Origin of the sequence: Bacillus thuringiensis (genome assembly GCF_001182785.1) — a bacterium.
Taxonomy (GTDB): domain Bacteria; phylum Bacillota; class Bacilli; order Bacillales; family Bacillaceae_G; genus Bacillus_A; species Bacillus_A thuringiensis_S.
In genome coordinates, this window is record NZ_CP012099.1 from 798,849 (window position 1) to 914,191 (window position 115,343).

Here is a 115,343-nt window from a genome sequence, read left to right on the forward strand (position 1 = left end):
GTTCTTATAGCTTCACCATATTCTTTTCCTCGGACATCGCTTTCATCAACACCCATTATTAAAACAGAGACGTTATTTGTAATAGGTTTTACAGCTTTATCTCGTAAATCTGATTTATCACCGCGTGCTAAATCGTGTGCTGCATTTCGAACAGCAGAAGATGCTTTATTTACTAAAAACCAAGTATAACCGCCGCCTATTAATAAAACGAATAGTATAGCGCTTATAATAATTTTTATTTTTTTCTTATTTTTTTTCGGTTTACTGCGTGTATTTTCTTGCAAAGATGGGTTTTGCTCCATTTCCTGTACTCCTTCATTTGGATTGAAATACGACACTCATATCCACTTATTATAATGAAATTTAGCGAAAAAAAACATTACAAATCATTTACATTTCGTAAAAATTCAATTTATTTATAAAAAGTCAGATTTTCTATATATTATTTTGTAGATGTAGAATAAGTATAAGGGCTATTAGTAGAAATGAAAATATATATTATGAGAAAGCGATAGGGAAGTAAGATTTGTTGAAATATAGCCAAGAAGAAATGAGTAAGCTTACTTATTTCTTCTATATAATAAAGAAGAATTTGACGGATAAAGGAGAGAGCATAATGAATCATACATCATTCCGAGCAATCGTTGTGAACGAAACGGAAAATCATCAGTTTGTAAGAAAAGTTGTTGAGAGAGAAGTAAGTAGTTTACCTGAGGGAGACGTATTCATACAAGTTCATTATTCTTCATTAAATTATAAAGATGCCCTTTCAGCTACTGGTAATAAAGGTGTTACGAGAACATATCCTCATACGCCAGGAATTGATGCCGCAGGAGAAGTTGTGAGTAGTGAAGATACCTCCTTTAAGGTAGGAGATCAAGTTATTGTAACGGGATATGACTTAGGTATGAATACCTCTGGTGGTTTCGGAGAATATATTCGCGTCCCATCATCTTGGGTCGTGCCTTTACCAGAAGGAATGTCATTAAAAGAAAGTATGATGTATGGGACAGCAGGTTTTACTGCTGCTTTGTCGGTATATAAGCTTATTGGAGCAGGAATCAAGCCTAGTATGGGAGATGTTTTAGTAACGGGTGCTACAGGCGGCGTAGGGAGTGTAGCTGTTAGTATATTAAGTAAGTTAGGGTTTAACGTAGTAGGAGCGACAGGAAAAATAGAAGAGGAAGATATGCTACTACGTCTAGGAGCGAAAAAAGTGATTCATCGCGCGGAATTGAATGATGAATCAGGAAGACCGATGTTAAAAGGGCTATACGCCGGAGTTATCGATACTGTAGGTGGACATATGTTAGAAACAGCTTTAAAAACAGTAAAGTATGGTGGGTGTGTAACGACATGCGGTAATGTGGCAGGCCAGGAATTACATACAACGGTATATCCGTTTATTTTACGAGGCATAAGCCTTTTAGGGGTAGATTCCGTGCAATGTCCAGTGGATGTGAGAAGAGATGTGTGGACGCTTTTAGCGAAAGAATGGGGAAATAAAGAATTACTATCTTATACAGAAGAATGTACATTAGAAGAATTAGAGAAGAAGTTTACACTTATATTGCAAGGAAAGTTAAAAGGAAGAACAGTTGTTAAAATATAATGAAAAAAGAGACGCTTAAGTTAGCGTCTCTTTTTTCATTATAATGATTGTTTTAAATTGATTTTTCCTTGTTCGCCTAAAACACCGTCAGCGATATTTACAGCGTGATCGCCAATGCGCTCTAAGTTACTTACCATATCGACGAAGATGATACTTGCATCACCTGAGCAGCTGCGTTCGTTTAGACGTAATACGTGACGTTTACGAAGAACACGTTCCATTTGGTCGATTTTGCGTTCTTTTGCAATAACAGTTTGAGCTAGTTCAGTATCGAAGTTTGTTAAAGCTTCAACTGAGTCTTGCAGTGTTGAAATCGTTAATTCTAGCATTTCGTTTAATTCAGTTAATGCTTCGTCTGATAGTGAAACACGGTTTGAAATTTGGAAATCTACAAGTTCTACAAGGTTTTCTACATGATCACCGACACGTTCAATATCTCCAACAACACCTGCTAAAACAGAATGTTTTTCAGAATCCGTAGGTGAAAGTGGCTTTTCTGATAGTAAAACTAAATACTCGGTAATTTTTTTATCTAAATTGTTAATAGCTCCTTCTAATTGAGTAGCCATGTTTGCGTGTTTTTTGTCTTGTGTATTTAAAAATTGATTTGCTTCTTTTAATCCATGTAATGAAAACTCAGCCATACGGATAATCTCTTTTTGAGCTTCAGTTAAAGCGATGGCTGGAGATTGTTCAATAAAGATTGGATTTAAATGTTGTGGTTTGAAGTCAATCGCTGCATCTTCACCACGAATAATTTTTGTTACGATCCATGCTAACACTGCAATGAACGGGAATTGAATAATTGTATTTGTTACGTTAAATGTTCCGTGTGCAAATGCAATAGTCATTTCTGGATTCAAGTTTAATGATGTTTGGAAATATTGAATTAAACTTGTAAATGGTACTAATAAAATTGTAAAGATAATTGTACCGATAATATTAAAGATAACGTGAACTAATGCTGCACGTCTTGCTGCAATTGAAGTACCGATTGCTGCTAATACAGCTGTAATTGTTGTACCGATGTTATCACCGAATAATACAGGAAGAGCTGCTTGTAAATCGATTGCACCTTGACCGAATAGTTCTTGTAAAATACCGATTGTTGCGCTTGAGCTTTGTACAATTAAAGTAAAGACTGTACCGACAACAATTCCTAAAATTGGATTGTCACTCATGCTAACTGTTAATTCTTGGAATGACTCTAAAGAACGAAGAGGTTTCATACCTGCGCTCATTAATTCTAAACCGAAGAATAACATACCAAAACCGAATACAACTTGACCTACAGAATGTACTTTTTTATTTTTAAAGAAGAATAGTAAAATAGCTCCAACTGCCATAACTGGGAGAGCATATTCTCCGATTTTAATTCCGATAATAAATGCAGTAACTGTCGTACCGATGTTTGCACCCATAATAACACCGATTGCTTGTCTTAATGTCATAAATCCTGCACTTACAAGTCCGACTGTTAAAGCGGTTGTTCCTGAACTTGATTGGATTAATACAGTAACTAACATACCTGCTAGTACACCCATAAGTGGGTTTGTTGTAAAACGATCTAGAATATCACGAAGACGATCTCCAGCTGCTTGTTGCAGTCCATCGCCCATGTATTTAATCCCGAATAAGAAAATACCTAATCCACCAATGAACTGGAAGATCATATCTTGAACATTATATTCCACGCATTCCACTCCTTAAATTTCATGTACGATGTAATTATTAACTGAACCTTGAGTCACTGTAAACGGTTTGCTAGTAAAATTTACACTAAATTTACAAAGGGAAGAAAAGTTTACAAACCCTTAAAGAAACAGCTGTATTTTATTGGTTTTCATCTGTATAAATCTTAATTTTGTAAAGAAATCACACTTTTTAGAATAATATTGTTCAGTTGAATATCAAGGATAGCATCTGCGAGTTCATCGTATATTTTTTGATGAAAGTTAAAAAAATATGTAGGAAAATGCATGTAGTTTTATAACAGCAAAACGAGGGAAAACAATTCTTTTAACACGATAAAAAAGCCACTGAATTATCCAGCAGCTTTTTCCGTATTTGTATCGCCATGCTTTTGTTTTCTTATGCTTGTAATGTAAATGAAGAGAAAAGCAATAAGTAATAGAGAGGAGTAACGATATACAGTTGCATAGTTTGTAAAATGAGCAATAAATCCAAATATAATTGCTCCAGCGCCGATTCCAAGGTCAAATGCGGAGAAGAATGTAGCCGTTGCTACGCCGCGTCGATGCGGTGCTACGCGGTCAATCATCCATGCTTGTAGTGCAGGTTGGATCGCGCCAAAACCACTTCCGTAACATGCTGCAGCAATAATTAAGCTCGGAATTGTCGTCGTATACGATAATAAAATAATACCTGTAAACGTTATAATAACTCCTGGAATGATGACGAATGTATGGCCTTTCGCATCATATAGCTTTCCAGAGAATGGACGAGTCACAGCGATTGCTAGTGCGTTACATAAAAAGAAGAGGCTAATATCAGCTATGCCGACTTCTGTAGCAAATAGTGTGATAAAACTTCCGATTCCTCCGTACATTAATGTAATACATAATATTAATAATGAAGGAAGTAAAGCTTTACGTTCAATAAATCCATCGAGAAAAGTACTAGATGATTGTTGTGGAGGCTGTTTCGTTTTTTGGATTTGAAGTAGTTTCGTTAATATTAATGAAACAATTGTGCACGATAATGCACATAAAAAAAGAATTGTGAAGTTATATGTTTGCATAAGCCATAGTCCGATAAGTGGACCGAGGGCCATTGCAATTGTTCCAGAAAGGCCAAAATATCCCATGCCTTCTCCGCGGCGAGCTGAGGGAATTAAATCAGAAACGACAGTCCCATATGTAGTCGTTGTAATACCGAAACCAGCTCCGTGTAAAATACGAACAGCAAGCAAGAGAAAGATTGTTGAGGCGAAAAGGTAACTGCCCATAGCGAGTAGACAAATAGCAGTACCGATCATTAAAATGATTTTTTTATTGAATTTTTGCAAGGCGTTCCCAGTTAGCGGTCTAACAAAAAGTGCCGCGACGGTAAACATGCCGACAACCAATCCGATATTGGAACTTGTGCCACCAATTTCTTTCACATAAACAGGTAAGGTTGGAATTAACATTTGAAACCCTAAAAACATACATAAGTTTGCAAAAATTAAAGCAACAAACTCTTTTGTCCATAACGGTTCTCGTTTTACGAGTATTGCTTCTCCCATATATTCATCCCCTATATAAAATTTTCTCTTTTCTTTCGAGTATATGTATTGGCCAATGCAACAGTCAAGGAAGGTGTCTTGAAAACGGAAAACAATTTTTAAGGTGAAAAACTGACAAATTTGTGTAAAAGCTACACAACTATGAAAAAAAGATGTAAAGTATAGATGTATAGACTTGTAGGTGTTAAGAATGATAGAAATTGTTTTTTCTTTAAAGAAAGCGGATTCAAAAGAGTAGTGAACAAGAAGGGGATATATACTTTTTCACTACATATATTTGAAAAGGTTTACAATATGATGAAGAAAGAGGCGTGTACATATGAGACGATTAGGTATTTCTATTTATCCAGAACATTCAACAGTAGAGAAAGATAAGGAGTATTTAACATTAGCAAGTAAATATGGATTTACACGTGTGTTCACATGTTTATTATCTGTGGATGGAGAAAAAGAGAAAATTATAGAAGAATTTAAAGAAACGATCTCTCATGCGAATGCATTAGGGTTCCAAGTATTAGTTGATATTAGTCCGTCTGTTTTTGAACAATTAGGTATTTCGTATAATGACTTATCATTCTTCCATGAATTAGGTGCGTACGGTATTCGTTTAGATGTTGGTTTCTCAGGATTAGAAGAATCAATTATGACTTATAATCCGTATGGTTTGAAAATTGAGATTAATATGAGTAATGGTACGAAGTATGTAGATAACATTATGAGTCATAGACCAAATCGTGAAAATTTAATTGGTTGTCATAATTTTTATCCGCATCGTTATTCAGGGTTATCATACAATCATTTCATTAAATGCTCGAAACAATTTAAAGATTACGGTATGAGAACGGCTGCTTTTATTTCATCATTTGATGCAACATACGGACCTTGGCCAGTAACAGAAGGGTTATGTACATTAGAGCAGCATCGTGAATTACCGATGACAACACAGGCGAAGCATTTATTTGCGACGGAATTAATTGATGATGTTATTATTGCAAACGCATATGCGTCAGAAGAAGAATTACAAGCACTAGGTGCATTAAATAAAGAGAAACAAACATTTGATATAGAACTATATGATACAACGACAGAATTAGAAAGAATTATCGTATTAGACGAACCACATTTTTATCGCGGAGATGTATCTGAATATATGATTCGTTCTACACAAAGTCGTGTGAAATATAAAAAAGAAGAGTTTAAACCTCATAATACGCGTGAAATTAAGCGTGGAGATCTATTAATTGATAATGAACAATATGGCCAGTATAAAGGCGAATTACAACTTGCATTAAAAGATATGGTGAATACAGGAAAAACAAATGTAGTTGGTCGAATTGTAGAAGAAGAGATTTTCTTACTAGATTATTTACAAGCATGGGATAAATTCGGATTCACATTAAAGAAATAGAGAGAATATAAAGGGGAAAAACTACTGATTTCAGCAGCTTTTCCCCCTTTATATATAAAGAGCGAGAGGAAGAGCTATGACAAAGGTGCATCAGCGATTAATTTCTATTTTAGAGGAGTTTTTAGAAGAGAAATCGATGTTAAATCGAGCTTTTTTAGCGGGCCGTTTACATGTATCGACGAAGACGATTCAAAAGGATATAAAATTATTAAATGATATATTGGAAGAAAACGGAGCGAAAATCGAATCGCAAAGAGGGACTGGGTACGAATTAGAAATTATACAAACGAAGAAATTTGAAGACTTTTGTGTGAGTCTATTTCAAAAACAGACGGAAAAGATTCCAACTTCTTATGAAGAAAGAATAGCGTACATTTTGCAGCGTGTTTTAACGACAGAGGGATATGTGAAGCTTTCAGAATTAGCGGAAGAGATTTATGTGAGCAAATCAACGGTCAATTTAATTATGAAAGATGTTACAGATATATGTAGTCGCTATAAATTACAAATTGAGAAGAGACCGTATTATGGTATACGTATTGTTGGAGAGGAATTTAATATTCGTTCTTGTTTATCACAATATGGTTTACCGCGTTATGACCATACTCCGTTTCATGAGCAATTTGAGCAGACGGAGACGTATTTATCGCTACCGCATATATCACTTATTCGTTCAATTATATTAAAGTATATTGAGGGTGGAACAATATATTTATCTGATATAGAAATTGATAATTTAGTCATTCATATTGCAATCGCATTAAAGCGTTGTCAAAGTCAACATTATATGAAAGGACTGCATGCGGAGCAATCAGAACTTATAATAAAGAAAGAATATACAATTGCGAAGCAGATTTTAGGAGATTTAGAGAAAGAGTTAAAATTTTTATTTCCAGAAGAAGAAGTATTATATGTGACGATGCATTTATTAAGTACTGCTGTTACAACGAGAGATCGCTATGAAAATGTAGAAGAGCTATTAGGAAAAGATATATATGCATTTATGCAACATATTCTTTTTAAAGTAGCGGAAGAACGGAATCTTATTTTTTATTATGATGAAGAATTATTATTTGGATTTGGTATTCATTTAAAAACGTTATTAAATCGTTTGAAGTATAAGTTAAATACGAGAAATCCTCTTTTGGCAGAAGTGAAAAAGAATTATCCGTATGCTTTTGAAATTGCGATTCTCGTTGGAGATATCATTGGTGAATATACGGGTGAATCGATCCCTGAAAGTGAAATTGGTTATATTGCAATTCACTTAGGCGGAGCGATGAGCCGTTTGCAGGAGCAGAATCAAAAGAAAAGATGTTTATTAGTTTGTGCGACTGGTCAAGGAAGTGCACAACTATTAAAATATAAAATTTTATCACAGTTTCGAGATAAATTAGAGATTGTAGGTATTACAGGCTATTATCAATTGAAAGTAGAAGATCTTTATAAAGAAAAAATAGATTGTATTATTAGTACGATTCATATACCGAGTGGCTTGCCTGTTCCAGTTATAAAAGTGAATTCAATATTTGATGATAAAGAGATTAAATCGATTGGTCAGCGGTTGTTTACGCATGTGAATAATAGTGTGCAGCAATATATTAAGGAAGATTTAATCTTTTTAAATCATAGTGCTTCTACGAAAGAGGATGTTATTCAGTTTTTATGTGAGAAAGCTGCTGAGAAACGCTATGTACCAGAAAACTTTTATGCTTCTGTTATGGAAAGAGAAAATACGTCTCCGACAGCGGTTGGGAATTCAGTTGCAATCCCGCATCCGATGCAGTTATTAAGTGAGGAAACTTTTTTGATGTTTTGCACACTTGAAAAGGCTGTTGATTGGGGAGACAAAAAAGTACAAGTAATTATTTTATTTAGTGTAAAGCGCAATAATAATGAAGATTTGCAAAGGCTTTATGATTTTTTATATGATATTATGTCTAGTCAAAGTGCGATAGAGAAACTTACTCAGACCGAGGTAATTGAAAATTTTCAAGAGATTTTATTATCATTTTGAAAAAGTATATAAAAACTTCCGTTACATAACGGAAGTTTTTTATGTTTAATTGTATGCGTTTTCATAATAAGATAAAAATATAGAAAACATATAGCTTGGGGGAATTTAAAATGGCTGATATGCAAACTCCATTTGCATTAATTTTACATGGTGGCAATGCGAGAAGTGCGGCGCTTGAAGCAATCGCTTTTGCAAGACAAGGAGATTTCGAGAATGCGGGTGAAAAGATGAAACTTGCTAGTGAGGAAATTTCAGCAGCTCATCGTATTCAAACGGATCTAATTCAAGAAGAGGCAAGAGGAAATCATGCAGAAATCAGTTTACTGTTAGTGCACGCACAAGACCATTTAATGAATGCAATTACAGTGAAAGAACTAGCTGAAGAATTTATTACTCTTCATAAACGAGTGGAAGAGAAAGTGACAGTATAAGATGTATATTTTATTATGTTGTGCAGCAGGTATGTCAACGAGTATGGTCGTAAGAAAAATGCAAGAAGAGGCAAAGAAACAGGGGAAGAATTATAAAATTAAGGCGGTTGATTCAGAACTTGTGAAACTTGAAATAAAAGAAGCCGATGTCGTTTTAATCGGTCCACAAGTGAAATATTTATTTCCAGCTGTAGAGTTTCTTGCAAATTCATACAACATACCAGTTGCAATTATAGACCAACGAGATTATGGCATGTGTGATGGTTTGAAAGTGCTTAGGCAAGCAGAACAATTAGTTTTAGCATAATTATATCTTTTTAAATATAAACATTATAATGTTATAAAGTTTATTTCATTCTTTTATAGTAGAGAGAAAGAGGAGGGCTATTGATGAATGGGTTTATGAGTTTTATGGAACAAAAGATTATGCCAACAACGCAAAAGATTGCAGGACAACGACATTTATTAGCAATTCGAAACGGGGTTATTTCTACATTACCGTTAACGATCGTCGGGTCATTTTTCGTAATCTTTTTAAATTTACCAATTGATGCATATATGGAATGGATTGCACCGTTTCGCCATATTTTAGATATTCCATTCCGATTTACAGTAGGACTAATGGCATTATACGCAGCGTTTGGTGTAGGGGCTTCGCTCGCGAACTTTTATCAGCTCAATCAATTAAGTGCAGGGCTACTATCTGTACTCGCCTTTTTACTAGCATCAGTTGAACCAATTCAAATTACGAAAGCTGTACCAGGTGTTATTGATGCAGGTCGATATATTTCAGTAGGAACATTAAGTGCAACGTCTTTATTTGGTGCAATTGTTACAGCATTAATTGCAGTAGAAATTTATCACTTTATGATTAAGCATAATATCTCAATTAAATTACCAGACAGTGTACCACCAGCAGTTTCAAATTCGTTTGCAGCATTAATTCCAACATTAGTAGTTATTCTTTTATTCTGGGGCATTCGCTACGGTTTGAAATTTGATGTAAATACAACAATTACATACTTAATCGCACCATTAAAATCAGTACTAGTAGGAAATAACTTATTCGGTGGTTTATTAACAGTATTCTTAATCGTGTTCTTCTGGTCATTTGGTATACATGGACCAGCGATTTTAGGACCAATCATTCGTCCGATGTGGGATTCAGCAATTCTTGAAAATATGGAAGTGTTCACGGCTACAGGAAATGCACATCAATTACCAAACTTATTTACAGAGCAATTCATTCAATGGTTCGTATGGATTGGCGGATCAGGCTCAACGTTAGCTTTAGTAATTATGTTTATGTTCTCTAAATCTAAGTTCCTAAAAGAGTTAGGTAGATTATCATTCGTACCAGGTTTATTCAATATTAACGAGCCAATTATTTTCGGGGCTCCGATTGTAATGAACCCAATCTTAATTATTCCGTTCGTTATTACACCGTTAGTGACAACGACAGTATCATATTTCGCAGTTGTTTCAGGTATGATTCCACTCATGATGGCGAAACTGCCATTTACGATGTTAGCACCAATTGCAGCGGTGATTAGTACGGACTGGACAATTATGGCTGGTGTACTTGTACTTGTTAACTTTGTTATCTCATTCGTTATTTACTATCCATTCTTCAAGATGTATGAGAAACAACAATTAGCAGGAGAGGAGAAAACAGAATGCTCGGAGCAATTATCATCTTAATTACATTCGTGGTCGGACAGTGTATTGCCCATTATTCGAAATGGGTACAAAGTAAATCTTTATTAGTGTTACTACTAGTATCAGTTTTATTTATCGGTTGTTCAATGGGTGCATATGTAATGTTAGGTCTACACTCACCGTACGTAATTATTGTACCGACAATTTTATGTGCAACATGTTTATCTGCAAAATATAGATTTACGAGCATGGCATTAATACAACGTGTGAAGGAGATGCAAAAGCATGGAGCGTAAATTAGGAATTTCACTTTATCCAGAACATTCAACGAAAGAAAAAGATATGGCTTATATTTCCGCAGCGGCACGACACGGTTTTTCAAGAATATTTACTTGTTTGTTATCTGTGAATCGTCCGAAAGAAGAAATTGTAGCTGAATTTAAAGAGATTATTAATCACGCAAAAGATAACAATATGGAAGTTATTCTAGATGTAGCTCCAGCTGTGTTTGATCAGCTTGATATTAGTTATAGCGATCTATCATTTTTCGCAGAGTTAGGCGCAGACGGTATTCGTTTAGATGTAGGTTTTGACGGATTAACGGAAGCGAAAATGACGAATAATCCGTACGGTTTAAAAATTGAGTTAAATGTAAGTAACGATATTGCGTACTTAGAAAATATTCTTTCGCATCAAGCGAATAAATCAGCTTTAATTGGTTGTCATAATTTTTATCCGCAAAAATTCACTGGTCTTCCGTACGATTATTTCATTCGCTGTAGTGAACGCTTTAAAAAGCATGGTATTCGCAGTGCAGCATTTATTACATCACATGCCGCAAACATCGGTCCATGGGATATTAACGACGGATTATGTACGTTAGAAGAGCATCGTAATTTACCAATTGAAGTGCAAGCGAAGCATTTATGGGCGACAGGGCTAATTGATGATGTCATTATCGGAAATGCTTATGCGAGTGAGGAAGAGTTAGAGAAACTAGGAAACTTAAATCGATACATGTTACAGCTGAAAGTACAATTTGTAGACGAAGCGACTGAAGTAGAGAAGAGAGCCTCGCTGCAAGAATTACATGTAAGACGCGGCGACATAACAGAGTATATGGTACGTTCTACAGAAGTACGTAAAAAATATAAAGACTATGATTTCCCGGTGCGCGAAAGCGTACTACAGGAAAGAGGGCAAGTTGTAATTGGTAACAATTCATTTGGTAAGTATAAAGGTGAACTGCAAATCATTCTAAAAGAAATGCCGATAGATGAACGGAAAAATATTGTCGGTACAATTGCGGAAGAGGAGTTATTCTTACTAGATTACGTAGGGGCTTGGACACAGTTTACTTGTGTGGAATAGAGAAGATAGGGGGCGTTCCAAATTTTGGACCGCCTTTTTAATATTAAAGTACTTTTAACGTCAAAATTTGTCGGTAAATCGATATCTCTTGTCGAATCGTTGATATATTATAAGTTACGATAGATATATTCGAAAAATCGTTGATATATTGTAGGTTACGATAGATATATTTGAAAAATCGTTGATATAATTTCATTTTTTTCAGTAGTTTAATAGAGTAAAAAAAGAGCCAGCCTCAACGATGAGACTGACTCTTTTTTATAACTAGTTTAATACTTTAACTGTAACTGTTTTACGTCCCCAGCTACTTGATGTGCCTTTATCTGGCATTAAAACGTCGATTTTATTTCCTTTAATAGCTCCACCAGTATCACCAGCGATTGCTACTCCGTAACCTTCAACCCATACTTTTGAACCTAATGGAATGACACTTGGATCAACTGCAATTAGTTTCATGTTTGGATTAGCTGTTAAGTTGTGACCCATAGCTGATTTTACTTGGTCGCCTGCTTTATAACCATTTTCAAGTGGATCTGCTGTGTAAGCTGTTGCTACAACACGTAACTCACGAGAAGATGATGGTGCACTTGTTTCAGTTTCTTTTGCAGCAGGTTGTTGTGTAGCTGGTTGTTGAGCTTTAGCTGCTTCTTTAGCTTTAGCCGCTTCACGAGCTTCAGCTGCTTCTTGAGCCTTAGCCGCTTGAGCTTCAGCATCTGCTTGAGCTTTAGCCGCTTCACGAGCTTTAGCTGCTTCTTGAGCCTTAGCCGCTGCTTGAGCTTCAGCATCTGCTTGAGCTTTAGCTGCTTCACGAGCTTTCGCCGCTTCTTGAGCTTTAGCTTCTGCTTGAGCTTCAGCATCTGCCTGAGCTTTAGCTGCTTCTTGAGCCTTAGCTGCTTCACGAGCTTTCGCCGCTTCTTGAGCTTTAACTTCTGCTTGAGCTTCAGCTGCTTCGCGAGCTTTAGTTGCTTCCACTGCTTTAGCTTTTGCTTGAGTTTCAGCTACTTCCTGAGCTTTAACTGCTTCACGAACTTTAGCTGTATCTTGAACTGTAGTTGTTTTTTCAGCTTTAACTACTGGTTGAACTTTAACTGGTGCTTTACCTGTTAAGTAAGGAACATGAACATAAGCTGTTTTTCCGTTATATTCAAATTGAATCCAATCATTTTGTACTTGGTGTGTTGTTTCGATTACATCATCTTTTTTCAACTTACCAAGAATCTCTGAATCTGTGTTTGCACTAGCACGTACGTTTAATACGTTTGCTGTTACGTAGTAAGTGTCTTTTGTATAGTCAGCGCTTATGAAAGCTTCTTTACCGCTATTCAATTGAACTTTTGACCAACCATTTTCTGTATGTAAAACATTTACTTTATATCCATCTAATAATTTTCCTACAACTTTTGATTCAGTAGTTGGGTTTTCTCGTACGTTTAGTACGTCAGTCGTTACGATAGTTTCTGCTTTAGCAGATGTTGTGAAAATCCCAAGACCAAAAACCGCTGCTGTTGCTATACCCATAAATTTTTTCATAATAGCCTCCATTGCATTTGTTTTCGTTGACCTCATTATAGCAACCATTATTTTCTTATTTGCGAAAAACATAAAATTACAAAGCTTTCGTAACGGGGCATTAATATTCTGTAACAATTCCATAAATATCCTGATAGCGCTTCCTTGTTGTTTTTTGGCGTATTAGGGCATATAAAACACAAAATGAGTAGTATTTCAATTACTATAACGTTAATAATATTACGGTAATTTTTCTTAAGTGTATCTATAGTGTTACAAAAGTAGTGTGTTTTACTGTTTAAATGAAAAAATAGTTATAGAATAATAATCTTTTTAGACGTAAAAAGATATAAATGAGGTGAAATTTAATGAAATATCGATATAATTGTTACAAAATCAGTCGAAGCATGGAAAAAATTACGCCTTGATTTTCGTCTGTTACATAGTATTTTTGCAATAATAGGATTAGATAATAGCCTTAGTAGCTATAAATAATGAAGAGTATTAGAATGATAGTTGTAACGTGAAACATATATAATAGAAGAAACTCAATTTAATAGGTAAATAAAAAACGCAGGAGTGTAAACTCCTACGTTTTTGTTTATTCATATCGTAAACATTCAATTGGATCAAGTTTTGCAGCTTTGTTAGCTGGTAGTAGTCCGAATGCAATACCGATTAGCATTGAAATACCTACTGCAAGAAGTCCAAGTTCTTTTGAGACAACGAGTGGCCATCCAGCAAAGATTGAGACGATCCAAGCGAAGAAAATACCGAGCATGAATCCGATGAAACCACCAAGTCCTGTTAAAATACAAGATTCGATTAAGAATTGTGTTAATACTTTACCACGTGTTGCACCAAGTGCTTTACGAATACCAATCTCACGTGTACGTTCTGTTACAGATACGAGCATGATGTTCATTACACCGATACCACCAACAAGTAAGGAAATAGCAGCAATACCACCGAATACCATTTTCATCATACCGATTGATTCGTCTAGTTGCTTCGTAAATTCACCCATATCTTGCGCTTCAAATTTATGCTCAAATTTAGGGGCCTTCATGTCGTTTAAAACGGAAACGGCTTCTTTTTCTACATTTTTACGTTCCGATGGAGAAACGAGTGTTAATTTTACTGTGTCATACTCAGTTACTCCTGAAATTACAGGGGCGTTTTCAAGTGATGTATAACCTTCTGACATAGCCATTCCAAACTCATTTTTCGTTTCGTACACACCGACTACTTTATATGGTTTTCCTTTTATATCTGTGTATAAATTTGATTCCCAACCATTAAATAATTTATTGAAAGCTTCTTCATTTAATATAACAGTAGGAATTGCTTGGTTTAATTCGCTGTCGTTTAATTCACGACCGTGAACTAATTTTATTTTTGAATCTGTCATAAAGGCGCCTGTTCCACCTTTTAAATCAAGAGAGACATCTTTTGAACCAGCAGATGCTTTTACTTTCATACTTACATCTGGATAAACATCTTTAACTCCAGGAACAGATTGAAGACGTTTCAGCATATCAGATGTAATTTTAGCGTTATCTGGTCCATAATCAGGGTTTTTGTAGTAAATCGTTACTTCATTATCTTTTCCTTGGCCTAACTCTTTTTTAAACTTTGCGTTTGTACCATCACCCATTGAAATGATAGTAATAATGGCGCTAATACCGATAATAATACCTAGCATCGTTAAGATAGAACGCATTTTATGAGCAAAGATAGAGGAAAGGGCCATGCGTATATTTTCACTCGTGTTCAAAATTAACCTCTCCAATCTTGGACGATATTTCCGTCACGAATTACAATTTGACGTGCTGCAGCTTCCCCAATTTCACGGTCATGGGTAATCATAATGATTGTTGAGCCTTGTTTGTTTAATTCGTAAAAGAGGTCCATAATTTGTGTACTTGTTTTCGTATCAAGTGCTCCCGTCGGTTCATCGGCTAAAATGAATTTCGGGTTATTTACGATTGCACGTGCAACAGCGACACGCTGCTTTTGTCCACCTGACAATTCGTTCGGCAGGTGAGTAGCGCGATCAGCTAAGCCTACTTTTGTTAAAGCGGCTAATGAACGCTCACGTCTTTCTTTTTTATCAACTCCAGCGTAAATAAGAGGTAGCTCTACATTTTGAAGTGCTGTAAGTCTCGGTAATAACATGAAGTTTTGGAATACGAATCCGATCTCTTTATTACGAACGCGTGCAAGTTCTGTTTCAGACATGTTTGAAATGTTTTGCCCAGCTAGTTCGTACGTACCTGTCGTCGGTTTATCTAAACAGCCGATAATGTTCATTAATGTTGATTTACCAGAACCAGATGGACCCATAATTGAAGTGAATTCTCCTTGGTTCAGTGTTACGTCAATTCCGTGTAATATTTGAACGGATTCTGCACCATTTTGGAAGGATTTCGTGATGCCTTTTAAGTTAATCATTCAACGACAACCTCCATACCATCTTTTAAGTCTTTTTCAGGTTTAGAGATAATTTGTTCTCCTTTTTTCACTCCAGAAACTTTTGCTTCGCTATCAGTCTCGAATTCAACAGTAACTGCTTGTTCTTTCGCTTTACCGTCTTTTACAACGAAGACAACATTTTTGTCGCCTTTTTTCACGATGCTGCTTTTTGGAACAATTGTACCAGTTGCTTCGCCAGATTTACTTGTTACGTAAACGTGGAATCCGTTTTGTAGTTCGTCACTATTATCTAATGTGACAGTGAATTGATAGTTAGAAACAGTTTTATTTTCGTCCATACTCTTTAATGGTGTAGAACCGATTTCTGTTACTTTTCCTGTCCAAGTCTTACCAGCGACAGTTTTTGATGAAACAGTTACTTCTTGCCCAACCTTCATACTAGCAAGCTCATATTCAGAAAGTTGACCTTTTACTTTAAATTGACCAGCGTGACGAAGAGTAATTCCGCTCATACCTGTTTTTTCGTCAGCAGTTTTTACGATATCATCAATTACGCCATCAGCAGGACTTGTTACAGAAAGAGTGTTTACTTTCTCTTTTGCTGCTTTAATCATTTCATCAGCTTTTTCAACTTCAAACTTTTTCATTTCAATTTGTGATTCTAATTGCCCAACTTCAGCTTCTGATGCTTTTAATGCTTCAGCAGGAAGGCCTGCATTTTTGTCTTTTTGTAATTTTTGTTTCGCTGCATCAATTTGTTTTTGGAACAACGTTACTTCTTTTTGTGCGATTTTCTTTTGCATTTCTGCTTCTGTTACACCTTGTTTAGCAGTAGGATCATTGTATTTAAACAGAAGTTGACCTTTTTTCACTTCATCGCCTTTTTTAACAGCTAATTCATATGTTCCTTTTGTTGGATCGAATGAAATAGTTTCAATTCCGTTTGGAATAATTTCGCCACCAAATTTTTGTGCGTTTTGGATTTGTTTTTCCGTAACTTTATAACCGCTATATGCCATTGCTACTTCTGAACTGCCTCCAGCAAATGCAAAGTATGATCCAGCTGCAATTCCGATTGCTACTACACTAGTAATTAACACTTTATTTTTCTTCTTCATCTATTTATCACCTTTTCGTTCGTTTTAGTATCTACATTAAGTATAAAAGAGGAGAAGAATCTGACAAATCGTTTTAGCTTACAATAACCTTACAGTTTTGTAAGGTAGAGGTTGTCCTAGTATAAGCAAATGAATTGACTCGTTGTTTCTTTCTTACAATAATATTGTATGGAGGAGAGGAGGAAGGAAGATGGAAGCTTATTTTAGTGCGCATCCATTAAAATCGTTTATTCCATACTCAAGGCAACATGTCCTTATATTATTTATTATGTTGGTGGGGATATTTTTTCTGTATCAATACCAAGATGTATTACGTCAAAGTGAGTGGAATATAACGGTTCGATATGCAATTGCATTTTTATTTATAGGTAGTGAAATTGGGCTTCATATGTGGGAATGGAAAGCAGGGATTTTTGAGCTAGCTACTTCATTACCGTTTGAATTATGTACAATTAGTTTATTATTAGCGTCGATTATGATCGTAACGAAAAGTTACCGTATATATGAGATTGTATTTTTTACCGGAATTATTGGTGCATCACAAGCCATTTTAACACCAAACTTGCAATATGCTTTTCCGCATTTTCGTTTCATTGAATATTTTAGCGCGCATATATTGCTCATTTGGGCACCACTCTTTATGACTTGGGTGGAAGGCTATAGACCGACTTTGCAATCTATTAAGCGTACGATGATATTTTTAAACATAGTAATTCCAATCGTTTCTTTTGTGAACTACAAAACAGGAGGCAATTATATGTTTTTAGCTCGTAAGCCAGAAACTGCTTCATTACTCGATATGTTAGGGCCGCATCCTTACTATATTATTTCATTAGAAATAGCTGCGCTTATTGGATGTTTTATTTTGTATATGCCGTTTGCGAAAAGAGAAGGGCATGCGCATAAAGAATCACTAGGATCATAACCTAGTGATTTTTTTGTATAAACATTTACAATTCAGAAAATTAAGAATAAAATTAGAGGGTAAATTATATAGAGAGAGAAGGGAAAACGTGGTCAAAAAAGTTTTTCTGAATGGGATGGAAGTGACGGTTCAATTTATTATTTCGATTTTGGGTATTATTTGTTTAGGGGCACTGCCGAAATTATTTTATGGATTTGAGCTGCATGCATCAAGGTACATACAGAGTTTAAAAGAAGTGTTTGTGAACTTAATGGATATTTCCAATTTGCAATATGTGAAAGGTAAATTTTTATTTCCGCAGCTGTTCGTCCATTATAAAGAAACGATTATTATTTTTTTAGCTGCTTTTTTTATTTCATTATTTGTAGCATTTTGTATTGTTTATGTAATTATGAGTAGTTCACCGCGTATACAACATCGAATTAAATCATTTCTTATCTTCCTAGAATCCATTCCAGATATCCTTCTTATTTTAGTATCACAAATTTTAGTTGTATGGTTTTTTAAACAAACAGGTTTTTTACCTTTTCAAATTGCTTCAATTGGAGGCGAGTCGATTAGGGGGTTGCCAATATTGTGTTTGAGCATCCCGACTACGATTATGTTTGTAAAAATGGTCGTGCTTCGTTTTGAAAATGAACTAGAAAAAGATTATGTACTATTTGCTAAGGCGAAAGGGCTGGGGCGCTTTCATATTTTAAATCGTCATATTTTACGAAATGTGTTGCTTAGTACATTATTCTTTGCGAAAACGAATATCTTTTTTATGTTATCTAATTTATATATTATAGAATGGATTTTTAATACGGGTGGTATTTTTATGTTTTTGAAATCGTATTTCGGTATTAGAGTTGAGGTTTTCATCGTTAGTGTGCTTCTTATATATATTCCGATTTTTATTTTATTTAAATTGTTTCATTATCTCATTCCGGCTGCGATGAAGGAGAGATTATAATATGTGGACGTATATAAAACGTGATAAAAGATTTTGGATAAGCATTGGGTTTCTTCTCCTATTAGTTCTTTTGAGCATCGGAAATACGTTATGGAATGATGGACATATTAGACAAGTTACATTGCAATATGATGCGGATGAAAATCCAGAAGTGCCACCGTTTCCACCTTCATTACAATTTTTACTCGGGACAGACCGGAAAGGGTATGACCTGTTACATTTAGTCATTGAGGGCGCGAAGTGGACGATTGGTATATCTATTTTAATTGCGGCACTTAGAATGGTAATAGGTGTGTTTTTCGGTGTCGTACTCGGAACGTATATAAAAAGAGGATTTTCAAAAATTGAGGCTTTCTTTGATAGTTTTACAGTTATTCCGACAGTTATGATTGCGTATTTTTTTCTTCAATCTGCAAATGCATTTGGAAGCGGAGAGGAGACAACAACCTTTTTTGAAAGGGCTTCGTTTCAAGTGGTATTACTTGTACTGCTTGTAATGCCAGTTATTGCACTGTATGTGGCGAAGGAAGTTCGTAAATTGCGAACGGAAGAATTTGTTGATGCCGCGCGCATATTAGGTGGATCGAGAAGACATATTGTTATAAAACATATTTTTCCGCATCTCTATATGCCGTTTATACTCGTATTTCTTCAGCAGTTTACGCAGACTCTTACTATTTTACTGCACTTAGGATTACTTGAAGTGTTCTTTGGTGGGACTGTAATGTTTGGTGGACAAATAAAAGAGGTGGAATCTTATACGCATGAATGGTCAGGTTTAATTGGAGTCTATTTTAGATCATTAACAGTGAATCCATGGATCCCTCTCGTCCCAATTACATTTTTCGGGCTTACTATTTTTTCAGGAAATATGATTGTGAAAAGTATAGAAGAGGCGATGATGAAAGTAAGGTTAGGGGGAGAGATGAAGAAGGACGTTGTAGAAGAGGAACAATCTGCTGTGCAGTCAAAAGAAGAGTTATTTACTTTTAAACATACGATGTGAAGAGCCTGGGAAACTAGGTTCTTTTATTTTGTTATATTACAATATCGTAAGAGAGATGTAATAAAAATCGATAGGGGAGAAATGCAATTTCGTATACACTTCATGTATAGAGAAATGCGAGAGCGGGTGAAGGTATACGATGGATTTTTTAGAAGTATCAAAACGTAGTATAAAACGAAATGTGAAAGATTATTTTCTATACTTTATTTCATTAGTAGGCAGCATTATTATTTATTTTACATTCGTATCGATTAAACGAAATGAAAGTGTAGTAGCTCTTTTGAAAGAGTCAGATAAGGTGGAAACGACGTTTACGTTTGCACAAATTTTGTTAATTATCTTTTTAACGATATTTATTTTTTATTGTAATAGCTTCTTTTTGCGAAAGAAGAAAAAAGAAATTGCACTATATAGTTTATTAGGTATTCGTAAAGAAGAAATTGCGAAATTACTCTTTTATGAAACATTATTAGTTGGTGCTGCGGCAAGTGTATTAGGTATCATTTCAGGTTTGTTTATAGCCAATATATGCGCAGGGCTTCTTGTGAAGTTAATGGGAAGTGCATTTACTTTTACATTTACGATTTCATTTGTATCAATAGTAGAAGTTCTTATAACGATAGGTGCCATTTTCTTTATTGCATCATGGAAAAGTAAAAAGTTAATTTATGAACATCGTTTAGTTGAATTATTGTACGGGGAAAATCAGAAAGAAGAGGCACCTACTTATTCAAGTAAGAAAGCGAAAAGTGCAATTGTATTACTTTTTATAGGGTATGTGGTGGCATTTTCAACTTTAATTTTTGGAGTAGTGATGTTACTCCTTACAGGGTTAGTCATTTTTGGATTAATTGTAAAAGGTACGTTTTTATTATTTGAGCAGTACACAGTGAAATCACTGCATAAAGTAAAAGAAGACAAGAAGAAATATTGGAATGGGACGAACATTTTATCAATTTCTTCATTGTTCTTTAGAATAAAAGGAAATGTAAAGATGCTGGCGTTATTATCTTTATTAAGTGCGGTAACACTATGCACAATTGGTATGAGTTCTAGTATGTATTATGGAGCGAAGAAAACGGCGAAACTTATGAATCCAGTTAGTTATGAGTATGTAACGACTGGGAAGGAATTAGATAAGAAAGTCAGTGAAGAGATTCAAAAACATGAGTTAGGAATTAAAAATGAAACGTCTATAACTATGCTCTCTATGCAAGGAAATATAGATGGAGAACAAATGTTAACAGGATATTTAATAGGTAATGGTAATGTACAAATTATAAAAGTGACAGATTATAATAAATTAGCTTCTATGTTAGGTCATAAACAAGTTATTCTCGGTTCTGAAAAGGAAGTTGTTTTATTAGATCCGTATAAATCATATAACATCGAAAAGAATTCTCTTGAAGGAAATCATGTGTCCTTTGAAGGAATGAAGAGTGGTTTAACAATCGTTGATCACCGCGAAGAAACAGTTGTTAGTGCGAAACTTGCACCAGTGGGGCTTGTTGTTCAAGAGTCATTATTTAATAAGTTGCAGAAAGGAAAGGATGTTTCAACAGTTAGTGGATTTATCGTTGAAGGGAACGGTAGTAGAGAGTTAACGGAAAGAATAGGAGCTATTATTCCGAAAGAAGCGAAATTCCAATCATTTGAGAAGACGAATCAATCTGAATTGCAAGATGGTGCAGTATTATTATTTGCAAGTGTATTTTTAGGGATTGTCTTTATTCTTGCAACAGGCTGTATTTTATACTTTAAACAAATAACAGAAGCAATGTCAGAGCGACCGGCATACGGAATGTTAAAGAAAATCGGATTAACGAAGAAGGAAGCAAGGGAGTCTGTAAGAAAGCAAGTCGGTGCAATATTTTTAGCACCATTCATGCTTGCGATATGTCATACGTTCTTTGCGTTTTTAAGCTTGATGGGATTTGGAGGAATGTTTGAATATAGTCTTCCTCTGCTCGGTAGTATAGGGGTATATATCGTGATTTACTTTGGTTATTATATGTTAACGGTTCGTTCGTACACGAATACAGTATTTAATGATAGAAAATAAAAAGAAGCAAGCATGGATTTCATGCTTGCTTCTTTTCTTTATTTTGTAGAAACTTCACCTGTAGCTTCTGTTTGCGGAATAAAGTATCCAATTATACCACCGATTATTGCTGGAATGATCCAGCCAATTCCTAGGTTATAAAAAGGAATGGTGTGTACGATATTAGCGATAAAACTTGGTATCATTTCCACATTATCAAGTGCATGAATACAGCTAATAATAAACGCTGCAATCATCGCTCCAATGTAGACAGAAGGTTTACGTTTCGTATATTTATCGATAAATGATACGAAAACTAAAATGATCGTAATTGGGTACAAAATAATTAATACAGGTAGTGTGATTTTAATTAATAAGCTTAATCCTAAGTTTGAAATAACGAAACTAAAGATACAAACGTATAGTACAAGCTTTTTGTATGAAACATTTGTTAGCACTGTTGTGAAGTAATTTGCAAATGCACTTACAACACCAATTGCCGTCGTTAAACAAGCGAAGATAATGGCGATACTTAATAAAATATTACCGCTTGTCCCAAAGAATTGATACATAACAGTAGCTAATAGCTGACCACCGTTTTCGAATTGCCCTAAGTTTCCGTTTGAAGCTCCGATATAACCGAGTAAGAAGTAAACAATTGTTAAGAATAGAGCAGCAATACTTCCGCAAATGATTGTATATTTTGCGATAGATTTCTTCTCTTGTATACCGTTTTGACGAATTGCATTTACAACAATTGTTGATAGTACGAGAGCGCCAATTGCATCTAACGTTAAAAATCCTTCAAGAAATCCTTTGAAAAACGGGATGTCTTTATAGTCACCGATAGGCTCTGCAAACGTTCCTGGTGAAAGAATCGCTTTTGTTGCCATAATTGCAATAATTACAAGTAAAATTGGTGTTAATATTTTACCGATATGATCTACTAGCTTGGATGGATTTAATGATAAGAAGTAAACGACTGTAAAGAAAATCGCACTAAAAACTAACATAGAATACCATTGATCTGGGAAAAGTGGTGCAATCCCGATTTCGTAAGATACAGATCCAGTTCGTGGAATAACAAATAGTGGGCCGATTGAAAGATAAATAATGATAGCGAATACTGCTGCGAATTTTGGATGAACACGGCTCGCTAAAGTGTTAAAACTACCACCAGCAAGGGCAACAGCAACGATAGCAAGTAAAGATAAACCGACGTCTGTAATAATAAATCCTGTAATGGAAACCCACATATTTTCTCCGGAAGAAAGACCAAGAAGGGGCGGGAAAATCATATTACCAGCACCGAAGAAAACTGCGAATAGTAATAAACTAATCGAAAGTATTTGCGCTGGTTTTAAAGTTGTACGCATATAAAGAAAATCCTCCTAATGAGTGTTTTTGTCGAAAATTCAAATAATTTGTCGAGTAACTGTTATTATTTTAAAGGTCTGATGACTAGAAAGCAATAGGGAATTTTGAAAATATTAAAAAATAATGCATTAAATCGAATAAATATACTATTTATATGTTTAATAGGAAGAATTTAACTTTTAACATAAAAAAACACATATCGCTAGGATACGTGTATTAAAAATATATTTTTCTATCGCGTTCTTCTTTTAAAATTTCAACTGCTTCTCGGAAGCGTTGTGAATGGACAATTTCTCGTTCGCGTAAAAAGCGTAAGCTGTCATTTATGTCGGGATCGTCTGATAAATCAATGAGCCATTGATAAGTTGCTCGTGCTTTTTCTTCAGCTGCAATATCTTCATATAAATCTGCGATAGGATCACCTTTTGCTTGAATATAAGTAGCAGTAAAAGGAACACCACCGGCATTATGATAAAACAAGGCGCTATCGTGATTAGCGTACTGTGCATCTAATCCGGCAGCTTTCATTTGTTCAGGTGTTGCATCTTTCGTTAATTTATAAATCATTGTAGCAATCATTTCTAGGTGTGCGAATTCTTCGGTGCCAATATCGGTCAGCAAGCCAACGACTTTGTCGGGAATCGTATACCGTTGATTTAAGTAGCGAAGGGCAGCTGCAAGTTCACCATCTGCACCTCCGTATTGTTCAACTAATAATTTTGCGAGTGCTGGATTACAGGTGCTTACTTTAACGGGGTATTGTAATTTTTTCTCATAAATCCACATAGTGTCTCTCCTTTATATTTGCCATGGCCAAGGCCCTTTGCTCCATTCCCATGGAGCGTTAGAATAACTATTTCCAAACTGTTGAAGTGGCCCGTATTTTCCTTCAATTTTTTGCTGTAATATTCTTCGTTTATAGGAGAAATCATTGAATTGATTTATAGCGGCGGTATCGTTAGGATGTGTATCTAAATAGAGGGTAAGTTCAACTAATACAAAGTCCAGTTCTTGTAGTTCTTCAATCCATTTGTAATATTCATCAGGCAATATTTGTGTCACGTTGTTAGTCACGTCCTTTTTTGTAAGGATTTTCATAATAATCATAAAAAGCAGGCCATAAAGTCCCTTTTCTTAAAGCTTCTTTTGGTGGGAATTGGGGTAAGTTAGGTGGCTGAAAGCCCATAAACAGGTGAGGGGGTGTTGAGTAATATTTTTTCCCAATTGGAGGGCAAGGATCGTTTGGTCCATGAAAAGGTATGTAGGATTTCATGTATTTGTCCATGTTACACGCCTCCTTTATTAATGAGATATTCATCACTACGTATTGTATTCATACATAATTGTAAATTATGACTCATATAGAAAACTAAAAGGGGCAGGAGGAGTGCGGATGGAAAGGATTACAACATGCATTGTATTAGAATCTAAAAACTTAAAGGAAACATTATATTTTTATGAAGGGATTCTAGGTTTCACACCGAGTAAGGAGAGACCACAATTACGTGTAACAGGTGTTTGGTATGATATTGGTTCAACGAGAATTTGTTTTGTTGTACACCGGGGACTGGGAGAGTATAGAGAGACTGTCACATCAACAGTAGAGGAACTATTTTTTAAAACTACAAATATCGATCAGATAAAGAAAAAATTGGAGTTTTATCATATATCATTTGTAGAGGAATGTGATGGTGAAGAAGTAAGAATAACTTTATATGATCCGGATCATGTTAAGATCCAACTTGTTTCAACAAAGAATATAGAATAGTGTCTTTTATAATGTAATAATCTGAATAGCATATGAAAAAAATATTGACAAGCTTAGGTAAATATTTTAATGTGATTGTATAAAATTGTGTATATAAAGGGGAGTAACTTATTACAGTAAAGTCGTCATTACAGGGAGAAACCCTCGGCTTTATTGGCAACGTTTCGTTGTTAGTGAGACCTTTACCAGCAATGGTAGAGGCCCCTTATTGTCTTTTTTAGGACCCTTACCACGTTTGGTAGGGTCCTTTTTGTATACAAAGAGAGGAGATATAAAAATGAAAAAACTTATTAGTAGATTAAGAGTTGTATTTCATGTTCGCCGATTTGTTCCATTCCTATTTGACTTTTTCACTTCAAAAGAGGTTTCAATAAAGAAGAAAATTTTATCTATTGCATTTTTAGTTGGTTATGTTGCGATGCCGCTCGATTTAATTCCAGACTTCTTACCGTTTATCGGTATTTTAGATGATATTGGAATTGTGTTATTTATTTTGAACCGAATTGTAAAAATGGCGCCAGTTCAATTACAAGAAAAGCATAACGTAAATGTAGGATAGGAGTTAAAAATATGGAGCAAATTATTTTAGATATAATCGAATTTTTAAAGCAGTTTTCTTATTTTGGAGTTGTGTTAGCATTAACGTTTGAATTTATTCCGGCAGAAGTAGTTTTGCCCATGGTTGGGTATTGGGTATACGAGGGTGATATGAATTTTTGGCTTGCTGTACTAGCCGGAACGCTTGGCGGAACGACTGGACCGTTAACGTTATACGCACTCGGTTATTACGGTGGCCGTCCTCTATTAATAAAATACGGGAAATACTTCTTCATTAAAGAAGAACAAATTCAAAAAGCAGATGATTTCTTCGAGAAATATGGACCGGTTGTAGCATTTGTTGGACGCTTTGTACCGGGAGTTAGAACGCTTATTTCTGTTCCATGTGGTATGGCGAAAATGAACATATGGAAATTCAGCATATATACATTTGTAGCAATGTTCCCGTTAACGACTTTGTATGTTTATTTTGGAATGAAATTAGGTCCGCATTGGGAAAAAGCAGCGGGTGTTGTTGGACAATACATGCTACCAATATTAGGAGGCGTTATTCTTATCGTGGCTAGTATCTTTGTCTATAAATATATGAAGAAAAGAAACAAAACGGAATCTATCTAGTCATTTGAATATTTTTTGAAAATAGATGAATAGTACAGGCAAAAGACTCTGAGGGACATACACATATAGGGAATATAAAAGAGAGAGGGGAAACAACTATGTCTTGTGAGTGCTCAGGGTCCGCATTAACTTGTTGTCCAGATAAAAATTATGTGCAAGATAAAGTGTGTAGTCCGTGGTCTGCTACTGTAGTTGCAACAGCAATTGATAATGTTCTCTATACAAATAATATTAACCAAAACGTAGTTGGTACTGGTTTTGTTAAATATGATGTTGGACCAGGCCCAATTACTGTAGAGGTACTTGATTCTGCTGGGGGTACAATTGATACACAAACATTGAACCCAGGAACGAGTATTGCTTTTACGTATCGCCGCTTTGATAGTATACAAGTTGTGTTACCTGCAACACCTGCTGGAACGTATCAGGGAGAATTTTGTATTACAACACGTTATCCACTTTCATAGCAGAATAGGAGAGGATCGAAATGGGAATGAGAAGTTCCAGTTTGTCTTGTTGTTCTAATAAAACACTTGTGCAAGACCAAGTATGTACAGACTGGTCTATTACAGGTGCTGGTACTCAAATTGTATATACAAATAATATCACGCAAGAAGTATATGGTTCAGGTTACGTGAAGTATGATGTAGGTGCCAACCCGATTACAGTTGATTTTTTAGTAGGTGCAACAGTAGTTGATACAATTACTGTACAACCACAAAGTAGTGGTACTTTCACTGTCCGATATTTTACTACTGTCCGAATTACTACGACAGGAACGACTGTTAATCAAGGCGAGTTTTGTATTACAGTACGTTATCCAATTTCATAAAAAAGCATACCGTAAATGGTATGCTTTTTTTTAGAAAGTAATGAAATTGGTATTCTATAAGCAACATGTAAATTCGCAACAGTACTTGCCTTCTAAATATAGTGAAGGATTACTTGTTATATTGATAATACTGACCGAGTGTAAATCTTTTCCTGTGTACGATATTGTATTACCAGGAAACACAGTGAAAATATTGGTTACTGTTCCAACGATTTGAATTGTAATTGCTTCGGTGCTGCTAGTACTATTGTAAACCGAGACAGTACCTGATATAAGTAATATCCCATCACTTTGCCATAGTATCATTGATTGTGATGCATCTTTGGCAGATGGGATGGTGTTATTAGTTATGAGGAAATTCCCTGCAAATTCATTTGTTACTCGCTCGCAATTTGGATTTGGAGGAGGGGGCGGTGGACAAGGGTCTGGACAAATAATAGATAAAGGAGCGAAACAACCGATATTTTTTTTATTCTTCAATACAACCCCTCCTTTTAAGTTGTCTTTTACTACTATTAAATGTAAAAGCATGGCCGATGTGTTAAAAAAAGAAGGAAATATTAAAAATTAAGATTGTCTAATAGGCTTAAACCTTAACTTATCATTAGCGTTATAGAAAAGATTATATGTGAATAGTCATAGGAAAAGAATGATCAGACTCTTTTAGACAAAAGGTGGTTGTATACAATAGTACGAGGAATGTTGGACTTAATTTCTAATTAACTGTATATTTACAAAAATCTAATAAAATTCATTTGTTATTTAAACGACATTAACATGTATTAGATAAAATAGCCCTTGTAATGAATCAATTATTATGAGGAGGATTCACGTGGACAGAACTGCTTTAAGAAAAGTAAAAGGCCTTATTGGATTATTAATGGTTTTTGTATTAGCGTTCGTATCATTTCCGTGGAGTACATCAGTCAAGGCAGAAGAGAAAAAGCAAGAAAAGGCATCAAGTGAGAAGAAGATAGTTTTTCCAGTTGTAAGTGATGTGCATATTAAAAATAGTGGAACGGATGATACGTTTCGCTGGAAAAGAGCGATTGAACAGTTTAATACATTAGCACCGAAGCAAGATGCATTTGTTATTGTAGGTGATTTCACAGATACAGGATCAGTGCAGCAATATGATCGTTTCATGCAAGTGTATAATGAAAATGCAAATAAAGATGCAGTGCGAATGAATTCACTCGGTAACCATGATTATTGGAACGGTTTATCTGTAGAGGGTGCACAGAAGCGTTTCTTAGAAAAAACAGGTATGGAATCAATTTATTATCATAAAGTGGTAAAAGGTTATCACTTCCTTGTTATGTCTCCAGAGAATGGAACAACTCATGGATATTATTCAGACAAGCAAATTAATTGGTTAAAAGAAGAAATGGCGAAAGCGCAAAAAGATGATCCAACAAAACCAATTTTCGTATTTTTACATCAACATATTAAAGATACAGTGTACGGTAGTCATGAATGGGGAACACAAGATAGCGCAAAAATTAATACAGTATTAAAGGAATATCCACAAGTTATTACATTTTCGGGTCATTCGCATTATCCGTTAGACGATCCAAGATCGATTCATCAAAAAGACTTTACATCAGTTGGTACATCTTCAGTAAGTTATATGGAAGTTGAAGGTGGTAAAGTACAAGGGAATATCCCGCCAGGAGCTAGTACGTTAAGCCAAGGTTTATTAGTAGAAGTAGATGATGAAGAAGTAACGATTAATCGTCGTGATTTCCATACGAATTCTTGGACAGGCGAGCCTTGGAAAATTAAATTACCAGCAAAGAAAGAAACATTTACACATGTAGAAGATCGTGATAAAGAAAAGCCTTACTTTGCTAAGGATGCAAAGCTTGCTGTATCAAATGTAACAGAAAATGCGGCAACGGTAACATTCCCGCAAGCATTGGACAACCTTCTTGTTCATTCTTATCGTGTACAAGCTAGAGATAAGCAGACGGGAGAAATAAAGAATAAATTGTTAGCATTCTCAGAGTTTTATCGTGATCCAGTGCCAAAAGACCTTACATTTACACTTGCAGGATTAGATGGCGGGAAAACATATACACTTGAAGTCGTTGCAATCGATTCATTTGGCAATGAAACCGCACAGCCGTTAACTGCGGAAATTACTACGAAAAAAGATAATATTGACCCGAATGTGAAAGTACCAAAAGCTGATGTTTTCGATGTAAACTTTGCAGATGGTACATTTAAAGACAATTCACCATTTGGTACAAAAGGTGATGTGAAGGGCAATGTGGTTATTGAATATGATAAAGCATTGAAAAAGAATGTGATGAAATTAAACGGACAATCTAATACATTTGGATACCTTCCATTTTCAGCGGCACAAAAAGAGAAAGTAGCAAATACATTTACGCTAGAAACGGTATTTTCAATGAATCAAATCCGTGGCCAAGGTATTTTGCAAAATACAGAGAGCGGCGGAATTGGATTTGAGTCTACAGGAAGTGGATATGTTGAATTATGGGCTCACATTGGTGGCAGCTATAAACGTGTTGGAGTTCAATTAGAAGCGAACAAAACGTATCATTTAACAGGAACGTATAACGGAAGTGAAGTGGCAATTTACGTAGATGGTAAAAAAGTAAATAGTCAGCCAGCTACTGGGAAAGTGTATCATCCAAACGTACCATTTGCATTTGGAGCGGATCCTGATAGTAACGGAAATGGTGGTATTCCGTTAAATGGACAAATCGCGCTTGCGAAATTATATAGTAAAGCGTTAAGTTCTTCAGAAGTATTAGCGGCGTACAATGAGTTCTCTAACCGTACGAAGTTAGAGCAAGTAAATGCGTTATTTGAAGAGCTTGGAAAAGTAAAAGAAGTGTTAGCTGGAACGTATGGATTTGGAGATAAGCCAGGTCAATATTCAAAGGAAGCATTTCAAGAATTAGAGAAAAGCTATAATAACGCAAAACAAGTGTTTGAAAATGTAGGGAGTACGGGAGAGCAAATCGTTCAAACATATAACGAATTAAAAACAGCTAATGTAACATTTGTACAATCTAAAGTAGTAGAACAACCGAAAACACCGAAAGAAAAATTACAAATCAATATTGAATCTGCAAAAGTAGTAGTGAAAAAAGCTCAAGATGCAAATGTAACGGACGGTTCAGTGAAAGCACTGAGTCAAAAAATTACAGTGGCCGAAGCTGTAGTGAAAGATGTAAAAGTAAAAGATGCACAGGTAGAAACGATGAATCGTACATTAGAGCATGCGATTTCACTCGTTGAAAAAAGTATGAACAAATAAGAGAGAGGAAAAGAAGCTTATCATGATAGGCTTCTTTTTTGTTATACTAAAAGTAGTATAGAATGAAGGAGCGAATAATTTGGAACAGAAAAAGCTAAAAAGAATTCTTGAATATGTATGGATCGCGGTTGTGCTCCTTGTAGGATATTATTTCTTAAAAGAGAAAAGTATTTGGGTTTTATTTTTAATGACTTTCTTATTAGCAGGACTAGGAACGTTATTTATTAACTTTTTCTTTGATAGTTTGAATGCCTGGAAGAATAAAAAGAAGGGAACGAAGTAAAGGAGGGAATATATGCAAAAGTGGAAGCTCATATATCAGGTGATTATTTTCCTATTGCTTGTAGGTATTGGAATGGTTAAATACGCAACGCCAATAGGAAATTGGGCATGGTTTACAGCTTGCATCGGCATATTTTTCATTTTACAATCGTTAACGAAAAAATATAATAGTACAGAAAAATAGCTCGCCGCTAAAACGGCGAGCTATTTTGTTATGCTTTTTTCTTTTCATCATTCGTTTTTTCGGTAGCTAAGTGACTATGCTTTCTAGAGTAGAAGAAATAGAAGCATAAGCCGACTATAAGCCAAACTGCAAAGCTAATCCATGTTGTTTTAGACAAATTGATCATTAAATATAAGCAGCAAAGAATCGCGACAACTGGTAATACAGGTACGAAAGGTGTACGGAATCCGCGTTTTAAGTCAGGATGTGTTTTTCGTAAAATAAGTACTGCGCAGCAAACGAATGTAAAGGCTGTTAACGTACCGATGTTTACTAAATTCGCTAGCAAATGTAAATCTAAAAGTCCTGCTAATAAAGCGGCAACAACGCCAGTAATCCACGTGTTTAATAAAGGGATTTTTACTCTTTTATTTACACGTGATAACGCTTTTGGAAGTAGACCGTCACGGCTCATCGCATACGAAACGCGAACTTGTCCATACATAACGACTAAAAGGACGGTTGTCATTCCAGTCATCGCTCCAACAGCGAGTAGTCCTGCAATTGTGTCCTCACCAACGAAATGCAATGCAAATGCAACTGGATCAGAAACGTCTAATTGCGTATAAGGAACCATACCTGTTAAAACGAAAGATACGATCATATATAAAACAGTACAAATAAGAAGAGAACCGATAATACCAATTGGTAAGTCACGCTGCGGTTTTTTCGTTTCTTCTGCAGCGGTTGCGATTGCATCAAAACCTAAAAAGGCGAAGAATACAGTGGCAGCTCCGGTAATAATACCGTCGTATCCGAATGGAATGAACGGTGTCCAGTTTTCAGGCTTTACATATTTTGCGCCTGCTACGATAAAGGCAATGATAACAGCTAGTTTAATAAGAACCATAATATTATTAATGCGTGCACTTTCACGTATACCAAAACTTAAAAGGCCGGTAATAAGAAGTAAAATGCAGACAGCTGGTAAATCGATGAGACCACCTTTTCCTACGCCGGGGGCTGAGGCGATTATGGCGGGCAGGTGTATATTGAATCCTTGTAGTAATGATTGCAAATAACCAGACCAACCGACAGCTACTGCCGCGACTGCAAGTAAATATTCGAGCATTAAACACCATCCGACGATGAAGGCGACGACTTCTCCGACTGTCATATATGCATAAGTATACACACTTCCTGAGACAGGAATAGAAGAAGCAAATTCAGCATAACAAAAGGCTACACAAGCACAAGTAAATGCAGCAATAAGGAATGATAGCATAATACCAGGACCAGAATGTTTTGCTGCAACAATACCTGTTAATACAAAGATCCCTGTCCCAATTACGGCGCCGATTCCTAAGAACGTTAAATCGAGTGCTGTTAATGTTCTCTCGAGTTGCTTTGGTGATTCAGTACTAAGCGCTTTTTTTCGTAATAATGACTTCACTTTGGACTCTCCCTCCATTTTTTCATTTCCATAACGGCGGCTATAGTATGAGCCCATGAGAAAAGAGTAAGTAAGGAAGTGGAGGTGCAGTTATGGTATGTAGTTTTTTAAAATTGCTGGATTAATCTTAATATAATTCAGAATATTTTGTCAAATAAAAATATGACAAATAAAATGCGGATCAATAGGGGAAACTACTTGCAGAAATGGACGGGGGTTAACGACCCACTGATTAAAGTTAAAGTAGGAGCAGATGCTATGTTATTTTATTTTGAACTTGTCGTCATTTTACTTTGTACGAAATTAGCTGGTGACATTAGTGTGAGACTTGGTCAGCCTTCTGTACTTGGTAAGTTAATTGTCGGTATTATTATCGGTCCAGCTGTACTCGGTATTATTAATAGTTCTGAACTAATTGATGAACTGAGTGAGATTGGTGTTTTGTTACTTATGTTTATGGCGGGACTTGAAACAGATTTAGAAGAGTTAAATCGGAATTTGAAATCGTCATTTGCAGTAGCGGCTGGTGGAATTATTTTTCCTTTCATCGGTGGTTATGTAACAGGATTGCTGTTTGGATTAATGCAGTCCCATGCCATTTTTTTAGGATTATTACTTTGCGCAACATCGGTTAGTATTACGGTGCAGACGCTACGTGATTTAGGAAAAATGAATACGAGGGAAAGTACAACAATTTTAGGTGCTGCCGTATTTGATGATGTCATTGTCGTTATTTTATTGGCATTTGTAATGAGTTTTTTAGGAACACAAGATGTAAATATAACACTTGTCATTGCAAAGAAAATTATTTTCTTTGTAAGTATTGTTTTTATTGCTTGGAAAGTCGTTCCTTGGATTATGAAAATGCTTGTCCCGCTTCGTGTAACAGAAGCGTTAATTAGCGCGGCTCTTATTATTTGCTTCTCTTTTTCTTATTACAGTGAAATGATGGGAATTGCAGGCATTATTGGAGCATTTGCAGCAGGAATTGCTATTTCTCAAACAGAGTATAAGCATGAAGTGGAACATAAAATTGAACCGATTGCTTATGCAATATTTGTTCCAGTATTCTTCGTAAGTATCGGAATGGAAATTACATTTCAAGGCATTGGAAGCCAGCTTTGGTTCATTATTATTATGACCCTCATTGCGATTTTCACAAAGTTAATTGGATCAGGTTTAGGAGCGAGATTGACAGGTTTTAATCTCCAATCTTCTATTAGTATTGGCGCGGGGATGGTATCACGTGGTGAAGTAGCACTTATCATCGCAGCAAATGGACTTACGGCGAATTTATTAGCGAAAGAAAATTTCACAGCGATTGTTATTGTTGTTATATTGACGACGATTATTACACCGCCACTTTTGAAGAAATATTTTGTATAGAGAGGAAGGGCTTATCTGATGCAGGTAAGCTCTTTTTTTATTCCAAAAAGCAATGGTCATATAGCATGAAGGGTTTGTAATTATGGTAAAATCTATGTATGTAATATGACAAGGAGAGGGAAGTGTGAAAATTACGAAGGAGAAGGTTATCGGTGTAATCGTACTTATTGCAGTATGTATACCATTTACTGCATGGAAAGAATCAAAAGTGAAAGATTTTCCGGTTTCTATTTTTTCGGAAGAAGCAGATGGTGAGTACGGTCAGAAGCTGAAATATACTGCTTTTTTACCTGATGTTGCGATTTGGATGAACGGTTGGAAAGAGAAGTGGACAGAAGGAGAAAGAACTGTTTATCAAAAAGGGAATCGCATTGTAAATGTGTTTCATCCTCCTGGCGATGATGGTTTTTACCTTCTTGAAGCAAGAGAAAATAAGTGAACGCAACCGTAAGAAGTGGAGGTTAAATAGTGAAAGCTTCAACATTACTATTTAAAATTGAAAGTAATATGGATCAATTTTCACCAGCTGAAAAGAAGGTTGCCATGTACATAATGGAGAATGCAGAGATTGTTCCGAACTTAACGACGAAAGAAGTGTCAACGAATGCAGGCGCAAGTGAGGCGAGTGTCGTTCGTTTTTGTAAGTCGATTGGGATCGGAAGTTTTAAAGCATTTAAGATAGCACTCGTTCGTGAATTAACGATTGCTGATTATAATATTAACGATTTTTCAGTGATGAATACGGAAGATGGACCGTACGATTTGTTTAATAAAGTCACTTATGTGAATAAAGCTGCAATTGAGGCGAGCGTTACTGCGATAGATAAGAAGGAACTTGAGAAAGCTGCAGATCGTATTGTCAATGCGGGCAAAATTATATTTTACGGCGTAGGTGGATCAGCTACGCCAGCAATGGATGGGGCGTATAAATTTACACGGCTTGGATTTACAGCGATGATGCTATCTGATTTTCATATGATGTTGCCGCTTGTGACGAATTTAAAAGAAGGCGATATATTTGTTGCGATTTCAACATCTGGTCGAACGAGAGATGTGCTTGAAATGGCGCAGTATGCAAAGAGACAAGGTGCAACTGTTATTGGAATTACGAAGCTAGATCAATCATCCCCCTTATATAAAGAAGTGGACATTCGTCTTTGTATGCCAGATGTAGAACAAGATCATCGTATTGCAAGTATTGCGTCGAGAATGACGCAACTGAATATGATTGATGCTTTATATGTGATTACTTTCAACCGAATTGGTAATAAAGTATTGGATCAATTTATGGAGACGCGAGAAGAAGCGTTGCGGTTACGGAAGTTAAAGTAGAAGAAAAGATGAGGAGACTCATCTTTTTTTATCCCGCTATTTGCCGGGCAGTAAGACCCCCACTTCAAAATTCAGCGGAAGCAAAGAAGTTAGGTGGGGGATCAACTGCCCGTAAAAGCCCGATTGGTGCGGGCTAATAATCAGTGGGGATGAACAAAACCCCCACTGATTAAAGTTTCACTTTATTATCTTTGACAAAAATATGTCATGTTGTGAAATTTTATTTCATAAAATAAGAAAGGGTTATTGATTTTTAGTTTCTTAAAGTTATAATAAAAGTGTGAAATATAATTTCAAAGAGGGTGGAAATATGTTAGAAAATTTATCGACAGAACATCGTAATGAGAAAACAATGAATCTGGATGAAATGAGCATAAAAGAAGTGTTGCAAAGTATGAATGAAGAAGATCGAACTGTTGCGTTAGCAGTTGAAAAAGAGATAGAACAAATTGAAAAGGTTGTACAGACTGTTATTAAATCTTTTGAAGAAGAGGGACGCTTAATTTACATTGGTGCTGGTACGAGTGGTCGTTTAGGTATTCTAGATGCAGTGGAATGTCCGCCGACATTTGGCACGGATGATAAAATGGTGCAAGGATTTATAGCAGGTGGATTGAAAGCGTTTACTAAGGCGGTGGAAGGTGCCGAAGATCGCGAAGAGTTAGCAGAAGAAGATTTAAAAAGTATTGGATTAAATGAGAAAGATACAGTGATTGGAATTGCTGCAAGTGGTAGAACTCCTTACGTAATTGGCGGCTTGAAATACGCACAGAGCGTAGGAGCGAGTACAGCAAGTATTTCTTGTAATAAAAATGCTGAAATAAGTAAATATGCAAAGTTAAATGTAGAAGTAGAGACAGGTGCAGAAATATTAACAGGATCAACGCGTTTAAAAGCTGGTACAGCACAAAAATTAGTGCTGAATATGATTTCAACAGCTTCGATGATTGGTGTAGGAAAAGTATATAAAAACTTAATGGTAGATGTTCAATCCACAAATGAAAAGTTAGTAGAACGGTCAAAACGAATTATTGTGGAAGCAACAGGCGCTAGTTATGAAGTAGCGGCAGAGTATTATGAAAAGGCAGAACGTAACGTAAAAGCTGCCATTGTTATGGTGTTGTTGCAGTGTGAGTATGGGGAAGCACTGGAGAAACTAAAATACGCAAAAGGGTTTGTGAAGAAAGCACTATAAAATAATAGGGAGGGGGATTCTATTATGAAGAAAGAAGAGAGAATGGCCAAGGAAATTTCGGAGCAACTTGGGGGAATAAAAAACATTCGTAGTATTGCTCATTGTATGACGAGACTACGTTTAACGCTTCATGATGAAAGTAAAGTAAACATGGACCTTTTGAAAAAAGTTGAAGGTGTTATGGGTGTTATAGAAGATGAGACGCTTCAAGTTGTCGTTGGCCCAGGAACAGTAAATAAAGTAGCAGCTAAAATGGAAGGTTTGACAGGACTACGAATTGGTGAGGTAGCAGATCATCACCTTGAAGATATTGGGCAAGAGATGAAGTCAGAGATTAAGAAGAAAAATAATACCCCAGTGAAAAACTTTTTACGAAAAATAGGAAGTATTTTTATTCCGTTAATTCCGGGGCTTGTTGCGTCAGGAATTATAAACGGGGTTGCTAACTTTGCGAAAAACGCTGGTGCTGATCCAAATGCAACGTGGTTACAAATGTTACTACTCATTGGCGGCGGTATCTTTACATTCTTAGGAATTTTAGTTGGTTGGAATACAGCGAAAGAATTTGGCGGGACACCGGTTCTTGGGGCAATTGCTGGTATTTTAATTTTTAACCCGGCGATGGCAAACGTAAAATTGTTTGGTGAAGCATTAGTGCCCGGACGGGGCGGATTGTTTGCAGTAATTTTTGCAGCATGGCTTATGGTTGTAGTGGAAAGACAAGTTCGAAAAGCAGTGCCAAATGCAGTTGATATTATCGTGACACCACTTATTACTGTATTAGTTGTAAGTATCGTAACGATGTTAGCCATTCAGCCATTAGCAGGTTTCTTATCAGATGGTATTACGAGCGGAATTAATGCTATTTTAAATATTGGCGGAGCATTTGCTGGCGCAGTACTTGCGGGAACATTTTTACCTCTCGTTATGGTCGGATTACATCACGGTTTAACACCAATTCATATGGAATTTATTAATCAAACACACGTAACACCTTTATTACCGGTACTCGCAATGGCTGGTGCTGGCCAAGTGGGCGCAGCGATTGCAATTTATGTAAAAACAAAAAATAAACGACTTCGTAATGTGATTAAAGGTGGATTGCCAGTTGGCTTTTTAGGAATTGGTGAGCCGTTATTATACGGGGTTACATTACCACTTGGGAAACCGTTTATTACTGCTTGTTTAGGAGCGGCTGTCGGTGGTGCATTCCAAGCAGTTATGCAAACGGCTTCACTTGGAATTGGCGTATCAGGGCTATCTTTAATTCCGTTAATTGCTGACAATAAATATTTACTATATTTCTTAGGTTTAGTAATTGCATATGCTTTCGGATTTATCTTCACGTACTTCTTCGGATTTAAAGAAGAAATGGCAGAAAACATATAGAGAAAGGGATTCCTTTCTCTTTTTCTATTAATAGAAAGGGAGATTTATATGATCGGAGTTTCCATTTATCTTTCAAAAGAACGAGTAGAGAAACAAGAAGAGTGGCTAAGAGTAGCGAAAGAAAATGGGTTTACATCTATTTTTACATCACTGCACATTCCAGAAGATGATCCAAATACGTATAAAGAGTTAATTCAAATATTAGGGAAACAAGCTCTTGCACATGAAATGGAGTTAATGGTTGATGTTTCTCCAAAATCGTTACATCATTTAGGGCTAACATATGAAAATGTGGAAGAACTATTGGACTGGGGCATTACCGGTTTAAGAATGGATTACGGCATTGCGCCAAAAGAAATTGCAAGCGTATCTCATAAGATGAAAGTAGCTTTAAATGCGAGTACGATTACAAAGTCATTTTGGAAAGAGTTACTTACAGAACATATACGAGTAGAGAATGTAGAAGCGTGGCATAATTTTTACCCACGTCCAGAGACAGGACTAGCAAGGTCCTTCTTACAAAAGCAAAATCAATATTTACAGGAGTGCGGAATAAAAACGATGGCATTTATTCCAGGAGATGCGGAAAAACGTGGTCCGTTATATGAAGGGTTACCAACGTTAGAAAAACATCGCAATATGCGCCCGCTTGAAGCGTATTTAGAACTTGTTCAAGATTGTGGTGTTGATAAAGTATTGATTGGAGATATAAGCGCAAGTTTGGAAAGCATGCAAGAAGTAGCTAGTGCGAGTAGAGGGATTATTCCATTGCGTTACAAATCATTTATAACTGATAAAGAAGTATTAAAAGTGGTGGAGCAAGTGCATACAAATAGACTAGATCCGGCTCGTGATGTTATTCGATCTGTAGAATCAAGGGAAGGAAATAGAGTGATTTTACAGCCGATGCATACAATTGTAAGAAAGAAAGGCAGCATTACAATTGATAATGAATTGTACGGTAGATATGCAGGGGAGATGCAAGTTGCTACACATGATTTACCTGTAGATGAGAAAGTGAATGTTGTTGGAATGGTTGTGGAAGAGGACGTTTCTTTACTGCCTTATATTGGCGCTGGAAAAATGTTTCAATTTTTTTTATGCGATAGAATAAAAGCTTGAATTAGCGCTATTTTGTAGGAAAACATTATCCGTAAAAGGGATAATGTTTTTTGTTTTCTTTAAAAAAAGTATTTGACGAATGAAATAAAATACCGTATTGTTTTGACTTGTGAATAAAAGTTCACCATAACAAAACAAAAAGGAGAGTTCAAAATGAATCAATATATTGGGAATTTAATTATTCGTATCGTGTTAGGAGTTACGTTCTTTGCACATGGTTTAGCAAAGTTTCAATCAGGTATCGATAACGTAGCAGGATGGTTTACAAGCATCGGTTTACCAGGTGGCCTTGCATACGGCGTAGCAACTGTAGAATTAGTTGGTGGTATATTATTAATTATCGGTTTAGGTGTACGATATGTAGGATTGTTATTCGCTCTTATTTTAGCTGGAGCTATCGTAAAGGTAAATGGAGCAGCAGGTTTATTAGGAGATGGAAAGAATCCAGGATATGAATTAGATCTTGCATTATTATCAATGGGTGCGTATTTATTCGTAGTAAAAGCAGAAGGATATGTAGATCGTTTCTTAAAAGAGAAAGTAATGAAAACGAAGTAAATTTTATTTATAAATTGTTGACTTGAAGAATTATTGTAACTATAATGATTACAGCTAATGAATTACGAATGAAACAATTTAAATATTTTTTTACACAAGATGTAACTGCATTGGTTACGTCTTGTGTAAAAATAAATAAACGGGAGGAAGTAATATGCCTAAATCAAATTTAGAAATTATTCAAAGCACGTATGAAGGATCAGCTTCTTCGAATGCAAAGCATTTAGCAGAAGCCCTCTCTGAAAAAGTGGAATGGACAGAGGCAGAAGGTTTCCCGTATGGCGGAACATATAAAGGCGTAGAAGCTATAATGGAAAATGTATTTAGCCGTTTAGGATCAGAATGGGATGATTATAAAGCAAGTGTAAATACATATCATGAAGTAAACGGAAAAGATGTAATTATTGCTGAAGGTATGTATTCTGGAGTTTATAAAGAAACAGGAAAATCATTTGAAGCAGAATTTGTTCATGTATGGCAGCTTGAAAATGGAAAAATCGTGAAGTTTAAGCAGTATGTAGATAGTCATATTGTTAGGGAAGCGATGAAGAGCTAATGCTTTTTAAATGGATTGTAGGTATATGTATTACCATTATGGTAATCATCTCTTCTATAGTTGGCGGAAAGAAATTGCTTGCATATGTGGAAAAAGAAAATACAAATATTCAAACCGAGCGAGCGGCAAACGAAAAAGAGAAAAAAGCTGCAGAAGAAGCCCCGCAAATTAGTGAAGGTGAAATTATTTCTACTATGCATAAAATGGTGCATCAAAAGGTAAAATCCTCTGAAAAATGGGGATTTGTAGAGATGACAAAAAAGGAAATTTCTAATGTAAAAAGAGATATTGAAAATAGTACAGGTTTTCAATATAAAATGAAGTTATTTTCTATTATAAATAGATGGGAAAAAGGAGATTTTTCTCAAACTGTTGAGGAGCATAACTTTTTATGGAGCCTTCAAGGTGGAGATACTGGCAAGGCGACGGAACGTTTATCGCCAGAAGAGGAAAAGCAGTATATAAAAGAAATGAAGAGAAAATAAAAACATCGCCAACCCAGATGACGATGTTTTTTCATTAAGAATGTTTTCGCATTAAAGCTCTAGTTGGCTGAACAGCGACAGTTTTGAAATGAGAAAATAAATAACATCCTGTTACAACGACAATTGTTCCTAAAATTTGTATCCACGTTAATTCTTCTCCGAGGAATATGAATGCTAAAATGGCTGTGAAAATTGGATTGAAGTTTAGAAAAATACCTGATGTAGTTGCGCCTAATTTTTGTACGCCAATATTCCAAAATACCATACAAAGAACTGTCGAAATAAGCCCAGTATATAAAAGTGATGTGATGAAAGAAGTATTTATATTTGAAACAGTGAAGCTACCTATGTTAAACGGTAGTAATAAAATAACGCCGAAAATACCAGAGTACAACGTTGCCATAAGTGGTGTAGTTGTTTTTGTTGCCCATTTACTACAAACAGAATAGATTCCCCAAATACAAACTGCTGCAATCATCCATAAATCGCCACTATTAAAATGTAGTGAAAATAAAAGCGAGAAATCACCTTTTAATAGGACGAGGATAACCCCGAAGAATGAAAGAATCATGGATAGGATTTGAAGTGTATTTACTTTTTCTTTTAGAAATAATACTGAAAATAATGCGATTGAAATTGCATTCAATGTAGAGATAAGACCTACATTCGTAGCGGATGTTTTTTCTAATGCTAAAAATTGAAAGATGTTAAAAAGAGCGACCCCTGAAATTCCCATCAATATTAACGGAAGTATTGCGGTACGTGGTGGAAGGATTTTCTTTTCTTTAAACCATACCATTGGTAATAAACAAACAATCGCAATCATCCATCTTAAATTTGTCAGTGTCATCGGCGATGCATGATCGACGAGTGATTTTCCAACGACAAAATTTCCTCCCCATAATAAGCTCGTTAGTAATAGTAAAAAGACGTAAAAATAAGGCATGCTAAAATCCCCTTTTTTGTAATCAATACGAATTGTAAATAATTTTAGCATTTTTCTTTATTGTGTAATATATTCTTTTGTATAATGGTTAAAACTCGATAAAATATTTATCTATGAATGATATTTACGGAATGATATTCAGTTTTGGGTAAATTATAAGGTATTTTTTCGAATAATCATCGGTAAGAAAAAAGGGGGAATTGTAATGGAGTCGTCTGTTATTAAAGTGTTGGATGATTTGGATGTACAAATTTTAGATATATTGCAGAAGGAGTCACAAGTAAGTAATGCAGAGCTGGCACGTCGCGTTAATTTATCACCGGCTGCGATGCATGCAAGAATAAAAAGGTTAGATGGGGAAGGTTTCATCGATAAGCAAGTTGCGATTTTAAATCAAGAAAAGCTTGGATTTGATTTATTATGCTTTATTTTTATGAGTACGAATATTCATCAATTTGACAAGTTGGAAGTGTTGGAGAAAGAATTAGAATCGATGCCAGAAGTGTTAGAATGTCACTGTTTAACAGGAGAGTACGATTATTTATTAAAGGTTGCAAATCGTGATCGTAAAGAACTAGAGCAGTTTATTAGAAAGCTGAATAAGCTTGGTATTACAAGGATACAGACAAGTTTAGCACTTCGTGAAATTAAATATTCGACGGTATTGCCGATACGAAATGAGGAACCGAGCATCGATTAGATTGCTTGGTTTTTTGTTTGTATAAATTGATTGACGAGGAGAAAAGAGAGATGTATTATTATATAAAAATATGAATTAAAATTCATTTTGAGTTATAAATATTAATATCGAGGGCAAGGGGATGTAATATGAAAATCTGTAATGCGGTGACGAGTGATGTGAAAGAAATTTATAGTCTTATTGAGGTTTATGCAAAAGAGGGAGTTGTTTTACCACGTTCTCTTTTGTCTCTTTATCAATATTTGCAATGTTTATATGTTATGAAAGAAGACGAGAGAATTGTTGGAGTTGCTGGATTACATGTATTAGGGGAAGATCTTGCAGAAATACGATCGTTAGTAGTTTCGCATACATATGCAGGGAAAGGGATAGGGCGTATGCTCGTAAATCATGTAATGGAGGAAGCTACGAAAATAAATGTAAGAAGAGTAATTTCCTTAACATATGAAACAGTATTTTTTCAAAAGTGTGGATTTGCTTTTGTAAATAAAGAAACGTTGCCAGAGAAAGTATGGATTGATTGTAGACATTGCCCAAAGGTGGATTATTGTGATGAAGTGGCGATGGTGCGGTATGTTGGATGAAAAATTTATAGGGAAAAAGTTCCCACTATTATTTACATATATAGTGGGAATATATATTTCCATAAGAAATGGACAGGTTATTAAGAATTTGAATTCTTTTGTCTCACGGCAAAATTATAAAGTGGATCTTTAAGTTCATAGTTATACGTTAAACCGTCGACAATTCCTACAACTTTATCATTATCATAAAGATCGAGCATAAATTGTGCCATTTGTTTTGCAGTGTGGAATTTTGGTACAACATTATCGTATTGGAATTCATCAATATCAAATGAACGTTTCGCAAATTCTGTTTCAGTTGCAGCAGGAGCTAAAACTTTTGCTTGCAGTTTTGCGCCTTGTTCTTTCAGTTCGTGAGACAGCCCTTCTGTAAAGGCACTTACATAGAATTTCGTAGCGCAATACGTAATAGCATCAGCAACAATTGTGTATCCGCCGCCCGATGAAACGTTAATAAGCTGTGTTCCATCAACCATTGAATAATCTCGAACGAAAAGAGAAGAGAGTATTGTTAGTGCTTCTATATTGACATGCAACATCGTCTCTATTTTATTTAAATTTTGTTCAGCAATTGAGGCGAAATTACCAAAACCTGCGTTGTTAATCCACGTTTCAATTTGAAAAGCTTGTAGGCTTTCATAAAGTTTATAAACATCTTCAGTCACAGATAAATCAGTTTTTCGAATGACAACATCCAACTCAGGATGCATTTCGTTAATTTTCAATTTTAATCCGTTTAATTCTTCTTGTCTTCGAGCTACAAGTACTAAATTTTTTCCGCGAGATGCAAATGCTAAAGCTGTTTCATAACCAATTCCAGAACTTGCGCCAGTAATAACCGTGTATTTCATATAAAATCCCCCTAAATTCAAATTCATTTATGGTTAGATTGTATTTGTTAGAGTATACTCTAAGTCAAATGTTTTTTATAAATTTGATTCGGTCATAAAATATATGAGGGTAAGCATATGGAGGGAGTTTGAGTATGTACACAATTAGCGAGGTAGCAAAGTTATTAGGAGTGAGCACATATACACTACGCTATTATGAAAAGGAAAATATATTAATTGCAAATCGTGATACAAATGGAAATCGACTTTACGAAGAGTCACATATAAAGTGGTTGCAGTTTGTAATGAAATTAAAACAAACGCAAATGCCAATAGCGAAAATAAGAGAATACGCTAGACTATATACAGAAGGGGAGCATACAACAGAAGCTCGTTTACAGCTTCTAGAAGATCATAGGAAATCTATTCAGATTCAAAGAGAAAACTTAGAGGTTACAGAGAAGATGCTTGAGAATAAAATTAGTGCATACAAAAACTTATTGGAAAATAAATAGATGGTTGTTATGTGATGAAAAATGGATTTGATCTATGAGTATTTCATCATAGTGTACGGATAAATAAAAAAGAGCAGCTAGCAAAAGCTAACTGCTCCATTCAAGGGATCTCTCCAAGGGGGAGTGGAGAAAATATTATGTTACTGGCAGTATTAACAGATTATTGAGAAATATACAAATCGGATGAAAGAAATTTTAAAAAAACTTTCGGCATTGACAGTTTTTAAAATGTTCATGTACAATATATATGAATGACATTCAGTCATTTTTTATGTGACAGGATGTAGTTAGTTTAAAAATGGAACAAATACAATGGTAAATGAGGATGATAGTTGTTTTTATATAGTATTGATGAAAGAGTATATTTTTTTAAAACAAAAATGACTGATAGTCAGTCATAAGAGGTGAGAGGTATGAAAAATAGAGCTTGGTTATATGTCATATTAACATGTATCTTTGAAATTTTTTGGGTGTTTGGTTTTAATACGGCTAATACTTGGTGGCATTGGATTATTATTTTAGGAGTTATCGCTGTTGATTTTCACTTCCTTTCTAAAGCGTGTGAACATCTTGCAACCGGGACTGTATATGCTGTTTTCGCCGGAGCTGGTACGGTAGGTACTTTCTTAATGGATGTATTCCTTTTCGGCGGGAGTTTCAGTGTAGGAAAATTATTCTTTATCGTGATGGTTGTAGCTGGCGTTATCGGTTTAAAGCTAGCTGATAATAAAGAAGAAACTGTGGAAGGAGCTGCTTAAAGATGGGTTGGTTTTTCGTATTTTGTGCTGCAATTAGTGAAATAGTCGGTGTGATAGGACTTAAAATGTATAGTAAAGATAAGACATTAGCCAATGGTGCGATTTATATAGGCGGGTTTGCTACATCCTTCGCATTTTTGTATACTTCCTTCTTATTTTTACAAGTAAGTGTCGCGTATGCGGTTTGGATTGGTATTGGAACAGCAGGTGCAGTTTTGTTAAACATGTTCTTGTTTGGTGAGTCGAAAAGCAAAGCGCGTATTATTAGTGTGTTTCTTATTGTATGTGGAGTGACAGGATTAAAGGCACTTTCTTAAAGATATATTGTATTTTTATCTCCTAATTGTTTATTAGGAGATTTTATTATAAAAAAAATGACTTCCTCTTAGAGTTCACTATCATTGACAGTACAATCAATTATCTTATAAAATGAGTGACAGTCATTCAATATGCGTGTGAAAGGGTTTAGATGATGAATAAAAAAGAGAAAATTGTCTATGCAGCTATTGAAGTGTTTCAGGAAAAGGGCGTCGAAAAAACGAAGATTTCTGATATCGTGAAATTAGCTGGCATTGCGCAAGGAACTTTCTATTTATATTTTCCTTCTAAGCTATCTGTTATGCCTGCAATAGCAGAAGTGATGGTTGAAAAGATGATACTTGCAGTGAAAGAGAAAGTACAAAAAGATGTACCTTTTTCAAATAAAGTGGCACAAGTAATCGATGCAGTGTTTCACTTTATAGAGGAATACCGTGAAATACAAGCTTTAATGTATGCGGGTCTTGCATCTACAGAACATATAAAAGAGTGGGAAGCTGTGTATGAGCCTCTTTATATGTGGTTAAGTGAATTTTTAAGTGGGGCGAAAGAAGCTGGTGAAATTCGTGATTCGGTTCACGCAGAACGAACAGCGAAGTTATTTATCGCTCTTGTTGAATCAGCAGCGGAACAAGTTTATTTATATGATCATAAAGATGATGAGCAAGTTGAGCTACAAAAGGCAGAAGTACTAGATTTTTTAACACATGCACTACATATAAAGAAGTAGTAAGATGAACCTGTCTGAAAAGGTAGGTTCATTTTTGAGGAAAACTGAATGATAGTCATTCACCTAATGCTTATGTATGTGTGGAAGGATAGAGTGAAATTCTAATGAGTGGAGGCATCTTCACTCATTACTAGCCCGCAAAGAGCAGGATAAAGAAAAAGCTTCTTGGGCATTATTTTTTGAGAGGAACTTACGGGAAGAGGTGTTAAAAAGTGAAGAAACCGATAAAAGAGCAAAAGATGGTATTGGTCATTCTTTTGAGTAATATATTTATCGCTTTTCTAGGGATTGGATTAATCATTCCGGTTATGCCGTCCTTTATGAATGATATGGGTTTAACAGGGAAGACGATGGGATATCTCGTTGCAGTATTTGCAATGGCACAGCTCATTACTTCACCTATTACAGGCCGATGGGTTGATCTTTACGGTAGGAAGAAAATGATAATCATTGGATTATTTATTTTTGGTGTTTCAGAGCTTCTTTTTGGATTGGGAAAAGATGTATGGATGCTTTATGTAGCAAGGGTGTTAGGCGGAATTAGTGCTGCGTTTATTATGCCTGGTGTTACGGCATATGTTGCGGATATTACATCTATTCAGGAACGTCCAAAGGCGATGGGATACTTATCTGCAGCTATTAGTACTGGATTCATTATAGGGCCTGGAATCGGCGGATTTATTGCAGAATACGGTATACGTGTGCCGTTTTTTGTTGCAGCAGCAATTGCCTTTATAGCATGTGTGATTTCGATCTTTATTTTAAAAGAACCGTTAACGAAAGAAGAACTTGCAGAGATTTCTTCTAATACGAAGGAATCAAGTTTTATTGGTGATTTAAAGAAATCATTACATCCAATGTATGCAATTGCATTTATTATCGTATTTGTACTCGCATTCGGATTATCAGCGTATGAAACAGTGTTTAGCTTGTTCTCTGATCATAAATTTGGCTTCTCGCCGAAAGATATTGCAGCAATTATTACAATTAGTTCAATCTTTGGGGTAGTTGTGCAAGTATTTATGTTTGGCAAATTAGTAGACATGTTCGGTGAGAAAGTATTAATCCAAATATGTTTAATTGTAGGGGCAGTATTAGCATTCGTCTCAACTGTAGTCTTTAATTATTGGATTGTACTTCTCGTTACTTGCTTCATTTTCTTAGCATTTGATTTACTTCGTCCAGCTTTAACGACGTTTTTATCAAAAGCAGCTGGAAAAGAGCAAGGATTCGTTGCTGGAATGAACTCGACTTATACGAGTTTAGGAAATATCGCAGGACCAGCGATGGGCGGAATATTATTTGATATGAATATTCATTATCCATATGCATTTTCAGGAGTTGTTTTAATAGTTGGTCTCGCTATTACATTTATGTGGAGAGAGAAACAGTTGGCTGAAAGTTTTGCGAAGTAATAAAACCCCTTACGACGGTAAGGGGTTTTTGTTTTATAAACTTAATCCAAACCGTTTTAATTCAATAAAAATCCCCTCTAATTGCTTTCCTTTATCCGTTAATGTGTACTCTACACGAGGCGGAACTTCTGGATATACTTTTCTCGTTATAATGCCTTGCGATTCTAATTCTTTTAGTCGAAGCGATAATGTTTTTGGACTAATACCATTCATTGATTTTTGTAAATCACTAAAGCGTAATGTTCCTTCGATAAGAAGATCACGAATGATTAAAAACGTCCATTTTGTACTAATTACATCAAGGGTTTTAGCGATAGGACAAGGTATGCCAGGTAAACCTTTCGTTAATTCAACTGGATCTATATTGTTCATGGAACTAGCCTCCATAAAATTTTTTTGGATGAATTTGCTTTATAGTATCACAAAACTATACTTTTAGTAACTATATGAAAAAAATATCACTACTTCCATAAAGGAAGTTAGTGCATATACAATAGCAATACGAAACAAAAAGGATTTATATAAGGAGGTGGTGATTTCTATGGGGATGAAAAAGTTATTTGGATTTCTTAGTTTGTTTGTTATTTGTATTGTGCTTGTAGCTTGCGGTGTGGAAGAGAAAACTGAAGTCCAGTTATTAAAAGAAATGCCAAAGCCAAAAGTAATGACAATTGATCCCTCAATAAGTAAAAAAGAAGCGACAGAAATGGTTCATGCGGCGCAGCGTTTTTATGCATTTTGGGATACAGGTAAGGAGGAAATTATTCCGCAGACTGTTACTGAAAATTTTTTCGATAATACATTGCCGAAAGGGCGACCACAAGGCATTGAAGGATTAAAGTTTGCAGCGCAAAATTTTCGTAAAGTTGTGCCTGATATACATTGCGAGATTGAAGACTTATTGGTTGTTGGTGATAAAGTAACAGCCCGTCTTTCTTTTACAGGAACGCATAATGGTAAGGAAATTAATTTTTTTGCAATTGATATTTTACATGTGAAAGACGGAAAGATAACGGAAGATTGGCATTTAGAAGATAATCTTACACTACAGCAGCAACTTGGCTTAATAGCTGAAGAGTAGATCATATAGGGGAGAGAAAAGTAATGAAAAATATATTTATTATAAATGGACATGAAAAATACGGTACAAAGGAAGGACGATTAAATAAAACGTTAGTGGATCATATGGTAACGGTATTAAGCGAGAACCATCAAGTGAAAACAACAACAATTCAAGATGGATACAATATAAAAGAAGAACAAGATAAATTTTTATGGGCTGATGTTGTGATTTATCAAACACCGATTTATTGGTTTAGTGTTCCAGGATTATTTAAAACGTATATGGATGAAGTGTATGAATACGGTTTGTTCTTTAAAGGTGCAGATGAATATGGAACAGGTGGTTTATTAAAAGAGAAAGAGTATATGTTCTCTACAACTTGGAATGCACCTGAAAAAGCATTTGGAGATAAGACGAAGTTCTTTGAAGGAGAAAGTTTAGAATCAGCGCTTAGTCATTTACACCGCGTGCAAAAGTTTCTCGGTATGAGTCCGTTAAAGAGTTTTGCTTGTTATGATGTGGTGAAGAATCCGGATATTGAGAAGTTTTTAGTGGACGTGAAGAATCATTTGGAAGAAGTCATTCAATAATAGTCTATATCCCTGCACGTTTGTGTAGGGATATTTGTCATCTGAACTTGTAGGTTGATAAGATGACAAATTTGTAAGACTGTTGTAAGGAAAAAAAATTGTAGAGAAAGTTACAATGAATCATACTTAAAGTAAGATTTTTTGAGGAGGTGGAATTCGTATAAATGGTTATAAAAATAAAAGGAGAGGATATATAATAAGAAAAAACAGACCGAACCGTCTGGTCCAGAAAGATACTTAAGTATACTTTTAAAAGAAAATTAATTTTACAGCAATCATCAGGAGGAGAACATGAATAAAACAATACCTTCAAATAATAGGATAGTATCACTGGATATTATTCGTGGGTTTGCATTGCTCGGTATTTTATTTATTAACATACCAGCATTTACAATAGTGACAGAAGGGAATTATAGCGCTCCACAGTATAGCACTCTAGACATGGCTGTTAATACTTTGATTTCCATTTTTGTTACAAAAAAATTCTTTTCTATTTTTTCATTTTTATTTGGGATAGGTTTTTATATATTCGCATCACGTGTTGAAGCGAGAGGGGACAATCCTAGACGAAGATTTTCACGTCGTCTATTTTCTCTATTTCTTATTGGGATTATACATGCTTTCATTTTCTGGGGAACAATTTTGCCTTTTTATGCACTAATTGGTTTTTTACTTCTCCCATTTTATAATGCATCGATTTCAACGATTGGTAAGTGGGTGTCGGGTATTTCATTAATTTACTTATTATCAATTGTTATAGAATTATTGATTCCAGAACAACAGCAAATTGTAGCAATTGCAAAAACGTTAACATCCGATTCTACGCTAATTTTCATTATGTTTTTAGCTGGTTTTGGAGTAGCAAAAGCGGATTGGATTCGAAATATAAGCGGAATGAAAAAACAAATTCAAAAAGCTCAGCTGGTGACATTGCCTTTCTTTATTGGGGGAGGAATTTGGATTTGGGTGGCATCTTACTCGAATCATAAACAGCTACCTCTTATTATTGCATTAAGTAGTATTCCAGCAGTCATTTTCTACTTGTGCACAATGTTTTCGTTATTAGAAAGTAAGAGAATTGCTACAGCACTTACTCCTGTAGGATATGTAGGAAGAATGGCACTTACGAATTATGTAGCGCAAAGCTTTATTGGATTAGCCATCATGTCATTTATGAATATTGAGATGGCTTCACCGACACAAACGGTTTGGATAGCGTTCCTTATATTTGGTATTCAAATTCTTTATACGTTCATTTGGTTTAAATTCTTTAAAATGGGACCGTTAGAAAAAGTGTGGCGTTATATGACATACGGAAAGAAAAAGTAAATCAGAGTCAGAACTAAGTATGCTCGCTTAATACTTTTACGCAAATATAAATAACAAATGTTTTGGAGGAAGAAACTTGAACGGAAATAAATTAGTAGCTGCTTTTTCGTATTGGAGTATTTTATTTGCTCCTATTCTATTCCCAATTATCGTATGGATTTTCGGGGGAGCTGAAACAAAGAAACATGCGCAAAAAGCTTTGTGGACACATATTGTTCCTACAATTGTTGCGTTTATAGCGATAACGGTATTAGCAATTATAAGTATGGGTTTAAAAGAGCCTGACGGTCCATTTTATATTGCTGGGATAATTGTAGTAAGTATTTGTATTCTTGTTGATATATACTACTTTATTTGGAACATTATTAAAGGTATTAAAGTAATTAAATCGTAAACACAATAGTTTTATAGTGAAAAAGAGGAAGCTTATGTAAGCATCCTCTTTTTTTGAAATTGTTTACTGAGTTGATGGTTGTACCCATAACTTCGCAAAATTTGCCCAACCGAATGAATCAATTGTTACGTTTTTTAAAGAAGAAGGGTATGTTTTTCTTTTTAAAACGTGATAGTTAAATAAAATGATGTGTTCTACTTGTAAAAACTCTTCAATCTCATACATGAGTTCATAACGCTTTTCTTTATTTTCTTCTAGTAAAAATGTATCTAGTAAACAGTTAATTTGTTTTTCGTAGTGTGGGTCCATGAACCGATTTACGAAGCAACTTTTATTTTTAAATACATTTAAGAAGGCAAGTTCATGATTGGCAGCAAACACTTCTCCCATGAAAATAATATCGGCATGTTGATCGATAGAACGGTTCATATAATCTGAAACGGGAAATGGGTGAAGCTCTACTTGTATACCTAAACTTTCACATCGTTCTTTTAAGAAATATGCATCATTTGCACTATCTTTAAATGCGAAGAAGTAAATATGTATCGTTTCTCCATTATATGTACTCTTTTTTAAATACTCTTTCGCTTTTTCTAAAGAGTAAGATCTTTTAGAAGCTTGGCGACTTCTTTCAGGGAAGAAGCTTGATGCAGCAATTGTTCGTCTACCCTCTATGTTACGAAGTATCATTTCAACATCATATAGTTCTCTCCAAGCTTTTCGAAAGTAAATGTCGTGATGAGGATCAGATTTTGTAAAGTTGAAGCTAGCATAAATACAACCTATTTCTTCTATTTGTATATCATGCCTTTCATTTTCCTCTTGGTTTGGTAGTTCATAATCAGCATCTATTTGCACATGGTCAGGAATACCCCAAAATTCAATACGGTCTAATAATGCGCGCTCTTTAAAATAATGGGTGAACGCTTCGAGTACGATATTATCTTCAGAGTAATGAGCAAGTTTGAAAGGTCCAGTACCTATATAATGATGATTTTGAATACTCGTATCACGCGGTAAAATGGCGAGCTGCATTGAACTTACATAGTGTAAGAAAAATAAATTTGGTTTCGCTAAATGGAATCGAATTTGCAGTGGTGATGGCGTTTCAATTTGAACAATTTCTTCTGTTAACCATTCAAAAGGAGATTGAACTTGCTTTAGTCTTTCAAATGAAAATTGTACATCTTTAGAAGTTAAAATTGTTTCGTTATGAAAATATATATCTTTTCGTAAATAAAAGGTCCACGTAAGTCCATCTTCACTTAATTCCCACGTATGCGCAATGTGAGGCTCCATTTTTTCAGTAACATCGTTATAGACGACTAACGTATCAAAAATTTGACTCGTAAGATGGCTCTCTGTAGTTACAGCCACAAAAGCCGGATCTAATGGGAAAATCTTTCTCGATATAGGAATCTTTAATACGTCGTACATATCATTTGAAGGTTCGTATCCAAAATGATGATGTAGTTTATTTTCTATCTTTTTTTGAAGTGCAAGGGGTAGGGGTTCTTTTAAAAGAAGAAAAACATCCTTTAATTTTTCTTGCGCTAACAGTTCATCTGTATGGGATTCAATTGCTTCTACGAAGTTATGTACAAATAGAATTTCCGTTTTATTTCCGCGGCCTCGACCTGGAGTCCAGCGAATTAATTGTTCCACGCTCATTTTCTTTAATAAAATCTTTACGTTTTTCGTACTGCAATATAAAACATCCGCTAATTCTTGTAAGCTATTTCGCATATGTTGTTGATCTTGTGCATGTAGTCTTAGTCTAATGTAATATTCCATAATTTTCATATATACACTTCCTTCTATCATAAAAGGGGAAACTCTTTAGAATATTCTAACCTTTTTCTTCCTTTTTTTCAAAGTAAAATAAGTAAGCATAAGGAGGGGGAAACAATGGGATTTTGGAGTATGCATCGAAATATAAAAATTAGAATTATAACTTCGTTTTTAACACGTACTGTGTCCACGATGATTTTTCCATTTATGGCGATTTATTTTTCAATAAAGTTAGGTAGTGCGATTGCTGGTGCGTTACTACTTATTAATGTCATAGCTTCATTAGTAATTGGTTTATACGGTGGATATGTTGGAGACCGGCTTGGGCGTAAAAAGGTTATGATTATCGGTCAAAGTATACAAGTCATTTCCATTGCTTGTATGGGAGTTGCGAATTCGGATTACGTTGACTCACCATGGCTAACATTTGTGTTTATGTTAGTGAATAGTTTAGGGTCTGGACTTATGAATCCTGCGACAGAGGCGATGTTAATTGATGTGAGTACACCTGAAAATCGAAAAGTGATGTACAGCATTAATTACTGGGCTATTAATTTATCGATTGCGATTGGAGCGATATTTGGTGGATTACTATTTGAAAACTATAGACTACAATTGTTTATCGTATTAACGCTTGTTGCCATTATGACTTTATATGTGATGGCTGTATATATGGAAGAGGTGTATGTAGCGAGAAAAACAGTAGAGAAGAAAAATGTATTAAAAGATATGGCAGATAGTTATAAAGTCGTAATGAAAGATAGAGCGTTTTTAATTTTTTGTGCAGCGAGTATATGTACATTATCGTTAGAGTTTCAAATTAATAATTATTTAGGGGTACGTTTGCAGAAGGAATTTGAAACAGTACAATTTTTCTTCGGTAATGGTGTTACGTTTGATTTAACGGGTATTCGAATGCTGAGCTGGATTTCAGCGGAGAATACAATTTTAGTTGTGTTATGTTCAGCACTTCTTATAAAAATGCTGAAAAGCTTCAACGATTTGAAAATCTTATATGTAGGTTTATTCATTTATACAATTGGATTTACAATACTCGGAACGAGCAATAGTTTATGGATTTTATTAATTGCAGGGCTTTTCCAAACAGTAGGCGAGATGATGTATGTGCCAGTGCGTCAATCTATTATGGCAGATATGGTGCCAAATGAGGCGAGAGGTTCTTATATGGCGATTAACGGGATGGTCTTTCAAGTTGCAAAAATGAACGGGGCATTAGGTGTTATGCTAGGTTCATTTATTGCATCTTGGGGCATGAGTGCTCTGTACTTTATCGTTGGTATGAGCAGTATTTTACTATTTATGAAGGCAATAGGGAAAGAGAAGTATGAGGATGAGAGAAATGTTTCTCAAATTGGATGAAACTATATAAAAGCGAACCAGTTATACTGGGACTCGCTTTTTATATAATTTTTAGAACGGATCAACTTCAGCCAAATCAGGGTTAGCATTCGGATTTGTTAATAAGGTTTTCAGCTCACCTACTTCTGAGAGAGCAACGAGGATATAACCACTAATAAGTACGATGAGTCCAATGACTCGTAATGTTTGCAGTGTAATGTCACGGCTATTATTTTCGGAGTTGTCTTGGGGCGGAGAAGGTGAATTATTGTTCATAGTTAGGCTCCCATCTTTTTTGTTTATATGTGCGAAATCATTATTTAACTTATGGATAGGAATTATATAGTCATTTTCACTATATGAAAAATGACTATGAAAAGTGATTAGAAATTTTGGGACGAGAAAAGAGTGTGTTACACAAAATCATTGAAAAAGAGGTTTTATTTGTTTTTTATACAAATAAAAAGGTTAACCAAAATAGCCATTTAGCTATTTTGGTTAACCTATAATATCTATCCTAATATACGCAACGATTCTTCAATAAACGCCGGTATATCTTCTGGTTGTCTACTTGTGACTAATTGATTTTGGCATACGACAACCTCTTTGTCATGAAAGTTCCCGCCAGCGTTTTTTAAATCGACTTCAATAGATTTATATCCAGTTACATCACGTCCTTCAAGTGTTTGTGCAGTGATGAGTAGCTGAGGTCCGTGACAAATAGCGAAAACGGGTTTGTCCGCATCCATAAATGCTTTACTAAAGCGTACAAAACGCTCATCTGCACGGAGTATATCAGGGGAAAATCCACCTGGTATGAAGAGGGCATCAAAGTTCTCTGGAGAAACATCATCAATACTTTTATCAATTACGACTTCACTTTTTCCTTGCTTACCGTGTACTGTTTTCCCTTTTTCCATTTCAATGGTTGTTAATTCATATTCCTTTTGATTAAAAGCTGCTACCGGCTCTGTGTATTCTGTGTCCTCGAAATAATCCGTTATTAAAATAGCAATTTTTTTACTCATTGCATTCAGCTCCTTACATTATATTGTCGGTTCCAGAATCATCCTTGAGCAATGCCTTTTATAAAGTGAAACTTGAATTCATATTTTTTCATTCCCTCCACTTTCTTTGCCCTGTTAATTTAATAAATACCCTTTTTATTAGGACGTAAACATGTATTATCGTTTTTGTATGTAAAAATCATAAAATATCGGTTGTTTCAGTGATTCTTGTTTGAGGAAGCAAAATAAAAAAGCCAAGGAGATAATTTATTTGCTCCTTGGCTTTTAAGATATTTCTTTTCGTTAAAACGAAGAAACACGTTGCTTCGTTTTTGGTACAATAATAAATTTGATCCAGAGTAACCCGACAATCATAATGATAAGGCTATGTAAAAATTGACCTGTAGCAATGAGTATAACACTCGAAAATACAATGAGTTGAATGCTTAGCAATATAAAGATTAAGCTAAGAAATTGCTTCATCCTTTCTTCAGTATGGATTGGATATAATGCTACAATAATATTTCCTGAAAAATATTTCCACAGTGAACGGAGCTGCATAGAAATCATATATAGAACGATGTAAGCGATAGCGCCTTTTACGTATATATTTGGTATGAAATATAAGGCGAAAGCACCGATCAATCCTAAGCGAATATATATACCGAAATAATCATTCCCACGTAAAAATGCTAATGTATGTAAATAGAAGAAAATTGCTCTTTTTTTATGTAATAAAGGTTCGATCCAATTTGTAAGCCATTTTCTTTTATTTACTTGTTTGTTCAGTTGCGGAACATCAGTGAAGATGCTAGCGAATTGATAAAAACGAACGTTCATTTTTTCTTCTTGCTCGATTATGTAATCCCACGGTATTCGTTTTGTAGGCTGTTTTTTCGTGTATACAAGCAGGAAAGCAAGTAGTAAGAGTAATCCACCCAATATGAGAACATTTGCGGAATAAAACAGCATGTAAATGATTAAGGCGTTACCAGTAATACGGATGATCAGCCATATGTTTTTGTCGTGACTATCACGCCACATCCAATGTATGTACATGTTCCAAGCTTTCGTAATCATTAACACGATAAAGATTGTACACAAAAAAGGTACAGTTAATTGCAATGATTGCAGTGCAAGTGGTACGAGAATAAGGAACGTAAATAATAATGGAAAAAGCTGAATGATGTAATTGTATAGAAGAGATTTTTTGAAATAGGATGTTAGTTTCTCTTCTACTGCAAGCAAATAGACAGCATCAGGTTTTTGAATAAATGTACGGATAGGGCATCTAGTTATAATGAACGTAAGTACAATCGTTATAATTATTAAAGATATTCCTTTAGAAGGAGATGCTTTTAGAAACTGAGCATAATAATATGCACCAATGCATGAAATAAAGATAAAGCTATATAGTAAACCGTTAATCATACGTGCAAAGTATGTAATGATATTTTGAATATGTTGTTGGAAGCGACTGCTCCATAGCGATTCGATTGACATGTTTTTCACCTCTTTGTTCTATTATATATGTTTTACAAAAGAAAAAACGAGCAAATTGCGTTATGCAACTTGCTCGTTTTTCTTTTCGTTATTTTTTTTCTGATCACGATTCATTAATGGATAGAAGGCAAATCCGATTACGAATAAACCAATTCCGAGAAGGAACGTTTTTATATCGGATGCCCCCGTTTTAATAACCCATAGTGCGTAGCAAAGTGCGATCACTGCGACTATGCCATCTGTAATTCTTGCCCGCATTTCATTTTTATATGTTTCACCAGTTGCGACTAGTTTTAACTGGAAGATTGGTGAAACGAGATATGGAATGAGGTAGGCCAGTGTTGATACGGTAATAACGAATGTATAAGCTTCCGCAATGGTTCCTGATAATGTTGAGAATAGGAACACTTGCGACATAATGTTTGTTAATCGTAATGAGTAAATTGGACTTCCTTTTTTATTTGTTTTTGTGAAGAAGGAAGGGAAGAAACCTTCTTTTGCTGCTTGATATGGTACTTCTGAGCTTAATAAAATCCAGCCTAAGATAGAACCGAACAGGGAAGTAAGAGCAAGTAATGCCATCAGTTTCCCGCCGCCATGACCCATTGCAGCGTTTAATGCATCTGCTAATGGACGTTCAGAAGCTTGTAATTTATCAACGTGAAGTACACCCATTGTTAAAATTGTAATTCCTAAGTAAATCGCAACTGTAATAAGTAATCCCGCAACTGTTGCACGTTTTACCGTTTTTGGAGAAACAGCACGGTTTGATAAAAGAACGGCTGATTCAATTCCGATAAACGCCCAAAGCGTTGTAAGAGCAGCTAAATTTACTTGTGAAAGAAGACCATGTGATACACCTGATTTATCAATCATCGGCGTGTACCATTGTCCAAACTTAGAAGCTTCGAATGCAAATAACGTAACGACGATGAATAAAAGGAATCCAGTTACTTTCGTTGTTGTTGCTAAGAAGTTTAGTTTTCCAGCGCCGCTTACACCATTTGTTAATATAATATGAGTTCCCCAAAGTAAGATGGAACAAATCGTAAATGTAATTAGTTTTCCGACTTCTATGTTAAAAGAACCGATTGAAAATAGTAGTCGCGTATCTTTCATAATTGGGAAGAAGAGTGATAAATATCCCGCAAATGATGTAATGATGGCAACGTTACTTGCCCAGTTTGCAACCCAATATCCCCATACCATACTGAATCCAGCCATTTTTTTCTTTTTTGGTGTTGAGAATAAAGCATATGCATGACTTTGTGGTCCTGTCGTTAAATCAGGACGACGAATTGCTAAATTACCGAAAACAAGAGCTAGCATTAAAACACCAAACCCTGTTGTTAACCAAGCTAAAGTGACACCGAGTGGGCTTGCTGTTTGTGCCAACGTACTTGGCACCATGAAAATACCAGCGCCAACCATGTTACCGACAACGAAAGCTGTTAGTACCCAAAAGCCCCATTTTTTTTGTTGCATAGAAAATACCTCCAAAGTTAGTATAACCAAGTCAAGCGAGGAGATATGTATGTCTTCTTAGTAGAGAAGAGAAGTCCCAAACAAAACAAAAAAAGCACGTAATCTGCCGCTACATGCTTTCTATCTTATAAGAAACCCACGACATACCTCTCGATAGCTCTCCACAAACGAAACGTTTGTGACAGTTCTGCACTTATTAAATGCAGACCCAGCAAGCGTGCATGGTGGACACGACTTACTTCGGCAACCATTCCTTTCTCATTCCTTCATCAATGCCACTACATCTCCTGAAATGATACTCTTAATGACTGCAACCTCTACCTCACCGAGATACGAATGAGGATTTAAATATTAAATTAACGTCTTTAAGAGTAACAAATGTATTTTTATACGTCAATGGATATAGTAATAATCAGATTATAGAGAAGAATTTGTGATTAAAAACGAATAAGATTTTAGCATGAAAAGAAGCTGATCTAAAACTAGATCAGCTTCTACATATAAGATTAAACTAAGTTTAATACAGTCACTTTTTCACGTGTCATAGACTCAAGGCTCTTACGAATACCTTGTGCTCCCATACCTGAACCTTTTACACCGATGAATGGGAAGTGGTCAGGGCCGCGCTCTGTGCGTCCGTTAATTTGAACAGAACCAGTTTCGATTTTGTTAGCAATTGCAAATGCTTTGTTAATGTCTTTAGTGAAGACACTTGCTTGCAGACCGAACTCTGATTTGTTAGCAATTTCAATTGCTTGCTCATCTGAAGAAACACGAATGATTGGAAGGATTGGGCCAAATGGCTCTTCCCAAGCAACTTTCATTTCTTCTGTTACGTGGTCGATTAATGTTGGGTAAATTAAGTTACGCTCACGTTTGTTACCAATAACGATTGTTGCACCTTTTTCAACAGCATCGTCAACTAAGCCTTGAACGAAGTCAGCAGACTTGTCGTCGATTAATGGAACGATTGTGCTGTCTTGTTCTGGAGATCCAACTGATAGTTCAGCTACTTGCGCTTTTAATAAGCTAACAAGCTCGTCTGCTACGTTTTCGTGTACAAGTACACGTTTAATAGCTGTACAACGTTGACCAGAGTAAGAGAATGCACCGCTTACGATATGGTTTGCAGCATCTTGTAAGTCAGCATCTTCACGAACGATACCAGGATCTTTACCACCAAGTTCTAATACAAGTGGAATCATTGAAGCTTTTTTCGCTAAATGTTTACCTGTGTTTGTACCACCTGTGAACGATACCATATTAATGCCTTCGTGTTCTACTAAGTAGTCACCAATTACAGAACCGCGTCCTGTCGCTACGTTTACAAGACCTTTTGGAAGGCCAGCTTTGTGAAGTGCTTCAACCATTTTAATACCACTAATTGCACCTTGAGTTGCTGGTTTGAAAATAACAGCGTTACCCATAATTAATGCTGGTGCAAGTTTCGCAGCAGATAAGTTTACTGGGTAGTTAAATGGTGCGATTGCTAATACAACACCAAGTGGTGCGCGTTGGATGATCGCAAGTTTCGATTTCGTTCCGCCAGGGAAGCTATCGCCCATCATGCTTTCTCCGTGCATATGTAAAGCTTCTTCGATCGTGTAACGAATGAAGTCAGCTGTACGAACAACTTCTTTCTTCGCATCTTTATAGCCTTTACCGACTTCTTTCATAATGATATCGGCAATTTCATCCTGCATATTTACGAGCTCATCAGCCCATTTATATAAGTATTTTGCGCGATCTTGTAGGGAAGCTTCAGCCCATGATTTTTGAGCTTCTTTTGCAGATGCAATTGCTTCATCTACTTCTCCGCGAGTAATTGCTTGTACTTGTCCAATTACTTCGTGTAAGTATGGAGATGGAATTTCAATTGTTTCTCCTGAAGAGCTTTCTCTCCATTCTCCGTTTAAATAAAATTTGTACGTATTGCTAGTTGTCATGATTAGTCCTCCTAAAATAGCAACTTGTAAGAGTGAGTATAAGGTGATTGTAGGGGGTTTGATAACATTTTTCAAATGAAATGTTTGTGAAAACGATTTCTTATTCTTTTTTTATTTTGTATGCCCTTTCTTATGGAATATTCCCTTATTTCAAATTAATTTATCGTATTATGGATCCTTATCATTTTTATGATTGTCGAGTATTTTATATTATTTGTAAAAAAATAATTGACAGAATACTCAATAAAGTTGTAAGATTATAAATGGAAAATAAATGAAAGGGGTGTGCGTAATGATTGTAATCGTAAATGTAATGGGCTTAGCTCTGTTAAATGGCAGAAAACATTCATATCATTACGCAACCCGTACGGATATATAGGGCATCTTTGTCTTATAAAAAGCGTACGTTGCGTATATCGTAACGTACGCTTTTATGCATTCCTGTGCATATCGTCAAGCGGCGGTATGCTTTTTTTTGTTTATTTTCCCTTGTTTGGTTCCGATAAAAAACTTTGGAAGGTGGAAAAATGTGATGAGATTGTATGGGTTACGAAATGTAAATGTGATGGGTCTGGATAGTGGATAAAGAAATGAGAGGTAAACGAGAACGAGAAGGGAGAGGTTACATTGTTATCAGTATTACTAAAGTTAAAATGGTTTTTTAGGGAGCATTGGAAGAGATATAGTATCGCCATTGGAGCTCTTTTAATTGTAAATATAGTTGAAGTCATTCCCCCGAAAGTGTTAGGGGTTACGATAGATAATATCAAAACAGGAACGTTATCAAACGAAGCAATTATACAGTCTATTCTTATTTTAGTTGGGGTTACGGTAGTTGGATATGGCCTAACTTTCGTATGGCAACATCAATTGTTTGGCGGTGCATTTGTACTTGAGAAAACGATGCGCTCTAAATTTATGGGGCATTTACTTAAGATGACGCCGACTTTTTATCAAAAAAATCGTACTGGCGATTTAATGGCGAGAGCAACGAATGATTTAAAAGCAATCGCTATGACAGCTGGTTTTGGTATATTAACGCTCGTGGATTCTAGTTTATATATGCTTACGATCGTTTGTATGATGGGTTTTACAATTAGTTGGGAGCTTACATTTGCAGCGCTTATCCCACTTCCAATTATGGCGTATGCGATGAATATATATGGAAAGAAATTGCATGAAAGATTTACAGTTGCGCAAGATGCATTCGGTGATATGAATGATAAAGTGCTTGAATCAATCGCTGGTGTGCGCGTTATTCGTGCATACGTACAAGAGAATGCAGATCAGGAAAGATTTCATCATTTAGGAGATGACGTCTACGAAAAAAACATGAAGGTAGCGAGAATTGATGCATTATTCCAACCAACTGTGAAAATGCTTGTTGGTCTTAGTTATTTAATCGGCTTAGTGTACGGTGCATACCTTGTATTTCAATCAAAGGTGACGCTTGGTGAACTCGTTTCTTTTAACGTGTATTTAGGGATGATGATTTGGCCGATGTTTGCAATTGGTGAACTAATTAATGTTATGCAAAGAGGAAATGCTTCGCTTGACCGTGTGAATGAAACGTTAGCGTATGAACCGGATGTAAAGGATCCGAAAAATCCAAAGCTTGTACAAGAGCCGGATTATATTCAGTTTGATGATGTGTCTTTCTCATACCCTTCATCAACTGGAGAAAATTTAAAGAAGGTTTCTTTCACATTAAAGCAAGGAGAAACGCTTGGGGTTGTCGGAAAAACAGGAAGCGGGAAAACGACGCTTGTACGTCAACTTCTTCGCCAATATCCGCTGGGAGATGGAGATATTGCAGTTTCTGATGTGACATTAGATAAAATGACGAATGAAAATGTACTCGGATGGATTGGGTATGTACCTCAGGAACATATTTTGTTCTCAAAAACAGCGCGAGAAAATATTTTATTCGGAAATAGGGAAGCGACTGAAGAAGAACTCGAGAAAGCGATTGAAATAGCGGCGTTTACAAAGGATTTAGAGTTTTTACCAGAAGGATTAGAAACGCTCGTTGGAGAGAAAGGTGTTTCTTTATCAGGTGGACAAAAGCAAAGGATTTCAATTGCGCGAGCTGTTATTCAAAATCCAGAAATTTTAATTTTGGATGATTCTTTATCAGCTGTAGATGCTCGTACGGAAGCGGCGATCATTGAAAATATAAGAACAGAAAGAAGCGGAAAGACGACGATTATTACGACGCACCGTTTATCTGCCGTACAACATGCGGATTGGATTCTCGTTATGGATGAAGGTGAAGTAATGGAAGAGGGTACGCATGATCAGCTTATTAAAAGCGGGGGCTGGTATGCTGAGCAGTTTGAAAGACAACAAGGGGAAAGTGAAAGTGCGGATAGTGGGGTGAAAATATGAGCGTTTCAAAACGATTATTTCAATATGCGATGAAAGTGAAAGGGACGATTTTTGCTGCGATGTTAATGTTATTTATTTTCGTCATTGCAGAGCTTGCTGGTCCTTTCGTTGCTAAAACGATGATTGATGATCATATCGTCGGGATAGAGAAACCTTGGTATGAAACAGAAAAGAGTGAAGAAGCTGTTTCATATAATGGGGCCTTTTATAAGCGAAGTGATCGCTTTGAACAAGGTGAGACAAAAGGTAAAGAAGTACGTGTGATGCAAGTCGGTTTTCAATATTATTTTGTACCGAATAAAGTGAATATTGAAGGGTCACGTACTGTAAAAGGTGATATGATTACCGTTCAAAATGGTAAGGCGGTGCAAGTGTATAAAGCGAAGGCATTAACGAAAGAAGAAGTGTTTGCGTTTTATAAACCAGAAATAAACCGTCTATTATTACTTGGTGGTGGCTATTTCGCTTTATTAGTAGTCGTATCGTTATTTGCATACGGAAAGCAGTTTTTCTTGCAGAAGGCAGCGAACAAAATTATTCAAATTATGAGGGAAGATGTTTTTTCTCATATTCAAACGTTGCCAATTCGGTACTTTGATCATTTACCGGCAGGGAAAATTGTTTCGCGTGTGACGAATGATACAGAGGCCATTCGTGATTTATATGTAACGGTGCTGGCAACATTCGTTTCTAGTATCATCTATATTATTGGGATATTCGCTGCGCTATTTTTATTAGATGTGAAGCTCGCTTCATTATGTTTATTAATTATCCCAATTTTAATTGTTTGGGCGATTCTTTATAGAAAATATGCGTCTGTATACAATCATAAAATGCGCTCTCGTTTATCTGATATTAACGGAACAGTGAATGAATCGATTCAAGGAATGCCGATTATTCAAGCGTTTCGTCAAGAGCGTGAAACGAAAAAAGAATTTGAAGAATTAAATGGCGATTATTTTAAGTATCAAAATAAAATCTTGAATTTAAATGCAGCAACTTCGCACAATTTAGTATCTGTATTAAGAAATATTGCTTTCACAGGAGTAATTTGGTATTTCGGTGGTGCGTCATTAAGTGCTACAGGTATTATTTCACTTGGGGTACTGTATGCGTTTGTTGATTATTTAACTCGATTATTCTCGCCAATTACGAATATGGTGAATCAGCTTGCAAACTTAGAGCAAGCGCGCGTTGCATCAGAACGTGTCTTTGAATTGTTAGAGGAAAAAGGGGAAGCGGTAGAAGAAGAACGTATGCCTCGTTTAAAAGGAAATGTGAAATTTGATAATGTATCATTCTCTTATAATGGAAAAGATGAAGTGCTAAAAAATATTTCTTTTGAAGCGAAACAAGGCGAGACAGTAGCACTTGTCGGTCATACTGGATCAGGAAAAAGCTCTATAATGAATGTACTCTTTCAATTTTATGAGTTTGAAAAAGGAAAGCTTACGATTGACGGTCACGATGTAAGAGAAATGCCGAAACAAGCAACTCGTGAGCATATGGGAATCGTACTGCAAGATCCGTTTTTATTTAGCGGGACGGTCGCTTCCAATGTAAGCTTAGAAAACGAAAAAATTTCAAAAGAGCGTATCATAAAAGCATTGCATGATGTTGGTGCTGAAAGATTTGCGAACAATATAAATGAAGAAATTACAGAAAAGGGAAGTACGCTTTCCACTGGTGAACGTCAGCTTATTTCGTTTGCTAGGGCGCTTGCTTTTGATCCAGCTATCTTAATTCTAGATGAAGCAACGTCTAGTATTGATACAGAAACAGAGGCGATGATTCAACAAGCACTAGAAGTTGTGAAAAAAGGAAGAACGACATTTATTATTGCGCACCGTCTTTCAACAATTAAAAGCGCAGATCAAATTATTGTACTCGATAGAGGAACGATTTTAGAAAAAGGTTCTCATGATGAACTAATGAAAAAGCGTGGGCGTTATTATGATATGTATAAAACGCAAATGGAAGGCAATCAGAGTGCTTAATAGGTATGGGGGAGAACTTGTGATTTTTGCAAGTTCTTTTTTAGTGAATCAGGGCAGTTAAATAAGAAGTATTGTTTTACCTTTTTCTTTATAAATGCTATATTTAAAAATGTTACTTATTTTTTGTATGTAGGGGTATTTTTCCCTTTTGTTTGATTATGAAGAAAAAGGATAAACTAAATAAGAACATTTTCATTGAAAAATTGTTCAAGATTGCATACAATCAATATAGTTTTTAAATTCCTATCAGAATACTTGGAGGATTACTATCATGAAGAAATTATTTTCAGTGCTTGCAGTAACTACATTAGCGATCGGGATTGTAGCCGGCTGCGGTAAAGAAGAGAAAAAAGATACAGCTAGTCAAGACGCGTTACAAAAGATTAAACAAAGCGGTGAACTTGTAATTGGTACAGAAGGTACATACCCACCATTTACGTTCCACGATTCAAGCAATAAATTAACTGGATTCGATGTTGAACTATCAGAAGAAGTTGCAAAACGTTTAGGTGTAAAACCTGTATTTAAAGAAACACAATGGGATAGCTTACTTGCTGGCCTTGATGCAAAACGTTTCGATATGGTTGCAAACGAAGTTGGTATTCGTGAAGATCGTCAAAAGAAATACGATTTCTCTAAACCATACATTTCATCTTCAGCGGCATTAGTTATCGCAAAAGATAAAGATAAGCCTGCTACATTTGCTGATGTAAAAGGGTTAAAAGGAGCACAATCTTTAACGAGTAACTATGCAGATATCGCTAAGAAAAACGGTGCAGAAATCGAAGGTGTAGAAGGATTTAGCCAAGCGGCAGAATTATTAGCTTCAGGACGCGTTGATTTTACAATTAATGATAAGTTATCAGTATTAAATTATTTAGAAACGAAAAAAGATGCAAAAATTAAAATTGTAGATACAGAAAAAGAAGCTTCACAAAGTGGATTCTTATTCCGTAAAGGTAGCGATAAGCTTGTACAAGAAGTAGATAAAGCGTTAGAAGATATGAAAAAAGACGGTACGTATGACAAAATAACGAAAAAATGGTTCGGTGAAAATGTATCTAAGTAGTGCATTAGTTTCAGATCGATTGTCTACTTGGATAGATATTATGCAGTCTTCCTTCATGCCTATGCTGAAGGAAGCTGTTTTTACAACAATTCCATTAACGCTTATTACATTTATTATCGGGATTATACTGGCGACGTTAACAGCGCTCGCACGTATTTCAGGTAGTCGTATTTTACAATGGATTGCTCGTATCTATGTATCTATCATTCGCGGAACGCCACTTCTTGTACAATTATTTATTATTTTCTATGGTCTTCCAACTCTTAACATTCAAGTTGAGCCATATACAGCAGCAGTTGTTGGATTTTCATTAAATGTCGGTGCATATGCATCTGAAATTATTCGTGCTTCTATCCTTTCAATTCCGAAAGGGCAGTGGGAAGCAGCTTACACAATTGGGATGACATACCCGCAAGCGTTAAAACGTGTTATTTTACCACAAGCGACGCGTGTATCAATCCCGCCGCTTTCAAATACATTTATTAGCTTAGTGAAGGATACTTCATTAGCATCGTTAATTTTAGTAACAGAAATGTTCCGAAAAGCGCAGGAAATTGCGGCGATGAACTACGAGTTTTTAATTGTTTATTTTGAAGCAGGTCTTATTTATTGGGTTATTTGTTTCTTATTATCAATCGTACAACAGATGTTAGAAAAGCGTTCAGAACGCTATACGTTAAAATAATCCTTTTACAAAAGGAGTTTTTGTTTTTATGATTTCAATTCAACATTTACAAAAAAGTTTCGGAGATAATACCGTACTAAAGCATATAGATTTATCAGTTGAGAAAGGTGAGGTTGTTGTTATTATCGGGCCATCTGGATCTGGTAAAACGACATTCTTACGTTGTCTTAACGTACTAGAAACGCCAAACGCCGGTAACATTCGTATCGGCAATAAAGAGCTTAACTTCTCTCAAAAAGTATCGAAGAAAGATATTGTAAATCTTCGTACACAAACAGGGATGGTGTTCCAACATCATAACTTATTCCCTCATTTAACAGCACTTCAAAACGTAATGGAAGGGCTCGTTACAGTGAAAAAGATGGGGAAAGAAGAAGCAAAGAAAAAAGCAAACTATTTCCTTGAAAAAGTTGGTTTAGCAGATAAAGTGGATTTATATCCGTTCCAATTATCAGGTGGTCAACAACAGCGCGTTGGAATTGCGCGCGCGCTGGCGATGGAGCCAGAAGTGTTACTATTTGATGAACCGACTTCAGCGCTTGATCCTGAACTCGTTCAAGAGGTTTTAAAAGTAATGAAAGAACTTGCTAAAGAAGGCATGACGATGGTTATTGTAACGCACGAAATGCGTTTTGCACATCAAATTGCCAACCGTGTTATTTTCATGGATGGTGGTGTCGTTGTCGAACAAGGTACACCAGAAGATGTATTTACAAATCCAAAAGAAGAACGCACGAAAAAGTTTTTACAAATGTTACAGTAAATTAAGAAAGGTCTCAGGGTATATGCCCTGAGACCTTTTTGCCATATATATTTATTTTTGGAATCCGCCAAGGCTTTGCTCAGCCATTGCAACTAGACGTTTTGTAATTTCTCCACCAACTGAACCGTTAGCGCGAGCCGTAGAATCTGCTCCTAATTGTACACCAAATTCTTGAGCGATTTCGTACTTCATTTGATCGATTGCAGCTGTTGCACCTGGTACTACTAATTGATTGTAAGAACTTTGGTTTGCCATAGGAATATATCCTCCTTAGAGTTAGAAAAATTTTTTTTGGTTGGACTAGCTGGAGTTGAACCAGATTATCGCCCCGGTTGGCGCTAATCCATCGGTAATTAAGTTTGTACTCATAGTATGGATGTTACCTAGAAAGATATACAAAATAATAATTTGTAAATTTTGTAAAAAACTTATTGATTTCGTAAATTATGAAATAAGAGTAATCGTTGTATTTTTAAGAAAACAGGCCAAACTAAGGAGGATATTAAATATAATTTTCTCATTATAGCCTGCTACTTGTAGGCCAATCATTAGCTTCTTATTTATGATTTATTGAAATGAAATCGGTAGCAACTTCATAGTTCTATTTTTAAGTAGGGATGGAGTGACCGCTCCTATGCATGGGTAGGTGCTCTCTTCAATCTAAAAAAGAGAGGCTTTAAACGATAACGTATGGAGGAATCATGATGGGGATTTGCCCGCTTTGCAACGCATTAGAATCACAAACATATTCTTGTCAAAATTGCCAAAGTATACTCCAAGATTATGGGAAGTCTGTAGATTACATAGACGATTATAGTGCCTATATGGATCAAGAATTATTAAGTGCAGTAGATGGTTTAACGCATAATAATTCAAATGAATATTGCAATCATATTTTTTATTGCGGAGTATGTAACGTGGAAACTGAGGTTGTAGTGAAACTTGTGTAAATAGAAAACTTCCACCTTATTATCTAGGTGGAAGTTTTTGTTTTTGTATTTGTGAGTGAATCATAGGAGAAGGGATATGTTCGGTGTTTGATGAAGTCCCGGATTTGATTTGAGACATTTTTTCTTTTGTATCACGTAAAGAATGTTCAGTTAAGTAGACGGCATATTCGTAAAATAATTGGCGCGTCATTTCACTTTGTTCTTTTAATTTTTCATCTTGGAATACAGTTCGCCCAGGTTTAGAGTTAGCTTCAAAGAGCCACGGATTTTCCTTTGTGTCTAAACCGATATCAAAACCGATTTCTCCAATATTTCCGGTTACTTGTTCATCGAGCGCGTAACTTATTTGTAAGGCAGTATGTTTTAATTTATTTTCAATTTGAACTTGTTTCGTTGAATCTGGAAAAAGCTCTTGTAGCAATTTTGTATCACCGCCGCTATTTACGTGCGTTGTTAAACTGCCTTTGCCGGCGATTTTGGCGACGATTGCACTAACTATCCAATTACCGAAATGGTTTTTATTTGTATGAATGCGGAAATCAACAGGTTGCCCATCGAAGCGAAGTAATGAAATACCTTGCTGTACGATAAACTTTTTTAGATCATGTCCTTTTAATACGTGGTTTAGAAGAGTTTCTAATGATTGATACTTTCTCAGTTTATTTTTTTCATTTTCGCGATAACGACAGTAGTAGCAATTCTCTGTTTGAGAATAAAATATTTGATGAATATTTCTACCAAAGCTCCCGTGTATTGGTTTCATGTACACAGATTTATACGTGCCAAGAAACCGTTCTACTTGTTCAAAATGCTGAAATGCTTCTGTGTTTGGTAATAAGTGTCTAATTGATTCGTCTTTTATAAGAAGTTGATGAACTTCCCATTTATTGAAAAATCCTGGGTTAAACCATGGAATGGAGTAGTCATATTCTAACTTTCTTTTTGCTCTGACGATCGGTTTATAATTTTCTGCTTGTCGATTCGGTAATCGATCGTAAATAACATTTGGTAAAGGGACCTTTTTCTTTATCCATTGTTTTTCTTGAAAGAAATATCCTTCAATCGTTTCTTCTTCCCAGTTTATATGCTGAACGCCAAAGACGAATACGAACGGTCGTAATGAGAATGGTGGTGTTAACAACTCACTGAGAGCAATTGAACGATTTCCTAAAGGGTTAGAAGAATCATCATTAAAGCCAGTTGTAAAAATGCCGATTAATGGTCCGAAAATAATTGTTTGGTTTTGTGTGAATGCATGAATAGTAGTTGATTGAGGTAGTAAAAGTTTTTCGGCAATATGTTTTCCGATAATAATTTCGCGAGTAAAGGAATAATGAATTTTCACCTCTTCACTTGCAATGTGACGTATACCGAAGGAGAGGGATGTAATAGGTGGCGTAATAGAAAAAACGTAAGGTAAAGTAATGCTATTTGGATGTTCATCTGAAATGTTTAATGTATATATATGTTCTTTCAAAATAGGTTTACCTCCTTTCATTATGGTGTAAAGCGACTGAATTTAAGTGGTCCGTGAAATATCTTTTCAGCTAATGAATCACTATGACGAATGTATTGTTCGTAAGGGGGAAGCGTGTTGACATACATAAGCCAAATTGCGCCTTTTTGATCCATAATTGTGGAAAGTTCTAGTTCAAATAACGAAGAATAAGACTGATCTAGTGTTTGGAATACTTCATTTATAATGTCGTGTAAAGCGTCTTGCAATAGTTGCACACCCGTACTAGATAGTACGTATTTAATTTTTGAAAATGAATGTAATGAATCATCGGCCGTTGCTGAGGGTAAAAGTTGATTAGGAAATGAGCTTTTTTGTATAAATTGACCGATAACATTCCAAGTTTGTTCTTTGTTTTTTTGCAAAATGGTTCGAATGTGGAGTGGATATGTTAATTGATTTGGTGGTTGTAGCATAGTGTGTGCTATGTAACGTGATGAAGGTATGTTAGATTTACACCAAGATATAAATTCGTCTGTCCGTTTTAATGGAAGAGAAGTATGGTATTTTTCATTTACTGTATCGATATGAAACGTTTTATTTTTGTAAGCAACTCGATATAAGTTATCCTTTGAATGTGTATTAGTGGGGCGTATAATAATGTCTTTAGTTTTTAACAACAGTTTAAAAATGTTTTGTATCGTTGCCACTTCAAATTTTGGTATATAAGGAGACAGTTTTTTATTAGTGAGAAATAAATCATGTAGTTCACTTAAGTTAATAAGTGTGTTATTTAAAAAGGTAGTGGAAGGACGATTGTGCAAAGAGTGAATAATTGATTTTGCTTTTTCAAAGTTTGTTTCCTCGTGAAAAGAATAACGATCATATATATAAGAAGGAATAGGGAATGTTTGCTCTTTCCATTTTCCTGTATCTGTATCGTAAATAAGACCAGAAACAAGGTCTGTTTTAGGATCAATACAAAATGGCGTAAACTGAGCAACGACATTATGATAAAGCCGAGCGCGTTTAGCGATTTCGGTGTAATACGTTTGCTCATAATGAAGTTTAGAAGCTAAAAGACCGAGAACCAACGAAATCACTCCTTTACTACTATTTGCATAATAGGCGAAGCTATATATTGCAAATACGTTTTTATACCATTATACTTTTGTCCGTATGATGATATGCTATAGTTTTGGAGAAGTGAAAGGTTGATTGTAATGAATATATGGTTAAATATGTTAACGACGACAGGACTCGGAGCGATTATTGGAGGATATACGAATCATTTAGCGATAAAAATGTTATTTCGTCCTCATCGTCCTATTTATATCGGAAAGTTTCAAGTTCCATTTACACCAGGGTTAATTCCGAAGCGTCGTGATGAACTTGCTGTTCAATTAGGAAATATGGTTGTAGAACATTTGTTAACACCAGAAGGAATCGGAAAAAAGCTAACAAATGAAGAGTTTCAAAAAGGTTTAATCCACTGGGTGCAAGTAGAAGTGGATAAAGTAATTACGAATGAACAATCACTGCGACATATGTTAGAAAAATGGAATGTAGCGCATGTAGAAGAAGAAGCGACTCGAAAAATCGAACATGTTATTACAGAAAAAATTCATGCATTTTTAGCAGAGTATTATACATATACATGGGAACAGGCTTTACCTCATTCTGTAAATGAAAAAGTAGAGAATGTGATTCCGAATGTCTCGGCGTTTATTTTAGAGCGAGGAATTAGCTTTTTTGAAAGTGAAGAAGGGAAAGCACGTCTTTCAAAAATGATTGATGATTTCTTCGCTTCTCGCGGAACGCTACTTAACTTAGTCGGAATGTTTTTAGGAAATGTAAGTGTAGTGGATCGTGTGCAGCCAGAAGTTATTAAGTTTTTAGGTCAAGATGGTACAAAGCAGCTTTTAACTGACGTACTGCAAAAAGAGTGGGAAAAGTTAAAAGGAAGAGATGTAAAAGAATTAGAAGCATTTGTAGAGAAAGAAATGATTGTAAGCTCCGTGCTGTCAGCAGTTAAAGTAGAGGAAACTGTGAGTAAGTTTTTAAATCAATCTGTTCAGCAAGCATGTGAACCAGTTCGAGAAACAATTATTGAAAAAGTGGTTCCAAGCGCAGTAACGAAAGGCTTGAAGTGGGGAACAGAAAACGTAGAGAGTATACTAAACAATCTACACCTTGCGGAAATTGTCCAGCAAGAAGTGTCTACATTTTCAACAGAAAGATTAGAAGACTTAGTTCTGTCTATTACAAAAAACGAATTGAAAATGATTACGTATTTAGGGGCGTTATTAGGCGGAATGATTGGTCTCGTGCAAGGATTGTTATTATTGTTTCTTAGATAATAAGGTGAGTACATAGAAATAAAAGTGAAATTTCTTCACATCTCTTGCATAGTTTGATATGGTAAGAAGAGGTGCGTATGTAAATGCACTGAAAAGGCAGTGCGAGTCAAATGCGCTAGCCTTCTAAAGGAGGAAAAATAAAATGACAAAGAACATTCATGATGTTGCATATGAATTACAAAAAGCAATCGCTGAAAACGAAGACTTCAAAACGTTAAAAGAGAGCTACGCGGCAGTACAAGGAGATGCAGCTTCAAAGAACTTATTTGATGAGTTCCGTACAATGCAACTTGGCCTACAACAAAAAATGATGCAAGGTCAAGAAATCACTGAAGAAGACAACCAAAAAGCACAAGAAGTTGTAGCTCGCATTCAACAAGATGCTAAGATTACAAAATTAATGGAAACTGAGCAACGCCTAAACGTTGTAATCGGTGACGTTAACAAAATTATCATGAAGCCACTTGAAGAATTATATAGCGCGCAACAACAAGCGTAATAGTGGAAGACGCTCCTAGTTTAGGAGCGTCTTTTTTGTTTAGGGAATTTAATAGTTATACCACAAAAACTCCCTTTCAAAATAGCTATTTCTTATTGGTTATTTTGAAAGGGATATGTAACACATCTGTTAATTTTTTTTATTGCTGTTAATTGAAGTTTTAATATTTTTTTCGTTCAAAAACGTTTCAATCTCTTTTTGTTTCCTCCCATTTATTTTCTCAAGGCGTTTTGTAAAAGAAAAATTGGCTTTGAATAAGTTACCATCTTGGGTGAGTTTGTCTAATTCTTGATCTAGCTCTACGAAAATATCCGTAGATGATGACATAAATGCATAGATTTCTTTTGAAGGTTTTTTATAATCAGTAGGTAAATTATTATTACTAATAAACTCATGGAAATTCATATCGTTTTGTTTCGCTAAATCAATTAGTTTTTGTAATTTTTCTCGGTCAGATTCCGTGAAATTCTTATCAGAATTTGTTGAAGCGAGAGGGATAATATTTTCAGATAACTCCCAACTATAATCTATATAATTTTTTATATTTTGTTTCATTTCGTCTTCACTAATAGTTTCGTTTTTCTTTGAGGAACTAAATATATTTTCTGGAACTTTAATAGCAACATCTTTAATAGATTGTACATCGTTTTCTTCCTTAGGTTGTACACTGTTTGAACAAGCTGATAGAAATAACATTGTAAGTAAAATGAGTGGATATAAAATATACTTTTTCATAGTAATCTCCTTTTACATTCATTAGTATCTTTGTAAAATAGCTAAATTCCATTTTAAATACTTAACTAAAAGTGAGTATATATGTTTTATCATTTGGTAAGATATGACGGATATTAGTAAGCCGATGCAAAAAGCTATGAATACATTGTAAACATCGGAATAACTGATTTGATGAAACCCTTTAAAGAATCCTAATCCTATTAATAAGATAGGTGAAATAATTAATAACGGAGTGGCAATTATAAGTGCTAGAAGAAGCGGTAATAGAAAGAGTAGTACGAAAAAAGCGATAATGATACATATAAAGTTTAAAACACTTAAGCTCATAACAGAAAACAGTGCTGTCATAATATTTTTTAGGCTGCGTCTATTGTCAGCGTTGCTTATTGCATGTGAAACAGTAAGTTCTTTAGCGATAGTTTTAGGGTTTCCTAGCTTTTTAGAAATTTCCTCTTCAGATATTCCATCTTGTTTACCACTAATAAAATGAGTTTCGTACTCCGAGATAATATCCTCCTTTTCTGAATTAGGCATATTCCATAGGGAAGAACTAAGTTGTTCTAAAAATTCATTTTTGTTCATAACAATCACTTTCCTTTATAAAATGATGAATTATGGCTGAAAATCCTATCTTTTTTCTAAACAGCACACTCAATCTATATCTACTTTTTGAAAGGAGATATACTAATTGTGAATAACATTCCAAATAATGGGTATTCCGTTATTTATAAATATATCACTTACTATTGTTCTTTGCAAGGTACTATAAATTTGTTAATAATGTGAATAGGTGGAAGTATTTTTGTACATTTTTAGAAGAGATATAAAAATGTTATTTTAAGATAAACAAAAGGTTGTAAGCGTATTCTTTAAATATTGTCAAAATAATGTCGAATTCATATTCTTGGAAAAATAATGCATTTGTACTATAATGATAAACGATACTTCACCACATTAATTAACCAGGTGAAATTAAAATCTTTATTACACACATTATGAAATAAAGGGTGATTAGTTTTGAGTACAGGTGTAAAAGCAAACGACGTGAAGACAAAAACAAAAGGAGCAGATCTTGTTGTTGATTGTTTAATTAAACAAGGTGTTACACATGTTTTCGGTATTCCAGGAGCAAAGATTGACTCTGTATTTGATGTACTGCAAGAAAGAGGACCAGAGTTAATCGTTTGTCGTCATGAACAAAATGCAGCATTTATGGCAGCTGCTATTGGTAGATTAACAGGGAAACCGGGCGTATGTCTTGTAACTTCAGGACCAGGGACATCAAATTTAGCGACAGGTCTTGTTACTGCGAATGCGGAGAGTGATCCCGTTGTTGCTTTAGCTGGTGCAGTTCCGCGTACAGATCGATTAAAACGTACGCATCAATCTATGGATAATGCTGCACTATTCGAACCAATCACAAAATATAGCGTAGAAGTAGAGCATCCTGATAATGTGCCAGAAGCACTTAGTAATGCATTTCGAAGTGCGACTTCCACAAATCCGGGAGCTACTTTAGTAAGTCTTCCGCAAGACGTTATGACTGCGGAAACAACTGTAGAGTCTATCGGTGCGCTTTCTAAGCCACAACTTGGAATCGCTCCCACAAATGATATTACATATGTAGTAGAAAAAATAAAATCAGCGAAATTACCAGTTATTTTACTCGGTATGAGAGCGAGCACAAATGAAGTGACGAAAGCTGTTCGTAAATTAATTGCGGATACAGAACTTCCTGTCGTTGAAACATATCAAGCAGCTGGTGCGATTTCACGTGAGTTAGAAGATCATTTCTTCGGCCGCGTTGGATTATTCCGTAACCAACCAGGTGATATTTTACTAGAAGAAGCAGACCTTGTGATTTCTATCGGTTATGATCCAATCGAGTATGATCCAAAGTTTTGGAATAAACTTGGCGACAGAACGATTATTCATCTTGACGACCATCAAGCAGATATCGACCATGATTACCAACCAGAGCGTGAATTAATTGGTGATATTGCCTTAACGGTAAATAGCATCGCGGAGAAATTACCGAAACTTGTATTAAGTACGAAATCAGAAGCGGTGTTAGAACGATTACGCGCAAAATTATCAGAACAAGCAGAAGTTCCGAACCGTGCTTCGGAGGGTGTTACGCACCCACTTCAAGTGATTCGTACACTTCGTTCTTTAATTAGTGACGATACAACTGTTACATGTGACATCGGTTCCCATTCTATTTGGATGGCGAGATGTTTCCGTTCTTATGAACCACGTAGATTATTATTTAGTAACGGCATGCAAACGTTAGGTGTTGCACTTCCTTGGGCAATTGCCGCTACTTTAGTAGAACCAGGTAAAAAAGTAGTTTCCGTATCAGGTGATGGTGGTTTCTTATTCTCTTCGATGGAGTTAGAAACAGCAGTACGTTTAAATTCGCCGATCGTACATCTTGTTTGGAGAGACGGCACATATGATATGGTTGCATTCCAACAAATGATGAAATACGGCAGAACATCAGCTACAGAGTTTGGCGATGTTGATCTTGTGAAATATGCGGAAAGTTTCGGGGCGTTAGGTCTTCGTGTTAACACGCCTGATGAATTAGAAGGGGTATTAAAAGAAGCATTAGCAGCAGATGGTCCTGTCATTATTGATATTCCAATTGACTATCGTGACAACATTAAATTAAGCGAAAAATTATTACCAAACCAATTAAACTAATGGAGGCAGATTTGAGATGACTGTTGCGCAATTAATTGATATTGATGCAAAAAAAACGAAAACGAGTAATGAAGTATATCAAACATCTACAATGCTTGCGCTATTAGATGGTATATATGATGGTGTGATTAGCTTTGAAGATTTGAAAAAACATGGTGATTTCGGCATCGGCACATTTGATCAATTAGATGGTGAAATGATTGCATTTGATAATGAATTTTATCATTTACGTTCAGACGGTTCAGCGGAAAAAGTAGAGCCAGAAGAAACAACGCCATTTGCGACTGTAACGTTTTTTGAAAAAGAAATGAGTTATACGGTAGAGCGTCCGATGAATCGTGAAGAAGTTGAAGCATTATTACATGAATTAATGCCAAGTAAAAACTTATTTTACGGTATTCGAATGGACGGTACGTTCCGTGAAGTAAGGACGAGAACTGTTCCAAGACAAGAAAAACCGTATACACCGCTCGTTGAAGTGACGAAATCACAACCAATCTTTTCATTTGAAAATACAGAAGGTACGCTTGCTGGATTTTGGACACCAGATTATGCGCAAGGTATTGGGGTAGCTGGATTTCACTTACATTATATTGATGATGAAAGAAGCGGGGGTGGACATGTTTTCGACTATGTTATAGAAAACTGTACGATCCAAATTTGTCAAAAAGCTCATATGCATTTAGCACTTCCAGAAACAGCTGATTTTATGGCGGCTGAATTATCAAGAGAAAACTTAGAGGATAATATTGCAACTGCGGAAGGTGCAGAGTAAAAGGGAAAGACTGTTCCATTTTGGAACAGTCTTCTTTTATTCGTAATGTTATTATTTGTCGATAAATCGATATTTCTTGTCGAACCGTTGATATATTGTAAGTTATGATAGATATATTTGAAAAATCGTTGATATTGCTTATTTCTTTGAAACAAACGGATGTCCCTCATAATAAAAACGCCACGGATAATGTACAGCTTCTTCTGCATAGTCGATATTAATACGAGGTCCTGCTGCTATTTTATATTGTGATGATATGTGTTCATCTTCTGGGACGAGTTCAATATGTAATGTGTCACTTTGTAATGATAAGCCTCGTTCTTCTAAAGTAATTCCGAGGGCACGGCATAGTTTGCCAGGACCGTTTGTTAAATTTTTGTACTGCGCTTTTGTAATGTCTGTTTTGTTGTAGCGTGCTAGTTTTATTTCTTCTATTCCATTTACCGGCTCAAGGGCTCGAATGAGAACACCTTGCGGGGTGCCAACTGGTGCTGTAATAACGTTAAAACAATGATACATACCGTAAATTAAATATACGTAAGCATGCCCTGGTGCGCCAAACATGACTTCTGTGCGGTCTGTCCGTCTGCCGCCGTAACTATGTGCGGCCTTATCATCTGGGCCTTTATATGCTTCTACTTCTACAATGATTCCGCTTCGCTTTATTCCGTCTACAATATGAACGAGTTTTTGCCCGAGTAATTTTTTTGCTACTTCTAACGTATCGCCTTCATAAAAGGAAGGAGGTGCCTGCATTGTACTATCTCCTTTGCTAAGTGTATATGTATATAGTAAACCAAATTTTCAGTAGTAATTCTAACTCGTTCTATTTATCGAGTGTATTTCATAAATTATGGATAGAGTACAACAGCGAAGAGGGGGAGTGCGACATGATTTATCGCTTACTAGCTCTTAATATAGATGGGACACTACTATACAACAATGGAAAAATTGCAAAAGGATTAAGAGAAACAATTGAATTTGTGAAAAGAAAAGATGTATACGTTACGTTATTTACGAGCCGTAATTTTCAATCCGCTCATAAAGTAGCAAAGGCGTTAAAATTAGATTCTATATTAGTGACACATGGTGGTGCTTTCGTTTCGGCGACGTTAGATAAGCCGTACGTTCAAAGAAGATTATCTGAAGAGAAGACTTTTAACATTGTGCAAGTGTTAGAGCACTTTGATTGTAACGTACGTATTTCTCATGAACGGTTTTCCATAGGAAATCGTGAGAGAAATACACCAAACTTAATTGCGCGTACTGTATTATCAAGTGCAGATCCGTTATTTTATCCAGTTCAATTTGTAGATTCGTTAGGTGACGCGCTTCGTGACCATCCGGTAGCGGCGCCAAAAATTGATGTTCTTTTCCAAACTAAGGGTGAAAAAGAAAGAGGGCTGAACACATTAAGAAAAGCATTCCAAGATGTAGAGTATGTTGAATGTGATTCAAAACGAATAGAAATCTTGCCGCAAAATGTATCGAAGTTACGCGGATTACAATTGCTTGGAGAGCATTTAAATATTTCGCTAAATGAAATGGTTGCGATTGGAGATAGTATGGAAGATTTAGAGGTTATTGAAAACGTGGGACTTGGGGTAGCGATGGGGAACGCACCTGTAGAGTTAAAGCAAGCAGCAGATTGGATTACACGTTCAAATAGTGAGAACGGTGTAGAGTACATGATTAAAGAGCATTTCCGTAAGCAATTCCCGCTTCCGTTTTTGAAGAATCATAAAAATACACCGAAACGATGAAAGAAAAACGTAGCTTTTTGGCTACGTTTTTTTTTTTGTTGAGATTATTAAAAGGAATGAAAACGTTTTAAAATGTGAATTGTGTATGAAATCTATACAATTCACTTGAATCCTTTAGAAAACTAATGTAAAGTGAATGATGTTGTCAAAATAGTTACACCACATGAAATATTCTTCAGATTAATTTTATTGGGCTCCCATACGTAAAAGTATTTCCGCATGACAGTTTAGTTCACGTATTATTTCAAAAATGAATTGTAGTAATTTTATTAAGTAGTTGTAGCGTTCCTTTGTTGTATTTAAATGGATTATTTTAAGTTAATGTGAGTAAGACCTGGTACATATGAAATGTGCTTCTTTTTGTGATTTTAGGAAGTTTAAAAGGGGGAATGAATTTCTTGAGGAAATCATTTAATCAAAAAATTAAAAAGTTAAGTAGTAGTTTAATAGTTGTATTACTAATATGTATGAATTTTTTAATCCATTTACCATTTAAAGCAGAGGCAGCTACAACAGAGTTAAAAGGTTTAGGTGATGTATCTTATTACAACGCCATCATTTTTGGAGATCATAGTGCAACGAGTGCGGATATTGAAGGTGCGATGGCTGTTCAGAAAAATATGAACGCATCAAGTTATACAGTCGTAGCGGCTGCAACTGGAGCAAATAACTTAGCTGGAGCAACTTGGGTAGATGAAGGATATCCATCATTATTACTAGGCGGTCAATTTACGAAAGCGGGAGCAGGACAAGTAATTATTCAAGATGGAACAGTGGCGATGACAAAAGACGGTGACCCAGATGGCGCAATGAAAACATCATATGACCGTATCTCTTATAAAGAGCAAGCGGAGATTGATGCTAAGTTTAAAGAATTTAGAAAAGACGTTGATGGTGTAATTGGGGATGCAAGTAAACTACACACTGATAAGCCAAAACCTAATATGAGCTTTGGAATCGGTGAAGATGTAAACAACCCTAATATTTATGTCTCTTCAGGCCAGACGGGAAAGAAAGCATTTGATGTAAAAGACGTTTTTCTTCCGAATGTAGAGAATAAAGACTTTATTGTTATTTATTCAGATGCAGAAGAAGTGAGTTTTGGTGGCGGTGCAATTTTGTATGATACAAGAAATACTGGGATGGCGACGGATTTAATTAATACATCTCAAGCATACGACCCTAATTCATCTTTTACTGAGTTAGCTAGTAAAGTAATTTGGGTATTTCCTAATGCTACAAAGATAACAACTAAAGGTTATGGTGTAGTAGGTAGTGTGTTTGCACCTAATGCAGTTGTAGAAACAAAAGGTGGTTCTATTAATGGACAAGCCTATGTTGGAGGATTACACCAAAGAGATGGTTTTGAAGTTCATAACTTTAAATTTAACTGGCCAAAGTGGAATAAGCCGGTAGCCGAAAAAGGACATTTACAAATTAAAAAAGTTGATGAAAATGATAAAAACATTGTTTTAAAAGACGCAAAATTTGATGTTATAGACAAAGATAATAACGTTGTGGCTACTGTTACAACAAACGAAAAGGGTATTGCGGAAGTTAAAGATTTACCACTTGGTGACTATTTTGTAAAAGAAATAAGTGCACCAGAAGGATATATAAAAGTTGATACACCAGTCAAAGTAACAATTGATAATACAAACGTAATTGAACTTGTTATGAAGAATACGAAAAAAGTAGAGAATGGCCAATTTAAATTATTGAAAAAAGATAGTGAATCTGGTCAACTTCTACCAGGTGCAAAATTTGATGTTATCGATAAAGATGGGAAAGTTGTGGAAACAATTGTTACAGATGATAAAGGTGAAGCCTTATCGAAACAACTTCCAGTTGGAAGCTATACATTAAAAGAAGTAGAAGCACCGAAAGGATATGAATTATCATCTAGTTCAGTTTCTGTTGATGTAGAGGCTAATAAAGTAGTGACTGTAGATGTGGTGAATAAAAAGATCCCCGAAAAAGTAACAGGTCAATTTGAAATTGTGAAAGTAGATGCGGAAGATAAAACGAAAGTATTATCAGATGCAGAATTCGAAGTGTATAAAGATGGTAAAAAAGTAGATACGTTACGAACAGATAAAACTGGTAAAGTAATTTCTCAGAAATTAGAACCAGGAAAGTACACATTAAAAGAAACGAAAGCACCACAAGGATATAAATTGCTAAAAGAAGAAATTGAAGTCGTTGTGGAAGCAAACAAAGTAGTAAAAGTACAAATAGAAAACGCAAAAGAACTAGGAAGCTTACAAGTAACCAAAAAGGATGCAGAGAGTGGAAAAGTTCTAGCAGGTGCAGAATTTAAACTAAAAAATGAAGCTGGTCAAGTAGTTGGAGAAGTGAAAACAACGAATAAAGACGGTGTTGTGAAATTCGAAAATGTAGTGCCAGGAAAGTACACGTTAGAGGAAACGAAAGCGCCGGAAGGTTATAAGGCGTTAGAAGTAACAGTAGAAGTAAACGTTGTAGCGAACGAAGTAGTAAAACAAGAAGTTACGAATGAAAAAGTAACAGGTCAATTCGAAATCGTGAAAGTAGATGCGAATGATAAAACGAAATTATTATCAGGTGCAGAATTCGAAGTGTATAAAGATGGTAAAAAGGTAGCGGAACTGAAAACAGATGAGAGTGGAAAAGTGATGTCACCAAAATTACCGCTAGGTGAATACACAGTGAAAGAAGCGAAAGCACCAGCGGGCTACAAGCTTTCAAATAAAGAATGGAAAGTAACAATTCAAAACGAGAAAGAAGTAGTAAAAGTAGAGGCAGAAAACGAAAAAATCTTAGGTTCTCTACAAATTATTAAAATGGATGATAAAGATCAAACGAAACGCTTAGCAGGCGCAGAATTTACATTGAAAGATGCAAAAGGAAATGTTGTAAAAGAAGGAATTACAACAGATAAGTCTGGAACGGTTAAAGTAGACGGACTTGTGCCAGGTGAATATACGTTAGAAGAAACAAAAGCACCAGAAGGTTATGAGTTAACAAAACAAATAATTCATGTAACAGTTGACGGTGAAAAAGTTATTGATGTAAAAGTAACGAACGGTAAGAGCCTTGGTCAATTCGAAATCGTAAAAGTAGATGCAGAAGATAAAACGAAAGTATTATCAGATGCAGAATTCGAAGTGTATAAAGATGGTAAAAAAGTAGATACGTTACGAACAGATAAAACTGGTAAAGTAATTTCTCAGAAATTAGAACCAGGAACATACACATTAAAAGAAACGAAAGCACCACAAGGATATAAGTTGTTAAAAGAAGAAATTGAAGTCGTTGTGGAAGCAAACAAAGTAGTAGAAGTACAAATAGAAAACGCAAAAGAACTAGGAAGCTTACAAGTAATCAAAAAGGATTCAGAGAGTGGAAAAGTTCTAGCAGGCGCAGAATTTAAATTAAAGAATGAATCTGGTCAAGTAGTTGGAGAAACGAAAACAACAGATAAAGATGGTGTTGTGAAATTCGAAAACGTAGTGCCAGGAAAGTACACGTTAGAGGAAACGAAAGCGCCAGAAGGTTATAAAGCGCTAGAAGTGACAGTAGAAGTAAACGTTGTAGCGAACGAAGTAGTAAAACAAGAAGTTACGAATGAAAAAGTAACAGGTCAATTCGAAATCGTAAAAGTAGATGCAGAAGATAAAACGAAAGTATTATCAGATGCAGAATTCGCAGTGTATAAAGATGGTAAAAAGGTAGAGACATTACGAACAGATAAAACTGGTAAAGTAATTTCTCAGAAATTAGAGCCAGGAAAGTACACATTAAAAGAAACGAAAGCACCACAAGGATATAAGTTGTTAAAAGAAGAAATCGAAGTTGTTGTGGAAGCAAACAAAGTAGTAGAAGTACAAGTAGAAAACGCAAAAGAACTAGGAAGCTTACAAGTAATCAAAAAGGATGCAGAGAGTGGAAAAGTTCTAGCAGGTGCGGAATTCAGATTGAAAAACGAAAGTGGTCAAGTAGTTGGAGAAGCAAAAACAACGAATAAAGACGGCGTTGTGAAATTCGAGAGCTTAGTGCCAGGAAAGTATACGTTAGAAGAAACGAAAGCACCGGAAGGTTATAAAGCGTTAGAAGTAACAGTAGAAGTAAATGTTGTAGCAAATGAAGTAGTAAAACAAGAAGTTATGAATGAAAAAGTGAAAGAAGAAATTACAGGTCAATTAGAAATTACAAAGGTAGATGCCAATAATACAAATAAAACATTAGCAGGCGCAGTGTTTGAAATTTGGAAAGACGGAACAAAAATAGACACATTAACAACAAATAAGAGCGGTAAAGCGACTTCTAAGAAGTTAGTAGAACCAGGAGATTACACTTTAAAAGAAATCCAAGCGCCAGAAGGATATATTTTATCCGATAAGGAAATGAAATTTACGATTTCTAATGAAAAAATTGAAGTTGTAAAGCTTCAAATTACAAATAAAAAAGATACAGATAAAGATCCGGAAAAACCAGGTGAGGGAACAGGGAAGCCTGATGAAGGAACAGGAAAACCAGGTGAAGGAACAGGAAAGCCGGGTGAAGGAACAGGAAAACCAGGTGAAGGAACAGGAAAGCCTGGTGAAGGAACAGAAAAACCAGGTGAGGGAGTAGAAAAACCTAATTTACCAGAACAAGGACAAGGTTCTTCTAATAATCAACAACTTCCAGCTACAGGACACAATACGAATTACGTTCCATTCATCGGTTTTATGCTTCTGTTACTAGGAATACGTTTAAGATTCATGGCTAAAAATAGTTAACAGATGTATAAAAGGCATCAGAGATATACAATCTCTGATGCCTTTTAAATTAATACAGATAAATATTTTAAGCTTCAATCACGCTAAGCATTCTGTTTATAAATGCAGCTGCGTGTGCACGTTGTGATGGTCCTTTTGGTACGAATTGATTCAATTCATTACCTTTTACAATTCCATATCCATACACTCTTTGTACTTCTTCTTTAGCGTAAATTAAGTTTTGGTCAACGAATGGTAGTTCAACTTGTTTTGCAAAAATACCAGCGTGTTTTAGAGAACGATCAATCATAATAACAGCTTCTTCGCGTGTAATTGTAGTATTTGGATCAAATGTATTATCACCACGTCCGCGGATTATGCCTGCGCTTGCTGCACGATTAATACCGTCTCTTAAAGATGGGTGTACTTGTTCTAAGTCTGTGAACTTAGCATTTCCACTTGGTAATTGTAAAGCACGAGTAATTAATGTAGCAAATTCAGCACGCGTTACAAGACGTTCTGGGAAGTACTTGCCGTTCCCTTCTCCTTGCATAATACCTCTAGCTGCTAATTGACGAATGTCTTGTTCATACCATCCACCTGTAATGTCATCAGTTACGGGATTTTTTTGGTTTTCCTTATAGTATGTTTCAGTTCCTTTTAAGAAAGCATTCCATTGTCCGCGTTGAATCATAAACGCAGGGCAGTTTTTTCCTGACCAAAATTGGTGTTTTTGGACCTTATCTAGAGAAATATTTAAGTCGTTCATTAAATAAGCTGCCAATTTACGGGCGTTTTCTACCGCTTTTTCATAGTTTCCATCTTGATTAACGGCAATTTCAATTCCGATAGATTCATAGTTTCCAGTTTTATTTCCAGCATGCCATCCAACTTCATTTACCGGAAGATGTTGATAAATTTCTTTATCATCTACTGTGAAATGCCAAGATGCGGCGCGATCAGCTGTTCCGCGTGCTTGGTTATCTAAGAATTTTGCATGATTTAGAGCATTAGCACCTTTCGCTGTATTAGCCGTTTCGTGAATCGTAATATATTTAGGTACCATCGGGTAGCCAGGGCGAATATCGTCATTTCCTTTTGGGACAATCATTTCTTTAAATGTAACGCCATAAATATTGTTTGTTTGTAGAGATTCCGGAGCTCTCAATAAACTATTTTTAGCAGTACGACTGTTTTTTAATAATGAAGCTTTTGTACCTTCAAATGTAGCAGAAGGTGCATAAATCCATTTTGCTGTTTCGTTTATTTGGACTTTAAACCAATTTCCAGCTTGTTCAGTAGGAGTAATAACTTGTGGTTGTAGTTTCCCTTCTTCTTTAAACGATTGGAACGGAAGGGCATGTATGGAAGCTTCTTCTTTTACGATTAATTTTTGGTTAGATAGTTTATGAATCTCTTGAACTTCTAAGCTATTATCATTGTTATCTATCCATCCAGCGCCAGTTGACGTCGTTATGTAGTAAGCATTACCTTTTTTCTTTGTCGCCGTTACGACTTGTTCTGTAAACTCGATATTCGATTTGTTTTTTAAATCATTCGCGGTATATAATGAATGTTTTTTTGAAGTGTATAGTAGGAATTGGCCAGTAACCTCGATATCTTCTTCATGAGTACTATGCTCATTAACATGCTCTTTAATACTTTTAAAAACTTGATCCTCCGTATATACTTCGGCGGATTTTTCAGCACTCTCTGCAAATGAATAAGTAGGTGCAAGAACAGTTTGTAATGCAAGAGAGAGAGTTAATACACTATAAAATTTCTTTTTCATATTTTTTTTAACACATTAGATTATGGAATCTAGTGTTAACATTCCTCCTTTATATATTGTATTTTCGCTATGTAACGATTTTTTGTACTAATAAATTTTAACAAGAGAAAATCATGATGTCTATATACATGAGCGATATTCATAAAAAGAATTATTTGAAAAAATGTAAGAGAAACAGGTAAAACCTTCTGTATTGACCTGTAAACGCCCTTCAAGTAAACTAAAGAGAGTTTGCAAATGAAAAGGTGATAATGTGTTAATTTCAATTAAAACGTTACAAGATGATCGTTTTTTACGTCCGCTACAAAATATTGGCGGCTTATTTTTTGAAGATAGTACGATTGGATTTGAACAAGAGGAAGCGAATCTGATCGTCGATATACACATTGAGGATAATGTGAAAGCATCCGCTCGATTAACGGATGTTAGCACAGGAAATGTGTATGAAGAAACATTCTCGAAAGATTTATCTGCTTTCACAGATGAAAAAGAGCGTATGAAGCAAGTGAAGCACGTTGTTTCTTATGTATATCTTTCTGTTCTTCAGCAGTTAACTGGACTTGAACAAAGCTGGGGTATTTTAACGGGAGTACGTCCGACGAAACTTCTTCATAAAATGCTTCAAAATGGTATGTCAAAAGAAGAAGCGCATCAAGAACTTCGTGAAAGTTATTTAATTCATGAAGAGAAAATTGAACTTCTTCAGCGTATTGTTGATTGCCAATTAGCAGTTGTTCCGGATTTATACCGTTTGAAAGAAGAAGTAAGTATTTATATAGGTATTCCGTTCTGCCCAACGAAATGTGCATACTGTACATTCCCGGCTTATGCGATTAATGGACGCCAAGGGTCTGTTGATTCGTTCTTAGGTGGTTTACATTATGAAGTTCGTGAAATTGGTAAGTTTTTAAAAGAAAAAGGTGTGAAAGTTACGACGATTTATTATGGCGGCGGTACACCTACAAGTATTACAGCGGAAGAGATGGATATGCTGTATGAAGAAATGTACGAAGCGTTCCCAGACGTGAAAAATGTACGTGAAGTAACAGTTGAGGCAGGTCGTCCAGATACGATCACGCCAGCAAAGCTAGAAGTGTTAAATAAATGGAATATTGACCGTATTAGTATTAATCCGCAGTCATACCATCAAGAGACATTAAAAGCAATTGGGCGTCATCATACTGTAGAAGAAACAATTGAGAAGTATCACTTAGCTCGTGAAATGGGAATGAACAATATTAATATGGACTTAATTATTGGTCTTCCTGGTGAAGGGCTAGATATCTTCAAGCACACGTTAGATGAAACAGAAAAGTTAATGCCAGAATCATTAACAGTTCATACGTTATCATTTAAACGTGCTTCTGAAATGACGCAAAACAAACGTAAATATAAAGTAGCAGGTCGCGAAGAAATTACAGCGATGATGCACGAAGCAGAAGAGTGGACGCAAAAACATAATTACGTACCATATTACCTATATCGTCAAAAGAATATTTTAGGTAACTTAGAGAACGTTGGTTATGCAATGCCGACGCAAGAAAGTATTTACAACATTGTCATTATGGAAGAAGTACAATCGATTATCGGACTTGGCTGTGGTGCATCAAGTAAATTTGTTCATCCGAAGACGGGAGCAATTACGCACTTCGCGAATCCGAAAGATCCAAAATCATATAACGATGGCTTCGTAAAATATACAGAAGATAAACTGAAAATTTTAGAAGAGCTATTTGTATAAGAAGAAAGAGGTTGTTCCGATGTGGAATAGCCTCTTTTTTATTCCGCTATTTGTGGGAGTTTTGCTGCCTGTAAATGCCTGATCGGTGAGGACTGATTAAAGTTGTGGCCGATATATTCAAAAAATCGCCAATGTAATTTCACTTACCGATAAGTGGCACTGTTTGTAAAACTATGTCGATAATAATCAGAAAAATTAGTCAAATAGTTAGAGGACAATGTCTACTTATGGACGAAATGATAGATTTATGAAAGAGAAAAGGGGGAAATTGTTGGCATGTACATGACGATAGGGAGAATTTTTGATTTATCTGTTGGTAAGTATCCGAATAAAGAGGCGTTAGTGGAACCTGAAAAAAATATTCGCTGGACATATAAACAGTGGGATGCACAAATAAATAAAACGGCGCACGCTCTATTAGAAGATGGAGTAAGAAAGGGAGATACGGTATCTGTTTACTTATATAACTGCCATGAATTTGTAAACGTTTACTTAGCTTGTGCGAAAATTGGTGCAATTTTTAACCCGATTAACTTTCGCTTAAAGGCGAAAGAAGTATCTTATATTCTTCAGGACGCATCCTCGAAAGTCGTTGTCTTTGAAAAAGCAGTTGAGTCAACTGTTGCTATCATTGAACGAGATTTTCCAAATACATCTTTTTGGTCTATAGAAAACGATAAACCTTCCTATGCAAGTTCCTACCATGAAAAAGTGAATGCAGCATCTTCTGAGAAAGTAAATATCGAAATTGATGAAATGGATTTTTGTTCTATGCTTTATACGAGCGGTACGACAGGTCATCCGAAAGGCGTATTACATCGTCATCGTGAAATGGCTGAGCATAGTATGATTTGTACGTATTTCCTAAAATATAATAGAGATAGTGTTGGGCTTGTTGTTGCGCCTTTATATCACTGTGGTGAATTAAATGCCGGAATCATACCACGCATTCAAGTTGGCGGAAAGAATGTCATTTTGCATCATTTTGATACAGACACAGTATTACATACGATTCAAGAAGAAAAGATTACGACGTTCTTTGCAGCACCGACGATGTGGAATATGTTGTTGCAAAAAGATTTAACTCAGTATGATTTAACTTCAATGAAAATCGGTATATATGGCGGAGCGGCAATGGCACCGGCGTTAGTGAAGGAATGTAAAGAACGTCTTTATATTGATCTTGTTCAAATATACGGAATGACAGAAATGGGACCAGTTGTTGCGTTTCTCGTAGAGGAGGATCAAATTACGAAAGCTGGTTCAGCAGGCACGCCATGCTTTAGCCATGAAGTTCGTATTGTGAAGCCGAACGAGGAGGCACCGGCAGAACCAGATGATGTATTACCTCCTTATGAAGTGGGAGAAATTATTTTGCGCGGTCCAACTATGATGGCTGGCTATCATAATCGTGAAGAGGCGAATAAAAAATCGATGTATAAAGGATGGTATCATTCTGGTGATTTAGGATACTTCGATAAGGATGGTTATTTATTCGTTGCAGATCGCGTTGATGATATGGTAATTAGCGGTGGTGTAAATATTTACCCTCGCGAAATTGAAGATTTCCTTCATAGTCATCCCGGTATATTAGATGTGGCGGTACTTGGTGAGCCAGATGAATTATGGGGAGAGCGTGTGGTGGCAGTTATTGTGAAGAAAGATGAAACAATAACAGAAGCTGATTTAGAAACGTATTGCAAAGAAAGTGACGAATTAGCAGATTATAAGCGTCCGCGTCATTATTTATTTGTAGATGAACTTCCGCGTAATGCGAGCGGGAAGTTGCAGAAGTTTGTGCTGAGGGAGTCGTTGAAAGGGACAAAAAAATAGAAAGTGGGGGATACCCACTTTCTATTTTTATTTGCGTGAAAAACCTTCTTCATCAAGGTATTCCGCAGCTTCTGGATAAGAGTTGAATGTACCGTCTAAGTTTACACCAGCGTATACGTTCCACATGTCATCCTCTGAAATAAGAGTAAGAATATGACCATCTTCGTTCTGCCATTCTTCTTCTTTTGCAGGTTCTACAGGTGCTACTACTTCTTCTTGTGATAGAAGGTCAATTGATTTCTCAATTACTGAACGTAACTCTTCTGCTGAAAACTCACGGATGTTAACCATACCCTTATCATCCGTTTTGTAACCTTTAATACCGCTTGCATACACAAATCCATTTCCATTTGGGTGTAAATGAAATACAACGTTCTTTTTATCTAAACGACTTTCTTCAAAGTGGAAGTTTACACGTTTTAATGATACGTTCTTTCTTTCTAGTTCTGGGAAAGATTCAATAATCGATAATTTTTCTTCAAAAGTTAGCATAGTGCCTCCAAGTATATAGTAAAAGATTTAATTTGTTCATTATAGCATAGTTGCAATTGTTTCCAAAGATAAGGGGGAAACTTTTCATTGAATACCTTTCCGTCACGAGAATGTAAAAAGTGAGCTAACGAATATATCTTTTTAGGTGTACAATGGAACATGGACTTTATACAAAGGTGGTTTTTTTATGTTTCAAAAAATAGCAAAGGAATGTTTAGCAGGATTTACTGTTGCGATCGTTGCGTTACCACTTGCGATTGCATTTGGTATTGCTGCGACAGGAACGTCTGAGGGAGCGCTTGTTGGATTGTATGGTGCGATTTTTGCAGGTTTATTCGCAGCGTTATTTGGCGGGACACCTGGGCAAGTAACGGGGCCAACTGGACCAATTACCGTTATCGCAACAGGAGTTATTGCGACGCACGGGTTAGAGGCAAGTTTTATTGCCTTTATGATGGCAGGGTTATTTCAAATTTTATTCGGTGTATGTAAGCTCGGTTCTTACGTTCGATATATTCCGTATCCTGTCGTTTCAGGATTTATGAATGGTATTGCATTAATCATTATTTTAGGCGAAATAAAGCACGTACAAAATAGTTTTCTACTTGTTGTGTTAACAATTATTGTAATGATTGTTTCTGGTAAATGGATTAAGGCGATTCCGTCTAGTTTAGTAGCACTAGTCGGTGTGACAGCTTTACTACCTTTATTTTCTTCTCTACTCGAAGGACTTACAGTAAATTTACCGATTATCGGAAATCTTTCATTAAATAAAGTAATTGAAAAGATTGGAACCATTCCAGAAGCGATGCCTACGCTTCATATTCCATCTTTAAGTGGAACAGGAATAGCAGCACTTATTTTACCAGCGCTTAGTATTGCTTTATTAGGATCGATTGACTCGTTGTTAACATCGGTCGTAATGGATAATGTGACAGGTACACGTCATAAAAGTAATAAAGAGCTCGTTGGACAAGGTATCGGTAATATGATGAGCGGATTGTTTGGCGGATTAGCAGGTGCAGGTGCGACTGTAAGGTCTATCGTGAATATAAGAAGTGGCGGTAAAACGGCACTTTCGGCGTGTATGCATAGTGTTATCTTATTCATTTTTATTATGGGGCTTGGTTCGGTCGTACAATATATTCCACTTGCTGTACTATCAGGTATTTTAATTTTAACTGGTATTGGAATGTTCGATTGGGAAAGCATGAAAAAGATGCATGTCGCTCCTAAAGGTGATGTCGTTGTTATGCTCGTAACGATGATTGTGACGGTGAAGTTCGATTTAATGATTGCTGTTGCATTCGGTATTATTCTTTCGTTCATCATATATATGGTGAAATGTAAAGAACGTAAAACTTCTATCGTAAAAGAAAGAGAAGAAACGTATACGATTCAAGGACCGCTCTCTTTCTTATCAGTAGATCGTATTTTCTCTACTTTACAAGATGTGAAGTCACCGGTTGTTTTACGTATGAAAGATGTGCGTTATATGGATGTATCAGGAGCTATGGCATTATTAAATTTTGTTGAGCAATCAAATAAAGCAGGGGCAAGTGTAAAGCTTGAGCAAGTACACCCGAGTATTGAAAAAACAATCGTAGTAATGGCGAACGATGAACAGAAAGAACAATTGAAGATCTTAAGTGTTTAGATGGTAATTAGAATATCTCACAATTTTACATACATTATAATGTAGAGTTGTGGGATATTCTTATAATGTTTTTAGTAATATGTACTGCAGTGATAGAGAAGAGCTCTTTTTGAGTAACGAAAATAGTTATAATGTGTACATATAATGGAAGGAATTAGAAATTAGAGTGTGGAGAGATAGGCGTGAATTGGTTCTCTTTTCTATTTTGTAAAAAAAACCAAGTATTCAACCTATAATAAATTTGTTATGATAACCAATGGGATAAAGTGAATTCCTATCGTTTAAAACAATATGTTTGAGAGTATATGTATAAAAGAAAAGAGAAAAAATATGAATAAAACATTTGTAAAAGGAGCAGCGATTTTAACAATTACAACTTTTTTGTCGAAATTGCTTGGTAGTTTTTTTCAAATTCCATTACAAAATATTGCAGGAGATGAAGTGCTCGGTATTTTCCGCCTTGTTTTTCCTGTATATATGATTGCTCTTACATTATCGGTAGCCGGAGTTCCACTTGCAATTTCGAAACTAATTGCAGAGTTGAACGAAAAAAATAAGCAAAAGGAAATTGCGAAATTATTTAAATCAGCGTCAATTATAGGGATAGCATTTGGCGTTTTCGGCTGTTTAGTCATTGTATTATTTTCTATTGAAATTGCAAATATGCTTGGTGGACAAGAAACTAGAATGCCGTTGCTTATTACTTCATTAGCGTTACTCATTGCGCCATACATGGCGGTTTATAGAGGGTATTTTCAAGGTTTCGGTGATATGAAACCAACAGGGGTATCACAGGTCATTGAGCAATTTGTACGTGTGTTTTTTATGTTAATAATTGCTTACATACTAGTATCACGGGATAAGAGTAATACTGTTATTACTAGTGGTGCGATGGTTGGCTCTTTTCTTGGAGTCATTAGTTCGCTTATATATTTGCGTATAAAATATAATAGAAGTCCATACTACAATAAAAGCAATTCCTATTCACTCCGAGATTTAAGAGAAAACGGCAAAAAGATATTGCGGGTATCGATCCCAATCGCTATCGGAGCTTTATCAATGCCACTTTTAAATTTAGTAGACTCGCTTACAATACCGCATGTATTACAAGGATCATCAACAGAAATTCAAGAACAATTTGGAATATACAGTCGCGGTTTTGCATTCACGCAAATAATTGTTATTTTTGCAAGCGCAATTGTATTTCCGTTAATACCACTCTTAACTTCCGCATTGGCCAAAAGAGATATAAATTTGGCGAAAATAACAATTCAAAATACAAATCGACTAGCGCATGTTTTGACAGCACCGTTAACAATATGGTTGATGGCATTAACAGTACCGTTAAATGTCGGATTGTTCACAGACGTAAAAGGCAGTAGTATGTTAACAGTGATGATTGGCAGTTCGTATTTTACTGCGGTTATGGTATTATCAATAGGTGTTTTACAGGGGATTAATCGTTCTGCACAAGCTGCATGGATTGTTATTGGTGCGAGTTGTGTGAAAGTCGTGTTAAACATGATGTTAGTGGAGAAGTTTGGCATAGATGGAGCGGCGTATAGTACATTAATTACTTACGTATTGATTTGTATTGTAAATCATTTGTATATTCGAAGCTATATTGCCTATTCTATTCATTTAAAAAGCTTTTTTGGTGTGCTAGCAATAGCATGTATTTTGGGACTAGGATTGTATGAATTATGTAATGTGATAGATGTTACATCTTCAAGAATTATGACGTTATTATTCAGTGGTATAGCATTAAGTATTACAACCATTTTGTATGGTGTATGTGCTTTGAAATTAAAATGGGTATCAATAAACAAAATACCATTTTTGAAAAAATAAATATAGAAATTTAATTTTTTATTATAATTCATATGAACTGATAAAGAGGAAACTATGTAGGGTATCAAGTGTTTAGGTAAGGAATGGGTACTAGTTTATGTTAGATGAAATAAACGGTTACCTAGTTTTGGAGGAGATTTAGGGTGCGTTTAGTCTTATCAGGATATTATGGTTTTTATAATGTTGGAGACGAGGCGATTCTACAATCAATTATTGAATCGTTAAGTAAAGAGAACCCGGATATAGAACTAGTAGTACTATCAAATGATTCTAAATATACAAAGGAAATGTATGGTGTAGAATCGGTAGATCGCTGGGATATAAAAGCTGTTTATCATGCGATCAAAAACAGTGATGGAGTTATTAGTGGTGGCGGGAGCCTTCTTCAAGATCAGACAAGTACGAAGAGTATTCTATATTATACGGGTATTATGGGACTCGCTCGATTATTAAAAAAGCCGTATTATATTTATTCACAAGGAATAGGTCCAATTACAAAAGGATATAATCGTCTATTAGTAAAATGGAACTTGTCAAAAGCTTCCTATGTATCAGTTCGAGATGAGGATTCGTTTTTATATTTAAAAGGAATTGGCATAAAAAACGATATTGAAATTGTTCCAGACCCTGTTTTAACATGGAAACGGACAAAACAATCGGATTGGTTGCAAAAGCATTCGATACATGGAAAAGTAATCGCGGTTAGTGTGCGTTATTGGAATGCAAAAGAAGATTATATAAAAAAATTAGCTGCGGCATTAAAAAAATTAAAGCAAGAAGGATACCAAATCCTATTTGTTCCAATGCATGAGCCATTTGATCAAAAAGCTTCGCGTGAAGTAGTAGACTTAATGGGAGAAGAGACGTATATGCTTCCATATAAAATGGATATCGACGAGAAAATATTCATTTTATCACAATGTTCATTACTAATTGGTATGCGTCTTCATGCACTAGTTTTTTCTGCTGTAGCCAAAACTCCAATGGTCGGGATTTCATACGATCCGAAAATTGATTCGTTTTTAAGTCAAGTGAATCAGCCAGTTATAGGAAGTGTGGATGGCGAATGGAGTGCTGAGTATTTATATGAAATTGCGAAAAAGCAATTAATGCAACAAGGAACTGTGCAGCAAGAGCTACAATTAACAATAGATGAGCTTCGGTTGCAAGGCAAACAGGCAACAAAGAAACTCATTGATCATATGGAAAAAGGCACTTTATTAAAAAAGTAAAGTGTCTTTTATTTTGTTTTGAATGTAATGAAAATTCTAATTACAAAAACGTTTTATTTTAATTCCTATTTATTATGCTAAAATGATTGCGATTATTATATAATCAAATTTGTGATAATAAATTCGTAGATTACGAGGAGGATAACCTTGAAGACTTTTTCAAAAGGTATAACAGCAGTGGCATTAACGGGATCATTACTTTTAACTCCTATTTCAAGCTATGCGGCAAATGATGATATTACAGGACATATGTTTGAGACGCATATGCGTTCACTTATTACTAAAGGAGTTTTAATGGGGTATGGAGACAATGTATATGCGCCTGATAAATTAGTAACAAGAGCAGAGTTTGCTACATTCATAGCAAGGTCTTTAAATTTACCGAAAGCTGATTCGAATTTCGAGGATGTGCCGAAGACTTACGGTTTATATGATGGTGTAAGTAGAGCATATGGAGCGAAAATTATTAATGGTCGTACGAACGAGACATTCTCACCAAATGATGTGATTACACGTGAAGAAATGTCGATAATGGTAAAGCGAGCGTTAGACTATAAAAATATTAAAATAGCTGTAAGTCCGCTTACCTTTACTGATAAAGATAGTATTAACTATAAAGAGCATGTACAAGTTATGGTGGCTACTCAAATTATTAAAGGGTATCCAGAAGATAATACATTTAGACCACATTTATCAGCTACAAGAGGTATGGCTTCAGCTATGTTGGACCGTATGCTTCAGACGATTGAAAAAAATGGAAATGGCAATCCTGTAGAAAATAAGAAATATGTCGTGACAAATGTAAGAGAAAACGGAACAGAGCAAGAAGTAGAGCGCTATAACACGTATAAAGAAGCGGTTACGGCTGCTCAAAATAAAGGTATGAATGCGGTAAAATACGAGAACGAATTTTTATGGATTAAAGATGGTTTTGCAAGTGCGAAAAGAATAACTGGGCAAAACATCATTAATATTTATGATGAGAATTTGTCAACAGTATATACGTATATTCAGTATGGAACAGAATTGAAAGTGTTAGAAGTTGGCGAAGATCGTGTGAAAGTTCAAGTTTCTGGTTTGACAGGTTATGTGAAGAAGAATGAAATCACTTTAATTCCTACAAATGAAATGAAACAATCGTCTTATTATGTGAAATCAGATGGATATTTATACCATAAATATTATACATATAATACAAGTTCACCTGGATATACAGAATTTAGATATGGTGTGGCACCTTCTTTCATGAAGCAAGGACAACAAATGTATAGTGTAGATGGAAAAACATTTGGAGACGAAACTTTCTATCAATATTTCAATTATTTATCATTACGTTCGAAAACAGATTATACAGCTGAACAACTAGATAGTTATGTGAAATCGATTAAGCCAGATTCTCCATTAATTGGTTTAGGAAAGAAATTTAAAGAAGTAGAAAGCAAGTATAATGTAAATGCATTATTCTTATATTCATTAGCAATTCATGAAAGTTATTATGGAACAAGCGCTCTTGCAAAAGACAAAAATAATTTATTTGGTTTAAAAGCAACAGACGATAGTCCATATGGTAACGGAGAAGCATTCAATTCAAAAGAAGATTGTATTGAACATGCAGCAAAATTATACATGAATGAAGGATATTTAAATCCAGGACATTGGCGTTATACAGCAACATATACAGGTGATAAGGCTGCTGGTTTAAATGCGAAATATGCATCTGATGCGAACTGGGGTAAAAAAGTAGCGGGGCATATGAACCGTTTTGATTCTTATTTAGGTAAAAAAGAATACAACAAGTATAAACTTGCACGTGTGATGAATAACGTGGAAGTGAAAAAGAATCCTAGTATATCAAATGAGCGACTGTATCGTTTAAATACAAATGCAGTTGTCACAGTTACTGGTGAAGAAATAATAAATGGAAAAGCGTGGGTTAAAGTTATTTCAGATAATCCTACTGTAACAGAAGCGTATATTGCAAAAGAAAGCTTAGAGTACGTAAAACATTAATTAAATAAAAAAGAAGGTGCTACTAATATTTCGTAGCACCTTCTTTTTTATCCCGCTATTTGCCGGGCAGTAATCCCCCACCTCAAAATTCAGTGGAGGCAAGGAAGTTAGGTGGGGGATGAACAAAACCCCCACTGATTAAAGTTTCACTTTATTCAATTTCAAAATCAACAATGATATAAGCGAGTATAACAACGAAGAAAATACTAACGGCTGGCGCTGTTAATACGTGGCCAGACATAAAGCCAATGCCAAGTGATAGAATGAGTGTGCTCGCTAATAGCATATACTTTACGGTCATGGTTTTCTTAAAGTTTGTGATCATGCGGATGAATAATTTAATACCGAAGTATAGAAGTGGTATTAAGTAAATAAGGAAACCGACAATTCCAAAGGCGAAAAATAGGTCATGGAAGTCCATTTCAATTAATTTAATTTTATCTGTGTAGTTACCAGCGTAACCCATTCCGAATAGTTTTTGTGAAAGCGGTGCGTCTTTATAGTATTGTTTGTATGTTTTTAAGAATTTGTCGCGATCGCTGTAAATCAAACTTTTCACTTCAGAATCTGTAAGTTCACCTTTTGCATGTTTTTTTGCATCTTCTGGATCTTCTTTAATTACTTTTCCTTCTTTTCGATCTTTTTCTTCTTGTACTGATTTTTTATATTCGTATATTTGCATGTGAATGCCCATATTTTTTGCGATAGGAGTATGCGGTGTAAGAACAATTAAACCTCCTAGTATAACTGCGGCAACAACGGTATTTACAATATGTGTGAATCCTTTTCCTTCTTTTTTACGATTTATCATATATTCAATGAATGAGAAGAAAAGTGCTACGCCTAATGTAATAACAATTGCGCCATATCCGACTTTCGTTCCGACCATAATACTTGCATACATCGCAAGTATTGTTGGAATCCAGTAATATATTTTCGAGAAAGAAGTTGTTTTATGAATCGAATATAAGACAATGATTGGGAACATAATGGCGAAAAGAGAACTTAAATCATTTCCAGCGAAGAACCAACCTCTTGAACCGATTTTTGAGTGAGGATAGCTTGGGAAATCCGTTCCAGTTTGCATTGCGACAATCATAGTGATACTTAAAATTAAAGTTGCATATAAGAAATATGTAATGATTTTATGAAATACATACTCTTTATTTTTTAGCTCTTTAAAGGCGATAATATATCCAAACAGTAGCACAATTGGATATACGCTCTTTAAAATGAATTTAACTTCTTCTCCAAATGAAACTGGCGATTTAACCATCATATTATTTACAAGACCGATTGCGAGTGCGATTCCGAGTAAACATAAATAGAGGATGTACTTTTTCGCATCTTGTTGTTTGTGATGAAGAAGTAGGTATCCTAATGCAAGAAGCATAAAGGCGAAACGGACTACAACTCCAACTGTTGCGCTCATGTGTAATATATAGATTGAAAAAGATGTTAATAAATCTAAAATTGGTTGAAACACAATGAATAGCAATAGGAAATGTGGGAAGTAGTTATCCGTTTGTTTCAACTTAGTAACCATATGTTCCTCCAGTTCTTCATTCCTTTATTACAACACCCAAAAGATGGGTATAAAGCCTTTTTTACATAGTAAGGCGAATGAATTTCAATATTTGTTTTTTATCCCGCATTAACGGGCAGTAAGACCCCGCCTCAAAATACAATACAGCGGAAGCAAAGAAGTTAGGTGGGGATCAACTGCCCGTAAAAGCCCGATTGGTGAGGACTAATAATCAGTGGGGGATGAACACCCCCCACTGATTAAAGTCTCACTTTATCAAACTTAAGAATACACCATTTCATTGTAATGGTAAATAGATGAAAAGCATGGATAAACCGACTTTAATTTCTATATTTTTCAACGGAATTGTATGTTTTATACGGTATATGTACAAATTGCGAGATTATTAGACAGAAAATTAAGAAAAAAGAAGGATTTTTTAATGCTTTTCTATAATTATATAAGTATAATCTTTATGGAGAAAAGAGGGGTATATATAATGGAAATAACAAGTAAAACAGAATCTGTCGTTGTGAAATATGAAGGTAACGTTGCAACGGTTATGGTCAATCGCCCAGAGGTGTTAAATGCGTTAGATGAGCCGACATTAAAAGAGTTATTACAAAAGTTGAAAGAAGTAGCGGAAAGTTCTGCGCATATCGTTGTGTTATGCGGGAACGGCCGTGGTTTTTCTGCGGGTGGGGATATTAAATCGATGCTTTCAAGTAATGATGAAAGTAAGTTTGATGGCATTATGAATACCATTTCTGAAGTTGTCGTGACATTATATACGATGCCGAAGCTTGTTATTAGTGCAATTCATGGACCAACTGCAGGTCTTGGATTAAGTATTGCGTTAACAGCTGATTATGTAATGGCGGATATATCATCTGTTATTGCAATGAACTTTATTGGAATCGCTTTAATTCCAGATGGAGGCGGTCATTTCTTCCTTCAAAAGCGCGTCGGTGAAAATATGACGAAGCAAATTATTTGGGAAGGCAAGAAATTATCGGTGAGTGAAGCGCTTGATATCGGCTTAATTGATGAAGTAATCGGCGAAGATTTCCAAACGGCTGTGAAGCAAAAAATTAGTGAATGGTCACAAAAACCGATTAAAGCAATGATTCAAACGAAGCAAATTTTATGTGAAGTAAATCGCTCTAATTTAGAGCAAACATTGCAATTAGAAAAGCGTGGTCAATATGCAATGAGACAAACAGCGGATCATAAAGAAGGAATTGCTGCGTTTTTAGAGAAACGTTTACCAGCATTTAAAGGGGAATAAAGTTTGTCCATTACTCACTGATTATTAGCTCGTTAATTCGGGATAAAGGGGAGAAAGTGCTAACACATTTTAGTATAATTGTGTTAGCACTTTTTTTTAGGAGTAATACATGAAGAAAATGATCGGTATTATGACTATTATTTTGCTTACATATTATGCTTTGCATAGTACACCATCTTTGGCAGTTCGGACTGCGTTATTTTTTGAGGGACATCCAAGTGTTGCGTTTTCTGGCGGGGTGACGAAAGAAAAAGACGTGAAAAAAGAAGCGATTCCAGATGAGCACCAAACCTTATACGGTAATGAAGAAGACTCGGAGCACTACTTCTTTCCGCATGTAAGAGCACATGGATCAGGAATTGATATGATTAGTGCATGTGTGAAGAAGGAATGGTTTTTCTATAAAGCAGAGCTCGGGTGTTATTAAATATAGGAGGATGAATGATGTCAGCATATAACAAGTTAGTAAGAGATCGTGTTCCAGAGAAGATTTTAATGTCTGGAAAAACGTATACAGCACAAAAATTAACAGGTCAAGCATACATACAGGCTTTAGCGAAAATTGGAACGGAAGAAATTCGTGAATTTGCTTCTATGAAAGAACGCGAACATGCGCTAGATTCTCTTGCGGATGCACTAGAAGTAATCATTTCATTAGCACGTGCGGAAGGTGCATCGATTGAAGATGTGGAACGCCTTCGTAAGAAAAAAGAAGTAGAGCGCGGTGGATTTGAAAGAGGGATTTATTTATTAGATGTTTCAGAAGAATAGTTTTATAGGAAAAGCATAGCGTTAATGATTAACGCTATGCTTTTTTGTTGCAATGAAGCTAATAATGAAGAAGATAGCTGTTAATATCCAGCCAATTGTAATAGAAGTAGTAGTATGAATGGCATAAGAGATTTGTAAACAAAATAATGATGCTAAAAACCAAATGAGTGCAATGTGTATATATTTCTTTGATATATTCATATTTCAGGACTCCTTTTGTATACTAAAAAGAATTTTACTACAATTTAGAAAATTAAGCCATATAAGTAGAGGTTTTCTGGCGGATTTTGTATACTGAATAGTAGAGAAAATGAGGAGGAAACGACAATGGCACATCATACGAAAGAAACGATGGAACTGATTAAGGAGCTTGTCTCTATTCCGAGTCCGTCTGGAAATACAGCGAAAATTATTAATTTCATTGAAAACTATGTCAGTGAGTGGAACGTAGAAACGAAACGTAATAATAAGGGTGCTCTTATTTTAACAGTAAAAGGGAAGAATGATGCGCAGCACCGCTTATTAACGGCACATGTTGATACGTTAGGTGCGATGGTGAAAGAAATTAAGCCTGATGGTCGCCTGAGTCTTTCTATGATTGGTGGATTTCGTTGGAACTCTGTAGAAGGAGAATATTGCGAAATTGAAACATCAAGTGGCAAGACGTATACAGGAACGATTTTAATGCATCAAACATCTGTACATGTATACAAAGATGCAGGTGAAGCAAAACGAGATGAGAAAAATATTGAAGTTCGTATTGATGAGCGCGTATTTTCAGCTGATGAAGTACGCGAATTAGGAATTGAAGTAGGAGACTTCGTGTCATTTGATCCGCGCGTTCAAATTACAGAGAGTGGATACATAAAATCACGTCATTTAGATGACAAAGTAAGTGTTGCGATTTTATTAAAATTAATTAAAAGATTACAAGATGAAAACGTAACATTACCATATACGACGCATTTCTTAATTTCTAATAATGAAGAGATTGGATACGGTGGTAATTCTAATATTCCAGACGAAACTGTTGAATATTTAGCGGTTGATATGGGAGCGTTAGGTGATGGACAAGCATCTGATGAATATACAGTATCTATTTGTGCAAAAGACTCTAGCGGCCCGTATCATTACGCTTTACGTAAACATTTAGTAGAGCTTGCGAAAACGAATCATATTGAATATAAAGTAGATATTTATCCGTACTACGGATCTGATGCATCAGCTGCGATTCGCGCGGGATTTGATGTGAAACATGCGTTAATTGGAGCGGGTATTGATTCTTCTCACGCATTTGAACGTACACATGAAAGTTCTATTGCGCATACAGAAGCATTAGTGTATGCATATGTAATGTCTAATTTAATTGAAGAATAATTTCATAGATAATAGAGAGCTGATTAAAAATATTATTTTTAATCAGCTTTTTATTTGGCGAAGCGATTAGGAGACATGTCCTAATCGTTTTTTTATCCCGCTATTTGTAGGCTGATTAAAGTTTTATTTTATATACATTCATTATAAGTTATATATATGCGATTTTTGTTATGCGGCCGGAAACGTATTTACTATAGATATATAATGTTATACACTATGAAAGGAATTAATTAATAGTTAATATTTTTTAGTTAGCTTGATTAAAAAAATGTATGAATATGAAGTTTTGAGAGGAGATTTATTTTTCATGAAGTACAAAGCAATAGCCGCAGGTTTATTAGCAGCAAATTTATTAGCACATCCAATTAATAGTTTAGCAGAAACGAAGAAATTTCCTGATGTTTCAGATAGTGCGTGGTCGAAAGACGCAATTTATTATTTAGTAGAGAGAAATGTAATTAACGGTATGCCAGATGGTAACTTTATGCCATACGGAAATTTAACACGTGCCCAGGCAGCAAAGATTATCGCAACAGCAATTGGTGCTAAAGTAGATCCTAATGCAAAGCCGTCTTATAATGATGCAAAAAATAGTTGGGCAGCATCATTTATTGCAGCCATGGAAAAAGAGAATATTATTAAAGGGCGAGAACCAGGAGTATTTGATCCTGAAGGAAAAGTAACTCGTGCTGAAATGGCAGCTATGCTTGTAAGAGCATATAATCTGAAGAGCAAAGTAACAGGACCAGTGCCTACAAAATTCGCTGATTTAGAGAATCATTGGGGTAAAGAAGAAGTTAATATTTTAGTAGAATTAAAACTTTCTTTAGGTACAGAGAATGGCTGGAAACCGAATGATTCTATTACGCGTGAACAAGCAGCTCAGCTTACTGCGCAAACAGATAAATTTAGCAAAAATAGTGATCGTCCAGTAGAAACAAAGAAAATGTACATAGATAGAAAATTCATTACATATCACGCACCATCATTAAGTTCTGGAATTAGTGCAAATCAGCATAATCCACAAATGGTTGAAATTAAAGAAGAACGAGATGGATGGATTAAAATTGCAACAAGTAACGGTGATAAATGGACACCTTTAGTAGAGAAAACAGAGGTTATTAATGAAGGATTCACTACTTATGCAGAAGCTTCTTCTTCTTCAAAAGTAATGGGAACACATAACGCACAGCAAGTAACTGTTATTGAAGAGAACGGCAGCTGGATTCGTATCCGCATGGGTGCTGGTTTCCAATGGGTTAATAAAAATCAATTAAATCCAGTGAAGCAAGGTAACTTCTTAGAAGGAAAAGCGATTATCATTGATCCAGGTCATGGTGGAGTTGATTCAGGTAATCCAGGTTATTATGAGAAAGAAAGTGAAACTGTATTAGATGTATCATTGCGATTACAGAAAATATTTGAGAAAAAGACACCATTTACCGTGTTATTCACTCGTACAGATGATACACGTCCAGGAACAAGTGGTCCTGATTCTTTAAAGAAACGTGTAGAATTTGCTCAAAAAAATAATGGGGATATTTTTGTAAGTATTCATGGTAATGGCACGGAAGAGAAAAATGGACAAGGTACAGAAACGTTCTACTATGAATCAGCGACAGCAAGAGGAACAAATCCTAACGTATCAGAAAGTCGTTTACTAGCAGAAAAAATTCAAGAGCGTCTTGTAGATGCACTGGGAACAAAAGATCGTGGTGTGAAAAAAGGCGATTTATACGTAATTAGAGAAAATACAATGCCAGCTGTATTAGCAGAATTAGCATTTGTAGATAATAAAAGTGATGCAGATAAAATAGCTACACCAGCGCAAAGACAAAATGCAGCGGAAGCTATTTATCAAGGCATTTTAGATTACTATGAAGAAATGGGTAACAACGTGTCTTCTTTCCGTTAATAAATAATAAGAGATTGCCATTGGCAGTCTCTTTTATTTATTAACGTTTCTCTTTATTTCCGGCATATGATATCATTTAATTTTATATACAAAAAAGTATTTGAGTAATTGTAATCATAACAATTTTAAACGATAAAGGATGATAATAGATTGAGTAATCATAGTAAAACACCTGCCTGTATATATACGTATGCATTTCGTGAGGAGGAGCGTGCTTTATGTTACTTGGAAATGCGCTCGTTCTTTGGAATGGAGTCCCACGTTAATATTTTAAAAAGTGATGTCAAAATTGACCCGAGTAGAAGTGCATTTATTAAAGAGCGCGTTGAGGTTATGTATGAAGGGGACGACTTAGAAAGTATTTTAAAACAAGTGGAACAAATTGATTTGGCGGGAGCGTCGTTTAAAGTTATCTTCGTTAAAATCAATGACCTCGTTGGGGAGAATAAAATTGAATATGGAGAAAGACGTCTTATTGAACGCGACCTTGGCATGCATATTGAAGGAGAAGCGGATGTTCGTAATCCAGAGCGTGTATTCGGGATTGTTCCTCTTGGAGGACGCTGGTACTTCGGGCACTATGTAGAAAGTGAGCCAGTTTGGTATCATCACATAAAAAAACCGCATAGTTATTCGACATCTCTTAGCACACGTGTTGCGAGATCAGTTGCAAATATCGCTGTACCAAATCCAGAGGGAGTACGAGCAATTGACCCGTGCTGCGGTATTGGAACAGTAGTAGTAGAAGCACTTTCTATGGGGATTAACATCGTTGGCAGAGATATAAATCCACTTGTAGTTCTTGGAACAAGAAAAAATATCGCACATTTCGGATTTGAAGGAACAGTAACAAAAGGACCAATCGAGGAAATTACTGAGAACTACGACGTTGCCATTATTGATATGCCATACGACTTATTTACGCATGCCACACCAGAAGACCAGCTCTCCATTCTTTCAAGTGCGCGCCGCATCGCTAAAAAGGTAGTCGTTGTCACGATGGAAACAATGGATGACATGATCCATGAAGCAGGATTTGAAATTACAGATCGCTGTATTACAAGAAAAGGATCATTTACTAGACAAATTCTTGTTTGTGAATAAGAAAGGAAGGTCACCCGTTTGGGTGACCTTTTTAGTGTAGTTTGATGTGTGATTGATTGGCAGTTTGCAGGTGGCGATAAGTTGATATTGTGATAGGAGTCTATTACTGTTCTTTTAATTTTTCTTGTTGTGCGATGAGTAAATTGCGTAATATGTGTCCGCGGTAACTTTCTAGTTTTCGACCTTCATGATAGCGTACGCCTAATTTTTTTAGTTCAGCTACGTACCAGCCTTTTGTTCCGTAATACATGAGATCACTTCCTTTTGCTTTTGAACAGTATATGTTGGGGGGAGAAGTAACTTTACATTGAAAATAATAATGGTAAAAGGAATCCTACATGTGTGTACGAGAGGAATTGCAAAGTTATCGAGGTGTTTTATAACGTAACATCCAAGCCGTGTATAAAAAAGTAGACAGTTGTATATGAATTTGTTGAAAAAAGAATACACATTACTGAGGGGATTTGAAAAAAGTAATGCTATACGATTTGGCATGATACTTGCGTTGGAAATAGTATCAACGTATAGGGGAGAGATAGAAATGAAGGTTAGTAAAATATATACAACGATTGATGCACACGTAGCTGGGGAGCCGCTTCGAATTATTACGGGCGGCGTGCCAGAAATAAAAGGGGAAACGCAGCTGGAAAGACGCGCATACTGTATGGAACATTTGGATTACCTTCGTGAAATTCTGATGTATGAACCGAGAGGGCATCACGGAATGTACGGTTGTATCATTACACCGCCAGCAAGTGCCCACGCTGATTTTGGTGTTTTATTTATGCACAATGAAGGATGGAGTACGATGTGTGGTCATGGCATTATTGCTGTCATTACAGTAGGAATTGAAACAGGCATGTTTGAAGTAAAGGGTGAAAAACAAAAGTTCATTATTGATAGCCCTGCTGGGGAAGTTGTTGCGTATGCAAAATATAACGGGAGTGAAGTAGAATCTGTATCATTTGAAAATGTCCCTTCCTTTGTATACAAAAAAGACGTTCTTATTAAAATAGATAACTATGAATTTCAAGTAGATATTGCGTTTGGCGGAGCATTTTACGCTGTTGTAGATTGTAAAGAATTTGGTTTGAAAGTTGATTTCAAAGATTTATCTGCTATTCAAAAGTGGGGCAGTAAAATTAAACATTATATAGAGAGCAAAATGGAAGTGAAGCATCCACTTGAAGAAGGTTTAAAAGGAATATACGGCGTTATTTTTTCAGATGAACCGAAAGACAAAGGTGCTACGCTACGAAATGTAACGATTTTTGCTGATGGGCAAGTAGATCGTTCTCCTTGTGGTACAGGAACTTCCGCAAGAATCGCAACTCTTTTTGAAAAAGCTACCTTGCAAAAAGGAGAAGTATTCATCCATGAATGCATTACTGATGGGAAATTCCAGGGAGAAGTATTATCCGTAACAGCGGTAGGTACATATGAAGCTGTCGTTCCGAAAGTAACGGGGAATGCATTTATTACAGGGTTTCATCAGTTCGTTGTAGATCCGAGAGATGATTTGAAACGGGGATTTTTGTTAGGGTAGAAGGAGGGGGTGGAAAGCTATGCTAGTTATAAGCGCGAACGAACAAAGAAACTTAGTAAATATGAATGAGGTTATTGAATACGCGGCGCTTGCTTTAAAAGAATTTTCCGCAGAAAGAACGATTACACCAATAAGAGGCTCATTACCATTTGCGAACGAGCGAAATACGGCATTAATTATGCCTTCAGTAGCGGAAGGACTTGAAGCACTTGGAGTAAAAATAGTAACGGTAGTCCCGCAAAATAAACAGGTAGGAAAGAAAACGATCAACGGGATTGTGATGCTATCAGACTTTCAAACGGGAGAACCGCTCGCACTTCTAGAAGGATCGTACTTAACGATGATCCGAACGGGCGCCTTATCAGGAGTAGCGACAAAATATTTAGCTCGTCATAACGCAAAAACTTTATGCATTATCGGCACGGGCGAACAAGCGAAAGGAATTGCTGAAGCAATATTTGCGGTTAGAGATATCGAAAAAGTCATTTTATACAATCGAACAGAAGAAAAAGCGTATGCATTTGCGCAATATATGCAAGAGAAATTTGGTAAACCAGCTTACGTTTACAGGGATCCAAATGAAGCAATACGTGAAGCAGACATTATCGTCACAACTACGAATGCATCCACACCAGTCTTCTCAGAAACACTACAAAAAGGCGTCCACGTAAACGCCGTCGGCTCATTCAGACCGAGCATGCAAGAACTACCCTCACACGCCATCACAAGCGCAAACAAAGTAGTAGTCGAATCAAAAGAAGCAGCACTAGACGAAACAGGAGACCTTCAAGTTCCGATAAAAGAGGGTCTATTCAAAGCAAACGCCATTCACGCTGAACTTGGTCAAATTATAAGCAAAGAAAAAGCTGGACGCGAAAATGATGAAGAAATTACTATTTTCAAATCAGTTGGTTTAGCAGTAGTGGATATTATCGTTGCGAAGTATTTGTATGAGAGAGCGGTGGAGCGCGGAGTAGGGAATAAGATTGAGTTTTGAGACTGCCTTTTGGTGGTCTTTTTTGTCGGGATGGGTGTGCTAGTATTTATAATTGAATCCTTTTAATATTATGTTGAAATGTATGAATTCTGTGCGGACATCAAATCATTAATTTAATTGGTGTATGAAAAAAACTGCACCTCTAATTATTAGAGATGCAACTTTTTACCATTCACGCCATTCTTCTGTTATATCTTCCTCGGATTCTAAGCCAGCTATTCGTGCTGCTGTATCGATAAATTCATAGAGATCTTCTCTTTCCATTGTTTCGATAAAATGGTCATGTTCGATATTTAATTCATTTAATTTAATAACTACCTCTTTAACAACTTGCATTACTTCGACTTCGGTTGGATTCTCTCCTAATCGCTGTAAATTGTTAATGTAAGTGTCAAGAACTGTATTTGTTGCACTTATATTTTCTTCAGTAAAAAATTCCCCATCTTCATCATACTCAACCCATGAGGTTGTTGGTTTATTTTTTTTCAATTCATCAAATGTCATGATAACCTCCTAAATGTGTTTTTTGTCTTTAATTTCATTCTACATTTTCGATCATATAAAACAATCATTTTAGAGGGGTTTTCTGTAAGTTGATAGTTTTTTAACTCATTTTATGAGGCTACTTATTCGTGGTCTTTTTATTTTCTCCTCCGCATAAATATAGTTTATCGCAAGAATGCATTAATAGATTACAAACTTTCTACCTTTGCGAAAAAGTTTGACAATACATACCGGTAGTGGTAATTTAAAACCTATAAGAAAACTCGGTATTAATTCCGAGTTTTCTTATAGGTGTAAATAGTCGAGAGGGGTCGAAATATGAAGAAGAAGTTGTTTGTATTACCATTTGTCCTACTATTATTTATTGCATTAGCTGCTTGTTCAGGGGAAAAAGATTCGAAGCAAGCAGGAACTAGTAAATCAGGGACTCCGAAAGATGGAGGGGCGTTAACGATTGGTGTTAGCGATAATCCAGATACGATGAATCCGCTTTATGCGAATGATCGTGTGTCATTAACTGTGCAGCAAGCTTTATATGCGCCGCTATATCATATGGAAGACGGTAAGAAAAAGTTTGTTCTTGCTGAGAGCTTTACGCCTTCAGAAGATCAATTAACGTGGACATTGAAATTAAAAGATAATTTGAAATGGCATGATGGTAAGAAAATTACATCAGACGATATAGCATTTACATTCCAATCTATTTTGGATGAGAAGCAAAATAGCTCAAGTCGTGAAAATTTTATTTTTAAAGGAAAGCCGCTTGAGGTGAAAAAGGTAGATGAGTTAACAACTCAATTCGTGTTACCACAAGTAAGTGCATCTTTTGAAGGTGTGATGAATGATTTCTTCCCAATCCCGAAACATGTATTTGAAGGGGAAGCAGATTTAGCGAAGAGTAAGAAAAACTTACAGCCTGTAGGATCAGGGCCGTTTAAGTTTAAAGAGTATAAATCAGATGAGTACGTTGCATTAGATCGATTTGATGATTATGTAGGTGGGAAAGCTAAATTAGACTCTATCGTATACCGAGTTGTAAAAGACCGTAATACAGCAAATGTTTCACTGCAAAATGGTCAAATCAACATGAAGATGATTGAACCGCAAGACTTTAAGAAATTGGATAGCACTGGGAACTTCTCAATGGTGACATTCCCTGAAGGTAGATTATTCTACTTATCTTATAACATGAATACTGATCTTATGAAGAAAAAAGAAGTGCGTCAAGCAATTGCGCATGCGTTAGATAAAAAAGAAATGATTAACTCAGCATTCGTTTCAGGTGAATTTGCAGAACCAGCAAATTCAATCTTAACGCCAGACGCTATGTATTATGCGAAAGATATTAAAGACTATAAGTATGATAAAAAAGAAGCGAAAGATTTATTAGCAAAAGCTGGCGTGAAAGATAAGGAAAAAGTACGTGTGATGTATGTAACGAATAATAAAATTATGGAAAGCTTAGCGTTATATACACAACAAAAATTAAAAGAAGTTGGCTTAGAAGTTGAACTAAATGCATTAGATGCTAGTGCGGCAAGCGAAAAAGGCTTAGATAAAGAGAATAAAGAATATGACATTACATTTGGTGGTTACATAATGGGACCTGAGCCAGATTCATATAAGAGCTTATTCTTAAGCAATGCTGAATACAATTATGCACGATATAAAAACGCTGATTTCGATAAGTTATGGGAAGAAGCTGCAGTTGAAACAGATAAAACAAAACGCGCAGAGCTATACCATAAAATTCAAGAGACAGCTAGAGAAGACGTACCTTATCTACCAATCGCGTATCCGAAAGCAGTTATTGCAGTAGATAAAAAGTTTGATGGATTAAAAGAAGCGAAAGCAATTCCTGTCACAATGTTTGAAGATCTATCTAAGATTTATGAAGTGAAATAAGAAACAATAAAGAAGCTGGTGGAAATCAGCTTCTTTAGCTTGAGGGGGGAAGTTTGTGTATAAAGTAATTGCGAAGAGGCTTTTAAATGCAATTCCGCTTTTATTTGTTATTTCTATTATTTCTTTTCTATTAATAAAACTAGCACCGGGGGATCCGGTTCGAAACTTTGTAACGCCAAACATGAGTCCAATTGATGTGGAGCGTATTCGCAAAAGTTTAGGACTAGATCAACCAATTTACGTGCAGTATTTTTTATGGTTAAAAAACATTTTAACAGGAAACTTTGGTTACTCACTTCAAAATCATCGTCCTGTTTTGGAACTTATCACAGAAAGATTACCTGCAACAATTGGGTTAATGGGATCATCTTTACTCGTCTCATTCGTAATCGCAATACCGCTTGGACTATTTACAGGTGTGAAAAAGAATTCATTATTTGACCGCATTGTAAACTTTATTTCATACGTTGGTATTTCTATGCCGGTTTTCTGGTTTGCACTACTATTAGTCTACTTATTCTCTTTAAAATTGAACCTACTTCCGAGTATGGGTATGCGCACCGTTGGTAAAGATTCTGTCTGGGATATTGTGCAACACGGCATTTTACCTTGTATGGTGCTTGCGTTCCAAAACGTATCTGTTTATATGAGATATATTCGTTCAAGTACGATTCAGCAATTAGAAGAAGAATATGTACAAATTCAATATGCGTACGGCGCTTCGAAGAAAACAGTGTTATTTAATCACGTACTTCGAAATGTATTAATACCGATCATTACAATTTTCGGATTATCGATTCCAAGTTTAGTAGGCGGAGCGTTTATTACGGAAACAGTATTTTCATGGCCGGGTCTTGGTTCACTTGGGGTAAATGCTATTTTTAGATTTGATTATCCGATTATCATGGCAATTACATTACTATCATCATTCATGTTAATTCTCGGTAACTTAATTGCTGATATTTTATATGGCGTAGTAGATCCGCGCATTCGAATGAGGGGGTGATTTGGAATGAATAATAGGAGATTTCAAACGATAAAACATAGCTTTACGAAAAATAAGTTTGTTGCAATGGGAGTTATTATACTTGCGGTTTTAACGATCACATCAATTTTCGCATTCGTATCGCCGTACGATCCTAGTAAAATGTCAATTCCAGATCGCTTACAAGAACCAAGTATGAGTCATCCTTTCGGAACGGATGATTACGGAAGGGATTACTTAACGAGAGCGTTATATGGCGGACGAGTTTCACTTGCGGTCGGTTTCCTTGCGATGGTTGTTTCTATTACAATCGGGACCGCAGTCGGAACAATTAGCGGATATTTTGGAGGAAAGTTAGACAACTTTTTAATGAGGGTTGTTGAAGTACTTATGTCAATTCCATCATTCTTTTTAATGCTACTATTAAATGCGTATTTAAAACCAGGAATTACGACGTTAGTTCTTATTATCGGATTACTAACATGGATGGACACCGCCCGTATTGTAAGGGCAGAAACGTTATCTGTAAAAGAGCGTGAGTACGTTTTATACGCAAAAGTATCAGGACAAAAATCATTTATGATTATTGTAAGACATATCATTCCTAACATTTTATCAACCATTATTATCGCCGCGACATTAACGATTGCGACATCGATTTTAATGGAATCATCACTTAGTTTCTTAGGTTTAGGTATTAGAGAACCAGATTCTTCTTGGGGCAGCATGCTAAACAATGCGCAAGGATATATAGGTGAAGCTTGGTATTTAACGCTCTTCCCAGGATTCCTTATCCTTTTAACGGTACTGAGTTTTAACGTAATTGGTGAAGCATTGAAGAAAGCTTTCGCACCAAAAGGAGCCGGACATGAAAACTAAAGTGTTAAGTGAAAGGAGTGAGAAGCGTGTCTGAAAAACTACTAGAAGTGAAAAATTTGAAGACTTCTTTTTTCATAGAAAGTGGCGAAGTTGAAGCGGTTCGCGGCGTTACATTTCGCTTAAATAAAGGAGAAGTAGTCGGTATCGTTGGGGAATCTGGAAGCGGAAAGAGTGTAATGGCGAAGTCTGTTATGTCTCTCGTTACGTCACCAGGAAAAGTGAAAGAAGGGGAAATCCTTTTTCATAATGAAAACATACTTTCTAAATCTGAAAAAGAATTGCGCTCTATTAGAGGAAATCAAATTTCACTTATCTCTCAAGACCCAATGTCAGCGCTAAATCCAGTCGTAAAAATTGGGAAACAAATGACGGAAGTAATTATAAGGCATCAAAAAGTGAAAAAGAAAGAAGCTGAGCAAATCGCAGTTAACTTGTTAAAGCAAGTCGGCCTTTCGTCACCAGAAGAAAGGGTAAAACAATATCCGCATGAACTAAGCGGTGGTATGAAGCAGCGGGTTATGATTGCAATGGCGATGTCTTGTAACCCTGACCTTCTTATTGCTGACGAACCGACGACTGCACTTGATGTAACGATACAAGCACAAATACTAGATTTAATGAAAAACTTAAAGAACGAAACGAATATGGCGTTACTTCTTATTACGCATGACTTAGGAATTGTCGCGCAAAACTGTACGCGCGTCATCGTTATGTACGGCGGGCTTATTATGGAAGAAGGACCTGTACTTGATATTTTCCAAGCGCCGAATCATCCATATACGAAAGGGCTATTAAACTCTCTGCCAAAAATATCGAACGGCGTAAAAGAAAGACTCGCTCCTATTCAAGGTGTAACGCCAAACTTATTAAACCCACCACAAGGTTGCCCATTCGCAGAGCGTTGCCCGCATGCGATGGACATTTGTGAAAAAGAACGTCCACCATATTTTGAAATCGGAAACGAAAGACGTTCTATGTGTTGGTTAAATGATAGGGCGGTAGGTGATTTCCATGCATGAAGAAAACTTAATTGAAGTTCGGAACTTAAAAAAGTATTTTCCTATTAAAAAAGGACTATTCGGTAGAAAAACAGAGCAATTAAAAGCAGTCGATGACCTAAGCTTCACAATTAAAAAGGGTGAAACATTCGGGTTAGTAGGAGAATCTGGCTGCGGAAAATCAACGACAGGAAGAAGTATCATTCGCTTACACGATGTCACTTCAGGTAACGTTTTATTTGACGGAAAAGATATCGCAAGTTTAAAGGAAAGTGAACTAAAAGAATATCGAAAAAGAATGCAAATCATTTTCCAAGATCCATACGCATCATTAAACCCGGCAATGAATGTATTTCAAATTATTAGCGAGCCAATGAACATTCACGGATCTTACGAAAAAGAAGAACAAAAAGAAATCATTTTAGACCTTCTGAAAAAGGTAGGATTAAAAGAAGAACACTTATATCGCTACCCGCACGAATTTAGCGGAGGCCAGCGCCAGCGCATTAGCATCGCGCGCGCACTATCTGTAAAACCAGACTTTATATTATGTGACGAACCAATCTCAGCACTCGATGTCTCAGTCCAAGCACAAGTCGTAAACATGCTGCAAGACATCCAAGAAGAAACAGGAGTCACATACTTATTCATCGCACATGACCTATCTATGGTAAGACACATATCAGACCGAATCGGAGTCATGTACTTAGGAAACATAGTAGAAATTGCCGATAGTGAAGACCTATACGCAAAACCGGCACATCCATACACACAAGCACTACTCTCATCTATGCCAGAACCAGACCCAACAAACACAGGCAAAGAACGGATCATCCTAGAGGGAGAAGTACCAAGCCCACTAAACTCACCATCCGGCTGCAAATTCAGAACGCGATGCAAATTCGCCACTGAAAAATGCGCACAGGAAGTACCGAAGATGGTGGAGATTGCGAAGGGGCATCAGGTGGCTTGTCATTTGTTTTAGATTTGAGGAAAAGCATTGGGGGGACCTGGTGCTTTTTTTCTTTGTAGGTGAACGTGATGTGGGATTGGTTGTTAGTTTAGGAGATAACGCGCTCGAAATTTGTCGGTAAATCGATATGTTGTGTCGAAACGTTGATATATTCGGAGTTACGATCGATATAATCGAATAATCGTTGATATATTTTTTTAAAGAGTGGGATTGGTTGTAGATTAATGTAGAAATTTAATGTTTTCGAAAAAAAGAATTGACTTCTATATTAGTTGTAACTAAAATAGTTACATAAAGATGTAATCGGTTTAGTTACAACTAATATCTGCTAAAAATATGATTTATATATTTAATTAAGGATGGTGGTCCATACGTTGCCACCCGGTGTAGAAAGTTACTAACACATTCAAATCAATGCATATTCTAAGCTTTAGTATTTTCTGTTACGGGGCAATAAGTTGCAATGTTATCTTTTGTTAAAAACCTTGGTGGATCTTTCTTTGGAAATATTAGTTTTGGGGAAATATAGTAAGGTATCTAAAAAAGAACAAGGTATAAAAAGATGTACTTATATAAATCAAAAATTTAGTTGAGCTGGATAATAAAAAAAAAGGTAGGAGATTTAAATGGAGACGAAACAAGATAACCTTATTTACGTATGGGATGCATATTGTGGATGGTGCTATGGTTTTTCAGAAAGTATTAAAGGATTTTACAAAAACCACACTGAAGTGCCATTAACGGTTTTATGTGGAGGGTTATTTTTAGATAATTTACCAATGAAAAACTTCTCATATATAGAAGAAGGAAATAAAAGAATTAATCAACTTACAGGTGCTGAATTTGGTCCTTCATATCAAAAATTGGTGGAGGAAGGGACTTTTAAAATGAATTCGAAAGATGCTGCAATTGGTTTTTCAGCTTTACGCTCATTAGCGCCAGACCGTTTATTAGAATTCACTTCGGCTATGCAAAAAGCGTTTTATTATGAGGGCCAAAGTCTGAGTGATCCTGAAACATATCGCAAAATTGCAATCGAGCATGGTTTGGACCCTGAACAAGTATTAGAACGTTTAAACGCTCAAGAAACAATAATAGATGTCCAAAATGATTTCAATAAAGTTCGACAGCTTGGTGTTAATAGCTATCCTTCCTTACTTTTACAAAAGGATAATCAAATTATTCCTATTGGTGGTGGCGTAATGACGCCGGATAAAATTGAAGCGCGTTTTAAAAATTTATATTAAGAAAATTTAGGATATAGTAGCAAACATGTTATCTTAGGCCACCTGACATTCAACTCCGGAATATTCGCCAGTACTATTACACTTTCAGATGAATGGGAGTGGGAGATTTTATCGGAACAAGATAAAAATATGATAATTAGTTAATAACTTTAACAAAAGGAGAATAACATACTATGTTTAAAACAATCGATACAAATCAAAAAGATGTGAAATTAACGGTGTTTAGTTCGGACGAAAAAAGCTTTATGGTCACAGCAACATTAGTTGAGAAAGCAGGACATGCATTTTTAATAAACTCAAAATTTACTCAATCTGATTCGAAAGAAATTGTTGAGTATCTGAAAAAAAACGACTTATCTTTAGATAAAATCTTTATTATTCATGGGGATCCAGACTACTACTTTGGATTAGAGAGTATTAAAGCCGTTTACCCAGAAGCTATAGCGTATGCTACGGAGTCTACTGTTGAACATATCGTTCATTCTGTCTTAGGGAAATTAAAAGTTTGGAAAGACGCCCTTGGCGAAAATGCGCCAAGTAACGCGGTATTACCTCAAGTGTTTAAAGAAAAAGCGATTGATTTTCAGGGGTTAACATTTGAACTAGTAGGCTTAGATCATTACAGAACTAGCTTATTTAATAAAGAGCTGAAAGTATTAATTGGTGGTATTGATGTATTTAACGAAATACATGTATTCTTAGCGGATACTAGCTCAAAAGCGGCGATGGAGGCGTGGATTGAGAACTTGAAAGTGTTACAAGCATTACATGCTGACATAATTGTACCAAGCCATGGATCAATCGAAAAATCTCTAAATAATCAAGCACTTACTGCGACAATGGATTATCTAAGAACTGGGGTTCAAGCTTCTGAGGAAAGTGGAACTTCAAAAGATTTTGTGGCAAAACTTGAAGCAGCATATCCAGACTATGCAAATAAAGGTGTATTAGAATTAAGTGCAAAAGTTGTAACAAAAGAAATGTCTTGGGGTTAATGATATGAATAAATATCAAAAACTATTACATGAAACGTATGTGTTAACTGGCAAAGGGAAATTGGATGCGTTCAAAACGTATTTAAGTGAAAATGTATCTTGGACAGAAGCTGCTGGGTTTCCATATGCAGGTACTTATATAGGTCCAGATGAAGTAGTGAAAAACGTACATGAACGTCTTGGCACGGAATGGGATGACTATAGCGCTAAAGATGAAATTTATACTTTTAATAACAATACTGTTATTGTGTATGGAAAATATAGTGGAACATATAAAGCTACAGGTAAGTCATTTGTAGCAGATTTTTGTCATCTTTATAAGTTTGATGAGAACGATAAGGTTAAGAAGTTTATTCAAATTGTGGACAGTGCAACTGTTAATGAGGTATTAAGTTAGAGTTAATCGTTTCTAATATGTCTTGTATAGGGGGACTAGGATAAATGAAATTCCTAACATTACCCCTGACATTACATTTTGGGGAAGGTTTCTCCTTCTTCAAACTTTTTATAGAAGAAAACTTATTTAAGTAGAAGAGGTAGGTATATATGAAATTAGAGAAAAGTTTAATCATAACAATTATTTCTGTATTTATTTTAGGAGTAGTTTCGACTTTGGTATATCAAGCTTCCACCGGTAATAACAAAGGAAACTCAATAAAGAGCGAGAATGTTGCTTCTGTATCAAAAGAAGTGAAAGAAAATGAAAAGAATAAAAAGATGGTAGTTGATTTCTATAATGAAGTTTTTAACAAACATAATATCGATATTATCCCTAAATATGTTAGCGAAGATTATAAGCAACATAATCCTTTTGTTGCTGATGGACGAAAAGCCTTCATGGATTTCTTTAAGGAGGATTTTGTTAAAAATCCTAATTCCTCTGCAGAGATTAAACGTGTAGTAGCTGAAGGGGATACAGTTGCTCTTCATATACATTCTCGTACTAATTCTCAAGATAAGGGAGTTGCTATAGTGGATATATTTCGTATCAAGGATGGAAAGATTGTCGAACACTGGGATGTAATTCAAGAGATTCCAAGTGAAGCAGCTAATGATAATACGATGTTTTAGATAGAAGATATATTTAATAATTGTCTAATTGATAGTGCGGTATAGAATTTAGAAATCTAGATAAGTAAAGGAGATGTCCTAGTACCATGCCTGGGATATCTCCTTTTTGTTTTAACGAGATTTAATTTATTGTTACTTGTATTTTTTTATGTACTACTATTCGATTACACATCATTTCAGGCGGTTTTCTTTTATCTCGCATTAACGGGCAGTAAGATCCCCACCTCTTTTAATTCTTCAATTAATAAAAAGTTTGCTTTCAAATTAGAAAGGGTTAGTCCCTCACACCCAAAAACAAAGGGGAACTCAATTATTCAAATTCATATAAAGTTTCAATCTTGTCTAAGCATCCATTAGGATATGCAATGGATCATCCGTTTTTCTTTACATAATCTCCAGATGC

Annotated in this window: 110 protein-coding genes, 1 pseudogene and 1 riboswitch (1 of these 112 only partly in view); of the genes and pseudogenes, 77 read left to right on the plus strand and 34 right to left on the minus strand. The window is 35.7% G+C overall.

The genetic code is table 11. The annotated features are described in order from the left end of the window. On the minus strand, window positions 1-302 hold the start of the coding sequence (locus tag AC241_RS04170; protein ID WP_016082761.1) for an LCP family protein. The gene continues 898 nt to the left of window position 1, outside the view; 302 of the gene's 1,200 nt are visible here — the first part of the coding sequence; the start codon lies at window positions 300-302; the stop codon falls past the left edge of the window. A 314-nt stretch (window positions 303-616) separates the two neighbouring features. Here AC241_RS04170 and AC241_RS04175 point away from each other — a divergent pair, with 314 nt between their 5' ends. Continuing rightward, window positions 617-1,612, plus strand: coding sequence for a YhdH/YhfP family quinone oxidoreductase (locus tag AC241_RS04175; protein WP_050842624.1), 996 nt, complete (start codon window positions 617-619; stop codon window positions 1,610-1,612). Between the two features lie 38 nt (window positions 1,613-1,650). Here the strand turns inward: AC241_RS04175 and AC241_RS04180 are convergent, their stop codons facing one another. Together AC241_RS04180 and AC241_RS04185 are read right to left on the minus strand one after the other, a co-directional pair. After that, window positions 1,651-3,306 carry a Na/Pi cotransporter family protein gene (locus AC241_RS04180; protein ID WP_050842626.1) on the minus strand — a complete coding sequence of 552 codons (1,656 nt, stop codon included), beginning with the start codon at window positions 3,304-3,306 and terminating at the stop codon, window positions 1,651-1,653. 350 nt (window positions 3,307-3,656) lie between these two features. Then, window positions 3,657-4,859, minus strand: a complete 1,203-nt coding sequence (locus tag AC241_RS04185; RefSeq protein ID WP_016082758.1) for an MFS transporter — start codon at window positions 4,857-4,859, stop codon at window positions 3,657-3,659. A gap of 319 nt (window positions 4,860-5,178) precedes the next feature. Here AC241_RS04185 and AC241_RS04190 point away from each other — a divergent pair, with 319 nt between their 5' ends. From AC241_RS04190 to AC241_RS04220, 7 genes are all read left to right on the plus strand, one after another. Continuing rightward, entirely contained in the window at window positions 5,179-6,267 is a 1,089-nt protein-coding gene (locus tag AC241_RS04190) for a DUF871 domain-containing protein (RefSeq protein ID WP_029441684.1), read from the plus strand. 76 nt (window positions 6,268-6,343) lie between these two features. Beyond that, window positions 6,344-8,284, plus strand: a complete 1,941-nt coding sequence (locus AC241_RS04195) for a BglG family transcription antiterminator (RefSeq protein WP_050842628.1) — start codon at window positions 6,344-6,346, stop codon at window positions 8,282-8,284. A 110-nt stretch (window positions 8,285-8,394) separates the two neighbouring features. Further along, window positions 8,395-8,715 carry a PTS lactose/cellobiose transporter subunit IIA gene (locus AC241_RS04200; RefSeq protein WP_000774623.1) on the plus strand — a complete coding sequence of 107 codons (321 nt, stop codon included), beginning with the start codon at window positions 8,395-8,397 and terminating at the stop codon, window positions 8,713-8,715. A gap of 1 nt (window position 8,716) precedes the next feature. Beyond that, entirely contained in the window at window positions 8,717-9,022 is a 306-nt protein-coding gene (locus tag AC241_RS04205; RefSeq protein WP_000275645.1) for a PTS sugar transporter subunit IIB, read from the plus strand. Window positions 9,023-9,105: 83 nt separating this feature from the next. Then, window positions 9,106-10,416, plus strand: a complete 1,311-nt coding sequence (locus AC241_RS04210) for a PTS sugar transporter subunit IIC (protein ID WP_001013060.1) — start codon at window positions 9,106-9,108, stop codon at window positions 10,414-10,416. Next, window positions 10,392-10,670, plus strand: coding sequence for a hypothetical protein (locus tag AC241_RS04215; RefSeq protein ID WP_000900046.1), 279 nt, complete (start codon window positions 10,392-10,394; stop codon window positions 10,668-10,670). The genes AC241_RS04210 and AC241_RS04215 overlap by 25 nt, the downstream gene beginning before the upstream one ends. Next, on the plus strand, window positions 10,660-11,745 hold the full coding sequence (locus tag AC241_RS04220) for a DUF871 domain-containing protein (RefSeq protein WP_029441686.1): 1,086 nt from the start codon (window positions 10,660-10,662) through the stop codon (window positions 11,743-11,745). Before AC241_RS04215 ends, AC241_RS04220 begins: the two co-directional genes overlap by 11 nt. Before the next feature lie 264 nt (window positions 11,746-12,009). Here AC241_RS04220 and entC read toward each other — a convergent pair whose 3' ends face one another. From entC to AC241_RS04240, 4 genes are all read right to left on the minus strand, one after another. Next, entirely contained in the window at window positions 12,010-13,398 is a 1,389-nt protein-coding gene (entC, locus tag AC241_RS04225) for a cell wall-binding protein EntC (RefSeq protein ID WP_050842629.1), read from the minus strand. 457 nt (window positions 13,399-13,855) lie between these two features. Beyond that, the gene (locus tag AC241_RS04230; RefSeq protein ID WP_413541763.1) at window positions 13,856-15,007 is read right to left on the minus strand and encodes an ABC transporter permease; all 1,152 of its coding nucleotides are present in this window, start codon (window positions 15,005-15,007) and stop codon (window positions 13,856-13,858) included. 26 nt (window positions 15,008-15,033) lie between these two features. Then, entirely contained in the window at window positions 15,034-15,708 is a 675-nt protein-coding gene (locus AC241_RS04235) for an ABC transporter ATP-binding protein (RefSeq protein ID WP_000609103.1), read from the minus strand. Beyond that, entirely contained in the window at window positions 15,705-16,808 is a 1,104-nt protein-coding gene (locus tag AC241_RS04240; RefSeq protein WP_048564420.1) for an efflux RND transporter periplasmic adaptor subunit, read from the minus strand. The genes AC241_RS04235 and AC241_RS04240 overlap by 4 nt, the downstream gene beginning before the upstream one ends. Window positions 16,809-16,998: 190 nt before the next feature. On the opposite strand from AC241_RS04240, the gene AC241_RS04245 reads away from it, so the two are divergent. The 4 genes from AC241_RS04245 to AC241_RS04260 all read left to right on the plus strand — a co-directional run bounded on the left by AC241_RS04245 (window position 16,999) and on the right by AC241_RS04260 (window position 21,756). After that, window positions 16,999-17,733, plus strand: a complete 735-nt coding sequence (locus tag AC241_RS04245) for a YwaF family protein (RefSeq protein ID WP_050842633.1) — start codon at window positions 16,999-17,001, stop codon at window positions 17,731-17,733. A gap of 88 nt (window positions 17,734-17,821) precedes the next feature. Further along, a complete protein-coding gene (locus AC241_RS04250; RefSeq protein ID WP_016082747.1) occupies window positions 17,822-18,688 on the plus strand; it encodes an ABC transporter permease subunit in 867 nt (288 codons plus the stop codon). Window position 18,689: 1 nt separating this feature from the next. Beyond that, window positions 18,690-19,694 (plus strand): ABC transporter permease, encoded by a 1,005-nt coding sequence (locus AC241_RS04255; protein WP_050842635.1) that lies wholly within the window; start codon window positions 18,690-18,692, stop codon window positions 19,692-19,694. A gap of 139 nt (window positions 19,695-19,833) precedes the next feature. Beyond that, a complete protein-coding gene (locus tag AC241_RS04260; RefSeq protein ID WP_050842637.1) occupies window positions 19,834-21,756 on the plus strand; it encodes an FtsX-like permease family protein in 1,923 nt (640 codons plus the stop codon). Window positions 21,757-21,794: 38 nt separating this feature from the next. Here the strand turns inward: AC241_RS04260 and brnQ2 are convergent, their stop codons facing one another. From brnQ2 to AC241_RS04280, 4 genes are all read right to left on the minus strand, one after another. Next, window positions 21,795-23,111, minus strand: coding sequence for a branched-chain amino acid transport system II carrier protein BrnQ2 (brnQ2, locus tag AC241_RS04265; protein ID WP_016082744.1), 1,317 nt, complete (start codon window positions 23,109-23,111; stop codon window positions 21,795-21,797). Window positions 23,112-23,328: 217 nt separating this feature from the next. Then, window positions 23,329-23,898 carry a spore coat protein CotJC gene (gene cotJC, locus AC241_RS04270; RefSeq protein ID WP_002170510.1) on the minus strand — a complete coding sequence of 190 codons (570 nt, stop codon included), beginning with the start codon at window positions 23,896-23,898 and terminating at the stop codon, window positions 23,329-23,331. Window positions 23,899-23,910: 12 nt separating this feature from the next. Next, window positions 23,911-24,174, minus strand: coding sequence for a spore coat protein CotJB (locus AC241_RS04275; RefSeq protein ID WP_016082743.1), 264 nt, complete (start codon window positions 24,172-24,174; stop codon window positions 23,911-23,913). A gap of 4 nt (window positions 24,175-24,178) precedes the next feature. Then, window positions 24,179-24,397 (minus strand): spore coat associated protein CotJA, encoded by a 219-nt coding sequence (locus AC241_RS04280; protein ID WP_029441692.1) that lies wholly within the window; start codon window positions 24,395-24,397, stop codon window positions 24,179-24,181. A 108-nt stretch (window positions 24,398-24,505) separates the two neighbouring features. Between AC241_RS04280 and AC241_RS04285 the strand changes: the two genes are divergently transcribed. The 5 genes from AC241_RS04285 to AC241_RS04305 all read left to right on the plus strand — a co-directional run bounded on the left by AC241_RS04285 (window position 24,506) and on the right by AC241_RS04305 (window position 26,888). Continuing rightward, window positions 24,506-24,880 carry a VOC family protein gene (locus AC241_RS04285; RefSeq protein WP_016082741.1) on the plus strand — a complete coding sequence of 125 codons (375 nt, stop codon included), beginning with the start codon at window positions 24,506-24,508 and terminating at the stop codon, window positions 24,878-24,880. 277 nt (window positions 24,881-25,157) lie between these two features. Next, window positions 25,158-25,439: a YkvA family protein gene (locus AC241_RS04290; protein WP_000733844.1), complete on the plus strand. Its 282-nt coding sequence runs from the start codon at window positions 25,158-25,160 to the stop codon at window positions 25,437-25,439. 11 nt (window positions 25,440-25,450) lie between these two features. Continuing rightward, window positions 25,451-26,056: a DedA family protein gene (locus tag AC241_RS04295; protein WP_016082740.1), complete on the plus strand. Its 606-nt coding sequence runs from the start codon at window positions 25,451-25,453 to the stop codon at window positions 26,054-26,056. A 98-nt stretch (window positions 26,057-26,154) separates the two neighbouring features. Next, complete coding sequence (locus tag AC241_RS04300) at window positions 26,155-26,523, plus strand: DUF3992 domain-containing protein (protein WP_001277542.1); 369 nt, start codon at window positions 26,155-26,157, stop codon at window positions 26,521-26,523. Between the two features lie 20 nt (window positions 26,524-26,543). Next, window positions 26,544-26,888: a DUF3992 domain-containing protein gene (locus AC241_RS04305; RefSeq protein WP_000525819.1), complete on the plus strand. Its 345-nt coding sequence runs from the start codon at window positions 26,544-26,546 to the stop codon at window positions 26,886-26,888. Window positions 26,889-26,942: 54 nt separating this feature from the next. Here the strand turns inward: AC241_RS04305 and AC241_RS04310 are convergent, their stop codons facing one another. Beyond that, complete coding sequence (locus AC241_RS04310) at window positions 26,943-27,326, minus strand: S-Ena type endospore appendage (RefSeq protein WP_224413872.1); 384 nt, start codon at window positions 27,324-27,326, stop codon at window positions 26,943-26,945. On the opposite strand from AC241_RS04310, the gene AC241_RS35840 reads away from it, so the two are divergent. The 4 genes from AC241_RS35840 (at window position 27,211) to AC241_RS34605 (ending at window position 30,646) form a co-directional block, all read left to right on the plus strand. Next, on the plus strand, window positions 27,211-27,459 hold the full coding sequence (locus AC241_RS35840; protein WP_003269593.1) for a hypothetical protein: 249 nt from the start codon (window positions 27,211-27,213) through the stop codon (window positions 27,457-27,459). The two genes, AC241_RS04310 and AC241_RS35840, sit on opposite strands and share 116 nt — an antisense overlap. A 261-nt stretch (window positions 27,460-27,720) precedes the next feature. Then, window positions 27,721-30,180, plus strand: coding sequence for a LamG-like jellyroll fold domain-containing protein (locus tag AC241_RS04315; RefSeq protein WP_029441694.1), 2,460 nt, complete (start codon window positions 27,721-27,723; stop codon window positions 30,178-30,180). Window positions 30,181-30,259: 79 nt separating this feature from the next. Further along, window positions 30,260-30,463: a hypothetical protein gene (locus tag AC241_RS04320; protein ID WP_000435797.1), complete on the plus strand. Its 204-nt coding sequence runs from the start codon at window positions 30,260-30,262 to the stop codon at window positions 30,461-30,463. Window positions 30,464-30,475: 12 nt separating this feature from the next. Then, a complete protein-coding gene (locus tag AC241_RS34605) occupies window positions 30,476-30,646 on the plus strand; it encodes a hypothetical protein (RefSeq protein WP_016082737.1) in 171 nt (56 codons plus the stop codon). A gap of 28 nt (window positions 30,647-30,674) precedes the next feature. Here AC241_RS34605 and AC241_RS04330 read toward each other — a convergent pair whose 3' ends face one another. Further along, a complete protein-coding gene (locus tag AC241_RS04330) occupies window positions 30,675-32,135 on the minus strand; it encodes a branched-chain amino acid transporter BcaP (RefSeq protein ID WP_172452147.1) in 1,461 nt (486 codons plus the stop codon). Window positions 32,136-32,240: 105 nt separating this feature from the next. Between AC241_RS04330 and AC241_RS04335 the strand changes: the two genes are divergently transcribed. From AC241_RS04335 to AC241_RS04375, 9 genes are all read left to right on the plus strand, one after another. Beyond that, the gene (locus AC241_RS04335; protein WP_050427771.1) at window positions 32,241-33,464 is read left to right on the plus strand and encodes a cation:proton antiporter; all 1,224 of its coding nucleotides are present in this window, start codon (window positions 32,241-32,243) and stop codon (window positions 33,462-33,464) included. Window positions 33,465-33,588: 124 nt separating this feature from the next. Further along, on the plus strand, window positions 33,589-33,903 hold the full coding sequence (locus AC241_RS04340; protein WP_000704960.1) for a hypothetical protein: 315 nt from the start codon (window positions 33,589-33,591) through the stop codon (window positions 33,901-33,903). A 29-nt stretch (window positions 33,904-33,932) separates the two neighbouring features. Beyond that, window positions 33,933-34,796, plus strand: a complete 864-nt coding sequence (locus tag AC241_RS04345) for a MurR/RpiR family transcriptional regulator (RefSeq protein ID WP_029441696.1) — start codon at window positions 33,933-33,935, stop codon at window positions 34,794-34,796. A 310-nt stretch (window positions 34,797-35,106) separates the two neighbouring features. Then, on the plus strand, window positions 35,107-35,991 hold the full coding sequence (gene murQ, locus AC241_RS04350) for an N-acetylmuramic acid 6-phosphate etherase (protein ID WP_000892345.1): 885 nt from the start codon (window positions 35,107-35,109) through the stop codon (window positions 35,989-35,991). Window positions 35,992-36,015: 24 nt separating this feature from the next. Continuing rightward, on the plus strand, window positions 36,016-37,380 hold the full coding sequence (locus AC241_RS04355; protein ID WP_000711299.1) for a PTS transporter subunit EIIC: 1,365 nt from the start codon (window positions 36,016-36,018) through the stop codon (window positions 37,378-37,380). Window positions 37,381-37,428: 48 nt separating this feature from the next. Then, window positions 37,429-38,502, plus strand: coding sequence for a DUF871 domain-containing protein (locus AC241_RS04360; RefSeq protein ID WP_050842639.1), 1,074 nt, complete (start codon window positions 37,429-37,431; stop codon window positions 38,500-38,502). A 153-nt stretch (window positions 38,503-38,655) separates the two neighbouring features. Next, on the plus strand, window positions 38,656-39,060 hold the full coding sequence (locus tag AC241_RS04365) for a DoxX family protein (protein WP_001077751.1): 405 nt from the start codon (window positions 38,656-38,658) through the stop codon (window positions 39,058-39,060). Window positions 39,061-39,214: 154 nt separating this feature from the next. Then, window positions 39,215-39,616, plus strand: a complete 402-nt coding sequence (locus tag AC241_RS04370) for a nuclear transport factor 2 family protein (RefSeq protein WP_016082734.1) — start codon at window positions 39,215-39,217, stop codon at window positions 39,614-39,616. Next, a complete protein-coding gene (locus AC241_RS04375) occupies window positions 39,616-40,101 on the plus strand; it encodes a PRK06770 family protein (protein WP_000897995.1) in 486 nt (161 codons plus the stop codon). The genes AC241_RS04370 and AC241_RS04375 overlap by 1 nt, the downstream gene beginning before the upstream one ends. A 34-nt stretch (window positions 40,102-40,135) precedes the next feature. On the opposite strand, the gene AC241_RS04380 is transcribed toward AC241_RS04375, so the two are convergent. Continuing rightward, window positions 40,136-41,047 carry a DMT family transporter gene (locus tag AC241_RS04380; protein ID WP_001146238.1) on the minus strand — a complete coding sequence of 304 codons (912 nt, stop codon included), beginning with the start codon at window positions 41,045-41,047 and terminating at the stop codon, window positions 40,136-40,138. Between the two features lie 205 nt (window positions 41,048-41,252). Between AC241_RS04380 and AC241_RS04385 the strand changes: the two genes are divergently transcribed. Both AC241_RS04385 and AC241_RS04390 read left to right on the plus strand, forming a co-directional pair. Further along, on the plus strand, window positions 41,253-41,747 hold the full coding sequence (locus tag AC241_RS04385) for an Lrp/AsnC family transcriptional regulator (protein WP_000446097.1): 495 nt from the start codon (window positions 41,253-41,255) through the stop codon (window positions 41,745-41,747). Window positions 41,748-41,875: 128 nt separating this feature from the next. Then, entirely contained in the window at window positions 41,876-42,331 is a 456-nt protein-coding gene (locus tag AC241_RS04390; protein ID WP_050842641.1) for an N-acetyltransferase, read from the plus strand. An 80-nt stretch (window positions 42,332-42,411) separates the two neighbouring features. Here the strand turns inward: AC241_RS04390 and AC241_RS04395 are convergent, their stop codons facing one another. Then, a complete protein-coding gene (locus AC241_RS04395) occupies window positions 42,412-43,182 on the minus strand; it encodes an SDR family NAD(P)-dependent oxidoreductase (RefSeq protein ID WP_050842642.1) in 771 nt (256 codons plus the stop codon). A 134-nt stretch (window positions 43,183-43,316) separates the two neighbouring features. On the opposite strand from AC241_RS04395, the gene AC241_RS04400 reads away from it, so the two are divergent. The 5 genes from AC241_RS04400 to AC241_RS04420 all read left to right on the plus strand — a co-directional run bounded on the left by AC241_RS04400 (window position 43,317) and on the right by AC241_RS04420 (window position 46,897). Beyond that, a complete protein-coding gene (locus AC241_RS04400; protein WP_043936790.1) occupies window positions 43,317-43,676 on the plus strand; it encodes a MerR family transcriptional regulator in 360 nt (119 codons plus the stop codon). A gap of 413 nt (window positions 43,677-44,089) precedes the next feature. Continuing rightward, window positions 44,090-44,434, plus strand: coding sequence for a DMT family transporter (locus AC241_RS04405; RefSeq protein ID WP_000796022.1), 345 nt, complete (start codon window positions 44,090-44,092; stop codon window positions 44,432-44,434). Window positions 44,435-44,436: 2 nt separating this feature from the next. Continuing rightward, window positions 44,437-44,751: a DMT family transporter gene (locus AC241_RS04410; RefSeq protein ID WP_000539671.1), complete on the plus strand. Its 315-nt coding sequence runs from the start codon at window positions 44,437-44,439 to the stop codon at window positions 44,749-44,751. 152 nt (window positions 44,752-44,903) lie between these two features. Continuing rightward, the gene (locus tag AC241_RS04415) at window positions 44,904-45,482 is read left to right on the plus strand and encodes a TetR/AcrR family transcriptional regulator (protein ID WP_002162922.1); all 579 of its coding nucleotides are present in this window, start codon (window positions 44,904-44,906) and stop codon (window positions 45,480-45,482) included. 212 nt (window positions 45,483-45,694) lie between these two features. Then, window positions 45,695-46,897 carry an MFS transporter gene (locus tag AC241_RS04420; RefSeq protein ID WP_048655892.1) on the plus strand — a complete coding sequence of 401 codons (1,203 nt, stop codon included), beginning with the start codon at window positions 45,695-45,697 and terminating at the stop codon, window positions 46,895-46,897. Between the two features lie 33 nt (window positions 46,898-46,930). Here the strand turns inward: AC241_RS04420 and AC241_RS04425 are convergent, their stop codons facing one another. Then, window positions 46,931-47,269, minus strand: coding sequence for a winged helix-turn-helix transcriptional regulator (locus tag AC241_RS04425; protein WP_001059472.1), 339 nt, complete (start codon window positions 47,267-47,269; stop codon window positions 46,931-46,933). Window positions 47,270-47,438: 169 nt separating this feature from the next. Between AC241_RS04425 and AC241_RS04430 the strand changes: the two genes are divergently transcribed. The 4 genes from AC241_RS04430 (at window position 47,439) to AC241_RS04445 (ending at window position 50,273) form a co-directional block, all read left to right on the plus strand. Further along, on the plus strand, window positions 47,439-47,978 hold the full coding sequence (locus AC241_RS04430; protein ID WP_050842644.1) for an ester cyclase: 540 nt from the start codon (window positions 47,439-47,441) through the stop codon (window positions 47,976-47,978). Between the two features lie 23 nt (window positions 47,979-48,001). After that, a complete protein-coding gene (locus AC241_RS04435) occupies window positions 48,002-48,550 on the plus strand; it encodes an NAD(P)H-dependent oxidoreductase (protein WP_050842646.1) in 549 nt (182 codons plus the stop codon). A 291-nt stretch (window positions 48,551-48,841) separates the two neighbouring features. Beyond that, window positions 48,842-49,879, plus strand: a complete 1,038-nt coding sequence (locus AC241_RS04440) for a DUF418 domain-containing protein (RefSeq protein WP_050842649.1) — start codon at window positions 48,842-48,844, stop codon at window positions 49,877-49,879. A gap of 76 nt (window positions 49,880-49,955) precedes the next feature. Then, window positions 49,956-50,273 carry a magnetosome magnetite crystal formation protein family gene (locus AC241_RS04445; RefSeq protein WP_050842650.1) on the plus strand — a complete coding sequence of 106 codons (318 nt, stop codon included), beginning with the start codon at window positions 49,956-49,958 and terminating at the stop codon, window positions 50,271-50,273. A 63-nt stretch (window positions 50,274-50,336) separates the two neighbouring features. On the opposite strand, the gene AC241_RS04450 is transcribed toward AC241_RS04445, so the two are convergent. Beyond that, a complete protein-coding gene (locus AC241_RS04450; RefSeq protein ID WP_155417046.1) occupies window positions 50,337-52,097 on the minus strand; it encodes an SgrR family transcriptional regulator in 1,761 nt (586 codons plus the stop codon). Between the two features lie 84 nt (window positions 52,098-52,181). On the opposite strand from AC241_RS04450, the gene AC241_RS04455 reads away from it, so the two are divergent. Further along, the gene (locus tag AC241_RS04455; protein WP_043936796.1) at window positions 52,182-53,444 is read left to right on the plus strand and encodes an MDR family MFS transporter; all 1,263 of its coding nucleotides are present in this window, start codon (window positions 52,182-52,184) and stop codon (window positions 53,442-53,444) included. 51 nt (window positions 53,445-53,495) lie between these two features. Here AC241_RS04455 and AC241_RS04460 read toward each other — a convergent pair whose 3' ends face one another. The 5 genes from AC241_RS04460 to gapN all read right to left on the minus strand — a co-directional run bounded on the left by AC241_RS04460 (window position 53,496) and on the right by gapN (window position 59,364). Then, window positions 53,496-53,699, minus strand: a complete 204-nt coding sequence (locus AC241_RS04460; RefSeq protein ID WP_050842652.1) for a hypothetical protein — start codon at window positions 53,697-53,699, stop codon at window positions 53,496-53,498. A gap of 236 nt (window positions 53,700-53,935) precedes the next feature. Next, window positions 53,936-54,451 (minus strand): type 1 glutamine amidotransferase domain-containing protein, encoded by a 516-nt coding sequence (locus AC241_RS04465; protein WP_043936798.1) that lies wholly within the window; start codon window positions 54,449-54,451, stop codon window positions 53,936-53,938. A gap of 282 nt (window positions 54,452-54,733) precedes the next feature. Continuing rightward, a complete protein-coding gene (locus AC241_RS04470; RefSeq protein ID WP_050842654.1) occupies window positions 54,734-55,933 on the minus strand; it encodes an ABC transporter permease in 1,200 nt (399 codons plus the stop codon). Between the two features lie 60 nt (window positions 55,934-55,993). Beyond that, window positions 55,994-57,418 carry an amino acid permease gene (locus AC241_RS04475; protein WP_016082719.1) on the minus strand — a complete coding sequence of 475 codons (1,425 nt, stop codon included), beginning with the start codon at window positions 57,416-57,418 and terminating at the stop codon, window positions 55,994-55,996. A 146-nt stretch (window positions 57,419-57,564) separates the two neighbouring features. Further along, window positions 57,565-57,746: riboswitch (Lysine riboswitch) on the minus strand. A gap of 178 nt (window positions 57,747-57,924) precedes the next feature. Further along, window positions 57,925-59,364, minus strand: a complete 1,440-nt coding sequence (gene gapN / locus AC241_RS04480; RefSeq protein ID WP_000213634.1) for an NADP-dependent glyceraldehyde-3-phosphate dehydrogenase — start codon at window positions 59,362-59,364, stop codon at window positions 57,925-57,927. Between the two features lie 627 nt (window positions 59,365-59,991). Between gapN and AC241_RS04490 the strand changes: the two genes are divergently transcribed. The 5 genes from AC241_RS04490 to AC241_RS04510 all read left to right on the plus strand — a co-directional run bounded on the left by AC241_RS04490 (window position 59,992) and on the right by AC241_RS04510 (window position 66,266). Further along, complete coding sequence (locus tag AC241_RS04490; protein WP_016082718.1) at window positions 59,992-61,752, plus strand: ABC transporter ATP-binding protein; 1,761 nt, start codon at window positions 59,992-59,994, stop codon at window positions 61,750-61,752. After that, complete coding sequence (locus AC241_RS04495) at window positions 61,749-63,749, plus strand: ABC transporter ATP-binding protein (protein WP_016082717.1); 2,001 nt, start codon at window positions 61,749-61,751, stop codon at window positions 63,747-63,749. Before AC241_RS04490 ends, AC241_RS04495 begins: the two co-directional genes overlap by 4 nt. A 271-nt stretch (window positions 63,750-64,020) precedes the next feature. After that, a complete protein-coding gene (locus tag AC241_RS04500) occupies window positions 64,021-64,818 on the plus strand; it encodes an amino acid ABC transporter substrate-binding protein (RefSeq protein ID WP_016082716.1) in 798 nt (265 codons plus the stop codon). Then, on the plus strand, window positions 64,805-65,503 hold the full coding sequence (locus AC241_RS04505; protein WP_016082715.1) for an amino acid ABC transporter permease: 699 nt from the start codon (window positions 64,805-64,807) through the stop codon (window positions 65,501-65,503). Before AC241_RS04500 ends, AC241_RS04505 begins: the two co-directional genes overlap by 14 nt. Window positions 65,504-65,531: 28 nt before the next feature. Then, on the plus strand, window positions 65,532-66,266 hold the full coding sequence (locus AC241_RS04510) for an amino acid ABC transporter ATP-binding protein (protein ID WP_029441704.1): 735 nt from the start codon (window positions 65,532-65,534) through the stop codon (window positions 66,264-66,266). Between the two features lie 51 nt (window positions 66,267-66,317). On the opposite strand, the gene sasP is transcribed toward AC241_RS04510, so the two are convergent. Next, window positions 66,318-66,521 (minus strand): small acid-soluble spore protein, SasP family, encoded by a 204-nt coding sequence (sasP, locus tag AC241_RS04515; RefSeq protein WP_000013349.1) that lies wholly within the window; start codon window positions 66,519-66,521, stop codon window positions 66,318-66,320. A 449-nt stretch (window positions 66,522-66,970) separates the two neighbouring features. Here sasP and AC241_RS04520 point away from each other — a divergent pair, with 449 nt between their 5' ends. Beyond that, window positions 66,971-67,216 carry a hypothetical protein gene (locus tag AC241_RS04520; RefSeq protein WP_000510474.1) on the plus strand — a complete coding sequence of 82 codons (246 nt, stop codon included), beginning with the start codon at window positions 66,971-66,973 and terminating at the stop codon, window positions 67,214-67,216. A 19-nt stretch (window positions 67,217-67,235) separates the two neighbouring features. Here AC241_RS04520 and AC241_RS04525 read toward each other — a convergent pair whose 3' ends face one another. Continuing rightward, window positions 67,236-68,693 (minus strand): YheC/YheD family endospore coat-associated protein, encoded by a 1,458-nt coding sequence (locus AC241_RS04525; protein WP_043936803.1) that lies wholly within the window; start codon window positions 68,691-68,693, stop codon window positions 67,236-67,238. A 20-nt stretch (window positions 68,694-68,713) separates the two neighbouring features. Beyond that, entirely contained in the window at window positions 68,714-69,766 is a 1,053-nt protein-coding gene (locus AC241_RS04530; protein ID WP_029441706.1) for a YheC/YheD family endospore coat-associated protein, read from the minus strand. 129 nt (window positions 69,767-69,895) lie between these two features. Between AC241_RS04530 and AC241_RS04535 the strand changes: the two genes are divergently transcribed. After that, window positions 69,896-71,032: a DUF445 domain-containing protein gene (locus AC241_RS04535; protein WP_155417047.1), complete on the plus strand. Its 1,137-nt coding sequence runs from the start codon at window positions 69,896-69,898 to the stop codon at window positions 71,030-71,032. 142 nt (window positions 71,033-71,174) lie between these two features. Continuing rightward, window positions 71,175-71,531: a YlbF/YmcA family competence regulator gene (locus AC241_RS04540; protein WP_016082710.1), complete on the plus strand. Its 357-nt coding sequence runs from the start codon at window positions 71,175-71,177 to the stop codon at window positions 71,529-71,531. A gap of 129 nt (window positions 71,532-71,660) precedes the next feature. On the opposite strand, the gene AC241_RS04545 is transcribed toward AC241_RS04540, so the two are convergent. Both AC241_RS04545 and AC241_RS04550 read right to left on the minus strand, forming a co-directional pair. Continuing rightward, a complete protein-coding gene (locus AC241_RS04545; protein WP_043936805.1) occupies window positions 71,661-72,266 on the minus strand; it encodes an NDxxF motif lipoprotein in 606 nt (201 codons plus the stop codon). Window positions 72,267-72,287: 21 nt separating this feature from the next. Next, on the minus strand, window positions 72,288-72,848 hold the full coding sequence (locus AC241_RS04550) for an HAAS signaling domain-containing protein (RefSeq protein ID WP_029441709.1): 561 nt from the start codon (window positions 72,846-72,848) through the stop codon (window positions 72,288-72,290). Window positions 72,849-73,283: 435 nt separating this feature from the next. Between AC241_RS04550 and alsS the strand changes: the two genes are divergently transcribed. Both alsS and alsD read left to right on the plus strand, forming a co-directional pair. Beyond that, window positions 73,284-74,972 carry an acetolactate synthase AlsS gene (gene alsS, locus AC241_RS04555; RefSeq protein ID WP_050842658.1) on the plus strand — a complete coding sequence of 563 codons (1,689 nt, stop codon included), beginning with the start codon at window positions 73,284-73,286 and terminating at the stop codon, window positions 74,970-74,972. Between the two features lie 16 nt (window positions 74,973-74,988). Beyond that, the gene (gene alsD, locus AC241_RS04560) at window positions 74,989-75,747 is read left to right on the plus strand and encodes an alpha-acetolactate decarboxylase (RefSeq protein ID WP_000215024.1); all 759 of its coding nucleotides are present in this window, start codon (window positions 74,989-74,991) and stop codon (window positions 75,745-75,747) included. Between the two features lie 138 nt (window positions 75,748-75,885). On the opposite strand, the gene AC241_RS04565 is transcribed toward alsD, so the two are convergent. Continuing rightward, entirely contained in the window at window positions 75,886-76,503 is a 618-nt protein-coding gene (locus AC241_RS04565; protein ID WP_016082703.1) for a DNA-3-methyladenine glycosylase, read from the minus strand. A 134-nt stretch (window positions 76,504-76,637) separates the two neighbouring features. Here AC241_RS04565 and AC241_RS04570 point away from each other — a divergent pair, with 134 nt between their 5' ends. After that, window positions 76,638-77,510: a Cof-type HAD-IIB family hydrolase gene (locus AC241_RS04570; protein ID WP_000640430.1), complete on the plus strand. Its 873-nt coding sequence runs from the start codon at window positions 76,638-76,640 to the stop codon at window positions 77,508-77,510. 389 nt (window positions 77,511-77,899) lie between these two features. Beyond that, complete coding sequence (locus tag AC241_RS04575) at window positions 77,900-82,273, plus strand: SpaA isopeptide-forming pilin-related protein (protein ID WP_050842660.1); 4,374 nt, start codon at window positions 77,900-77,902, stop codon at window positions 82,271-82,273. A gap of 67 nt (window positions 82,274-82,340) precedes the next feature. On the opposite strand, the gene AC241_RS34245 is transcribed toward AC241_RS04575, so the two are convergent. Then, window positions 82,341-84,044, minus strand: a complete 1,704-nt coding sequence (locus tag AC241_RS34245; protein ID WP_050842662.1) for an S-layer homology domain-containing protein — start codon at window positions 84,042-84,044, stop codon at window positions 82,341-82,343. A 253-nt stretch (window positions 84,045-84,297) separates the two neighbouring features. On the opposite strand from AC241_RS34245, the gene AC241_RS04585 reads away from it, so the two are divergent. Next, window positions 84,298-85,785: a coproporphyrinogen III oxidase gene (locus AC241_RS04585; protein ID WP_000908777.1), complete on the plus strand. Its 1,488-nt coding sequence runs from the start codon at window positions 84,298-84,300 to the stop codon at window positions 85,783-85,785. 276 nt (window positions 85,786-86,061) lie between these two features. Further along, entirely contained in the window at window positions 86,062-87,618 is a 1,557-nt protein-coding gene (locus tag AC241_RS04590; RefSeq protein ID WP_016082698.1) for a fatty acid--CoA ligase, read from the plus strand. A 27-nt stretch (window positions 87,619-87,645) separates the two neighbouring features. Here the strand turns inward: AC241_RS04590 and AC241_RS04595 are convergent, their stop codons facing one another. Continuing rightward, complete coding sequence (locus AC241_RS04595; protein ID WP_000954998.1) at window positions 87,646-88,110, minus strand: hypothetical protein; 465 nt, start codon at window positions 88,108-88,110, stop codon at window positions 87,646-87,648. A gap of 187 nt (window positions 88,111-88,297) precedes the next feature. Here AC241_RS04595 and AC241_RS04600 point away from each other — a divergent pair, with 187 nt between their 5' ends. The 4 genes from AC241_RS04600 to AC241_RS04615 all read left to right on the plus strand — a co-directional run bounded on the left by AC241_RS04600 (window position 88,298) and on the right by AC241_RS04615 (window position 94,860). After that, window positions 88,298-89,767: a SulP family inorganic anion transporter gene (locus AC241_RS04600; RefSeq protein ID WP_050842664.1), complete on the plus strand. Its 1,470-nt coding sequence runs from the start codon at window positions 88,298-88,300 to the stop codon at window positions 89,765-89,767. 330 nt (window positions 89,768-90,097) lie between these two features. Further along, window positions 90,098-91,618 (plus strand): putative polysaccharide biosynthesis protein, encoded by a 1,521-nt coding sequence (locus AC241_RS04605; protein ID WP_050842667.1) that lies wholly within the window; start codon window positions 90,098-90,100, stop codon window positions 91,616-91,618. 143 nt (window positions 91,619-91,761) lie between these two features. Continuing rightward, on the plus strand, window positions 91,762-92,850 hold the full coding sequence (gene csaB, locus AC241_RS04610) for a polysaccharide pyruvyl transferase CsaB (RefSeq protein ID WP_050842669.1): 1,089 nt from the start codon (window positions 91,762-91,764) through the stop codon (window positions 92,848-92,850). Between the two features lie 147 nt (window positions 92,851-92,997). Continuing rightward, window positions 92,998-94,860, plus strand: coding sequence for an S-layer homology domain-containing protein (locus tag AC241_RS04615; RefSeq protein WP_043935127.1), 1,863 nt, complete (start codon window positions 92,998-93,000; stop codon window positions 94,858-94,860). A 151-nt stretch (window positions 94,861-95,011) separates the two neighbouring features. Here the strand turns inward: AC241_RS04615 and AC241_RS04620 are convergent, their stop codons facing one another. Beyond that, a complete protein-coding gene (locus AC241_RS04620; protein WP_016082694.1) occupies window positions 95,012-96,406 on the minus strand; it encodes an O-antigen ligase family protein in 1,395 nt (464 codons plus the stop codon). Between the two features lie 454 nt (window positions 96,407-96,860). Between AC241_RS04620 and AC241_RS04625 the strand changes: the two genes are divergently transcribed. The 3 genes from AC241_RS04625 (at window position 96,861) to AC241_RS04635 (ending at window position 98,444) form a co-directional block, all read left to right on the plus strand. After that, complete coding sequence (locus AC241_RS04625; protein WP_155417049.1) at window positions 96,861-97,673, plus strand: enoyl-CoA hydratase; 813 nt, start codon at window positions 96,861-96,863, stop codon at window positions 97,671-97,673. A gap of 109 nt (window positions 97,674-97,782) precedes the next feature. Further along, entirely contained in the window at window positions 97,783-98,100 is a 318-nt protein-coding gene (locus tag AC241_RS04630; protein ID WP_043935129.1) for a hypothetical protein, read from the plus strand. Window positions 98,101-98,117: 17 nt separating this feature from the next. Further along, window positions 98,118-98,444, plus strand: coding sequence for a nucleoside triphosphate pyrophosphohydrolase (locus AC241_RS04635; RefSeq protein WP_001277348.1), 327 nt, complete (start codon window positions 98,118-98,120; stop codon window positions 98,442-98,444). Window positions 98,445-98,465: 21 nt separating this feature from the next. Here the strand turns inward: AC241_RS04635 and AC241_RS04640 are convergent, their stop codons facing one another. Further along, complete coding sequence (locus tag AC241_RS04640; protein ID WP_029441719.1) at window positions 98,466-98,645, minus strand: hypothetical protein; 180 nt, start codon at window positions 98,643-98,645, stop codon at window positions 98,466-98,468. Between the two features lie 126 nt (window positions 98,646-98,771). Between AC241_RS04640 and AC241_RS04645 the strand changes: the two genes are divergently transcribed. The 3 genes from AC241_RS04645 (at window position 98,772) to AC241_RS04655 (ending at window position 102,840) form a co-directional block, all read left to right on the plus strand. Then, window positions 98,772-99,821 carry a M42 family metallopeptidase gene (locus AC241_RS04645; protein WP_029441720.1) on the plus strand — a complete coding sequence of 350 codons (1,050 nt, stop codon included), beginning with the start codon at window positions 98,772-98,774 and terminating at the stop codon, window positions 99,819-99,821. 307 nt (window positions 99,822-100,128) lie between these two features. Beyond that, a complete protein-coding gene (locus tag AC241_RS04650) occupies window positions 100,129-101,736 on the plus strand; it encodes an N-acetylmuramoyl-L-alanine amidase (RefSeq protein ID WP_050842673.1) in 1,608 nt (535 codons plus the stop codon). Between the two features lie 150 nt (window positions 101,737-101,886). Then, window positions 101,887-102,840, plus strand: a complete 954-nt coding sequence (locus tag AC241_RS04655; RefSeq protein ID WP_029441722.1) for a TRM11 family SAM-dependent methyltransferase — start codon at window positions 101,887-101,889, stop codon at window positions 102,838-102,840. Between the two features lie 103 nt (window positions 102,841-102,943). Here AC241_RS04655 and AC241_RS34250 read toward each other — a convergent pair. Next, window positions 102,944-103,173 (minus strand): annotated as a pseudogene (locus AC241_RS34250) (YflJ family protein). Between the two features lie 208 nt (window positions 103,174-103,381). Between AC241_RS34250 and AC241_RS04665 the strand changes: the two are divergent. Continuing rightward, window positions 103,382-104,386, plus strand: coding sequence for a proline racemase family protein (locus AC241_RS04665; RefSeq protein WP_050842675.1), 1,005 nt, complete (start codon window positions 103,382-103,384; stop codon window positions 104,384-104,386). Window positions 104,387-104,405: 19 nt separating this feature from the next. Beyond that, window positions 104,406-105,383 carry an ornithine cyclodeaminase family protein gene (locus tag AC241_RS04670; RefSeq protein WP_050842677.1) on the plus strand — a complete coding sequence of 326 codons (978 nt, stop codon included), beginning with the start codon at window positions 104,406-104,408 and terminating at the stop codon, window positions 105,381-105,383. A 165-nt stretch (window positions 105,384-105,548) separates the two neighbouring features. Here the strand turns inward: AC241_RS04670 and AC241_RS04675 are convergent, their stop codons facing one another. Then, window positions 105,549-105,887 (minus strand): hypothetical protein, encoded by a 339-nt coding sequence (locus tag AC241_RS04675; protein ID WP_000141782.1) that lies wholly within the window; start codon window positions 105,885-105,887, stop codon window positions 105,549-105,551. Window positions 105,888-106,205: 318 nt separating this feature from the next. Here AC241_RS04675 and AC241_RS04680 point away from each other — a divergent pair, with 318 nt between their 5' ends. The 9 genes from AC241_RS04680 to AC241_RS04720 all read left to right on the plus strand — a co-directional run bounded on the left by AC241_RS04680 (window position 106,206) and on the right by AC241_RS04720 (window position 114,940). After that, window positions 106,206-107,792, plus strand: coding sequence for an ABC transporter substrate-binding protein (locus AC241_RS04680; RefSeq protein WP_046392390.1), 1,587 nt, complete (start codon window positions 106,206-106,208; stop codon window positions 107,790-107,792). A 55-nt stretch (window positions 107,793-107,847) separates the two neighbouring features. Further along, window positions 107,848-108,798, plus strand: a complete 951-nt coding sequence (locus AC241_RS04685) for an ABC transporter permease (RefSeq protein WP_050842679.1) — start codon at window positions 107,848-107,850, stop codon at window positions 108,796-108,798. 6 nt (window positions 108,799-108,804) lie between these two features. Beyond that, on the plus strand, window positions 108,805-109,656 hold the full coding sequence (locus AC241_RS04690; protein WP_050842681.1) for an ABC transporter permease: 852 nt from the start codon (window positions 108,805-108,807) through the stop codon (window positions 109,654-109,656). A gap of 26 nt (window positions 109,657-109,682) precedes the next feature. Continuing rightward, window positions 109,683-110,675: an ABC transporter ATP-binding protein gene (locus AC241_RS04695; RefSeq protein ID WP_050842683.1), complete on the plus strand. Its 993-nt coding sequence runs from the start codon at window positions 109,683-109,685 to the stop codon at window positions 110,673-110,675. Continuing rightward, entirely contained in the window at window positions 110,668-111,639 is a 972-nt protein-coding gene (locus tag AC241_RS04700; RefSeq protein ID WP_000544122.1) for an ABC transporter ATP-binding protein, read from the plus strand. Before AC241_RS04695 ends, AC241_RS04700 begins: the two co-directional genes overlap by 8 nt. Window positions 111,640-112,253: 614 nt before the next feature. After that, window positions 112,254-112,874 (plus strand): DsbA family protein, encoded by a 621-nt coding sequence (locus AC241_RS04705; RefSeq protein ID WP_000448622.1) that lies wholly within the window; start codon window positions 112,254-112,256, stop codon window positions 112,872-112,874. A 173-nt stretch (window positions 112,875-113,047) separates the two neighbouring features. Further along, on the plus strand, window positions 113,048-113,869 hold the full coding sequence (locus tag AC241_RS04710) for an MBL fold metallo-hydrolase (protein ID WP_050842685.1): 822 nt from the start codon (window positions 113,048-113,050) through the stop codon (window positions 113,867-113,869). A 4-nt stretch (window positions 113,870-113,873) separates the two neighbouring features. Then, window positions 113,874-114,266 (plus strand): nuclear transport factor 2 family protein, encoded by a 393-nt coding sequence (locus tag AC241_RS04715; RefSeq protein ID WP_050842687.1) that lies wholly within the window; start codon window positions 113,874-113,876, stop codon window positions 114,264-114,266. Window positions 114,267-114,415: 149 nt separating this feature from the next. After that, window positions 114,416-114,940, plus strand: coding sequence for a nuclear transport factor 2 family protein (locus AC241_RS04720; protein ID WP_050842689.1), 525 nt, complete (start codon window positions 114,416-114,418; stop codon window positions 114,938-114,940). The last annotated feature ends 403 nt before the right edge of the window (window positions 114,941-115,343 follow it).

Coding starts and splice junctions, on each gene's coding strand:
- AC241_RS04175 (WP_050842624.1), top strand. CDS start 617: ATGAATCATACATCATTCCGAGCAATCGTTGTGAACGAAACGGAAAAT.
- AC241_RS04185 (WP_016082758.1), bottom strand. CDS start 4,859: ATGGGAGAAGCAATACTCGTAAAACGAGAACCGTTATGGACAAAAGAG.
- AC241_RS04190 (WP_029441684.1), top strand. CDS start 5,179: ATGAGACGATTAGGTATTTCTATTTATCCAGAACATTCAACAGTAGAG.
- AC241_RS04195 (WP_050842628.1), top strand. CDS start 6,344: ATGACAAAGGTGCATCAGCGATTAATTTCTATTTTAGAGGAGTTTTTA.
- AC241_RS04200 (WP_000774623.1), top strand. CDS start 8,395: ATGGCTGATATGCAAACTCCATTTGCATTAATTTTACATGGTGGCAAT.
- AC241_RS04205 (WP_000275645.1), top strand. CDS start 8,717: ATGTATATTTTATTATGTTGTGCAGCAGGTATGTCAACGAGTATGGTC.
- AC241_RS04210 (WP_001013060.1), top strand. CDS start 9,106: ATGAATGGGTTTATGAGTTTTATGGAACAAAAGATTATGCCAACAACG.
- AC241_RS04215 (WP_000900046.1), top strand. CDS start 10,392: ATGCTCGGAGCAATTATCATCTTAATTACATTCGTGGTCGGACAGTGT.
- AC241_RS04220 (WP_029441686.1), top strand. CDS start 10,660: ATGGAGCGTAAATTAGGAATTTCACTTTATCCAGAACATTCAACGAAA.
- entC (WP_050842629.1), bottom strand. CDS start 13,398: ATGGAATTGTTACAGAATATTAATGCCCCGTTACGAAAGCTTTGTAAT.
- AC241_RS04230 (WP_413541763.1), bottom strand. CDS start 15,007: ATGGCCCTTTCCTCTATCTTTGCTCATAAAATGCGTTCTATCTTAACG.
- AC241_RS04235 (WP_000609103.1), bottom strand. CDS start 15,708: ATGATTAACTTAAAAGGCATCACGAAATCCTTCCAAAATGGTGCAGAA.
- AC241_RS04240 (WP_048564420.1), bottom strand. CDS start 16,808: ATGAAGAAGAAAAATAAAGTGTTAATTACTAGTGTAGTAGCAATCGGA.
- AC241_RS04245 (WP_050842633.1), top strand. CDS start 16,999: ATGGAAGCTTATTTTAGTGCGCATCCATTAAAATCGTTTATTCCATAC.
- AC241_RS04255 (WP_050842635.1), top strand. CDS start 18,690: ATGTGGACGTATATAAAACGTGATAAAAGATTTTGGATAAGCATTGGG.
- AC241_RS04260 (WP_050842637.1), top strand. CDS start 19,834: ATGGATTTTTTAGAAGTATCAAAACGTAGTATAAAACGAAATGTGAAA.
- brnQ2 (WP_016082744.1), bottom strand. CDS start 23,111: ATGCGTACAACTTTAAAACCAGCGCAAATACTTTCGATTAGTTTATTA.
- cotJC (WP_002170510.1), bottom strand. CDS start 23,898: ATGTGGATTTATGAGAAAAAATTACAATACCCCGTTAAAGTAAGCACC.
- AC241_RS04280 (WP_029441692.1), bottom strand. CDS start 24,397: ATGGACAAATACATGAAATCCTACATACCTTTTCATGGACCAAACGAT.
- AC241_RS04285 (WP_016082741.1), top strand. CDS start 24,506: ATGGAAAGGATTACAACATGCATTGTATTAGAATCTAAAAACTTAAAG.
- AC241_RS04290 (WP_000733844.1), top strand. CDS start 25,158: ATGAAAAAACTTATTAGTAGATTAAGAGTTGTATTTCATGTTCGCCGA.
- AC241_RS04295 (WP_016082740.1), top strand. CDS start 25,451: ATGGAGCAAATTATTTTAGATATAATCGAATTTTTAAAGCAGTTTTCT.
- AC241_RS04300 (WP_001277542.1), top strand. CDS start 26,155: ATGTCTTGTGAGTGCTCAGGGTCCGCATTAACTTGTTGTCCAGATAAA.
- AC241_RS04305 (WP_000525819.1), top strand. CDS start 26,544: ATGGGAATGAGAAGTTCCAGTTTGTCTTGTTGTTCTAATAAAACACTT.
- AC241_RS34605 (WP_016082737.1), top strand. CDS start 30,476: ATGCAAAAGTGGAAGCTCATATATCAGGTGATTATTTTCCTATTGCTT.
- AC241_RS04330 (WP_172452147.1), bottom strand. CDS start 32,135: ATGGGCTCATACTATAGCCGCCGTTATGGAAATGAAAAAATGGAGGGA.
- AC241_RS04335 (WP_050427771.1), top strand. CDS start 32,241: ATGACAAATAAAATGCGGATCAATAGGGGAAACTACTTGCAGAAATGG.
- murQ (WP_000892345.1), top strand. CDS start 35,107: ATGTTAGAAAATTTATCGACAGAACATCGTAATGAGAAAACAATGAAT.
- AC241_RS04355 (WP_000711299.1), top strand. CDS start 36,016: ATGAAGAAAGAAGAGAGAATGGCCAAGGAAATTTCGGAGCAACTTGGG.
- AC241_RS04360 (WP_050842639.1), top strand. CDS start 37,429: ATGATCGGAGTTTCCATTTATCTTTCAAAAGAACGAGTAGAGAAACAA.
- AC241_RS04365 (WP_001077751.1), top strand. CDS start 38,656: ATGAATCAATATATTGGGAATTTAATTATTCGTATCGTGTTAGGAGTT.
- AC241_RS04370 (WP_016082734.1), top strand. CDS start 39,215: ATGCCTAAATCAAATTTAGAAATTATTCAAAGCACGTATGAAGGATCA.
- AC241_RS04375 (WP_000897995.1), top strand. CDS start 39,616: ATGCTTTTTAAATGGATTGTAGGTATATGTATTACCATTATGGTAATC.
- AC241_RS04380 (WP_001146238.1), bottom strand. CDS start 41,047: ATGCCTTATTTTTACGTCTTTTTACTATTACTAACGAGCTTATTATGG.
- AC241_RS04385 (WP_000446097.1), top strand. CDS start 41,253: ATGGAGTCGTCTGTTATTAAAGTGTTGGATGATTTGGATGTACAAATT.
- AC241_RS04390 (WP_050842641.1), top strand. CDS start 41,876: ATGAAAATCTGTAATGCGGTGACGAGTGATGTGAAAGAAATTTATAGT.
- AC241_RS04395 (WP_050842642.1), bottom strand. CDS start 43,182: ATGAAATACACGGTTATTACTGGCGCAAGTTCTGGAATTGGTTATGAA.
- AC241_RS04400 (WP_043936790.1), top strand. CDS start 43,317: ATGTACACAATTAGCGAGGTAGCAAAGTTATTAGGAGTGAGCACATAT.
- AC241_RS04405 (WP_000796022.1), top strand. CDS start 44,090: ATGAAAAATAGAGCTTGGTTATATGTCATATTAACATGTATCTTTGAA.
- AC241_RS04410 (WP_000539671.1), top strand. CDS start 44,437: ATGGGTTGGTTTTTCGTATTTTGTGCTGCAATTAGTGAAATAGTCGGT.
- AC241_RS04415 (WP_002162922.1), top strand. CDS start 44,904: ATGATGAATAAAAAAGAGAAAATTGTCTATGCAGCTATTGAAGTGTTT.
- AC241_RS04425 (WP_001059472.1), bottom strand. CDS start 47,269: ATGAACAATATAGATCCAGTTGAATTAACGAAAGGTTTACCTGGCATA.
- AC241_RS04430 (WP_050842644.1), top strand. CDS start 47,439: ATGGGGATGAAAAAGTTATTTGGATTTCTTAGTTTGTTTGTTATTTGT.
- AC241_RS04435 (WP_050842646.1), top strand. CDS start 48,002: ATGAAAAATATATTTATTATAAATGGACATGAAAAATACGGTACAAAG.
- AC241_RS04440 (WP_050842649.1), top strand. CDS start 48,842: ATGAATAAAACAATACCTTCAAATAATAGGATAGTATCACTGGATATT.
- AC241_RS04450 (WP_155417046.1), bottom strand. CDS start 52,097: ATGATAGAAGGAAGTGTATATATGAAAATTATGGAATATTACATTAGA.
- AC241_RS04455 (WP_043936796.1), top strand. CDS start 52,182: ATGGGATTTTGGAGTATGCATCGAAATATAAAAATTAGAATTATAACT.
- AC241_RS04460 (WP_050842652.1), bottom strand. CDS start 53,699: ATGAACAATAATTCACCTTCTCCGCCCCAAGACAACTCCGAAAATAAT.
- AC241_RS04465 (WP_043936798.1), bottom strand. CDS start 54,451: ATGAGTAAAAAAATTGCTATTTTAATAACGGATTATTTCGAGGACACA.
- AC241_RS04470 (WP_050842654.1), bottom strand. CDS start 55,933: ATGTCAATCGAATCGCTATGGAGCAGTCGCTTCCAACAACATATTCAA.
- AC241_RS04475 (WP_016082719.1), bottom strand. CDS start 57,418: ATGCAACAAAAAAAATGGGGCTTTTGGGTACTAACAGCTTTCGTTGTC.
- gapN (WP_000213634.1), bottom strand. CDS start 59,364: ATGACAACTAGCAATACGTACAAATTTTATTTAAACGGAGAATGGAGA.
- AC241_RS04495 (WP_016082717.1), top strand. CDS start 61,749: ATGAGCGTTTCAAAACGATTATTTCAATATGCGATGAAAGTGAAAGGG.
- AC241_RS04500 (WP_016082716.1), top strand. CDS start 64,021: ATGAAGAAATTATTTTCAGTGCTTGCAGTAACTACATTAGCGATCGGG.
- AC241_RS04505 (WP_016082715.1), top strand. CDS start 64,805: ATGTATCTAAGTAGTGCATTAGTTTCAGATCGATTGTCTACTTGGATA.
- AC241_RS04510 (WP_029441704.1), top strand. CDS start 65,532: ATGATTTCAATTCAACATTTACAAAAAAGTTTCGGAGATAATACCGTA.
- sasP (WP_000013349.1), bottom strand. CDS start 66,521: ATGGCAAACCAAAGTTCTTACAATCAATTAGTAGTACCAGGTGCAACA.
- AC241_RS04520 (WP_000510474.1), top strand. CDS start 66,971: ATGGGGATTTGCCCGCTTTGCAACGCATTAGAATCACAAACATATTCT.
- AC241_RS04535 (WP_155417047.1), top strand. CDS start 69,896: ATGAATATATGGTTAAATATGTTAACGACGACAGGACTCGGAGCGATT.
- AC241_RS04540 (WP_016082710.1), top strand. CDS start 71,175: ATGACAAAGAACATTCATGATGTTGCATATGAATTACAAAAAGCAATC.
- AC241_RS04545 (WP_043936805.1), bottom strand. CDS start 72,266: ATGAAAAAGTATATTTTATATCCACTCATTTTACTTACAATGTTATTT.
- AC241_RS04550 (WP_029441709.1), bottom strand. CDS start 72,848: ATGAACAAAAATGAATTTTTAGAACAACTTAGTTCTTCCCTATGGAAT.
- alsD (WP_000215024.1), top strand. CDS start 74,989: ATGACTGTTGCGCAATTAATTGATATTGATGCAAAAAAAACGAAAACG.
- AC241_RS04565 (WP_016082703.1), bottom strand. CDS start 76,503: ATGCAGGCACCTCCTTCCTTTTATGAAGGCGATACGTTAGAAGTAGCA.
- AC241_RS04570 (WP_000640430.1), top strand. CDS start 76,638: ATGATTTATCGCTTACTAGCTCTTAATATAGATGGGACACTACTATAC.
- AC241_RS04575 (WP_050842660.1), top strand. CDS start 77,900: ATGAATTTCTTGAGGAAATCATTTAATCAAAAAATTAAAAAGTTAAGT.
- AC241_RS34245 (WP_050842662.1), bottom strand. CDS start 84,044: ATGAAAAAGAAATTTTATAGTGTATTAACTCTCTCTCTTGCATTACAA.
- AC241_RS04590 (WP_016082698.1), top strand. CDS start 86,062: ATGTACATGACGATAGGGAGAATTTTTGATTTATCTGTTGGTAAGTAT.
- AC241_RS04595 (WP_000954998.1), bottom strand. CDS start 88,110: ATGCTAACTTTTGAAGAAAAATTATCGATTATTGAATCTTTCCCAGAA.
- AC241_RS04600 (WP_050842664.1), top strand. CDS start 88,298: ATGTTTCAAAAAATAGCAAAGGAATGTTTAGCAGGATTTACTGTTGCG.
- AC241_RS04605 (WP_050842667.1), top strand. CDS start 90,098: ATGAATAAAACATTTGTAAAAGGAGCAGCGATTTTAACAATTACAACT.
- AC241_RS04620 (WP_016082694.1), bottom strand. CDS start 96,406: ATGGTTACTAAGTTGAAACAAACGGATAACTACTTCCCACATTTCCTA.
- AC241_RS04625 (WP_155417049.1), top strand. CDS start 96,861: ATGGAGAAAAGAGGGGTATATATAATGGAAATAACAAGTAAAACAGAA.
- AC241_RS04630 (WP_043935129.1), top strand. CDS start 97,783: ATGAAGAAAATGATCGGTATTATGACTATTATTTTGCTTACATATTAT.
- AC241_RS04635 (WP_001277348.1), top strand. CDS start 98,118: ATGTCAGCATATAACAAGTTAGTAAGAGATCGTGTTCCAGAGAAGATT.
- AC241_RS04640 (WP_029441719.1), bottom strand. CDS start 98,645: ATGAATATATCAAAGAAATATATACACATTGCACTCATTTGGTTTTTA.
- AC241_RS04645 (WP_029441720.1), top strand. CDS start 98,772: ATGGCACATCATACGAAAGAAACGATGGAACTGATTAAGGAGCTTGTC.
- AC241_RS04650 (WP_050842673.1), top strand. CDS start 100,129: ATGAAGTACAAAGCAATAGCCGCAGGTTTATTAGCAGCAAATTTATTA.
- AC241_RS04665 (WP_050842675.1), top strand. CDS start 103,382: ATGAAGGTTAGTAAAATATATACAACGATTGATGCACACGTAGCTGGG.
- AC241_RS04670 (WP_050842677.1), top strand. CDS start 104,406: ATGCTAGTTATAAGCGCGAACGAACAAAGAAACTTAGTAAATATGAAT.
- AC241_RS04675 (WP_000141782.1), bottom strand. CDS start 105,887: ATGACATTTGATGAATTGAAAAAAAATAAACCAACAACCTCATGGGTT.
- AC241_RS04680 (WP_046392390.1), top strand. CDS start 106,206: ATGAAGAAGAAGTTGTTTGTATTACCATTTGTCCTACTATTATTTATT.
- AC241_RS04690 (WP_050842681.1), top strand. CDS start 108,805: ATGAATAATAGGAGATTTCAAACGATAAAACATAGCTTTACGAAAAAT.
- AC241_RS04700 (WP_000544122.1), top strand. CDS start 110,668: ATGCATGAAGAAAACTTAATTGAAGTTCGGAACTTAAAAAAGTATTTT.
- AC241_RS04705 (WP_000448622.1), top strand. CDS start 112,254: ATGGAGACGAAACAAGATAACCTTATTTACGTATGGGATGCATATTGT.
- AC241_RS04710 (WP_050842685.1), top strand. CDS start 113,048: ATGTTTAAAACAATCGATACAAATCAAAAAGATGTGAAATTAACGGTG.
- AC241_RS04715 (WP_050842687.1), top strand. CDS start 113,874: ATGAATAAATATCAAAAACTATTACATGAAACGTATGTGTTAACTGGC.
- AC241_RS04720 (WP_050842689.1), top strand. CDS start 114,416: ATGAAATTAGAGAAAAGTTTAATCATAACAATTATTTCTGTATTTATT.